Source organism: Streptomyces sp. ISL-99, assembly GCF_018614005.1.
In the GTDB taxonomy this organism is placed as follows: domain Bacteria; phylum Actinomycetota; class Actinomycetes; order Streptomycetales; family Streptomycetaceae; genus Streptomyces; species Streptomyces flavidovirens.
In genome coordinates this window covers 1-113,737 of record NZ_JAGGPC010000014.1, presented here as the reverse complement: position 1 = coordinate 113,737, position 113,737 = coordinate 1, and the positions used below count along the sequence as shown (strand labels likewise).

The following is a 113,737-nucleotide window of genomic DNA, read 5'->3' as shown; positions in this document are numbered from 1 at the left end:
CGGCCACGTCCTCGGACGTCTCCAGTACGAGAGTGAAGACCCGGCGCTCGTCGGACCGCACCCTGAATCTGGCCGGCCGCAGCACCTTGGCAACAGAGTCCCGCGCCGGAGGGTTGGGCCAGGGCTGATGCACCGCGCCGAGCGTCCGCATGACCCAGGCCCAGCCCAACAGCCCGGCTGGGTCGAACCCGAGGCGGGCCGGGACGAGGGCAGCGAGCAGGCCGCCGGGTCGTAGCACCCGCGTAATCTCGCCCAGCACCCGTGGCAGCGGAGTGAGCACCGGCAGGCACATCGACGCGCAGACCGCGCCGACACTTCCTGAGGTCAGGGGCAGGGCGTCGGCGCTTGCGCGCACGAGCGGACCGCGGCCCGCCCGGGCGGCTGCGGCAAGTTCCCCCGACGAGGAGTCGACACCCACCCAGTCGGCGTCCGGGAGCAGCGGCCGCATGGGTGCGGTGCCGCAGGCCAGGTCCAGCACGGGGCCGGGTGCCCCGCGCAGGGGCTCGGCCAGCCAGGCGTGCGGAGAGCTATCGGCCCGCTCGAAGAACCGTTCGGTGATGCCGGGGCGATCGTCGTGGTAGGCGGAGAGATAGCGGCGCCACTCTTTCTCGTCCAACTCGGCGGCTCCTCCTGATCGGCGGGCGGTTGCCGGGAACCCTAGGGTCTCGCCACGGCCATTCCATGGAATGCGTCGAGTCGAGTCCCGGGTTCCCGGTGCATGAAAAGGCAGCGCATCCCCGGGCCACGTCAGTTGTGGGCTGAGTGCCGGGAGAAGGTACGGCATGTGCGGCTGCGCGGTGCTGTGGAGGCCTACGCGGACGGGGAGCTCAGCGGTGTGCACCGGATGCGGGTGGCCGCGCACGTCGCTTGCTGCTGGGCGTGCAGCGGCTCTCTGCAGACGCTGCGGCTGATCAAGGCCTCGCTGCGGGGCAGCCCTCGGCGTACGCCCGCCTCGCTGGCCTCCGTCCGTATGCGTCGCTTCGCCCAGCGGCTCACCTCGTCGCCCCGTGCCGACCCGTGAACCGTCGAGCCCGTGTTCGCAGAGGAGGACATGATGTCCATCCGATCCTCGAGCCCCTTGAGGCAGGGAAGCCCTCTGGCAGCGGCGGTTGATGGAGCCTTGATGCTGCTGCGCTGTGCAGGTCCGCTGATCGCCGCCGGCGCTGGTCTGATCGTGGTTGGCGGTGTGCTGCGCCACGCATGGCTGGTGACCATGGGCGCGATGCTCGTGCTGATGGCCACCGTCCACGCCATGCGGTGTCACGTCATGCGCGGTCGTGGAGCGGCCGATCCGGACGGCTGCTGCTCCAACGTGCCGCTGCCTGGTGCCGGCGGCGACCGGGATGAGGACAGCCCTGGCACGGGGTAGGGAGTGCCGGCCGTCAGATGCTGTCAATCCGTCGTGCCGACGTCGGTCGGCTCCGCGACGCATGCCGATGAAGCGGGCCCGCGCTTCCCGTTGATGCCGCCGGGCGTGGCCCGGTCCAGGTCTTCCGGTTTCGGCGCCTGGCGATGGTGCGGACGAGCCTGGGGGCAGTGGTGGCGGCCAGTAGCGCGACCAGGGGGACGATGATGTCGGCCCAAGGGTCGCGGATCGGCCGGTACACCGCGGTGCCGATTCTGATCTCGATGAAGCCGACCGGTCTGACCTCCGCGCCCCCGCCCCCGCCGCCGCCCTCGCCTGTCTTGGCGGCACTGTTTTCCCGTCCGGCGCCGCCGCCGAAGCCGAATCCGGCCCTGGCCACCGGGATGACGGTGACCCCCTCGCAAGTGACGGGTTCGCCGAAGACTGCGGTCACGGAAGCTCTGCCGCCCAGCTGGTCGGCGAGTCGTTCCAGCATTCTCGTTGCCGCCTCGGCAGAGCCCGTCGCCGTCTCGACGGCGGCGTGCGTCATGTGTTCCGGCGCGCTCATCACTGTCCTGCCTGATCGGGGTGGCGCCGGGTGGCAGTGCCCAGGATGTGGGTGGCGGCCGGGGAAGGAATCTTGATGTGCGCAGCGGCCGCGACGAGATGGCTGCCCAGCTCTTCGGCGACGTACCAACAGCGCAGCTCGATGCCTTCCTCGACACGGTGGAGACACTGATCAGCCGACTGCGCTCTGCGAATCCCGATAATCCGCCCACGTGAACAGGGTTCGGCTGGCTGTCCCCGGTTACTGGGGCCGTCGGGGTCGGTGGTCTTCTCGGCGGAGAGGTGAGCATGCCGGGCCCGGCATGCGGTCAGCAGCAGCCGGACCCTGTCTCTGTGCCGCTGGTGGCTGCGGCGTCGGCCGGTGCGCAGGGGAACAGGCCGAAGTGCGTCGTCCTGTCGCCGGTCACGGTGAAGTGCGGAGCATAACGGGTGCGGCTGAGCATGTCGGCGGTGTTGCCGCAGACCAGCATGGGCTTGCCGGTGTGGAGGCGGTGGTGGTCATCGAGATCGAAGGCGTGCGGGTGTTCGGGGAGGGTGCCGCGATAGACGGCGACCTGCCCGTAGTCCTCGCAGCGGTCCTCCAGCGGCACGTTGAACGCACGGACGGTGCGCGAGGTGAAGGACGCGAAGCCGATCTTCCGCTCGATGTCCGGGCTGCTCAGCGTGATGGGTGAGGCGGCGACCGTACGGGCGTCCGCGCAGCCGGAGTCCGCCATCAGGCGCCGGAAGTCCTCGGTGTACAGCGCGCCGGCGAGGCATTCGCCGACCAGCTCCGCGTCGCCCATGAGCGTGGCGGGCAGCCGGCGGTCGGCGAAGACGTCGGAGAAGTACAGCTCGCCACCGGGCTTGAGCACCCGGAAGATCTCCCGGAACACGCGCGGCTTGTCCGGAGAGAGGTTCAGTACGCAGTTGGAGACGACCAGGTCGATCGAGTCGTCCGCGATACCGGCGCCGGCCAGGTCCTCGATGTAGCCCTGATGGAACTCCGTATTGGCCCACCCGAACCGCTCCGCGTGCCAGTCCTGCCGGCGGCGAGCCACGGCCAGCTGCTCCTCGGTCATGTCGACGCCGATGACCCGGCCCTTGGGACCGACGAGCTGGGAGAGGACATACGCGTCGCGCCCGCTGCCGCAGCCCAGATCGAGGACGGTGATGCCGTCGAGCGCGGCGGGGATGGGGGAACCGCAGCCGTAGTAGCGGTCCTTGACCTCCTCGTGTACGCGGGTGAGTGCGTCGGCGATGCGGGGCGGCGGCGCCTCGGCGGTGCAGCAGGCCGAGGTCTTCAGGTCCTGAGAGGACGACAGCAGCTTGCCGTAGTAGTCCTTGACTGCGTCCGTCACGAAGCCGGTGGATACATCGGTCGCCATGTTTCTCCTCTGGGACGAAGGCGATAAGTGTGAGCGGGCGGGTGCCGCCGTGCGCCGGGAACCCACCGAGGGGCGGCCGGCATTCCCCCGAGGCGGACACGCCGGGCACGGTGGTGTGCCCGACGCGGTGCCGTGTGCCGTGTCGAATGAGTCGTACCCGGAGGGAAGGCGGGAGCCACCCGAACGGGTTCCCTTGCCGCAACGATGACGAGAGGCGAGTGAGGCGGCCGATGAGCATGGGGCGTCCCCCGCGCGGCGAGGAGACGTACGACCTGGTGGTGATCGGTGGCGGAAGTGCCGGACTGACCGCCGCCCGCACCGCCGGCCGCCTCGGCGCTCGCACGCTGCTGGTCGAACGGGACCGGCTGGGCGGTGACTGCCTGTGGACCGGGTGCGTGCCCAGCAAGGCACTGCTGCATGTGGCGGCCCACGTGCAGGCCGCACGCAAGGTGGGGCGCTACGGGCTTCAAGCCCCTGATGGGCCCGCCGACCTGGCGGCGGCCATGAACCATGTCAAGCAGGCGATCGGGGTGATCGAGCCGCACGACTCGGCCGAGGCGCTGCACGACTTCGGCGTCGAGGTGGCCCATGGGGATGCCGTCTTCACGGGACCGGGGGCACTGCGGGTCGCCGGTGACAGGGAGGTGGCCTTCCGGTACGCGCTGATCGCCACCGGATCGGCCCCCGCCCTGGTGCCGGTGCCGGGCTTGGCCGAGGCCGAGCCCCTGACCAGCGACACCGTGTGGAGCCTGACTGAACTGCCGGAGCGGCTGGTGGTGCTGGGCGGCGGGCCGATCGGCTGCGAGCTTGGGCAAGCCTTCGCCCGCCTCGGCTCCACAGTCACCCTCGTGGAAGCCGCAGGCCGGTTGCTGCCGCGCGAGGAGCCCCGTGCCTCCGCCCTGGTTCGCGAGCGACTGGAGGCCGAGGGGATCACAGTCCTCACCGGCTATCGGGCCGAGAAGGTCGACGACGGCGCCGTGTACGGGCCGGGCAGGCCGATCCCGTACGACCGGCTGCTGACCACCACCGGCCGCCGGGCCAACACCGGCGGCCTCGGTCTGGAGCCGGCCGGGGTGGAGACGGACGAGCGCGGCCAGGTCAGGACCGACGACCGGCTGCGGACGAGTAACCCGCGCATTTACGCGGCCGGGGATGTCACCGGCAAGTCGGCGTTCACCCACCTTGGCGGAGTTCAGGGCGCGTCCGCCGTCACCGACGCGCTACTCGGGGTGCGGCGCCGTATCGACTACGACGCGGTGCCCTCGGTGACGTACACCGACCCCGAGGTCGCCCGCGTCGGCGTGACATCCGCCGAAGGAACCCGCACGCTCACCCTGGACCACGACCGGGTCGACCGAGCCATTGCCGACGGCCGCACCGACGGCTTCACCTCCCTGGTGCTGGACGGACGCCGGAGGATCATCGGCGCGACGGTGGTCGCCCCGCGCGCCGGGGAGACGATCGCGCACCTGGCCACGGCGGTACGGCTGGGCTGGACGCCCTCGCAGTACGCCAAGACCGTGCACCCCTACCCCAGTTACACCGACGGGCCCTGGCACGCCGCGCTGAGCGACGTCTACGACCGGCTCGCCGCGCACCGCCGGATCACCGGCGCCCTGCTGGGCCTGCGCAGGAAGGTGCGGTCATGATCCTGCGACTTGTCCTGGGCGCGCTGCTGACCGCGATGGCGCTCGGCCAGCTCGCCTCCTTCGCCGCCATGCCGTCCATCTTCACCGCCTACGGGCTGACCAGCGGCGCCGCCTCCACCGCTCTGGCGGTGATGCTGATCGCGGCCGAGGCTGCGGTCGGGGTGTGGTTCCTGGCCCGGCCCCGTTCCAAGGCGGTCGTCCCCGTGTGGATGTACACGGCCGTCTCGCTGGTGTGGGCGCTGCTTGCCGTCCAGGCGTACGCGCGGGGGCTGACGGTAGCGAACTGCGGCTGCTTCGGCACCTATCTGGCCCAGCCGCTGCGCTGGTTCGTCCTCGTCGAGGACGCCCTGATGCTGCTGTACGCGTGGCTGTTGCTGCGCGCCGCGCGCAGAAGGCCGCACGCCCCGGCGGAGCCGACCCCCGACCGTCAGACGCTCGGGACGACCGCCCCGTGATCACTCGTCCGATACCGAAAACGGAGATGTACCGAATGGGAATCATGGCGCGGCTGCGGGCTGTCGAACATGCCACCCGGCCCTACGACCGGGGGTTCGTGGCAGCCATGGAACGCCGGTGGGCCGAACTGCCCGACGTCGTCAAGACACCAGGCCAGATCATCGGGCAGCACGGCGTCGGCTGCGAAGGCACCCACGGAGTCTTCCCCAAGTGCAACCTGAAGTGCACGCCCTGCTACCACTCGAAGGACGCCAACCAGGTACGCGTCGACGGCCCCCACACCCAGGAGCAAGTCGCCGCCCAGATGCGACTGCTGCGCACACTGCGCGGCCCGCGCGCCCACGCCCAGCTCATCGGCGGCGAGGTGAGTCTGCTCTCGCCCGACGACCACGCCGCCACCCTGGAGATCATGCGCCAGCACGGCCGGGAGCCGATGAGCTTCACCCACGGCGACTTCGACTACGCCTACCTGGAGCAGCTGGCCCTCGGCGACAACGGCAAGCGGCGCCTCACGCGGCTGTCGTTCGCCGGGCACTTCGACAAGTTCATGTACGGCAGGCGCGGCATCGAACGCCCGCCCAATGAGAAGGCACTGAACCCCTACCGCCAGCGGTTCGCCGACATGTTCGCAAAGCTGCGGCGCGAGCACAGGGTGCGGTACTTCCTCGCCCACAACATGACCGTCACCCCCGGCAACCTCGACGAGATCGCTGACGTCATCCGCGACTGCCAGGGTATGGGCTATGGCATGTTCTCCTTCCAGCCCGCCGCCTTTCTCGGCGATGAGCGGCGCTGGAAGGAGCAGTACCGCGAGGCCACCCCGGATGCGGTGTGGGCGGAGATCGGGCGCGGCGCCGGCCGCACGCTCGGCTATCACGTATTCGAGAACGGTGACGTGCGCTGCAACCGCACCGCGTACGGCTTCTACGTCGGGAAACGCTGGTACCCCTTCCTCGAAGAGGACGACCCGCGCGATCTGGCCGTGCGCGACGGCTTCTTCCGCCACTTCGGCAAGGTCAGCTTCACCGGCACCCCGCCCGCGTTGCTCGCCGCGAAGCTGGCCCGCGTCGTCGCCCGTCACCCGTCCACCGTTGTGATCGCGCTGCGGTGGCTGGCCCGCACGGTCGGCCGGGTCGGTGTGCTGCCGCTGCTGCGCCACCGCTTCCGCGTCCGCCCGGTCACCTTTGTGATGCATCAGTTCATGGACGCAGAAGTCGTCGAGCCCGCCTGGGAGATGATGCAGCGCGGCGAGCAGGCCCAGGACCCGAAGCTGCGCGAAACCCAGGAGCGCCTGGCCGCCTGCCACTACGCCATGGCCCACCCCCAGGACGGCACCCTGGTGCCCGCCTGTGTGCAGCACGCCGTTCTCGACCCGGCCGAGAACGCCCAACTGCGCAGGCTGCTCCCGCTCGTCGAGGTCCGTACGTCCGTCCGCCGTCCCGCCACACAGGAGAAGTGACCCATGCGCATCGGTGTCATCACCGGTTCCGGCAGCTACGACTTGCCCCAACTGGAGAACGCGGCCCAGCGAACGATCAAGACCGAGTACGGCGAGGCCACCGTCACCGAAGGCCACCTGGATGACGCTGAGTTGGTGCACCTGTCCCGGCACGGTACCGGCCATCACCGGCTGTCGAACCAGGTGGATCACTGGGCGAACCTCGCCGCCCTGCTCGCCTGCAAGGTCGACGCACTGGTGTCCCTCACCGTGTGCGGCGCCATTGACCCTGCCGCCGAGCCCGGTTCCCTGGTGGTCTTTGACGACCTGTACTTCCCCGCCAACCGGCTCCCCGACGGCTCTGCCTGCACGTGGTACGAGTCTCCCGGCGCCGCCGGCCGCGGCCACTGGATCTTCGACCGGCCGTTCAGTGAACCGCTGCGCCGGGCCCTGATCGCGGCTGCCGCACACACCGGCACGCCTGTTGTCACGAGCGGGGTGTACGGGCATGTGGACGGCCCCCGCTTCAACAGCCGCCCCGAGATCGCCGCGCTGGCCGCCGCGGGCGTCACCGCGGTCAGCCAGACGGCCGGCCCGGAGGTAGTGCTTGCCGGTGAGGCCGAGCTGCCGATGGCCCTGGTCGGCTTTGTCACCGACTACGCCAACGGTGTCGCACCGCAACCCGAGCCGGTCGAAGCATTGTTGGCCCGGATGGCTGCGAGCAAGGACATCTTCGCTGCGCTGGCCGCACATGCCTTGCCGGGCCTGGAACTCGTGGCACCGGTCGGCACCGTCTACCGGTTCGGCGCATGAGTACGCGGCGTACCCCCTCGGTGCTGGTCATGGCGAAAGCCCCCCGGGCGGGCACGGTCAAGACCCGGCTGCACCCGCTGCTCGGCCCGGACGGCTGTGCCGTCCTCCAGGCCGAACTGATCCGGCACACCCTGGAGATGACGTCGTCGCACGGACTGCGCACCTATGTGGCGTACGCGCCAGGAGCGGGCGAGGAAAGCCCAGGCGACGTGACCCTTCCCGGCGTCCGCCTGATGGTACAGCGTGGCGAGAACCTCGGACAGCGGCTCACCTCCGCGGTGGTGGAGGCGTTCGCCGACGGTGCGGGGCCGCTGCTGGTCATCGGCACCGACGCGCCGACTCTGACCCGCGACCACCTGACCGTCGCCCTCTCCTCACTGGAGCACAAGGAGGTTGTGCTCGGCCCGGCGCTGGACGGCGGCTACTACCTGATCGGCATGCGCCACCCGCACGTCGGGCTGTTCGGCATCGATGCGGCCCTGTGGAGTACGGACAGGGTCCTGGCCGCTACCCGCGCAGTCGCCGCCGAGGAGGGACTGAGTGTGGAACTGCTCCGCCCGCTGCGGGACCTGGACACTCCCGAGGACGCTGCCGCGCTCCTCGCGGACCCGGTGATGCCGTACCGGATCGCCGCCCTGCTACAGCCCACGGAGGCGGTATGAGCCAGGTGTCGATCATCGTCCCCGTCCTGAACGAACAAGCCACCGTCCAGACCGCGCTGAGCCGCCTGTGCCGCGACTTCCCCGACTGCGAGCTGATCGTCGTCGACGGCGGCTCCACCGACGCCACCGTCGAACTCGCCACCCCGTACGCCACCGTGGTGCACAGCGCACGTGGCCGCGCGAAGCAGATGAACGAGGGAGCCCGGCACGCCGGCGGCGACGTCCTGTGGTTCGTCCACGCCGACACCGCCATCGCCCCGGCGGCCCTCGGCCAGATCCGCACCTGCCTCATTGACCCGAACGTGGTGGGCGGCGGCCTCACCATCCGCTTCGACCGCCGCACGCCCGGACTCAACTACCTGGCGTGGACGTCGAATGCACGGGCCCGCCGCCTGCACCACATCTTCGGGGACCAGGCCATGTTCGTCCGCCGCACTGTCTTCGACGAACTCGGCGGCTTCCCCGACCTGGCCATCATGGAGGACCTGGAAATGTCCCGGCGCCTGCACCGGCGCGGACGGCTGTGCCTGTTGACCGCTACCTCGACGGCCTCGTCGCGCCGGTTCACCGAGCACGGCACCTGGCGCATGATCGCCTTCATGCAGTACCTGAAGCTGCTGTACTTCGCGGGCGTCGACCCCGAGACCATCCGCACCCGCTACGCCGCAGGGCCCCGGCCGGCCCGCTGCGGACGTACAGCGCGCGATGCCCGTACGTGACCGTTCGATCCTGGAGAGAGACACCCCCTATGCGTATCGCAGTATGCGGAGGCCCCTACGGCAATCCGTACGCCCTGCAAGCCTTCGTCGACGACGCCCGCGCCAGAGGAGCCGAGCGCCTGTTCTGCCTGGGCGATCTCGGTGGCTTCGGCGCCGACGTGGATGCCCTGTGGCCGATCCTGGCCGACAACGGCGTCGAGTGCATCGCGGGCAATTACGACGTGGCGATCACCCGCGGCGACACCGACTGCGGCTGCGGCTACCGCGACCCCAAGGACAACGAGTACGCCCAGATCGTCTACGACCACACCCTCGCCACCACCAGCCGTGACTTCGCCGCCTGGATGGGCCAACTGCCCACTGAGCACAGGGAGAGCATCGACGGCGTGGACGTCCACATGGTCCACGGGTCGACGCTGGCGCTGAACGACTTCTGGTGGGAGTCGCTGCCGGAGGGGCAGCACCGGCTGCGCGCCGAGGCGTCCGGCGCGGACGTGGTGCTGTGCACCCACAGCGGCCTGCCCTGGCAGCGGCGCATCGGGGAAAGGCTCGCAGTCAACGTCGGCGTACTCGGCAAGCCTGCCAACGACGGCCGCCGGAACGTCTGGTACGCCATCGTCAACCTCGGCGACGGGTACCCCACGGCGGAGCTGATTCCGCTCGGGTACGACTGGCAGGCGCAAGCCCGGTCCATGCGCGCCGCCGGGCTCCCCGAAGTGTTCGTCGAGACCATCGAGACCGGCTGGTGGACCACCTGCCTGGAGATCCTGCCCCCGCGTGAGCGTTCACGGGGCCGCTACCACCTCTACCGTTCCACCCTGCCGTCCGGGTTCCGTCCCGCCGACGACGGCTGGGGAGAAGCCACGTTGCAAGCCCTGGAGGGTGACCGGCCGGTGGTGCCGCTGTTCGACACCCCGTACTTCCCGTCCCGCCTTTGGCTCTACACCAACTTCCACTGCAACCTGGCCTGCGACTACTGCGCGGTCGCCTCCTCCCCGAAGGCGGCGGCTCGCACCCTGCCCGCCGACGCCTTCCGCGCTCTCGTCGACGAGGCCGTGCAGGCCGGGTTCACCGAGCTGTACGTCACCGGCGGCGAGCCCTTCCTCCACCCCGACATCGTCGGCCTCCTCGACTACGCCTCCGCCCAGCTGCCCACCGTCGTCATGACCAACGCGATGCTGCTGCGTGGCCGCCGCGCCGCCGGGCTCGCGGACCTGGCCGGCCGCAAACTCACCGTCCAGACCTCCCTGGACGGCGCCACCGCCGCCACCCACGACCTGCACCGCGGTTCCCGCTCCTGGCAGCGCACCATGGACGGCATCCGTCACCTGATCGACCTCGGCCTGCCCCCGCGCGTCGCCCTCACCGAGACGCCTGAGAACACCCACGAGGTCCCCGCGGTCGCCGACCTGCTCGCCGGGCTCGGCCTGCCGGCCGACCACTTCGCCGTGCGCCCGCTACTGCGCCGCGGCTTCTCCGAAACCGGAGTGGAGATCGGCGAGGACTCCAGCATCCCGGAGCTGACCGTTACCGCCGACGGCCTGCACTGGCACCCCGCCGGCGCCGATCTGGCCACCAGCCCCGACCTGCATCTCGCCCCCGCAGGGACCCCGCTGGCCATGGGCAAACAGCTGGTGACCGAGCGGTTCTTCGCCGCCCGCCTCACCGACGGCAGCCTGCCCCGCCCCGTCCACTGCGCCATCTGACCTGTACCCGTACGTGTGTGAAAGGGAGTTCATCATGCAGCGACACGTCGCGATCCTCGGCGCCGGACCGGTCGGCCTCGACGCCGCCCTCGCCTGCGCCGACGCCGGATGGCCGTTCACCGTCTACGAGGCTGCGGACACCGTCGCCGCCCACGTACGCGCCTGGGGCCATGTCCGCCTGTTCACCCCGTGGGACCTCAACGTCTCGCACCGGATGCGCACGCACCTGCCGCACGCCCCGACCGGCGACGATTGCCCCACCGGAGCCGAACTGGCGGCCCGCCTCCTCGACCCCGTCGCCGCACTGCCCGCCCTCGAAGGCCGCATCCGGCTGCGTACCAGGGTCGCTGCCATCGCCCGCACCGGCCTGCTCAAACACGAGCAGATCGGCACCGACGTCCGGGCCGCGGCGCCCTTCACCGTCCTCCTCGACGCGCCCGACGGTGAGGAAACCGCCGAAGCAGACCTCGTCCTCGACTGCACCGGTACCTACGCCGTTCCCAACACCCTGGGCGCCGGCGGCATCCCCGCCCCCGGCGAACGGGCCCTCGACCACCGCATCACCCGCACTCTCCCGCCTGTCCGTGATCCGGACCGCTGGGCGGGCACCATCCTGCTCCTCGGCGCCGGCAAATCCGCCCAGACCACCGCCCGCGACCTCGCTGCACTTCCCGGCACCCGCGTCGAGTGGATCGTGCGCAGCCCGGCTCCCGACTGGGGAGCCGTACGAGACGACACCCTGCCCGGCCGCCAGCAGCTCGTCGAAATCTCCCAGGCGTTCGCCGACGGCGTCAGCGACCGCGTCACCGTCCACACCGGCGCCCATGTCCAATCCCTGCACTCCGACGGCGACCGGGTGCGTGTCACCCTCGGCACCTCCCAGGGCCCCCGCGAGATCGTCTGCGACCACATCGTGGCGCTCACCGGGTACGTCGGCGACGCCTCCCTCTACCGTCAGCTACAGGTCCACGAGTGCTACGCCACGGCCGCCCCCATGAACCTCTCCGCCGCCCTGCTCGGCTCCCCGGGCGGCGACTGCCTCGCCCAGCCCACCGTCGGCATCGACGCCTTGCGCAACCCCGAACCGCACTTCTTCATCCTCGGCGCCAAGTCCTACGGCCGCCTCAACACCTTCCTGCTGCGCGCCGGATACGAACAGGTCGACGAAGTCTTCGACGCGTTGGCCCCTGCCGTGTCCGTGTGAGATGAGCTCCCGCCCAACCGGTACGACTCGATGGGGAGGCCCGCGGCCTGTAGCCGGTTCCGCTCAGTGGCCACATGCCCGGGTCAGCGGAGGCCTCTCGATGCCGCCCGGCCAGCCAGCCAGCCGACCCTGGCCTGCCTGCCTGCCTGCCTGCCTGCCTGCCTGCCCGCAGAGCGGTGCGAGCTGGTCCTCTCCACGGCCTACTTCGGCCGCGCGGCAGCGAACTGATGGAGCGTGCGTAAGGCGTCCACGGGCCGGCTCCTGGGCGGGCTCCGCTTCCGTCCGTCACGAGGATGTCTTCGCGCGTGGTCGCGCGGTGTACCGGCCCCGTCGAACTCCCCTGATCTACCGGCCCGTACGTAAGCGCGCTCACATACATGCTGCCTGCATCGCTCCTAGCGTCGGCAGCACAGTCATCGCAACGAAGGGCACACGATCATGACCACTGCACACGCCTCATCACAGCACCGTGCTGTCGCCGCCATCCCCGCGCATGCCATGTTCGGTGCGGCGGGTGGGCTGGTCGGCGGTGTTGCCTTCGGCAGCATGATGCAGGTCTGGGACATGATGCCGATGGTCGCGATGCTGGTGGACTCCAGCTCCATCGGCGTCGCCTGGGTGGTCCACCTGGCGATCTCCGCGTTCATCGGCATCACGTTCGCCCTGCTGGCCGGGCACCGCGCCGCACGCTTCCTCCCGGCCGCCGTACTCGGTCTGGCCTACGGCGCCCTCTGGTGGGTGCTGGGCGCGCTGTGGCTGATGCCCGCCAAGCTCGGCATGCCGGTCTTCGACGTCAACGAGATGGCCTGGAAGAGCTTCGCCGGACATCTCGTTTACGGCCTGCTGCTGGGCCTGGCGTATGCCTGTGTCCACCGGGTCATGCACCGCGACGACACCTCGTCATGACCAACACCGAACGGCCGTCCCCCTCCCCTTCGGAGGCGGCCCGCCCTGGGGGTGCTGCTGCGGGTGGTCCCGGCACCCCCTCGCGCGGACCCGTACCTTCCTGTCTAGTGGAAGGTGCCGATGCCCTGGCCGACCCGGTGTGGGGCGCCGCGCCCCCGCCCTGGGCGCCGGGACGACGCGAGGAGACCACCCGCGTGATCGAAAGCCGTGAAGACGCCGACCGGACCTGGTGCCTGTCCGAGGTCGACATCTTCTGTGACCTGAGTGAGCCTGAGATGGCGGCCATCGCGGATGCCGCACCGATGAGGACCTACACCGTGGGCGAGATGCTGTTCTCCCCGCCCCAGCCGTGCGAGGTGCTGTTCATCCTCAAACGCGGCCGCATCCGCGTCTTCCGGGTATCCGCCGAGGGCCGCGCCCTGACCACGGCCATCATCAACCCCGGAACGATCTTCGGCGAGATGGTCCTGCTCGGGCAGCGCATGTACGGCAACTACGCCGAGGCCCTCGATGACGCCACCGTCTGCGTGATGAGCCGCGACGACGTACACAGGCTTCTGCTCTCGGACCCGAGGATCGCCGCCCGGATCACCGCGATCCTCGGCCGCCGCCTCGCCGACCTCGAACAGCGGCTGTCCGACACGGTCTTCAAGTCCGTCGCCCAGCGCGTCGCCTCCACTCTGCTCACTCTCATACCCGCGGCCCCACCGGCCCGGCCGCTGCGCCCGCTGGCCGGACATCCCCAGGTCGCGCTCACCCACGAGCAGGTCGCCGCCCTGGCCGGCACGTCCCGCGAAACGGTCACCAAGGCGCTGCGCGAGCTGGCCGACCGGGGCGTACTGCGGCTGGGCCGGGGCCGTATCACCGTTCTGGAACCGGACCGGCTGCGCGACGAGGCCGGTTAGTGGCCGCCGTAGAAGTACAAGGGCGCTCACGCGCTCCGCGGGCAGTTCGCGGTTGGGCGGGATCAGGTGTCTGTCTCTACTTCACTCTCTTCACTCCAGTGATCAATTTGGTGACGTATTTTTCGCCGTCGGCATACGCGAGGTCGTGGGTGTAGTTCTCGGAGACGTACTGGCGCCGCCCGGTTTCCGTGTCGGTGACCACCACGCGGAACCCGAGGGCGCTGCAACCGCGCCTGAACGGAACCCCGATGCCCATCAAACCCTCTGCGACGTCGATGGTGAAACGTTCGCGGCTGAGTGAGCTATCCATCGGGGACACCGGACGGCGACCGAAGCCGATCTGGAACGGCCCGATACGCATTCTGTGCCGCATGACGCCTCCTCGCAGATACACGTGAATTTTACGCCTGGTCACTTTCGCTGGCGTTGGGAGAGCCTTACGGAGCAGGGCGTATGGGCGGCCGGCGACCTCGCATGCGGAGCCGGATGCAGGACCGAGCCCATGTGGCCACCGGTCACAAGCAGCGGGCAGGGCAGCCGGCCGGAGTCCCTCACCACTTTGCAGCCCAGCCCCGCCCCGGCATCACCGGGACGGTGCTGGGCTGTGCCGTCAGCCTGGACAGCACCTCTGGTGCGTTGCTGCTGGAGGCTGGGCCGCCCAGCGGGCACGTGCGGGATTTGATCTGGACTTCCCGCTGAGCGAGCCGACGTATGCCCAGGCCAAGGATCGGTCCGCTACTGCTTCAGCAACACCCGGACGGAGTGTCAGCGGTGACGATCTGCTCGACGACGGATTGTCCGACTTCGTAGGCGTCGGCGACGGGCAGGATCCTGGCGCCGGGGTGCTCTGCGAGCCAGTCCTTCGCGGCGTCCGGGCCGGCGAAGAAGTGGCTCTGATTGCAGAACGAGCTACGGATCGACGTCGGCGCGTCCGGGGTGACGAGCGAGACGACGGCAGTAGCCGGTTCGACGCTCGTGACCTCGTCCGGTGCCACGGTGAGGCGAACCGGCTCTCCGGTGCCGTGGCAAGGGGAGGTCACGTGAGCGGTCTTGCCGAGGAAGGCGGGGAGGGCGAGGGTGTCGAGCGCGCACCAGGTGTAGAAGGTGCGGTCGCCGGTCTCGTACCTGTGCGGTGTGGGGTTGAAGGTGATGCCGTAGCCGATGATGCGGCCGTCGCTGTCGTACTCGGTGTCTGACATGGTGGCGAGCGTCTGGCGGACCTCCTCGCCACCGCGGCCGGCCGCGGTGGCGAGCTGGTCCACGCTGACCGGCTCACCGGCCGCGAGAAGGGTCAACAGGGGACGCAGCAGCCAGAAGTGCGCGCCGGGGGCGGCGCTGAGCGAGTCGTTGAAGCGGGTGGCGAACTGCTGGATGTCGGTGTCCACGGGGATCTTCCCTCCGGGAGTGGGTTGGTCCGATACGCGTGACCGTAGGGTCTGCCCCCGGGGTGAGGGTCAAGCCCTCGTGGCGCATCCCCGTGGATTACCGGCCCAGCAGAACTCGGTGTCACCCTCGCACCCCAAGTCCGCGCGGTGCTCGGCTTCGAACTCCTCGATCCGACGCAGCGTGCGCTGCTGCTCCGCGATGCGCTGCTCCAGCCTCTCGCGCGAGCGGTGCAGCAGCTCCGTCATACGGGGCCCGGTCGGCGGGCCGGTGTCGTCGAGATATGCGGTGGTCAGTTCGCGGATCTCGGCCACGGTCAGTCCAACGTCCCGCAGCTCGCCGATGAACCGCACGCACCACAGGGCGTCGGCGTCGAACAGCCGGTAGTTCGCCGGGCTGCGGCCGAGGTTGTAGATCAGTCCGAGATCGGTGTACTCGCGCAGGGTCTTGACCGGCACCCCGGTCTGGCGGGACAGCTCTCCGACTGTCATCGGACGGGCCCGGTTCGTGTCCATGGGTTCGTTCCCCCTTTCGCTGGTTCACCCGGCGCAGCAGGACAGCTTGTCCACGTCTTGGGTGTAGGTCTGGGCGGCGAGTTTGAGGGCCTCGGCCATGGTCAGGTACGGGGCCCAGGTGCGTGCGAGCTGGTCGACAGTCATCCCCGCGCTGATTGCGTACGTGGCGGCGGTGATCAGATCTCCGGCGCCCTCGGCGACGGCGTGCACACCGAGGATGCGGCCGGTGCCGGCCTCGGCGACGATCTTGACCAGGCCGCGGGTGTCCCGGTTGACCAGCGCCCTGGGTACGTGCGCGAGCGGCAGCGTACGGCAGTCGCAGCGGATGCCGGCATCGGCTGCCTGGGCGTCGGTCATGCCGACCGAGGCGAGGGCGGGGCTGGTGAAGGTGATCCGTGGCAGCGCCGCGTAGTCCAGGGACCGCTGGGCACCGTCGAAGGCGTTGTCGGCGACGAGCGAGCCCTGAGCCGCGGCGACATAGACGAACTGGGCTTGACCGGTGACATCCCCGGCGGCCCAGATCCTCGGATGCGTGGTGCGCGACTGCTCGTCCACGACCACCTCGCCCAGCGCACCGGTCTTCACCCCGACCCGCTCCAGATTCAGTCCGGCGGTGGCGGGGCGACGGCCGGTGGCCATCAGCAGATGCTCGGCCCGCAGCTCCTCGGCTGTGGTGGAGAGGGCGTAGCCGTCAGTGCCGCGCCGGACGGCGGTCAGGGTTGTGGCGGTGTGGACCGCGATGCCCTCGTCGGCGAAGACCTCCTCGATCGCGGCGGAGACCTCCAGCTCCTCGAACGGGGCGAGCCGGTCCAGCGCCTCGACGACCGTGACCCGTGTGCCGAGCCGGGAGAAGAGCTGGGCCTGCTCCAGGCCGACCGCGTTGCCGCCGACGATGATCATTGATGCGGGTAGTTGATCGAGTTCCATGGCACTGGTGGAGGTCAGGTGCCCGGCCTGTTCCAGACCGGGCACGGGCGGTGCCCACGGTTCGGCGCCCGTAGCGATCAGATAGTGCGTGGCCACGATGTGCGCCTCACCGCCGTCCTCGAGCGCGATGTTCAGGACTGGGCGGTCGGCGTCCCCACCGAAGGCGGCGCTCCCGGGGGTGATCTGCCACCCGTACTCGTCCGCGAGACCGGCGTACTTGTGCATGCGCATTTCCTCGACCAGCGCGTCCTTTCCGCCGATCAGAGCGGGGAAGCCGACCGGAACGTCCCTGGCCGTCAGGCCGGGAAAACGCCCTGCGGCCTGGGCCGTGTGACGTGCCTCGGCGGCGGCGAGCAGCGCCTTGGACGGCACGCAGCCGACATTCACGCAGGTGCCGCCCGTGGTGCCGCGCTCGACCATCACCACGCGCTTACCCTTGCCGATCGCGGCGATGGCCGCGGCGAACGCGGCCGAACCGGAACCAATGATCGCCAGGTCGAAGCCGGGGTCTGTATCTGTCATGGTGCTGCCTCTCTCCCCGTGCCGGGCCGCACAAGCTCCCGCAGCTATTCGCTCTTCCGAATACGTCAATACTGGCATAGTATTCGTCTAGGCGAATAGTTCAAGTTGTGGAGACCCCTCGCATGCTTCAGCGCACCACCTCGACTCCGCAGGCCGCCGCCCCGGCAGGCGCCTGCACGCACACGGACACGGTGGCGACGTTCTTTCGCGCGCTGTCCGACCCCACCCGCCTCAAGCTGCTGGAGTTCATCATTGGCGGCGAGCGCACCACAGCCGAGTGCGTCGCCCACGCCGGGATCTCCCAGCCCAGGGTGTCAATCCACCTGTCCTGCCTGGCCGACTGCGGCTATGTGAGTGCCCGCCGTGAGGGCCGCAGACTGCTCTACTCCGTCGGTGACCCACGCGTCGCGGATCTCGTCGTGCTCGCCCGCGCCCTGGCCGCCGACAATGCCGCCGCCCTGAACTGCTGCCCCCGCATCGAACCTGCATCGGCCGAAGGAGGCGACAGCTGATGACCGGTAATAGCAAGCCGTCCCGGCCGACCGGCGTACTGGCCGCCGTCGGAGTGGGGTTGATGATGGTGGTCTGCTGTGCCGTACCGGTGCTGTTGGCCGGGGGCGCGCTCGGCGCTATTGGCGGCGTACTGGGCAGCCCGTGGCTGATCGCGACGGCCGCCGCTGTGGTAGCCGCTGGAATCGCCGTACTCGTCCACCGTCGTCGCACGAGTCGCAGGGACTGCTGCCCGCCCCCGCTCGGCCTTGCAGACAAGGAGTCGGGAGAACGTCCAGGTCAGTACGGGCGTAAGAGTTGAAGTAGTTCGAGATCAGGGTCCGCCGCTACGCCACCTCCACATCACTCCAGACCCATGCAGCCTGCGCGGCCTCGCATCGCGTTCTCCGTCGGCCTCGACACCGATCTTCCGTACGACGGTGACCAGCACGGCAAGCTTCGGCTCGAAGTCGACGTCCCCGCGCTGGATCGTGACGGTCTGTTCTTCACTGGCTCGGCCGCCTTGGCCGGCGCCGTGCTCCGTAGGAGGACGAGGTTTCTCTCCACGCTCCCTGCTACGGATGGAAGCCCAGGACCGGCTTACCGGGTTTCCTACACCCGAGTGGAGGAGATGAGAGAGCCATGATGCGCGCGATCTGGAACGGCGTCGTTATCGCTGAAACCTCACGGACGAAGCGGGTGGAGGGCAACGACTACTTTCCGCCCGAGTCGCTCAAGCGTGAGTGTTTCACCGAGAGTTCGACCAAGTCGCTGTGCCTGTGGAAGGGGATCGCTCGTTACTACACCCTCACCGTGAACGGTCAGGTGAACCCCGACGCCGCCTGGTACTACCCACATCCGAGCCCGCTCGCCCGGCGCATCAAGAACCACGTCGCCTTCTGGAACGGCGTCACCATCGAAGGCATCCGTGAGAAGAAGCCATCGCAGCATCTCTGAGCGCCATGCTGGACGCCGTGATGGCCCATGGAGCGGGCGATACGGGCTCTGTAGCGTGGAGGTCCCAGCCCGTGCCAAGTCCGCCGATGGCGGTGTGCTCGTCCAACAGGGCGCGGGCCTGTCCGCATCGCCAGCACCCCGGCCAGCACCGCGAGCACGATGAGCACGAAGCTGCGCCCGGCCGGGCGGCGGCTCGAAGGCTTTACCGTGCTGCTCATGCGGTCATCGTACGATCCGGGCCCCGAACGCCGCCTTGCCTACCTGTCAGGGATCCGGCAACCGCGTGACCCGGCTGTCGCAGATTTCAGGACGGGTCTTTCCCGGGGCAGGATCAAGAGAGAGCGGCGGAAGTGGTCCGGATCGCCGATTCGCCGAGCAGCACTCGTTACGGGCGCATTTCCAGCCTTTCAGCTGCTGTGGTCCGCGGCAACCTCACACTCCTGCAAGCCAGCCATCACCGACCGATGGGGCAGCACCACTACGGCCGCCTCTCCGGACTCCTCGCGGCGCCCACGACCGCAGCCTCCGCCCTTGCCCCATTTGCCGACGCCGCCGTGGCGGTACCGATGGGCGGTTACTCCAATGTGTTCGGACTCCTGGCACTCATCGCCGGTCTCGCCGCAGTCGTCGCCCTCGGAACAGGGTCACGCCGCACCGATCAGAGGTAGTTGTGGCATCGCAAGCGGGCGCAAGGTAACGGCGTCGGTAAGTCACTCCGCTGGGCGACGTTCGTATCCCCGCCTTCAACCAGGAACAACCGGCGGGTCTATCTCCTGTAGCTGTCCCCTGGAGACGCTCAGGGGACAGCGAGGGGACACAAGGACCGACTCAGACCGCGAAGGATCTACAAAGGCCAATCACAGAGATGCCCTCTGACCTGGGGAAACGGCGAAGATCGGGCAACAGTGACAAGGGCCGACACGATCACCAAAGGACTCATAATCCGTCGGCCGTGGGTTCGAGTCCCACCCGCCCCACCGAACATGGCTCTGACCTGCAGAAACGATTCCTCGGGGTGTCGGGTCGGAGCACTTGAGGTCAACGGAGTAAATCCGCTGCTCAGGACTTCGCCGCCCGGCGTCTTCTCGACGAGTGAGTGCTCTCTGACCTGCGATGAAGGTATCGGCTGCGCCTGCTCCATCGCATGCTGGGGTACCCGGCGCGCCGATGTGTGGACGCTGTGTGGACACGGGAAATCGCCAGTCATCATCGCAGGGCGGGACGCGTGCAGCGTTAGGGCGCGCGACCGATGTGCTGATGAGTGAGTGCGACGCCTGCCCGGTTGCAGGCTCCGTATCCGCGTGCACTTCGCGGCCCGCTGCTCGGGAAACGGCCCGATCTGAAAACTGCACGTCTCGTCCGTGGCGGCTTGTGGCCCTACCGCCCCGACATCACAGGACACCCACGCGCCAGCGGGGAGGGCGCCTGGGCCTCGGCGGTGAGCAGGGGCCGGCCGGAACACCCCCGTGCACTAGCAGGGAGAAGGATTCCAGCCCTTTGGGGAACCCTTGCCCGCGTTGGGGACACCCTCGCACACCGGCGGGGAGGGCTCGGGGAGCGCGATCACCCCCAGGGACGGGGACGTAAACCCACGAGCTCCGGCGGGGACCGTGCGCGGGCCGCGACGCGCGGCTGCCAGAACACCCCGGCACCCGCAGGGAAGCTGATCCCAGAGCCCCTCGGCTTCTCCAGCGGCGCTAGCCGAAGGTAGAGCGGTGACCAGTTCCCGGTTCGCGCCGAGCGGCCCGAGGAGTCGCGGGAACAGCCCGGGCAGCCATGCACGGTCGTACGCGACGACAGCCTGGATGCCTTCATTGCGGGGGTAATCGGCGGCGGCGTTGCTGATCGGGTAGCTCCGGTATCGGGGGCCGACAGCCCCTTGGAAGACGTCAAAGGCAGCGAGCACCCGCGCGTTCGACTCCTGCGCCGGGCCTCCATCTCGCGCTCCACATGCTCGCGCCAGGTTTCCGTACGGCGCCAGCAGACGCGCTTCCATCAGGTCTTCCTTGCGTGTGGACAATCGCGTATTTCCCCAGGGGTAAGTTCGTTATTCCCCATGCCCTGGCCGTTTGGGCAGCCGAGGACCGGCATCGGGTGAGTAGGTTGGGATCACGAAGCTGTCTGGTTCTGGGGGGAGACGTGGTGGGCGAGTCAGCCAACGACGACATATGGATCTTGTGGATCGGTGCTGGACTCTTCATCGTCGCTGGCTTCGTGCTCGCTCTGAACGTGCGGGGGGCGGCTGAAAGGTTCTTCGACCTCGTTGCGCGACAGATGCCGTTCACGGGATCCGCGACGCCGAAGACGCTCAGGATCGTCGGCGGAGGCTGGATCGTAGTCGGATTTCTCATGCTGCTGCCCGACCTCATCAGCCTCGGCCGGGCTGGCTAGGTGACCTGCGGCTTGTCAGGCCGCTCGATCGGATTCCGGGGGCGTTTGTTAGGCCGGTAGCTGGGGCCGTTCATGATGACCTGATGGCTGGTGTTGATCAGCCGGTCCAGGAGAGATTCGGCGACGACAGGGTTGGGGAAGAGGGGATACCAGTCGCTCGGCGCCCGGTTGCTGGTGATGATCAGCGAACGTCCCTGCCGCTCGGACACGAGTTCGTAGAGGTCGTCAGCCTGGGCCGCGGTTAGCTGACGCATCGCGAAGTCGTCGAGGATGAGCACGTCAGGACGGATCAACTCGCGGATCCGTTTCTCCCAGGCGCGATCCGCGTGTCCACCGGCGAGATCTGCGAGGACGCGGCTGGTCTTGGCGAAGCGGACGTGGGCGCCCTGGCGGACAGCGAGGTGACCGAGGGCCTGCGCGATGTGGGTCTTGCCGACGCCGACCGGCCCAAAGAGGATGACCGACTCGCCAGCATGGAGCCAGCGCAAGGCTCCGAGGTCCCTGATCTGGGCTGCAGGCAGTTTCGAGGAGGCGGTCAAGTCGAACTCCTCCAAGGTGACCTGCTGCTCGAACTTCGCTCGCTGCAGGCGGCGTTGGAAGGCGACGGTGTCGCGACGGGTGATTTCGTCCTGGCAGAGGACCTGAAGGAAGTCGAGGTGGCCGAGTTCGCCGCCGTGGGCCTGGGCCAGGCGGGCGTCGAGGGTTTTCCAGCATGCCGGACAGTCGCAGGGCCTTGAGCGACTCCCGCAGGGCGGCGTCCATCACGGTCATCGGGCTTCCACCTCTGCTTCGTCGTGCACCTGGTCGTCGTGTTGATCAGCTTCGACCAGTCCGCCTCACTCATCGGCGGGCCGCCTGGGCTGATCCCGGACGCTTCCGCTGGAGCCAGGTACTTCCTGACCGTCTTGCGGTCCACCCCCAGCGACGCGGCCAGCTCGCTCTTCGAGCGTCCCGAGTACCAGTGGACATAGATGGCCGGGCGGCACGCCCAGCTGACCGCCGTACTGGGCGAGTCGCTGCGCCTCGGTGATGTCGACCACGACGAACGTTCTCCTCGCCATCCGGGCTGCCCATCGGCCATCCGAACCATGGGACGAGGAACATGAGCAGCTCCGCGACGACCAGGTCCCTCGATCCCGACCTCCGCGCTACCCATGGCCAATTAGGAGAATTCGGGATGGGGAATTGCATGACGCTCAAACCGCCCAAGCTGGGGGAAAACTTGATCGTCGACAGTCCGGAAGTGCACATACTCGTCGACTTGGCGAGCCGGCTCTCGGCGATCAGCCGGTCGATGCCGACCGCCCGCACCTGGGGCCCCCGGGCCGTATCTGGTCACAGTTGTGGTTGTTCCGCCCTATGGCCCGTGTGGCGGAACGTGTGTACGTTGTGACCGCTCGTGTGGAAAGTGTGAGCAACTCGGCCTGATAGTGCAGCTCTTGGGGGGCGCGGTGCACAGCAATGGCGGTCAGTTCCGGTTACGTCCTTTTTCTGGCCGCGGGCGGGCGCTGACAGTTGGTGCACTGGTGATGGCGCTGGCCTCGGGGGCGGTCTCCACCTCTGCAACTGAACGGGTTTCCGTTCAGCGCGGGCCGGTTTTGGCCCCAGCCGATGTGACGTTTGATAAGGAATCTCCGCTGGCGGCTGACCTCGGTGTGGACCGCGTCGCCGCAGGTGAGCAGACAACCGACAACGCCCTGTACGCATACGACGCGGCCGGGCGCTTGGCTGGCGTTACTGACCCCGACGGCGAGACAGCTCGGTACCGCTATGACGCCGCCGGAAACCGCCTGGGTGTTGACCGGTACGCCTCCACCCGGCTCTCCATCCTTTCGCTCGTCCCGATACGGGCTGCAGCTGGTGCGACAGTCACGCTGTCCGGTACTGGATTCGCCACCGCGGCGGAGTCCAACGCTGTCTCCTTCGGCAGCGAGAGAGCGGAGATCCTATCGGCGTCGGCGACTCGCCTGACTGTCAAGGTCCCGGCTAGCGCGGGCAACGGAAAAGTATCAGTGACTACCGGCGGAGCAACGGCTGAATCCCCGGAGTCGTTCACCCTCGCTTCTCCCCGCCCCGCCCTTACCGGGATGGCTCCCACTACAGGCGCACTCGACGCTGAAGTGACACTGTCAGGTTCCGGTTTCGCGCCGGCTCTCTCCGACAATGTCGTCCGGTTTGGGGGTGGAGTCGTCGCCCACGTGACTGGGCGTACGGATACGACTCTCACGGTACGGGTGCCGCCGGGATCGGACAGCGGGCCGGTAGAGATTGAGACCCCTGACGGCAGAGCTGTTTCGACCACAAGCTTCTCTGTGGTCGGGAACGGTGAAGGGAAGGTTGAGTCGTCGGAGAGCACAGATGTGACGGACGGGACTCCTCCGACCGTGGCGGTGTTGACCCCGGGCAACTTCGCCGAAGTGTCGTTCGAGGCGGAAGCCGGTGACCATCTGAACTTCGGTTTCTCTGCCTCGACGTTCAACAAGGGAGTGAAGCTGAAGCTGATCGGGCCGCAAGGTACCCAGGTGGGCAACAGCGGTTCCTTCAACGGCGCGGTGTCCGACTGGGAGATGCGCAATCTGCCCCTCGCGGGACGGTACGTTCTGCGGCTCGAGCCAGGTAGTGACAACATCGGTGCGGCGACAGTGACCGTGTCCTATCCGGTGACTGGCACGCTCGATCTGTCCGGGCCCGCAGTGGAGGCACGGATTGATCGCATTGGGCAGAACGCTGAGTGGACCTTCGATGCACAGCTGGGCGAGTCGCTGAGCCTGGGGCTCGACTCGGCGGGCCTCTCGAAGTCGCTCACGGCTAGTTTGTACGCTCCCGACGGCAGCAAAGTGGGCGGCAGGAATGTGTCTGCCTCGTCCAGCGGCTCGATCGACGTCGACGCACTGCCGCAGTCCGGCAAGTACCGGCTCAGCGCCGATCCGTACCCAGACGCGGTCGGCATTGTGAAGGCCACGGCATCGCACTACGCGGATGCAGGGACACTGGAGCCGAACGGGCCGGAAGCCACCATGCGCGTTACCAGGGCGGGGCAGAACGGCCTGGCCCGCTTCACGGCCGCAGCTGGAGATGTCGTCTCACTGGGCGTCACCACGGCAGACTTCCCCTCGGGCACGACCTTGGAGGTTCTCGGCCCGGACGGCAAGCGCGTAGGAAGCAGCTTCGTTGTCTCCGCGACCGAGCGCGCCGAATGGGACAGTGCGGTGCTGCCCACGTCGGGGACGTACACGATCGCAGCCTCGCCCGCCTTAACGGGTACTGGAGCACTGACGCTGATCTTGTCTCGACCGGTCGTGGTGGGACAGCTGTCCACGACGTCCGCCCCTGGCAGGGCGGACGTGATTCGGTTCGGCCAAGACGTGGAGTCGGGATTTCACGCCAAGGCCGGTGACGATCTGTCCCTCGCGATCACAGGTAACGCATTCACCTCGAGCGTGGATGTAAGTGTCCTTGCGCCCTCCGGTGCACTGGTCGTCAGCGGCAAGCGGGTCGCGGCTGGCGCCGAAGCGGCGGTGAGCCTGTCCGACCTACCCGAGTCCGGTCTGTACCGAGTCTTCGTGGACCCCTACCAAGGCGCTACGGGTTCTCTTCACCTGGTGCTCTCGGCGGATGTACCAGTGGCGTTGTCGGTGACGGGTGCGGCCGCCGCCGTGGAGCTGGCTCGAAAGGGGCAGCAAGCCCGCGGTTCGTTCTCTGCGGCTGTTGGTGATGACCTGTCGTTGGCGGTGACGGGGAACAGTTTCTCCGTGGCACTTGATGTGACGGTGTTCGCACCGTCGGGTGCGAAAGTCGTCAATGGCAGGAGCGTGGCACGAGGGAAATCCATATCAATCGGCATGCCAGACCTGCCAGAGGCCGGCACATATGTCGTACAAGTGGCCAACGGCAACGCCGGAACCGGTGCGCTGACGCTCACACTTTCAGCCGACGTACGCGTCAGCATCAGCCCTGACGGAGCATCGATTCCGGTGACGCTCACGCGGGCGGGCCAACGTGTGCGTGCGGAGTTCACTGCCGGCGACACCGGCTCCCTCGGCGTCGCCGTCACCGCTAACACCGTCTCCAGGATTACGGATGTCCGATTGATCGGCCCTAGTGGCGGCGAGGGAAGCTCCGTGGGGAGCGTCTCCGCCACATCGCCAGGCGCCGAATATCTCACGGGTCTGACGTCCGGAACGAAGTACGCCGTACTGTTCGCGCCCGATAGTGCGGTAACGGGCGGTCTGACCTTGTGGTTGTCGAAACCGGTCGCTGCAGCGTTGTCGCCAGCCGTCCCGAGCGTGACTGGCGAGCTCACGCGGCCCGGCCAGCAGCTGGAGTTCACTCTGTCACGGGCCACTGGCGACGGTGCCTCGGTCGTCTTCAGCGGGACCACCCTCACTGAATCTTCTCAAGTGATGCATCTGGCTCCCGGTGCCGGCGAGCCCACGCGCCTGGCTTCGATGTCCACGTCACCAACGGACGCGGATCTGCTCGCCCCACTGTCGGGCGGTACGCACAGGGTCCTCGTATGGCCGCGGAAACCCGCGACAGGGAAGACCACGGCGACCCTGGTGCCCGACGTAGACGGCGGAACGCTGACGCCAGGGGGGGCCAAGCGGCCGGTGGATTTGACTCAGGCTGGCCAGAACGCCCACTACACCTTCTCTGGCGCTAAAGGGCAAAAGCTCACACTCACTCTCGACGATCCGCCCCACAACTGGTCGCTTTATGTGCACGGCCCGGACGGCAAGTGGCTGGTAAACGGCCGCAGCATGGGCGATTCGATGCTCACTACGGATCTGCCCGCACTGACAGCCGACGGCACACACACGCTGACTCTCGAACCGGGGACGATGCTGACCGGCAGCTACAACCTTGGATTGAAGATCACAGGCACAGCGGCGGCCTCGGCCGCGAAGGCGCCGACACCTGGAACTGGCAGTTTGCCGCCCGCGGCTACCACTCGACTCAAGGCCGTGCCGAGCGGTCCCGATTCTTGGCAGCCTGGTGCGCCTCAGCTCCGTGGGCGCGGTCCCTGGACCACCGCAGGTGGCAAAGTACCCAAGGCGCCGCCGGCCCTTCGTGGGCCCGCCCGGACCACGGCGGTGACCGGTCGAGTGCTCAAGCTTGACGGACAACCCCTGGCGAAGGTCACCGTGTCTGTCGGCAAGAAGTCCGCCCGCACAGATACGCAGGGCCGTTTCATCGTTAGCGGGATCGGCGCACAGAGTGCGACGGTCATCGTCGACGGCTCCACCGCAAACACCAGCAAACGCCAGTACGGGCGATTCGACATTCACTTCCGGGCCAAGGCCGGCCGTACTGTCGATCTCGGGTTCCCCGTCTGGATGACCCCGCTCGACACTAAGCACACCATGAAATTCGGGGCACCAACCAAAGCCGATGTCGTGCTGAAAACCCCCAAAATCCCCGGGCTTGAGGTCCGTATCCCCAAGGGTTCGGTGGTGCGGGACGACAAGGGGAGGCCGGTCACTGAACTCGGCATAACAGCGATTCCGCTGGACCGCCCGCCCTTCCCCCTGCCCAAGAAGAGCGTGGTGCCGGTCTACTTCACTGTTCAGCCCGGCGGGACATATGTCTTCCCCAAGGGCGCCCAGATCATCTACCCCAACTACACGCGCGAAGCCCCCGGCACCCGAGTCGAGTTCATGAACTACGACCCGAAGAAGAAAGGCTGGTACGTCTACGGCCACGGGGCGGTAACCGCCGACGGCCGACAGGTCGTCCCGGACGCTGACACCCGGGTGTGGGCATTCCACGGCGCGATGTTCAACGCGAACGATCTGGTGCCGTGGCTGACTTCCTGGCTGCAGGATTCCTTGGACTGGCTCTCCGGCGATCCCGTCCAGTTGGGCACCGGCATGCTCACCGACTCACGTACGGACCTAGCTGTCGCGGACGAACGCGGCCCTGCTGAGGTCACCCGTACCTACTGGCAGGGCGATGCACGCAAACGGGCCTTCGGCATCGGGCGTGACCTGTCGTACAACGCATTCCTGCACTCCGAACGGGAGTTTCAGGAAGTCGATCTGTACTTGCCTGGTGGCAGCAAGGTCCATTTCACCCGGACCTCCGCGGGTACCGGGTACACCAATGCGGTCTTCGAACCGCTCGACACGCCTTCCACCTTCCGTGGTTCGAAGATCCTCTACGTCAACGGGCAGTGGGAGCTGCGGCTGCGGGACGGCCATGTCTGGGTCTTCCCGCAATACTCGCCGCTGAAGGAGATCCGGGACCGGCACGGCAACACCGTCACGCTGCAACGGCTCGCCGGCACCAGAGGCGAGGTCACGAGGATCGTCACGTCAGGAGGCCGGTGGATCTCCCTGGCCTACGACGCCGAGCGCCGTGTGCGTGAGGCGCGCGACAACACCGGCCGCACCACCGCGTACACCTACGACACCGCGGGCCGCCTGGAGACGGTGACCGACCCGGCAGGCAAGGTCAGCCGCTATACATACGACGGAACCACCAACCGCATCCGAACGGCAACCGATGCCCGCGGCATCACCTACATGACCAACGCATTCGACGCGGACGGCCGAGTCGAGAAGCAGACCCTCACCGAGGGCGCAACGTACACCTTCGAATACACCAAGACCGGCACGGGCCGCATCACTGCCACAACTGTGACCGAGCCCGGCGGCGCAGTCCGGCGGGTCGAGTTCGACACCGAAGGCTTCGGCATAAAGGACACTCAAGCTCACGGGTCGACGCTCGCCAGAACAACCCTGTACGAGCGAGGCCCTAACCTCCGAATCGACGCGGTCACCGACCCGTACGGCCGCCGCACCGAGATCACGTACGACGGAGAAGGCCGTGTCACGCGGACCACCGAGCTGGCAGGCACTCCGCAGGCTCGGACCTCCGGCACAGTCACCTTCGACGGTCCCTACGGTCAGCCGACCCGCCTCACGGACCCCCTCGGCAATGCCACGACTCTTCGTTACGGCGCTGACGGCGACCTCGAGATGGTGACGGACCCCGAAGGCAGGGCCACTGGTTTCGAACTCACCGCCGAGGGGCTGTTGCGAAGCGTCACCGATGCGTCCGGGGCAAAGACCGAGTACACCTACCGGAACGGTGCGCTGGCGACCGTTCGCGATCCCGAGGGCCGCGTGTCCGGACAGTTCACGGATGCCGCCGGCCGTCCCACCGGTCTCGTCGACGAGGCCGGTGCCATCACCACGCTCCACTACGACACGCTCAACCAGGTGCGGAAGGTGATCGATCCTCTCGGCCACGAACTGGCGCTCGACTATGACGACAACGGCAACCTCACTACGCTCACCGATGCGCGTGGTCACAGCACCACATGGCAGTACGACGACTCTGACCAGCCGACCTCGGTGAAGGACCCACTGGGTGCTGAGGCCCTGTTCGAATATGACCCGGCAGGCAGGCTCACCAAGGGCACCAGTCGCTCTGGGGAGGTCTCAACCGCCGGATACGACCTGCTCGGCAGAGTCGAGTCCGCGAAGTTTGGCATCGACGCCGCCGGCCAGGCCCAGTCGACCGTGACCTACGAGTACGGCAACACCGACCTGCTCACGTCAATCGCGGACAGCGCGCACGGCACGCAGACCTTCAGTTACGACCCCTACGACCGGATGCGAACGGCCACCGGTTCCACGGGAACCGTCACGTACGACTATGACGGAGCCGACCGCCGCAAGGAGATGACCGCGTCAGGCATCACCACCGTCTACGGCTACGACAAATCCAGTGCCCTCACCTCTGTAACGACCGGCGACCAGAACGTTGTGATCGGCCTGGACCAAGTGGGCCGGGAGAAGACAACGGCATTGCCTGGGGGCATCGCCCGCGCCACCAGCAGAGACAAGACCGGAGCGATCACCAAGATCAGCTACGCGCGCGGCACAGCCACTGTCGGCGATCTCACGTACGGCCGGGACGTACGAGGCCAACAAACCTCGATGAGTGGAAGTCTCGCCAGCGTTGCCCTCCCAGCAGCGCAAACCGACACAGTTTTCGGCAAAGACAACCGAGTCACCAGTTTCGACGGTCGGTCCTTCAGCTATGACAAGGATGGCCAACTGACCAACGACGGACTGCGCAGTTACACCTGGGACGCACGTGGACAGCTCACCGGGCTGACCAGCTCCGCCGAGGCCGGCCAAAATGCCTCATTCCGCTACGATCCGCTTGGAACCCGCAACTCCAAAACCCTCGGCGACACCACCGATAAGTACCTCACAGACGGCTCCAACCCGCTGGTAGAACAGAACGGTTCCGGATCACCAGCGGCGACCGTAGCCACCTCGGGCGTGGACCAGTACCTGACCCGCACCGAGAATGGCGTCACTCAGATCTATCTCACCGATGCCCTCGGCAGCGTCGTCGGACTGGCGGACGCAGACGGTTCCATCACCACCCGCTACAGCTACGACCCGTACGGAACACCTACCGCCAACGGCGCCGCCTCGTCGAACCCCTACACCTTCACCGGCCGCGAGGCTGACGGCTCCGGACTGCTCCACTATCGCAACCGGTACTACGATCCTGAAACCGGCCGCTTCATCTCCCAGGACCCGATCGGTTTTACAGGCGGCGCCAACCTGTACGAGTACGCCGTGAGTTCACCGACCACCTACACCGACCCGTCCGGCCATCTGCCGATCATCCCCGTGGCGGTCGTCGCGGCGACCACCCTCGGCTACATGGCGCATCAGCGCCTCACGGGCCGGAAGATCACTTGGCGGGGCACCATGGAAGCGGCGACCTTCGGGGTGTGCGTCGTAGCCTTGCTCACCACCTGTGCGGGAGTTTCACTGGCGGTGGTGGGTCTCAAATTCGCGGAGGACGAGGACAAGCTGTCGTGGGAGGAGGCGAAGTCGAACGGCATCGCGAACCTCCAGTCGACCGGTATCGCGCTCGGGTTCGGGTCCATCGGGCTGTCCTCGATCAAGCACTTCGGGACGAGGTTCGGGCTGAAACCGAACAAGGCACAGGGACGCCATGCGAGCGCCGGCCATGGCAAGCATGCGCGCCCCAAGGGCAAACACGCGGTTCGGACCGACCGGGTGGCGCAGGGCGCCGGTTACACGATCGGTTCGGTCTTCGGTATCCAAGGCTGCGGAATCTCCACGGCTCTTCCCCTCTGGTGCGAGAGCGACCCCTTCGGTAAGGAGGAGCAGTGACTTGTCGGTGACGTACGGGCCGAGGAGGTACCAAGGTGCGGGGAACTCCCGTCTCCCAGCGCAAGTTTCGGAGCGACGAATTTTGGATCGGATGTCTGGTCATCGCGGGGATCAACGCGGCCACGCTCTGGTTCACAGCGCGGCAGGGCGAAGCCGAAACAGCTCCGCTGGTAGAGCAGTCGGTGGTGAACGGGGGAATAGCCACCCTGATCACCTGTTTGTTTGTCGTGCTCACCGGCACCCAGGCGCGTCTAGGACCCAAAGAATTGTTTCTCACAAACAGGCTCACGGTGGCTGTCGTGCCCTTTGTGCTGATTCAGAGGCTGACGACGCACGACGGTCTGCGAGTCGAGCTAAAAGACGGAAGTACGGTAGTCGGCCACGTAGTGCCACGCTCCAACGGCGGCCGGTGGTCCGGGTATCAAACGGCCAAGCGAATCCGGAGGGCGGTACAGCCTTACCTGACACCTGCGGATTCTGCGCCACACGGCATCCAAGTCATCTACCAGCGCCGGATCCCCATTCGCTGGCTACTGATAACCGTTGGTCTACACGCCACCTGGTACCTGCTGCTGCGGTACGTCCTTGGTGCGGAGTGAGCAGTTGATGCGACGCAGGTCACTGCTCCTCACTGCAACAGCAGCAGGTCTCACAGCTTGTGGTGGCGGGTATGCGCTCAGCCGTCGTCCCGAGGACGCCACGCCCAGGGATCACCAAGAGGACGGCGTTCCAGAGCAGCTGCGCGGCGCGCTACCTCCCGCACATGCAGCCGTGATAGCACTTGATCAGGCTTCTGTTGCTGACGCTTCGCCAGGCGGCATCCAGCACGCGCTGCGGGAGTTGCTGCACGCGCTGGACGCGGCACGCTTGAGCGGAGCGAAAGCAGGTCCGGCGCTGGGCGCCGCTCTGTTCGCCAGACATGGCCGGAACGAACGGCGGCCGCGCGGACTGACTGAGATGCCCGCCTTTCCAGGCGATTTGCTGGACCCTGCCCGGTCACACGGCGACGTCCTCGTGCAGATTGCGGCTGACCGGCGGACTGTTGTCGGCTCGGCCGTCGACCAGCTGCTGAAGGCCACCCCGGCCTGGAACCTCCGCTGGCGGGCTGACGGCTTTCGTCCGGACAACCATGACGCAAATGGCCAAGGCCTGACACGCAACCCGTTTCACTTCACCGAAGGCTTCGGCAACCCGAATAGTGGGCGTGCGACCTACGACCGGGCGCTGGTGCAGGTGAGCGACGACGAGCCTGACTGGGCGATCGGCGGCAGCTACCAAGTCGTACGCGTCATTCGCCTCGCCACCGAACTCTGGGACAAGGACCCGGTACACGAACAGGAACGGATCATCGGCAGGCGCAGAGGCGGTCGATGGCTGGACGGTACACCTCCGTCCGAGGAACCCAACTTCCGCTCCGATCCACGGGGCCTGATTACCCCGCTCGACTCCCATGTCCGCTTGGCGGCTCCGGATCGCCGAAACCCACCGCAGATGGTGCGCCGCAGCTACAGCTACGACGGTGGGGACGGAGATGCTGGCCTGCTCTTTTCGTGCTTCCAGCGGAACGTCGTGCAAGGCTTCGAGGCCGTGCAAAAACGGTTAGCAGACGAGTCCATGGCCAAATACCTGCTAACGGTCGGGGGCGGATATTTCTTTGTGCCGCCCCCGACAAGCCCGTGGATGGGCGCGGCGTTCGATGACGCCTAGTACTCAGCTGTAGTTCGTGGTGACCCGTGGGGCAGAGTAGGGCCCATGTCTACGTACGAGACGATGTCGTTCCACCTTGAGACCGAGCGGCTGATACTGCGGCCGTGGGCCGAGCCGGACGCCGCTGAGTTCTGCTCCCTCCTTTCTGAACGCGGCAACGGGACGCCCACGGTTGAGCACACCCGGACGGCCATCGTGAAGCTGCTCACCGCAACGGAGACCACGGGGATCGCCCTGCTGCCCATCCAGCGCCGTGACGAAGGCGACTTCATCGGCTATTGCGGGTTGATCATCGGCCGCTCCACCGTAGAGGAGCCTGAAATCGCGTATGAGTTGTTCCAGCGCGCGCATGGGCGCGGCTACGCCGCCGAGGCGGCCAGCGCGGTGCTCGATGCCGCTATTGCGACCGGGCGGAAACGGCTCTGGTCGACCGTCGGCGCGTGGAACATACCGTCGTTCCGTGTCCTTAAGAAGCTCGGGTTCGAGCGGGATCACGTCTCCACGGACGACAGCGGTGAAGTGGTATGGCTCACACGCTCGTTGCCGTGACGCGGGGCCGCGCGATGAGCTGGCCGTGGCCGAGCGGGTGTGGCAGCGGATGAGCGAGCAGCTCGCCGACGAGCGCACGGAGGCCGGGTCGCCGGTGGTCCAGGTGGCAGGTCGGGCGGTGCGGCTGGTCCCGGACCGTGGGCCGGGGGTGGCTGAGTCCGCATTGCCGGCGGAGTACCAGCGCATCCTGACCGCGGTGCGGCAGGCCGCCGGCCCGGGGGAGTTCCGAAGTCGGACGTACTCGGCGGCATGACGATCCGGTCCTCCCCGCTGGCGCGGGGGTGTTCCAACCAAGGATCCGGTGCGGCTGTGGACGCACGCGTCCTCCCAATTGGCGTGGGGGGTTCCGGAATGGGAACCCGACGCTGGCCTCCCCGGACCGTCTTCCCCGCTGGCGCGGGGGTGTTCCGCAGATCCACTCCGCTGACGGTCAGGTTGCAGCCTCTTATCGTCGGTAAGTCACTCCGCTGCGCGCCGGTGCCGAACCCTGCTTGTGCCTGTGCTGATCTGAACCCATCGGTGTCGCGCTGGCCCTCGCGGGACGCTGTGTGGACGCGGTGTGGACACAAGCATCTGCACAGACCTTCAAAGGCTGCTGCAGTGCAACACTAGAAACGCGCCTTGACCTGCGGAAACGCCAAGAATCCGCGTAGAGAAGCAAAGGCCGTCACGATCACCAAAGGACTCATAATCCGTCGGCCGTGGGTTCGAGTCCCACCCGCCCCACCAAAGACTGGCTCTGAAGAATCGTTTCTACCTGCGGAAACGTAAGAACGGGAGTCACCGCTCCGAGGCGGCGACCCCCGTTCATTCGTTCAGACCAAGATCCAGTGGACACGTAGTGGACGCGGCGTGTCCGAAATGCGGCTCATGGTCGATGGGTCGCATGTGGCCTGAAAAGTGATCTGGGTAGATCCCGTCGCGTGCGCTGAGAATATGGGCTTGAAGCCTTGAGCGAGCTCGCCGATCCGGCTTCGCGCCGCCGCTCCTCGCGGAGCTCCCACAGTGAATGTTGGTGATGTATCTTAAGTATGTACATCATGGACTCATGAGTGGGGTGGTGAGCATGTCCGTTACCCAGATCGACCTTGATGACGAGGCGCTGGCCGAGGCGATGCGCCTGATGGGCGTGACGACGAAGAAGGAGACCGTCAACGCGGCTCTGCGGGATTATGTGGCTCGCATCCGGAGGCTTGAGGCTGCGGAGAAGTTGGCCGAGCGGGGCGAGCGCGGCGAGTTCGAGGAGGCCGCGGCTGCGCACGACGCTGCGAAGCGCGCGCGGCGGGCGGCCTTTGAGTGATCACATACCTCGTTGACACCTCTGCGCTGTGGCACCTGTTCCGTACCCCAGGGGCACTGCGCCCCTGGGAGGGGCACATCGCCGCCGGGGTGTTGCGTATCTGCGAGCCCACGCGCACCGAATTCCTGTACTCGGCCACCAGCCCGGCTCATCGCGACGAGTTGGCTGGGGAGCTGGATGCTCTGTGCCAGCTCTCGACGGTCCCCAAGAACGCGTGGCGCTGGGTCGGCACCGCCCAGTACAAGCTCACACAACGAGGGCAACACCGCGCCGCGGGAGCCATCGACCTCCTGGTGTGCGCGACAGCGGTCCACCACGGTCACACCGTGCTCCACGTGGACAATGACTTCGCCACCGTGGCGGCGGTCCTCAAGGAAGTACAGCAGCGCGACGTCCGCGCCTGACCGCGGCACGCTCATCGACATGGAGGAGCCCCCGAGCGAGACGGAGTATGCACCCTCGTCTCGATGTGGGGTGCCGCCGGACCCGATGAACTAAGCGGCCTGTGCTCCAGGCCGTTTGAAGACCTGCAACCCGTGCCAGACGACGAAGTCGGGGTCGACGGCGGGTCGTCCGGGCCTGGGCGTGGACAGAGGCTGCCCGTGCAGGGCGTCGATGGTTTGTCCCGCCTGGCTACGGGTCACGTACATCTGGGAGACCTGGATTCGCAGGTCCGGCATCAGGCCGATGACGCCCAGGTCGAAGAGCGTGTGGTGCAGGGAGCACAGCGCGAGGCCGTTGTGCATCTCGTCCGGCCCGTCCTGGCTGTGCCATCGGACATGGGCGGCCTCGAGCCCCACAGGGTTTCGGCCGAGCGCGCCGTCGTAGCCGCACATGGCGCATGCGTACGCGTAGGCGTGCAGGACTTCTTCGGCGAACCCGGGCCGGCGCTTGCGGCGCTTCTTCGTGGTCGGCTGATAGGCGGCGTCCTCCAGGGCTGCCAGATCGAGGCCGACGGCATCACAGATGGCGGCCTCCAGCGCGGGCGTGAAGTGTTGATCCAGCAGGAGCCGGGCAGCCGCCGCGAGCGTGCCCGAGTCAGCCAGCAACTTCTCGACCGGGGCAAGCAGTTGGCCGTGAGCTCCCCGCGTACGGAGCCAGCCCCCGCGCTCTGGGGCGTCCGGCCCGATGGGGTTGCCGTCGTGGTCGTGCAGGCCCCACAGCTCGCGCTCGAGATGTACGAAGGGCATCGCAGCCCGCTCCCGTGCCCTCGACCGGCTCATCACCGCCGGCCCGAAGTCGTTGATCAGACGGCTGACAGGCTCCTCAGCCTCGTCGTACGTCACTGTGGTACTGCCCGAGGTGCCGAACCGCCCGAGCAGCCACAGCAATAGCAGCGGCTTGTGCGGGGCGCGGCGACTACCTATCTGAGCACGCCGTAGCCCGGCCAAGGCGCTCATCAGTTCGTCACTGGTCACGGGACTCACTCTGCCATCCCACCGGAAGCGCGCACTGCCGCTCCGTGAGGGCGAGCGCGTCTGCGGCTCAGGGAGGGTGCCCTTCGTGCAAGGGTGCCGCAGGGGATGTTCAGGTGAGGGCTGGGTTGCCGTGGCACTTCTTGTACTTGCGGCCTGATTCGCACCAGCACGGTCCGTTGCGGGGCGGGGGCCAGGCCTCGGCTTGTCCTCGGGCGGCGAGGTCGGCGGCGAAGGAAGCACGCAGGCCTTCGGCGGCGGGGTCCTGGTCTTCGTCGCGGGCGTAGGCGGTGAAGTCGTCGACCGTGCCGCGGGCGGTGCCCAGGCGGGGGTGTCCCTGGTCGGAGTAGGTACGCAGCAGCTCCTCCACCCCACGCAGGTGGTGGGCGTGGTCGGTGCCGTAGTCGTCGGCGAAGGCAGGCCAGCGGCGGAGCAGCTCGGCGAACTCCTGCTCCGGCCAGAACACCGCACAAGTCAGCTGCGGTGTGCTCAGGGCGCTGCGACGCTGTTCGACCTGCTCGGTGAGCCGGGCGATCTCGGCGCGCAGGACTTCGGGGTCGTCGTTGTCGAGCTGGGCGAGGCGCTTGGGGTCGTGGAGCTCGTCCAGGGTGTGGGTGCCGCGCATCAGCGGCGGGAGCTGGTCGTGGACCTGGTCGGCGACATCGTCCCACCCGTCATGTGGGTCGCCGAGTTGGCGTCGGACGCGGTGGCGGCCGGTGAGCAGCATGTCGAGGCCGGGCGGGCCGGTGCGTACGGTGTCGGCAGCGAGCTGGGCGGCGGCGCCGAGGATGTGGCTGATTCCCGCGGTGAACCACTCAGCGGCCGCGTGCAGATCGCCGGCGGCCTCGAAGGTCTCACCAACGAAGTGCCAGGCATCGCCGTCGCGCGGATGCACAGCCCGCAACTGGCGGGCTGCCTGGCGGGCGTGAGTTTCGCGTCCGGCGTCGAACAGTGCGCCGATGCGGTAGGCGGCCACCATGTGCGGCTCGTCGCATTCGCCGGCCAGCAGCAGCTCGTACAGCTCAAGAGCGCGGTCGAAGTCCTTGGCCTCGCACCAGGCGTCCGCCGCCTCCAGCAGAATCTGCTCCCGGTCTTCGGGATGCCGGGCTGCGAGGGTTTCCAGTTCCTGGGCCGATGCGTCGGCGGAACGCGGTGTGGCCGGGGCGGAGCGGTGGCGCTTGGCGGACATATCAACAGGCTACCGGCGAGCCTGAACCTGAGAGGCGCCTATGCTCGCTCGGCGCCCGACCAGGCTCCCGGTTGCGGATGGCATTCGTTCTCCTCCGCCTCTGCTCGTGTCGCTCGTTGGGGTGAGGAGAATCCCTCAACCCTGCGACGGGGCGCCGCCTTGGGCCTCATGCTGACCTTGCCGTACCACTGCACCGCGTGGTCCGCCGCCGTACGTACCTCTGGAGATGGAGCACGTGCCCCACCAAACGTCCCCGGACGCCCCCGACGTGGTAGAGGGCGTAGTCGACCACCTGCTCCACATCAGCTACGACGAGCGCACGGTGCTCCGGCTGACCACCGCGACCGGTAACGAGGAGAGCGTCACCGCGCTCGGCAAGGCGCTCTTCGGCGCGCAGCCTGGGGAGAGTCTGCGGCTGCGCGGGACCTGGACCCAGCACCCCCGCTACGGACGGCAGTTCACGGCCGATCACTGTGAGCGCACGGTGCCCGCGGACGAGCGGGCAATCCGCCTCTACCTCGCCTCAGGCATGATCCGTGGTATCGGACCGGTTCTTGCCTCAGCGATCGTGGACACCTTCGGCGAGCAGACCCTGAAGGTCATCGACACCGAACCGCAGAGCCTGCTGGAAGTCCACAACATCGGGACGATCCGGCTGGCTCGGATCTGCGTGGCCTGGCAGGAGCAGAAGGTCATTGCCGAGATCATGGTGTTCCTGCAGGGCCTGGAGATCACCCCGGCGCTCGCGGTGAAGATCTACACCACCTACGCCGACACCGACGACGACCCGATGCACATCGTCCGCCGCACCCCCTACCGGCTGTGCCGGGACGTGCGCGGCATCGGCTTCGCCAACGCCGACAAGATCGCACTCGCCGTCGGTGTACCCAAACACAGCGACGAACGCCTCAAGGCCGCCCTGGTACACGAGCTGGACGAGGCCGGTGGCCGGGGCCACTGCCATCTGCCCGTACGCGTGCTGATCACCCGTACTCGTCGCCTGCTGACCGACGACGACCCCGCGTCCGAGGAGATCCTCGACAACGTAGTGCTGCGCCATGCTCTGGAGGCTTTGCGTGCCGAGGGCGAGGTGATCACCGAGACGCTGCCGCTGCCCGTCATGGATGGCACCGACGCGGTTGCGGACACGGAGATCGCCCTCCTACCGCGCTGGTACCGGGATGAGACTCAACTCGCCTGGCATGTCCGGCGCCTGCTCGGCTCGTCGTCCCAGATGGCCGAACTCGCCCCCTGGGCTGAGCGCCTGACCGCCCTGACCACGGATGAGACCGCCGGGCTGACCGGCGAGCAGCATCAGGCGATCCTCACCTCGCTCACTCAGCCCGTTTCCGTCCTGACCGGCGGTCCGGGCTGCGGCAAAACCCACACCCTGCACACTCTCGTCGAGATCGCCGACGAGGCCGGCGCGGTCGTCGCGCTCGCCGCCCCGACCGGGAAGGCCGCCAAACGCCTGGAGGAAACCTGCGGCCAGGCGGCAATGACCGTGCACCGTCTCATCCGGCCGCCCGACGGCGACTCCCTGTTCGACCACGCCAGCGTCCTCGAGGCGGCCGATCTCGTAGTCATCGACGAGGCCTCCATGCTCGACCTAGCCCTGGCCCGCAGACTCTTCGCCGCCGTCCGCGACGGATGCCACCTGCTGCTGGTCGGCGACATCAACCAGCTGCCCAGCGTCGGCCCCGGTCGCGTCCTGCGCGACCTGCTCGACGTCGAGGACATCCCGCGCACTCGGCTCACCAAAGTCTTCCGCCAGCACGACGACAGCGCCGCGATCGTGACCAACGCGCACCGGATCCTGCGCGGCGAACCACCGCAAGACGACCCTACGGTGTTCTGGAACCGCCCCGTTCCCGCCGCCGAGGACATCGCCCAGCGGGTGGTGGACCTCGTCACCGATCTCATGCCGAAGCATCTTGGGGCCAGCCGTGAGGACATCCAGGTCCTGTGCCCGGGCAAGAAGAACATCGCAGGCATGACCGACCTCAACCTGCGCCTGCAGCAGCGCCTCAACCCTCCATCCGACGACAAGCCCCAGCACTACCACGGCGGAACGGCATTCCGGCTCGGCGACCGCGTCCAGCAGGTTCGGAACAACCCCCACCGCGGCGAGGCGGGCGTGTTCAACGGCAGCAGCGGTACCATCACCGCCATCGACCTCGAAGCCCACCAGCTCTCCGTCACCTTCCCCGACTACGAGGTGGCCGCTTACCCCTTCACGGACCTCGACGAGCTGGTCCACGCCTACGCGCTGACCGTCCACCGCTCCCAGGGCAGCGAATACCCATACGTCATCGTGCCCATGATCAGCGCAGCCGGAATGCCGCTACTCCAGCGCAACCTTCTCTACACCGCCGTCACCCGCGCCCGTAAAGGCGTCATGATCATCGGCCAGACGGAAGCCGTCCAACGGGCCGTCGCCAACAACCGCACCCAGCGCCGCAGCACGGCCCTGACCCACCGCATCACCCACACCGCCGCCGCTGTGCCGTCACCCCGCCCCCAGACACCGACCGGCCAACTCGCCTGGGATTGAACGAAGGCGAAACGCTGACGGCACCAAGGCCGGCGCGCATAGCCCAACACGCGGCCCGTTCAGTCTCATGGCCGGCACTTGAGTCCGGTGAGCGGGAGGCGGCCTGTGTCGCTTCGTAGTGAGCGGCAACGCGCTACGCTGTGAACAGACGGTTGACCTGCGAAGCGGCCGTGCGGCTCCTCCCTCGGGCGACGAGGGCGGGGCCCTTTTCATCGGTAAGGCACTCCGCTGCGCGCCTCTTCGGAACCCTCGGTCCTCTGGGCCGCAGCCTGCACTGATGTCCTCGGCAAGTCCCCATGGGGTTCGAGGAAGGGCGCGAGTGGACACGCAGTGGACGGAAGGATCAGGAAGGACCGGGAAGCCCACGGACCGGGCCGATGGCATGTAGCCGTCTGACCTGTGAAAATGGGAAGATCGCGGCAGGATCGGGAAGATCACGGACGATCATGAAAGGACTCATAATCCGTCGGCCGTGGGTTCGAGTCCCACCCGCCCCACCACACAGTGGTTGCGCAGAATCGTTTCTGCCTGGGGGAATGCCGGTGTCAGCCGATCGGCGTCCGGCGCCCCGCTCGCGCGGGGGCCGCATCCCTCCGCGGCGGCGGTTTGCTGGTGCTCCGTAGTAGCGGTGGCCGTTGGGGCCGATCCCGGCCGGCGGCAGCAGAACGATCTCGTCGTAGTGCCGCAGAGTCCGGGCGATCACGCCCGACATCTGAGCGACCTCCGCGATGGGCCAGACCATTGCCGCTCCCTCGCGAATGCGTCACCGGGCCGGTCTCTCCGGCCGTGCTCAGGACGGTAGAAGCTGCCGTGGGGTGAAGCCACACTCGAGATCGCTCACGGAATGTGTGACACGGTCACCGCCCAGAGGTCATTTGCTGAAACGGCAACGAGGCTGGTTCTCCGGGACGAGGAGTTCTACGTCTCCTACTTCCAACAGCCAGGCCGCGCCGAGGCCGAGATCGAACCCGATGTGCGCGGCTGGCTCGCGGGTTTCTACGCGGCCATGTCGGGCGACACCATGCCCGCGTCGGGGGCTCCGGACCCGCACTTCGTCAGCGGGGGCGGCATGTTGCGTGACCGGTTTCCGGCCGGTCGGCTGCCCGCCTGGCTCAGTGAGGGCGATCTGGACGTCTACGCCGGGGAGTTCGAACACACCGGCCTGACCGGAGCTCTGAACCGCTACCGGAACATGGATCGCGACTGGGAAGACCTCGCGGCCTTTGACGGCGCCCCCGTCACCCAGCCGTCGGTGTTCATCGGCGGCCGCCTGGACGCCTCCACCATGTGGCTGGCCGACGCGATCAACGCATACCCCGCCACGCTGCCCGGGCTGAGCTCCTCCCACCTCCTCGACGACTGCGGCCACTGGATCCAGCAAGAACGACCCGCCGAGGTCAACAAGATCCTCACCGACTGGCTGACAACCCTGCCCCGCTGAAGCAGCCGCGCAGGGTGGGTGTGGCCTCCAGGGCGGCGACCGAGGAGGCGTCTGAGATGTGGGCGTCGGTGAGGTGGATGACTACGTCGTCCGGACCAAACTCTACCCTGACGTTAGGGAAGGGTGTGAGTTTGTGGCTTGTCCGATACGGGTGGGCAAGCCCTCGGCCATGCCATTCCAGCCACGTATGCTGGAGCGCTTCGATCTTTCGAAGGTCGGCGGGGGCAGAGAAGGAGAAAGCGCGGCCATGACAGAGCGGCAGATGCAGATCGGCGAGGTGGCCGAGCGGACGGGCTTGTCGCTGCGCACGATCCGGCACTACGAGGAAGTCGGCCTCGTCATCCCCTCGGCCCGCAGCAAGGGCGGCTTCCGCCTCTACACCGACGCCGATGTCGAGCGGCTGATGGTGATCCGCCGGATGAAGCCGCTGGACTTCTCCCTGGAGGAGATGCGGGATCTGCTGGACATCACCGACCGAATCGCTGCCACGGACGATCCGGCCACCGGTGAGGAGCGAGAGCGTCTCCGCGAGCGCCTCGACTCCTACCGCAAGGTCGCAGACGCCCGCTGCCAGACGCTGCGCGCCCAGCTGATGGCCGCCGAGGATTTCGCGGCGACGCTGAGGCGTCGGATGCGTGCAGGTCACTGACGTGTACCTCCGCGCCCCTGACGCGGGTCGGGGAAGTATCGGGGTCAGAGCGTTCGCTGCATCGCACCTTCCGGAAGGTTGCGGCTGAGCGGATTCGACGCGGGCCCTGTGGCGCCAGACAAGCGATATCTACCTCGATGTTAGAGTTGGATGCCCTGCGCTGATGTCTCGCTGCCCCTGCTGTTCATGGCGCGGACGGGCTCCGCGACTGGGGGGGGTGAGCCAGGACCGGGACCGACGACGTTCCCGGCGACGATCGACGGATACGGCGGGAGGGCGCGTGCGACTGGCCGCGATGCCGTATCCCCGCCTGCCCCGCCTGCCCGACAGCCTGACGTGCTGCCCGGTGTGGCACCACCTGACGTTGTCCGCTCCCTGAGGAACCCCAGGCCCGCCGCTCGCGGGCGTTCTGCGGGATGCCACCCGGCCTCTCGCGCTTCCATGCATGCTCCACGGTGTTGCGGGCGTGCCCGAGTACGACAGGTCCTGCTTCTCTTGTCTTCTTCCGTACTGTCCGCGGCCGACCGGCTGCGCGGTTACCGCCCGTCTTGGCTGTCCCCCAAGGTCTTCCGCACAGAGGTGCTCGCCGGCCTCGTGGTGGCGCTGGCTCTGATCCCCGAGGCGATCTCGTTCTCGATCATCGCCGGCGTCGACCCCGCCATCGGCCTGTTCGCCTCCTTCACCATGGCTGTGGTCATCTCGATCGTCGGCGGACGACGGGCGATGATCTCCGCCGCGACCGGCGCCGTCGCCCTGGTCATCGCGCCTCTCAACCGCGAGCACGGCCTCGGCTACCTGATCGCCGCCGTCATCCTGGCCGGCGTCATCCAGGTCGCGCTGGGCGCGCTCGGTGTCGCGAAGCTGATGCGGTTCGTGCCGCGCTCGGTGATGGTCGGTTTCGTCAACGCGCTCGCGATTCTGATCTTCATGGCCCAGGTGCCGGAGATGCACAACGTGCCGTGGCCGGTCTACCCGCTGATCGCGGCAGGTCTGGCGCTGATGGTGTTCTTCCCGAAGATCACCACCGTGATCCCGGCACCGCTCGTCTCGATCGTCATCCTGACCGTGATCACCGTTGCGGCCGGCATCGCGGTCCCGACGGTGGGCGACAAGGGCGCCCTGCCGTCCTCGCTGCCGGTCCCGGGCCTGCCGGACGTGCCGTTCACGGTGGACACCCTGGCGACGATCGCGCCGTACGCCTTCGCGATGGCGCTGGTCGGCCTGATGGAGTCGCTGATGACGGCCAAGCTCGTCGACGACATCACCGACACGCACTCCTCCAAGACGCGTGAGTCCATCGGCCAGGGCATCGCCAACATCGTCACCGGCTTCTTCGGCGGCATGGGCGGTTGCGCCATGATCGGCCAGACGATGATCAATGTGAAGGTGTCCGGGGCCCGCACGCGCCTGTCCACGTTCCTGGCGGGTGTGTTCCTGATGGTGCTGTGCATCGTCTTCGGACCGGTCGTCTCCGACATTCCGATGGCTGCCCTGGTCGCCGTCATGGTCATGGTCTCGTTCGCGACCTTCGACTGGCACTCCATCGCCCCCAAGACGCTCAAGCGGATGCCTGCCGGTGAGATCGCCGTCATGGCCATCACCGTGATCTGCGTGGTCGCCACCGACAACCTCGCCATCGGCGTCGTCGTCGGCTCCGTCACCGCTATGGTCATCTTCGCCAAGCGCGTCGCCCACCTCGCGAACGTCACCGCCGTCGTCGCCCCCGACGGCAGCAGCGTCGTCTACTGGGTGACCGGCGAGCTGTTCTTCGCCTCCTCCAACGACCTGGTCACCCAGTTCAACTACGCGGGCGACCCGGACAAGGTCGTCATCGACCTCACCGCGGCCCACATCTGGGACGCCTCCTCCGTCGCCGCCCTCGATGCCATCGAGACCAAGTACAAGCAGCGGGGCAAGACAGTGGAGATCATCGGGCTGAATATTCCCAGCGCCGACCTGCACAGCAAGCTCAGCGGCGAGCTCACCAGTCACTGACCCGTCCAGCCTCACGATGGCCTCCCGCCGGAGCGGGGGGCCACATTCATCGGATCAATCTGCCGCTTTTCTTAGGGAAACGGCGTCCCAGGGGTGTTGGAGGGGACGAAAGGTCTGATAAATATGCGTCGCGGACCCAGGCGGGCGGCACGGGGGCGCGGGAGATTGCGGGGTGGCGGAAAGGTGGGGGTGGCAGCCGCCGGCATCCCCTGTCCGCGCCAGAGCATCACCCCAGCGTGAGAGGCAGCCCTTACGTGACCGTGACCGTGACCGTGACCGCGGCCGGGACCCCCACAGGTCCCCGCATCACCGCCGTCGAGACGTACGACATCAGATTCCCCACCTCGCGGCAGCTCGACGGCTCCGACGCCATGAACCCCGACCCCGACTACTCCGCCGCCTATGTGGTGCTGCGCACCGACGCGCCGGACGGTCACGAAGGGCACGGATTCACCTTCACCATCGGGCGCGGCAACGAGGTCCAGGTCGCGGCCATCGAGGCCCTGCGCCCGCACCTCGTCGGGCGGCCGGCCGACGAACTGTGCGCCGACCCGGGCACGCTCGGTCGCGACCTGACCGGGGACAGCCAACTGCGCTGGCTCGGCCCGGAGAAGGGCGTGATGCACATGGCGATCGGGGCGGTCGTCAACGCCGCCTGGGACCTGGCCGCCAAACGGGCCGGCAAGCCGCTGTGGCAGTTCCTCGCCGACGCCGAACCCGAGTGGCTCGTCTCGCAGGTCGACTTCCGCTACATCGCGGACGTACTCAGCCCTCAGGACGCGCTGGAGCTGCTGCGGCGGGGCCGGGAGGGGCGCGGCGGGCGGGAGGCGCTGCTGCGCGCGAACGGGTACCCCGGCTACACGACGTCGCCGGGCTGGCTCGGTTACTCCGACGAGAAGCTGACCCGGCTCGCCCGGCGGGCCGTCGCCGACGGCTTCAGCCAGATCAAGCTGAAGGTCGGCGCGGACCTCGCGGACGACATCCGCCGCCTGCGGACCGCGCGCGCCGCCGTCGGCCCGGACATCCGCATCGCGATCGACGCCAACCAGCGGTGGAACGTCGGTGAGGCCGTCGGCTGGACGCGGGCACTGGCCGAGTTCGACCCGTACTGGGTCGAGGAACCGACCAGCCCCGACGACGTCCTCGGGCACGCGGAGATCCGCAAGGCTGTGGCTCCGGTGAAGGGCGCCACCGGCGAACACGTACAGAACCGCATCGTCTTCAAGCAGCTCCTCCAGGCCGGGGCCATCGACGTACTCCAGATCGACGCCGCGCGGGTCGGTGGCGTCAACGAGAACCTGGCGATCCTGCTGCTCGCGGCGAAGTTCGGGGTGCCGGTGTGCCCGCACGCGGGCGGCGTGGGGCTGTGCGAGCTGGTCCAGCACCTGTCGATGTTCGACTACGTCGCGCTGAGCGGGACCACCGAGAACCGCGTCATCGAGTACGTCGACCACCTCCACGAGCACTTCACCGAGCCCGTGGTGATACGGGACGGGCACTACGCGGCGCCGGACGCGCCCGGGTTCTCGGCCACGATGCGGCCCGGGTCGATCGCCGAGTTCACTTATCCGGGCGGGACGTCCTGGGCGGCGGACCTGGCCCCTGCCGCCCCTGCCGCCGGTGCCGCCCGTGCCGCCGCTTCCACCGCCGCAGAGGAGAGCGCCGTATGACCGACCGGATCAGTGCCCCGGACACCGACCCCAACCGCCTCGACGGTCTCAAGGCACTGGTGACCGGCGGTGCCTCCGGCATCGGCCTCGCCACCGCCCGGCTGCTCGCCGCACGCGGCGCCGACGTCGCCGTACTCGACCTGGACCCGTCCGGTGCGCGGGCGCCGCTGCACGGGATCAAGGCGGACGTCTCGGACGACACGTCCGTACGGGAAGGAGTCGGCGCGGCGGTGGAACGGCTCGGCGGGCTCGACATCCTGGTCAACAACGCGGGCATCGGCGCCGCGGGCACCGTCGAGGACAACGACGACGCACGGTGGCACCGCGTCCTGGACGTCAACGTCCTCGGCACGGTCCGCACCACCCGGGCCGCGCTGCCGCACCTTCGGCGGTCCGCGCACGCGGCGGTCGTCAACACCTGCTCGATCGCCGCGACGGCCGGTCTGCCGCAGCGTGCGCTGTACAGCGCCAGCAAAGGCGCGGTGTTGTCGCTGACCCTCGCGATGGCGGCCGACCACGTACGGGAAGGGGTACGCGTGAACTGCGTGAACCCCGGCACGGCCGACACCCCCTGGGTCGGCCGCCTGCTGGACGCCGCCGACGACCCGGAGGCCGAGCGCGCCGCGCTCAAAGCCCGTCAGCCCATGGGCCGCCTCGTCAGCGCCGAGGAGGTGGCCGCCGCCATCGCGTACCTGGCCAGCCCGGCGGCGGCCTCCGTCACCGGCACCGCGCTCGCGGTCGACGGCGGCATGCAGGGCCTGCGACTGCGCCCGGCGGCGGCCCGGTGAGCCTTCCGGGGGACGTCGCCACCCTCGGGCGCAGCGGTGTGCCCGTCACCTCCCTGTCCTTCGGGGCCGCCGCGCTCGGGAACCTCTTCGCGCCCGTCACCGACGAGGCGGCCGCCGCGGCGGTCGAGGCCGCGTGGGAAGCCGGTATCCGTTACTTCGACACCGCCCCGCACTACGGCCTCGGGCTCTCCGAGCGGCGGCTCGGGGACGCCCTGCGCGGGCGGGCCCGTGACACGTACACCCTCTCCACCAAGGTGGGACGGCTGCTGGTCGCGGACGGGCGCGGCGGTACGGACGGCGAGGGCTTCGCCGTGCCCGCCACGCACCGCCGCGTCTGGGACTTCAGCGGCGACGGCATCCGCCGTTCCGTCGAGGACAGCCTGCAGCGGCTCGGCCTGGACCGGATCGACGTCGTCTACCTCCACGACCCCGACGACCACGCCGAGCAGGCGTTCCGTGAGGGCTACCCGGCGCTGGAGCGGCTGCGCGCCGAGGGCACCGTACGGGCGATCGGCGCCGGCATGAACCAGACCGCGATGCTCACCCGCTTCCTCCGCGACACCGATGTGGACGCGGTGCTGTGCGCGGGCCGCTACACCCTCCTCGACCAGCGCGCGGCCGGCAGCGTCCTGCCCGAGGCCGCCGCGCGCGGCAAGAGCGTCGTCGTCGGCGGGGTCTTCAACTCCGGCCTGCTGGCCGACCCGCGCCCCGGCGCGACGTACGACTACGCTCCCGCGTCGATGGACCTCCTCGGCCGCGCCCTGCGCACCGAGGCCGTCGCCGCGCGCCACGGCGTCCCGCTGCGCGCCGCCGCCCTGCGTTTCCCCTTCGGCCAGGCCGCGGTGGCGAGTGTGCTGGTCGGAGCGCGGTCGGCGGCGGAAGTGGCGGATGCGACCGCCATGTTCGCGACACGCGTGCCCGCCCGGATGTGGGAGGAACTGCGTGGGGAGGGTTTGCTGGGGGCGGACGTACCGGTCCCGGTGGAGGTCGGGAAACAGCCATGAGAATCGCCCTGTTCATCACCTGCTTCGGCAGCACGATGTTTCCGGACACGGGACTGGTGGCGGCGATCCGTGGGGCCGGGGCCGACGAGTGGGAGCTGTGACCGCTGTGCGTCGCCTCTTGGATGCCCACCACCACGTGTGGGACCTGTCCGTACGCGAACAGGACTGGATCACCGGGCCCGAACTCGCCCCGATCCGGAGCGACTTCCTGATCGACGACCAGGTTCCGGAGGTCGCGGCCTCGGGGGTCGACGCGACCGTACTCGTCCAGACGGTCACCGTGCCCGAGGAGACCCCCGAGTTCCTCGCGCTGGCCGCCACCAGCGATCTGATCGCGGGGGTGGTCGGCTGGACCGACCTCACCGCGCCGGATGTCGCCGACGCGCTCGCCGGACTGCGCGAACTCCCGGGCGGCGACCGCCTGGTGGGCATCCGCCACCAGGTGCAGAGTGAGCCGGACCCCGAGTGGCTGCTGCGGCCGGACGTGCGGCGCGGGCTGGCGGCGGTGGCGCGTGCGGGGCTTGCGTACGACCTGGTGGTCCGGCCGGGGCAACTGGCCGCCGCCGCGAAGGCGGCGGCCGCGCACCCGGGCCTGACCTTCGTCCTCGACCACCTGGGCAAGCCGGCGGTCGCGACCGGGGAGCTGGAGCCGTGGGCTTCGGACGTACGCCGTCTCGCCGCCCTGCCCAACACGGTCTGCAAGCTGTCGGGGCTGGTCACCGAGGCGGACTGGGCGACCTGGACGGTGGCGGACCTGCGCCCGTACAGCGACACGGCACTCGACGCGTTCGGGCCGTCCCGGCTGATGTTCGGCTCGGACTGGCCGGTGTGCGGACTGGCGTCGTCGTACGCGGGGGTGCTGGCGGCGGCGCGGGAGCTGATGGCGGGGCTTGGCGAGGCGGAGCGGGCGGACGTCTTCGCGGGGACGGCGGACCGGACGTACGGGCTGCGGGGGTAGGGGGGGCAGGGCGGGCCGCTGCGCGGGCCATTTCCGGGGCGCTGCCCCGGACCCCGCCCCTCAAGCGCCGGAGGGGCTGAAGTGGCCGCAAGCGGCGACATCCGGCCCAGCCCGTCCGAGGTCTGGGGCTTGCCCCAGTTCGGGAAGGGCCGGTCGGGGACAGGCCGCGTCAGAGTGGTGCCTCCCAGGTGGCCGTCGTGCCGCGGCGCCCCGCCTCCGTCGCCCCGTCGTCGGTCACCGTCAGGCGTACGGCCTCCCGCCCGTCCGCCAGCCTCGCCTTCCCGTCGATCTCGACGCGCACCGACGTGACCCCCGCCCGCCGGTGCGCCGCCGCGAGCGCGCCACGCAGCTCGGTCAGCAGCTGCCGGCCCACCGGTTCCGGCACCAGGGCGTCCACCGCGCCCGCGAAGTGCACCGACGGCTGGAAGCCCAGCAGCGTGGCCGCGCCGGCCGTCTCGCGCAGGACCCGGCCCCGGAACGTGGCGGGCACGTCCGCCGGGGGCTGTTGCAGCGCGAAGATCGCCGTCCGTACCTCCTGGATGGTGGAGTCCAGCTCGTCGACGGCCGCGCCGAGCAGTTCGTCCAGGTCCTTCGGCGTTTCCGTCGCCGAGGCCGCCCGCCGCCGGGTGGACTCCAGCATCATCTCGGTGGCGAACAGCCGCTGTACGACCAGGTCGTGCAGGTCACGCGCGATCCGGTCGCGGTCCTCGAACACCGCGAGCCGCTCCCGGTCCTGCCTGCTGTCAGCCAGCACCAGCGCCAGCGCCGCCTGCGAAGCGAACTGTGAGGCGAGCAGCCGGTCGACCGCCGAGTACGGAGGGCCGCCGCGCCGCCTCGGCAGGGCGAGCGTGCCGATCAGCTTGCCGCCGCTCTGGAGCGGCAGCATCATGCTCGGCCCGAAACGGGCCCGTACGCGCGTCGTCATGCGATCGTCGGTTGCCGAGTCCTCGATGAACACCGGCTCTCCGCCGAGCAGTTGCTCCAGGACCGGACTGCCGCGCTCGATGACGGTGCCGATCAGGTCGGCCGGGTCGTCGTGGGTGGACGCGGCGACGATCTCCATGCCGCCCTCGGCGGTGGGCTGGAGGACCACGCCCGCCGAGGCGTCGGCGAGGATACGGGCCTGCTCGGCCACCGTCATCAGCGCGTCCTCGGCACTCTCCCCGGTCAGGAGCGCGGTGGTGCAGGCGGCGGCGCCCTCGATCCAGCGCTCCCGTCGGCGGGCCGTCTCGTACAGCCGCGCGTTGCCGATCGCGATGCCCGCCTGCGAGGCGAGGACCCGCAGCAGCGCCAGGTCGTCCGTGGTGAAACCGGCCGCACCGGCCGCCGCGTCGGCCTCCCCCTGTTTGTCGGTCAGGTAGAGATTGCCGAAGATCTCGGTGTGGACCCGGATCGGGACGCCGACGAAGGACTTCATGGCGGGGTGACCGCGTGGCAGGCCGGCCGAGCGTACGTCGGCCGACATGTCGGGGACGAGCAGGGGCCGCCGCTCCCGGAGGAGGTGCCCGATCAGCCCGGTGCGTCCGTCGGGCAGCCGGCCGACGCGCTCGCGCGTCTCCGCGTCGATGCCCGAGGTGAACAGCTCGGTGATGTCCCCGCGCTCGGGATCGACGACTCCCAGCGCGCCGTACCGCGCCCCGGCCAGCTCGGTGGCGGTGTCCACGATCTGCTGGAGGGCGGCGTGCAGCTCGAGCTCGGAGCCGACGTTCAGCACGGCTTCCAGCAGCATCGGCAGCCGGGGCGCCACGCTCCCGCCGCTTTCCGGGCTCATGCGCCGCCCTGTACGCGCGCCGCTCAGCCCTAGCCGCTGATCGGGTTGAGGGTCATCGGCTGGATCTTGCCCTCCAGCATCGCCCCGAGCCCGAGTACGGAGCAGACGTCGGGCCGCTCCGCGATGTGCACCGGCATGCCCGTCGCGTCGCGCAGCATCTGGTCGAGGCCCGGCAGCAGAGCACTGCCGCCGACCATCATGATTCCGCGGTCGGCGAGGTCGGCGACCAGGTCGGGCGGGCAGTCGCGCAGCACCTTCCCGATGCCGTCGATTACGGCGGTGAGGGGGGTGTGGATGGCCTGGCGCACGGCGGCGGTGTTGACGTGTACGGAGCGGGCGAGGCCGGTGGCCACGTCCCGGCCGTGGATCTCGGTGGACGCGGGGCCCTCCGCGGTCAGGCCGTTGCCCCTGAGTGCGAGCTGGAGGGGGCGTACGGACTGGCTCGGCAGCATCAGCTCGTGCTCCTGGCGCAGGTGCTGGATCACCGCGTGGTCGATGGCGTTGCCGCCGATCGGGATGCGCTGGGCGGTGACGATCGAGCCGAGTGAGAGCACCGCCACCTGGGTGGTCGCCGCACCGCACACCATGATCATGGTGGCCGACGGCTGTTCCACGGGCAGTCCGCAGCCGACGGCCGCGGCGATGAGCGTGTCGACGAGTTCGACGCGGCGCGCGCCGAGCCCGATGAGGGTTTCGACGGCCGCGCGCTGGGCGAGCGGGTCGCTGTCGTGCGGGGTGCAGGCGGCGGCGCGAAGGCGCGGCTTGCGGCGGAGCTGGCGCCGGAGCTTCTCACCGAGGAGGTGGCGCAGCATGCGCTGGGCCATCTCGATGTCGACGACGGTGCCGCCCTTGACGGGGCGTACGACACGGATGTAGTCGGGCGTACGGCCCGTCATCTGTTCGGCGAAGGCGCCGACGGCGATGAGCGCGCCGGTGCGGGTGTTCACGGCGGCCACACTCGGCTCGTCGACGACGAGCCCCACACCCTTCACGAAAACCCGGGTCCTGGCGGCCCCGAGATCGACGGCGATATGGCAACGGCGCAACTGCTCAAGACTGACGGTCACGGCAGGTTCTCCCGAGAGCGCTGACGGACCGGCGGGTGCCGGTCCTGCTTCGCATCGTGCGTGGGCCGGTGGCCGGGCGCGCGCTGGGTGAGCCGGTCGGGCGTACGAGCTGACAGCGTGCCAGGAGCCGGTTCGAGCCGCTCCGGCCCATGTCATGCGCCGTCAGGAAACCCCACGCGCTGCAACAAACCCCAGGTGAACTCGGCGACGCAGGGTTTGCCGCCGGGCAGCGTCAGCCCGAGCCGCCACCGGGTGGGCGCGGTTCCCTCCATCGGGCGAGCCGGGGGGAAGGCGCGGGCCACCTCGTCGACGGTGCACGACCAGGGGCGCAGGTCACCGGCCGTACGCAGCTCGGGGCCCGGCGCGCCGGGGGCCCGGACCAGCCATTCGTTCCATACGGCGCCGCCCGGCGCGGTCAGCACCTCGAAGCGCAGGCCGGGCCAGAGCGGCACCGGCCAGGCCAGGGCGTCGCACTCCAGGTCGCCGATCCTGCGGCGTACGGACGTCTCGGGCGGCCCGAGCACCGAGCGGTAGCGCGCCACGGAGCCGCGCGCCCGCGGCGAACGCACTATCGCCTGCCAGCGGCGATTGGCCTCGCGCATCTCGGCGAGCGTCACGCCCAGCTCGCGGCGGGCGTCCTCGACCAGACCCGGCTGGTGGTCGGCCATCCGGCGCAACAGCACCAGCTGGAAGTCGAGCGGCCCGAAGGGGTGCGTGCTCGTATGCATACGTCCATCCTGCCCTGCCCCACTGACACGCCGTGGAATACGCGCTTCCACACAGGATCCTCACACCATCGGCTCCCGATGTTGACCCTGTGACGCATAACCTGCGGGCGCCATGGACTACTGCTACTCCTGCCGCAGGCACCTCAACGGCGCTCTGGCCTGCGCCGGATGCGGAGCCCCCGTCGGTGCACTCGGCTACGCCGCGCCCGAAAGCCAGGTCGCGCCCGAAAGTTACGCCGCGCCCGCGAGCTATGCCGCGCCCGCGAGCCACGCCGCGCCTGAGGTGCCCGCCGGATACGACGTCCCTCACCGTGCGGGCGTTCCCGACGCTTACGGCGGGCCTGGGGTGCACGGCGTCCACGGTTATGACGTTCCCGGGGCGCAGGGCAGTGACGACAGTCACACAGTGGCCGCTGAGCCCGACGCTGACGCGGCGACGCCCGGCGACGAGACCGCCCCCGCCGGCCCCGGCCGCGCCGCCCGGCGTACGGAGCGGGCCCGCAGTGGCCGCAGGGCGCACCGGCGCCGGGGCCGCAAGGTGGCCCTCGTGAGCATGGGGCTGGTGCTGGCCGGCGGTGCGCTGAGTCTGGCCGAGCTCGCCACGGAGTCCTCGGGCAGGGGATGGGTGTCCGGGGTCGTGGGGGGCGGCGACGAGGATGAGGACGAGGGCGGCCCGGGCGAGCCGGTCGCGACCAGTGACGGAGGGACCGCCGGCGCCGGCGAGGCCGTGGGCGCGGTGGCGGGCCCCTCGGCGTCCGGGCGTACCGCTTCCGCTTCCGCGTCGGCCTCCGCCTCGGACAGTGGCTCGCCGTCCGCCAAGCCCTCGAAGTCCGCTTCGGCGAAGGCCACGGACACCGTAGGCGCCACCGCCTCCGACCCCCAGTCGGCGCCCGCAGGCGCGCCGCCGGAGCCGGGCGGCGGCGCGTCGTCCGCACCCGAGCCCGAGCAGCCGCCCCCGCCCCCGCCGCCGGCGTCGTCCGCGGACCCTGCCCCCCCGCCCCAGCCGACACCGGAGCCCACGCCGACCGAGACCTGCGACCGGTTCCTGTGGTGGTGCACCTGAGGCGCGCCTGAGCCGGGCCGGGGCGTGCCCCGGGCCGGAGCTGCCCGGGCGGTCAGTTCCCGAGCATCCGCTTCAGCAGGTCGCGCAGTGCGGTGCGCTCGTCGTCCGACAGCTCGCCGAGCGGCTCGCGCGCGAAGTCCAGCGATGCGCGCAGCCTGGCCGCGGTGCGCCGCCCGTCCTCGGTGACGGCGGCGAGTTTGACGCGCCGGTCGGCCGGGTCGGGCTGCCGCTCGACCAGTCCGCGCGCCTCCAGCCGGTCGACGATCCCGGTGACGTTCGACGGCTCGCACTTCAATTTCCTGGCAATACGCCGCATGGGCATCGCCTCGATGGAGAGCAGACCCAGCACGCGCGCCTGGGCGCCGGTGAGTGAGTGTTTGGCCGCCGCCTCGTCGTACTCCTCGTGGTAGCGGGAGACGACCTCGCCGATGAGCTCGACGACTTCGAGAGTCAACGGGTCTGGGCGAGGCGGGTCTGTGCGAGGGGCCATGGAACCCATCGTAGCGATTTACTTGACAAGATTAAATATCCAGGCGCATGGTTGTTTCAGTACCTGAAGCTTTTCAAGGAGGTCGCATCGCATGACCGCACTGCCCACGACCGGCCGCTCCTGGCACCTCGTCGCCCGCCCGCACGGCTGGCCCAAGCGCGAGGACTTCGCACTGCGCGAGGCCCCGGTGGCCGAGCCGGGCGCGGGCCGCATCCTGGTCCGCAACCTCCACTTCTCGGTCGACCCCTATATGCGCGGCCGTATGAACGACGTGAAGTCGTACGTCCCGCCGTTCAAGCTGGACCAGCCGATGGACGGCGGCGCGGTCGGCGAGGTCATCGCCTCCGCCGACGAGCGCTTCGCCGTCGGTGACCACGTCCTGCACGGTCTCGGCTGGCGTGAGTACGCCGACGTCGACGCCAAGCACGCCACAAAGGTCGACGCCGCGCTCGCCCCGCTCTCCGCCTACCTCGGCGTCCTGGGCATGCCGGGCCTCACCGCCTACGCGGGCCTCTTCGAGGTCGCCTCCTTCAAGGAGGGCGACGCCGTCTTCGTCTCCGGCGCGGCCGGAGCCGTCGGCAGCCAGGTCGGCCAGATGGCGAAGCTCCGGGGCGCCTCGCGCGTCATCGGTTCCGCGGGCTCCGACGAGAAGGTCAAGCACCTCGTCGAGGACCTCGGCTTCGACGCCGCCTTCAACTACAAGAACGGCCCCGTGGCGGAGCAGCTGCGCGAGGCCGCGCCCGACGGCATCGACGTCTACTTCGACAACGTCGGCGGCGACCACCTCGAAGCGGCCATCGGCTCGCTGAACGTGCACGGCCGGGCGACCATCTGCGGCATGATCGCGCAGTACAACAACACGGAGTCCACGCCGGGTCCGCGCAACATGGCGCTGATCATCGGCAAGCGGCTGCGCCTCCAGGGCGTTCTGGTCAGCGACCACGCCGCGCTCCAGCCGCAGTTCGTCGAGGACGTCTCGGCCTGGATCCGCTCCGGGGAGCTCAAGTACAGCGAGACGTTCGTCGAGGGCATCGAGAACGGCTACGACGCGTTCGTCGGTCTGCTCCGCGGCGAGAACACCGGCAAGATGGTCGTTTCCGTCACCCGATAAGCTCACCACCAGCCGCCGCGGTCGTGGGCGCGAGTCGCGGCGTACAAAGCAGGAGGAATACCTCAGCATGACCATTCTCGACATAGACGTGAAGTACACCGCTGTCGCCACCGCCGAGAACGGCCGTGACGGCCGCGTCGCGACGGACGACGGCAAGCTCGACGTCGTCGTCAATCCGCCGAAGGAGATGGGCGGCAGTGGCGCCGGCACCAACCCGGAGCAGCTGTTCGCCGCCGGCTACAGCGCCTGCTTCCAGGGTGCGCTCGGTGTCGTCGCGCGCAAGGAGAAGGTGGACATCTCCGGCTCGACCGTGACCGCGAAGGTCGGGATCGGTTCGAACGGGAACGGTGGGTTCGGCCTTGAGGTCGCGCTCTCCGCGCACATCCCGAACGTGGACGAGGCGACCGCGCTGGACCTGCTGGAGAAGGCGCACCAGGTGTGCCCCTACTCGAACGCGACCCGCGGCAACATCAAGGTCGACCTGGCCGTCGTCTGACGTACGGACGCGTTTGCTCCGCGTCGCGTCGCCTGACGTGAAAGGCCGCACCCCGGGGATGGGGTGCGGCCTTTCGTCATGGCCTTTCGTCACGGCCCTGCGGAACTGGTCCCGAGGGGTTGTTCGCGGCTCACCCCGCCGAGTTGATCAACGCCCGGCCGACCTGTGCGAAGGCGCCCTTCGGGTGCGCGCGGAACAGCGGTTCCGTGCCGAACAGCACCACTCCCGCGCCCTTCGCCGACGTACCGCTGACGACAGCCGCCTTGCCCGCCGCGTCCCGCGGGCCGCCGCTGCCGCCCTCCGCCGCCCGCCAGTGGCCGGAGACGAGAGGGTTGCCCGCGCCGTACGACTGCTCGACGCGCACGCCCGGACCGAGGTCGGTGAACCACATCGGCGAGTAGACGAAGGTGTGCTCCGGCGCGCCGCCGGACACCGCGCCGCCCGCGTTGACGACCCGGACGACTCCGTTGGCGTCCCCGTTGCCCTCGACCGGCTTCGCCGCCAGCAGACCGGCATCGGCGTTGAGCGCCGCCCCTTCCGCGCCACGCCCGACCACGGCGCCGCCCCCGGTCAGGAACGCGTCGAGCGCGCCGCGCGCGGCCGCGTCGAGCTTCCCGTACTCCAGCCCGGACGACACGAACAGCACGTCCGCCTTCGACCAGTCGAAGCCCGCGTTGAGCGCCGCTGTCGAGACCGGCAGCACCTCGAAGCCCATCTCGCGCAGCGCGAACAGCTCGCCGGACGTGACCGCCGCCACGACCCTGGTGCGGTGCAGCGCGGCCACGCCCTTGGCCTTGGTGGCGTGGAAGGCGACGCCGTACCGGCCGGCGAGAGCGGCGGCCTTCTTGCGGGCCGAAGCGGGCACGAGCGCGCTGCCGTCGGCCGTACGCCGCACCTTCACACCCTCCCTGAGGAGCGAGTTGAGCGCGGCGAGCTCCCTGGGATCGTCGAGCCGCAGCCGAAGGTCACCGCGCGGAGCGACGTAACCGGCCGACGACGCGGCATGTACCGGACGTCCCGGAACATCCACCCCACCCGGTGCCTTCCGCACCTCGTCCACACTCGCGCCCCACAGCAGACCGAGGCTCCAGCCCGAGATGTCGTACATCGTGGAGACGTCCGCGCTGATGTCCCGCCCCTCGTGCAGGATCACGTTGGCCAGACCGCGCTTCGGCTGGCGCATGTCGACGACGTACGACCCCGCCTCGTACGGCCGCCCGCCCAGCCGGAAGTCCCGGCGCGCGCGCTCGACGCGGACGTCATTGGCGACGAGGTGGTCGACGAGCCGGGCGGCAGCCGTCGCGGAACGCTGACTCCGGCCCGCCGGGACGACGTACGCCCGCGGGAAGTCCGTCGTGTACACGTCCTCGGGCCCGATGCCGGGCACCCCCGGAACGGTCTCCTCCGACACCGGCACCTGGGCGGCACCCGTCGCCCCGCGCCGGAACGTCTCGATCTGGTCGGCGACGACCGACGACCGCTTCTGGGCCGTGTAGTCGAGGGTCGCGCGCATCGCCGCGCCCGCGATGTCCGTGTTGATCGCGGCCCTGCGGCGCAGCTCGGCGACCGGCAGCGTGTCGTACGACCGGTTGTTGACCTGCATCGGGAACTCGATGGTGTGCGCCGCGACCGCGCCCTGGAAGGGCATGTACTGCGGCGTGAAGACCGGCGGCCAGTCGTCCCAGCCCTCCTCCTGGTCGCGGAAGGGGATGACGGCGGGCTCGACGCCGTCCTTCTGGGCCGTGTAACCGAGGCCGTTGACGGCGGCCTCCATGCCGAGCGCGTTGGCGTAGGAATTCTTCAGGAAGAGGTCGTACTCGTAGTTCTCGCCGTGCGGCGGGGTCGTCGGCTCGATGAGCGTGCCGTTGACGTACCCGTGCAGGTCGATCATGACGGCCGGCTGCTTGTCGATGGCGATCTGCCGGATCGCGCGCGCCTCGGGCTGGGTGGCGGTGATGAAGTCCCGGTTGAGGTCGAAGCCGTTGGCGTTGGCGCGGGTGCCGGCGATGCGCCCATCGGGATTGGCCGTCACGTTGAGATAGATACGGGTCTTCGCCAGCAGATCGGCGGTCTTGCGGTCCTTCGCCTTCGCCAGCTCCTCGATGAGCTTCAGGGCGGCGTCCGTGCCCTCCCACTCATTGCCGTGGATGTTGTTGTTGATGAACACGGGCGCCTTGTAAGCGGTCTTGATACGCCGGTCCTTGGCGGCGGCGGCCGGCGCGTTCTCGATCAGCTCCCGCATCCGCTCCTGCTCACGGGCCTCGCGGGAACTCTCGGGCGCGGTGACCGTCACCAGATACAGCTGATGCCCGCCTGCGGACTTCCCGGCAACCTCGACGCTGACCCGATCGCTGCCCAGCTTCTGCAGCTCGTTGAGTTTCGGGGCGATGGAGTGGTACGGCGTGAGACCCAGCTTGATGGACTTGTCCGCCGGATCCGGCGCGGGCGGCGTCAGCCGGGTACGGCGCGGGTACCCGCCGCTGCTCTGCCGCGTCCCGGATGACGCCCGGTCGGCATCGAGCGCCTTCGCGGCGGCGCCCGCCGGGCTGCGCGCCGCCTGCTCCTGCCCGGCGGCCCGCTCCCGGTGAACGCCGTCGCCGTCGCCGTCACCACGGCCGGCCCCGGGCGGGCCGGGCTGGGCGGTGGCGGCGACGGGGGAGAGCAGGAGTGCGCTCGCCATGGCGGCTGTGGTGATGAGGAGAGGTCTCGGTATGCCTGTGCCCATGCGTATCTCCGCGTGCGTCGGAAGTGATCAGAGATGATCGGTACGCAGGGTCTACCTGTTCAACCCTGGAACAACAAGGGGGTATTGAGGCAGGCGGGCCCCATGGGGGCTCCGCCTCGGCCAGTAGACAGGCCAGTAGATAGGCTGGTCACATGCGTGATCTCAGGGTGGGTTTCGGTTACTTGATGAAGGGCCAGCGCTGGGCCGGCCGGCACGGCAAGTCCTACGGCTTCGGACTGCTGCCCGGCCTGGTGACCTTCGTGCTGTACGTCGGTGCCCTCATCGGGCTCGCCTACGGCGCCGACGACCTCACGGCCTGGGCCACGCCCTTCGCCGACGACTGGGGCTCGCCCTGGCTCGGCATCTTCCGGGGTGCGCTGACCGCCCTGCTCTTCGCCCTCGCACTGTTCCTCGCGGTGATCACCTTCACCGCCGTCACGCTGCTCGTCGGCCAGCCCTTCTACGAGGAGCTGTCCGAGCGCGTCGACCGCTCCGTGTCCCCCGACGGGACCGCCCCCGAGTCCGGCCTGCCGCTCATCAGGGAGCTGTGGATCTCCGCCCGCGACAGCCTGCGGGTCCTCGCCCGGGTGGTGCTGTACGGCGTCCTGCTCTTCGCCTGCGGTTTCATCCCCGTCGTCGGCCAGACCGTCGTCCCCGTGATCGGCTTCTGTGTCTCCGGGTTCTTCCTCGCGGAGGAGCTGACGGCGGTGGCCCTCCAGCGCCGCGGCGTCGAGCTGAAGCAGCGCCTCACCCTGCTGCGCGGCCGCCGCATGCTCACCCTCGGCTTCGGCGTCCCGCTCACCCTCGCCTTCCTCGTGCCGCTGGTCGCCGTCTTCCTGATGCCGGGCGCGGTGGCCGGCGCGACGCTGATGGCACGCGACCTGCTGGAGGAGCCGTCGGCCGACGCGGACGACACCGCGGGCGACGCGGCGCTGCCGCCCGCTACGGCGTAGGTACGTCGGCGAGCGCGAGGCCCGCCGCGTCCGGCGCCGCCTCGGCCAGCGCCGTACCGTCGGGGCCCCACACCCCGCTCAGCCCGCAGCCGTCGTACGGTCCCGCCTGCCCCACGTGGTTGGCGAGGACGACGTACAACCCGTGGTCCTTCGCCCGCACCGGGTAGACGGCGGAACGCTCCCGCTCGCCGTTCCCCTTCCAGTACAGCGAACTCGCCAGGTAGGCCCGGCACTTGTCGTCGGCGGCGCGTTCCGCGATGTCCGGGAAGTGGCTGTCGAAGCACGTCGCCAGCGCGAACCGCACACCGTCCAGCTCGAACCGCCCGTCGCCCCGGCCCGGCGCGAAAACCTCGCTCTCGCTCTCGTACAGATGCTGCTTGTCGTAACGGGTGAGCAGTTCGCCGTCCGGTCCGAAGACGAAGGACGCGATGGCGGGGCGGCCGCCACCGCCCGTGGTGGGCGCCGCGCAGTTGACGACGGCCGCCGTGGCCGTCTCGCGGCAGGCCGCCCTGACCGGTTCCAGGCGCGGGTCGCCGGGCGTGACGAGCAGCGACGGGTCCTGGGTGAGGAGTTCGAGCTCGTACCCCGTCAGGGCCAGTTCGGCGAAGACGGTGACGCGGGCTCCGCGCCCGGCGGCCTCCCGCACCTGCGCCGCCATCCGGCGCGCGTTCGCCTCGACGGAACCGGGCTCGGACGTGAACTGGGCCGCTGCGACGATCATGCGGTCCATTCTGCCTCCCCGAAAACGTGGACAGCACTTGATCGGCCGATGCGCGACGGCCAGCATCACCCCATGACAGAAGTGATAGCCGTAGCCGTCATCACCCTCCTCGCGGTCATCAGTCCGGGCGCCGACTTCGCGATGGTCGTCCGCAACAGCTGCCTGTACGGGCGTACGACCGGCCTGTTCGCCGCCGCCGGAGTCGCCGCGGGCGTCCTCGTCCACGTGACGTACACGATGCTCGGCGTCGGACTGCTGATCGCCTCGTCGACCGAACTCTTCACCGCGATCAAGCTGGCGGGCGCGGCGTACCTCGTCTACATCGGCGTACGGACCTTCATCGCCCGCGCCGACCTCACCGTCGACCTGGAGTCGAAGCCGGAACTCGGCCCGCTCGGCGCGCTGCGCTCCGGCTTCCTCACCAACGTCCTCAACCCGAAGACCACCCTTTTCGTCGTGTCGACCTTCACCCAGGTGGTCGGCCCGGAAACCCCGGTGTGGCAGCAGGCGGGCTACGGCCTGTTCATGTCGGCGGCCCACCTCGGATGGTTCGGTGCGATCGCGCTCTTCTTCTCGGACTCCCGGCTGCGCGCGGCCATGCTGCGCCGCCAGAAGGCCCTCAACCGGGCGATCGGGTCGGTACTGGTCGGCCTCGGGGTCACGCTCGGATTCGCCCGCTGAACCGCGTGGGCGTCTACCTGTCGGCCGGAGGCCCCTGGCGTGCTTCCGCCGCCACCCGGACGATCGCCCGTACCTGCGCGACGATGTCCAGCCGGTTGCGCACGAACTCGGGGTCGGTCACCTCGGTCGTGTTGCCCGCACCGAACTGGAGCACCGGGGTGTGCACATGCCCGCCGGGCAGTTCGCTCAGCCCCAGGCGGTCGCGGAGCAGCGTCGCGCGGTACGCGATCTCGTTGGAGAGGTAGTCGCCGCCCCCGCCGGCGCGGGCGGTCGAGCCCGTGGTCGGGCCGTCCGGCCGGACCACGGGGGCGGTGGCGCCCGCCGGTATCTCGGTCACCGACGTGTTGTCGTACACCGGGAAGCGGCCGGTACCGGCGGCCACGATCTCCCTGTACGGGAGCGTCGTCGTGGTCCACTGCGGCTGCGAGGCGGGATCGCCGACCGGAACGGTCTCCTTGCGTGAGACGTTCTCATTGTCCGGGAATCCGCCGCGCCAGGCCCCGTTGAAGCGCTCGACATCGATCCGCCCGACCCTGCCCTGGCTCACGGTGGTGAAGAGGTCGAGGTGCGGCAGGTGCGGGCGCAGGGTGCGTTCGACCGTGCCGTCCGCGAAGTCCTGCCACCGGACGGGGAAGACGGCCGTCTCGATCCGCGCGGGGCCGTCGGCGGTCCGTACGACCGTGCCGTCCAGCGCGAGCGCCGTCGCGCCCGACGGGTTGCTGATCCGGATGTCCCGGTCGAGCGTGAACGGGTCGAAGCCGGTGACGAGCACCCGCTTGACGCCCTTGTCCTTGCCCGCAGCCGTCGCTGTCGCCGCCGGGAAGCGGATCGTGTCCTGGCCGCGCGAGGACCGCTCAAGCCGGTCAAGCAGCTTGGCCCGCGCCGCGTCCGAGAGCCCGAACGGCGCCTGCCACTGCCGAAGTTCGCGCGTCATACCGAGCCGCGCCCAGTACAGCGGCCGGTCGTCGTCCCGGCTCAGGTCCCCGCCCGCCGGCCCTCTTCCCTGCGCCCGCTCCACGGCCCGCCGCCACAGCCGCGATCCGTGCCGTACGACGGCCCGCTCGCCAGCGGCGTACGACCGCGCCCCGCCCAGCGTCTCCCCGAAGTCCTCGGCCACCGCGTCGAATCCGCTGCGCCGCAGGATCTCCTGCGGGACTGCCCGCTCCAGCCGCTGCTCTTCGACGGTCGCCGGAGCGGGAGCGGGAGCGGGAGCGGTCGCCGGCGCCGCAGCCGGCTCGGCCGCCGAGGCGGGCAGCGCCCCGAAGAGGGGCGTGAGGGTGAGCAGCGCGACGCCGAGTGCGTACTGCCGGGGGCGTATCGGGGACACAGTGATCCTTCCGTCGGGTGGCGGCAGTATCCCGGTACGCCCGTGTCTTGCGCTACGGGGCAGGGCGAGCGTTGCGGCAGCGAGAGGAAGTCACGCCGGTCCACAGGTAAGCGAGTGACGATAGGAAGCGCGAGAGCGACAGAGCGACAGAACGACAGCCGGACCAGGACTTCAACGAGGAGGTACGGACGTGACAGTCGATCCCAGCACCGAGGGCACCCCCGACCGGATGCGCGAAGAGGCCGTCGAAGCGGCCCTCGGCAAGCTCGGTCTCGAAGCCAAGGCGAGGCTGCTCGGCGGCCAGGACATGTGGTCCCTGCCGGCGCTCCCCGAGATCGGTCTGAAGTCCCTGGTCATGTCCGACGGACCGGTCGGTGTGCGCGGCGTCCGCTGGACCGCCGACGACCCGTCGGTCGCGCTGCCGTCACCGACCGCGCTCGCCGCGACCTGGGACCCGGAACTCGCCCGCCGCGCCGGCCGACTCCTCGCCCAGGAAGCCCGCCGCAAGGACGTGCACGTACTCCTCGCCCCCACCGTGAACCTGCACCGCTCGCCGCTCGGCGGCCGGCACTTCGAGTGCTACTCCGAAGACCCGTACCTCACCGGCGAGATCGGCTCCGGTTATGTGCGGGGTGTCCAGGACGGTGGCGTAGGCACCACCGTCAAGCACTTCGTCGCCAACGACGCCGAGACCGACCGCTTCACCGTCGACAACATCATCACCCCCCGCCCCCTGCGCGAGCTGTACCTGACGCCCTTCGAAGCCATCGTCAAGAACGCCCACCCCTGGGGCATCATGGCGGCGTACAACCAGGTCAACGGCGTGACGATGACCGAGCACCGCTACCTCCAGAACGAGGTGCTGCGCGGCGAGTGGGGCTTCGACGGCTGCGTCGTTTCCGACTGGATGGCCGCCCGCTCCACCACCGGCGGCATCGAGGGCGGCCTCGACGTCGCCATGCCGGGCCCGACGACCGTCTACGGCGACGCGCTGGCCGGTGCGGTCAGGTCGGGCGAGGTCGACGAGTCCGTGGTCGACGACGCCGTACGCAACGTCCTGCGGCTCGCCGCCCGCGTCGGCATCCTGGAAGGCGCCCCACCCGTCGTCACCGAGCCGCCGGAGCCGGTGGACGGCCAGGCGCTGGCCCACGAGGTGGCCCGCCGCGCGTTCGTCCTCCTACGCAACGAGGCACGCAACGAAGCACGCGACGAGGTACGCGACGAGAACCGCATCCTCCCCATCGACGCCTCGAAGATCCGCAAGCTGGCCCTGATCGGCGAGGCGGCCCGTGACGCACGCGTCCTCGGCGGCGGCTCCGCCACCGTCTTCCCCGAGCGTGTCGTCGCCCCCCTGGACGGCCTCGCCGCCGCGCTGCCGGACTCCGTGCTGACGTACGCCGTCGGGGCCGACCCCTTCGAGGCGTTCTTCGGCGACCCGGCCGAGCGGGGCCGGGCCCGCCTCATCGCCGGCGAGCCGGTGGAGGTCTCGCTCGTCCACCCCGTCGGCAAGCCGGACGACGTCCCGCTCCCGGCGGTCGCGTTCTCGCTCCTGCACGGGGAGCCGCAGCGCGACGCCGACGAACTGATCGAGGAGGCAGTCGAAGCGGCACGCGCCGCCGACACGGCGGTCGTTGTGGTCGCCACGACGGAACGCGTGGAGTCGGAGGGCTTCGACCGTACGGACCTGCGCCTGCCGGGCCGCCAGGACGACCTGGTCCACGCGGTGGCCGCCGCCAACCCGAACACCGTCGTCGTCGTCAATTCCGGCTCGCCGGTGGAGATGCCGTGGCGCGAGGACGTGGCCGCGGTGCTGCTCAGCTGGTTCCCCGGGCAGGAGGGCGGCGCGGCGCTCGCCGACGTGCTGCTCGGCGCGGCGGAACCGGGCGGCCGGCTGCCGACCACCTGGCCGGCGTCACTCGCCGACGTACCGGTGACGGAGGTCACGCCGACGGACGGCGAACTGCACTACAGCGAGGGGCTGTACGTCGGCTACCGCGCCTGGGACAAGGCGGGCCTCACGCCGGCATACGCGTTCGGTCACGGCCTGGGCTACACCACCTGGGAGTACGAGTCCCTGGAAGCGACCCCGGCGACGGCCAAGGTCCGCGTACGCAACACCGGTTCCCGCGCCGGGCGCGAGGTCGTCCAGGTGTACCTGGCCCCACAGGCGGACTCGGTGGAGCGGCCGGTGCGGTGGCTGGCGGGGTTCGCGAGTGTCGAGGCGGAGCCGGGGGAGTGGGCGGAGGCGGAAATCGCGCTTACGGGCCGCGCGTTCGAAATCTGGGACGAGGAGCCCGGCTCCTGGACCTTCGTCCCCGCGCGTACGAGGTCCGCACGGGCCGCTCCCTGACCGACGCCCGCCTGACAGCAACCCGGGACATCCATGCCTGATCCCCTTGGGGGCGCTGCCCCAGTTCGGGAAGGGGCGGGTTGGGGAAAGCCCCGCGCAGCGGCCACCGCACCCCGCCGCACCGCACCGGCACCGCACCCGCACCCCGCCGCACCCGCACCCCGCCGCACCCGCGCCCAGCGACCCGCCCCTACCCCCGCACCCCGAACCCGTACACCGTCGCCGACTCGAACACCTCGCCCGGCCGCAGTACCACCCCCGGAAACTCCGGCCGGTTCGGTGAATCGGGGAAGTGCTGGGTCTCCAGCGCCACCCCGTCGAACCCGTCCGGCGTATACATCTGCACCCCCGGCTCCGTCGTAGCGACCGTCACCACCCGCCCCGACCCGGCGTCGTACAGCTCGCCCACCACCTCGGCCTCGCCCGTAACACCCTTGTCCAGCACAAAGTTGTGGTCGTACCCGCCCCCCAGCACCCGCGCCGCGCGGAAGTCGAACCGTGACCCGGCCACCCCCCGGAGCTCCCCCGTCGGTATCCCACCACCGTCCACCGGCGTCATCGCCCCCGCCGCGAGTCGCAGCTCGTACGGGCCGCCACCCCCGAGACTCCAGTACGTGTGATTCGTCAGGTTCACCACGGTCGGCGCGTCCGTCACCGCCCGGTAGGCGATCCGCAGCGCCCCGCCCTCCTCCAGCGTGTACGTCGCCGAGACCTCGACACGCCCGGGAAAGCCCTCCTCGCCGTCGGGGCTGACCCGCGAGAGCCGCACGCCGTACGGTGCCGCCTGCGCGTCCCACACCCGCTTGTCGAAGCCGCGCTCGCCGCCGTGCAGACTGTGCGGCCCCCCGTTCCGCGCCAGCGCGTACGTCCGCCCGTCCAGCGTGAAGGTCCCGCCCGCGATCCGGTTCGCGTACCGCCCGACCAGTGCCCCGAAGTACGGCTCCGGGCAGTCCAGATACCCCGCGAGACCGTCGAAACCGACCACCGCATCGCCCACACGCCCGTCCCGGTCCGGCGTCCGGACCGACTGGACGATCCCGCCGTACGTCAGAACCCGCACCACCACCCCGTCCCGTTCCAGGACCCAGCGATGGACGGGCGTGCCGTCGGCGAGCGTGCCGAAGAGTTCCGCGGTCATGACCGGAAACCCTATGCGACCTACGCCGGAGGCTCCTTCGCCGTGATGTTGCGGTACGCGATCTCCGCGAGCCGCTGCTGCCCGTTCCTGCTCGGGTGGAACCAGTCCCACTGGCTCAACTGGTCGCCGGAGAACCGGTACTCGAAGACCGCCCCGCCGTCGTACCGGCAGCGGGCGTCCTTCGCGCACACATCCTTCAGCACCTCGTTGTACGCGACGACCCGCTCCTGCACCGACTCGCGCCGCGCCACCGCCACCGCGTCCATCGCGTCCGGGGAGGCCAGCATCGACTGGCAGATCCCCAGCTTCCAGATCTCCTTGCCCAGCGGGTTCACGCGCCCCTCGGACCAGAGCCGCTTCAGGTCCGGCACGCTCGACACGTACAGCTGCGACTTGGGCAGTTCGCTGCGGAGCTTCTTCACCGACGTCTCGAAGTACGTCCGGAAGTCAGCCACCGATGTCATGTGCGACACATCGTCACGGCAGGCGTCGTTCGCCCCTACCATCACCGTCACCAGCTCCGGCTTGTCGGCGACCGCCCGCGTCATCTGCTCCGGCAGCTCGGCCATCCGCGCCCCCGACTTGGCATGGTTCCAGGTACGCCCGGCCACGCCCGCCGCGCCGAGGAGCCGCCACGCCACGCTGCGCACCGTGGCGTCCGTACCCGTCGCCCAGGACACCTCCGGGCAGTCGGCGAGGACCGTGCACGCGTCGAAACCGCGCGTGATGGAGTCCCCGACAGCGGCGATGGACGCCGGACTGCGGTCCCAGGCGGGAGTGGGCCTGGGGGAGGGCCGTGGTCCGGCCGTCGAACGGCCCGCGTCCGCGTCGTCCCCCGCGTCGCACCCGGCGAGCGCGCCCAGCAGGACAAGCAACGCCGCCGTCGCGGTGGCGACGGCGGCGTGCGACCGGCGCTCCCGGCCGCGTACCCGGCGGCGTATCCGCATCCCCTGATCCCCTCCGTGGCGTCGCACTGGCGTCCTGGCGAGTGAAAGCTTCGTGTCCACGGCCGCCCGGACCGACAGTACGTCACCCGTCGGGCGCCACCGCACGGTAGTTTTTCCCCGTCGGAACCAGCAGCCCTTCGCCCATCCGGGGCTCCGGTAAATTACGTCACGTCACATACTGTCCCTTTTCAGGAGATTAACTCCCGATGCTGTTTACTGTTGACAACCTCGGGAGCCGACCGGGAAGAGGCGGTACGGGCGCGAGGCCGCTGGGGAAGGCGAACCTCGTCCCACACTGGAGGTCCCGGTGACGACACGTGGAGTTCTGTACGTTCACTCCGCACCGCGCGCGCTGTGCCCGCACGTCGAATGGGCAGTAGCGGGCGTACTCGGTGTGCGGGTCAATCTCGACTGGATCAGACAGCCGGCCTCGCCCGGCACCTGGAGAGCGGAGTTCTCCTGGCAGGCCCAGCCGGGCACCGCCTCCAAGCTGGCCTCCGCCCTGCGGGGCTGGCACCTGCTGCGCTTCGAAGTGACGGCCGAACCGTGCCCCACGGCCGAGGGCGAGCGCTACAGCTCGACCCCCGGCCTCGGCATCTTCCACGCCGTCACCGGAATGCACGGCGACATCCTGATCCCCGAAGACCGGCTGCGCGCCGCTCTCGCCCGCTCGGTGGGCGGCGAGACCGACCTGGAGGCGGAGGTCGCCAAGCTCCTCGGCAAGCCGTGGGACGACGAACTCGAACCCTTCCGATACGCCGGCGAGGGCGCCCCCGTGCGCTGGCTCCACCAGGTCGTCTGACCCTCCGTACCGCGCGGGCCCGCCGCCGGATACATTCCGCCCCACAGTGCACACGCGGTGCACCACCGGTGGGGAGTTGGTTGTGCGTATACGACCGGCGGCCAAAGTGGCCGCCGTCCTGTTGTCATCGGTCGTGATCTGCTGGGCCGTTCTCTTCCATGCCCTGGGCTGGACCGCGCTGGTCCGGGAAAGCGGCGGTTCCTGCAGAGGCTCCGACTGCCCGGAGGGCCTGCCCGCCGTGCTCATCCTGGCGTTCGTGTTCTCCCTCGGCGGCCTGGCCCTCATGGGCAAGGCGCGGGAGGCGGCGGGATTGGGCCGGGGCGCCACCGCCGCCGTTGTGGTGGCCGGCGTGCTGGCCGGTCTGTTGCCCGGCCTGTACGGCTATCAATGGATCCGTGGGGAGAAGGTGGAGACCGCCTCCCCGTTGAAGGCCGCCGACCGGCTGGAGATCGCCTGGCGGGCGCCGCAGGACCGTTCCGGCGCCGTCAAGGGGCTGCGCGGCTGGTCGGCCGGCGACACCGTCGTCCGGGTCCGTACCGACGGTCTGTCCGGCTATGCCGTGAAGGACGGCAAGGAGCGGTGGAACGTCACGGCGCCGGTCCGCGAGTCCGTGTGCGCCCAGAGCGCTCACCCGTCCAAGGGCATAGGTCTCGTCGCCTACGGGCGCCACAACAAGCCCTGCACGACCCTGACCGCCGTCCGGCTCGACGACGGCGCCACCCTGTGGAAGCAGACGCTCAAGGGCGAAGGCATCGGCAAGGGCATCGCGCTGGGCGGCGCCACCGCCGTAACCCTGGAGGACCGGGCGGTACGCGGGCGATCGGCCGAGGCTGGTGGCGAACGGTGGAAGCGGCCCGTGCCGGAGCGCTGCCAGACCCTGGCGATGGGCGCGACCGCCGCCCGCACCCTGGTCGTCGAAGAGTGCCTCCCGGCGAAGACCGACGGCATCGTCACCGCGCGGCTCCTCGCCCTCGACACCCGTACCGGGAAAGAGGAGTGGGCCTCGAAGCTGCCCGTGGAGAGCGCGGGTATCGCGTACGTGTACTCCGTCGAACCGGCTGTGATCGGCTTCCAGGAGACCGACGAACGGGGCGTCCGCGCGGTGCTCGCCTTCGGTGAGCGGGGTGAGGCGCGCGCGGCCGTGCCGTTCTCCGGCCGTTCGGGTGACCTCGACATCAGGCGGTCCGAGAGCGACCTGAAGGCCGAGGGCCCCTTCGTGGCGGGCGACACGCTGGTCGCCGCCGTGCAGAAGCCGGGCGACATCGTGCCCCAGTACGTCGCCGGTTTCTCGATCGCGGACGGCAGGGAGCTGTGGCGTACCGGGGATCTCGGCAACATCGGCGCGCTCGCCCTCCGCGACGACGGCCGGGTGGCGGTGCTGACCGCCGAATGGCCCCGCTCGGACATCGTCGTGCTCGACCCCGGGGCCGGGGGCGCGGTGACGAAGGAGACGACGCTGGGGAAGGAGGCGCCGGTGTCGATCGACGCCGACATGCTCGCGGTCCGCGACTCCTATGTCGTGGTCAACCGTTACACCGACGGCGAACCGCCGGTCTTCGCCCTGCGCTGACCTCGCGTCAGGACGGAACACGGAACGGCGAAGGCCCTGCCGGGAAGCACGGAGCTTCCCGGCAGGCCTTGTCGCTGTGTGCGGTCGTGGATCAGACCGAACGGAAGGCCAGGACCACGTTGTGGCCGCCGAAGCCGAACGAGTTGTTGATCGCGGCGATCGTGCCCTCGGGCAGCGCGCGCGGCTCGCCGCGCACGATGTCCGCGTCGACATCGGCGTCGAGGTCGTCGACGTTGATGGTCGGCGGGGCCGTCCGGTGGTGCAGCGCCAGCACCGTCGCGACGGTCTCGATGCCGCCGGCGCCACCCAGCAGGTGGCCGGTCATCGACTTCGTGGCGGAGATCGCCACGTGGTCGAGGTCGTCACCGAGGACCTTGCGCAGGGCCTTGATCTCGGCGACGTCACCCTGCGGGGTCGAGGTGGCGTGCGCGTTGAGGTGTACGATCTCGGCCGGCTTGAGGCCGGTGTCGTCGAGCAGGTTCTGCATGGCGACGGCGATACCGCGGCCGCTCGGCTCGGGCTGCGCGATGTGGTGGGCGTCCGCGGACAGACCCTGGCCGACCACCTCGCAGTACACCCGCGCACCACGCGCGGCGGCGTGCTCGGCCGACTCCAGGATGACGACGCCCGCGCCCTCGCCGAGGACGAAGCCGTCGCGGCCCGTGTCGTACGGACGCGAGGCCTTCTCGGGCTCGTCGTTGCTCTTGGACATCGCCATCATGTTGGCGAAGGCCGCGATCGGCAGCGGGTGGATCGCCGCCTCGGTGCCGCCCGCGACGACCACGTCGGCGCGGCCGGTACGGATCATCTCGACGGCGTAACCGATGGCTTCGGCGCCGGAGGCGCACGCGGAGACCGGAGTGTGCACGCCGGCCTGGGCGTTGACCTCAAGGCCGACGTTCGCGGAGGGGCCGTTCGGCATGAGCATGGGCACGGTGTGCGGGGAGACGCGGCGTACGCCCTTCTCCTTCAGCACGTCGTACTGGTCGAGCAGCGTCGTGACGCCACCGATACCGGAGGCGATGACCGTGCCCAGGCGGTTGGGCTGGATCTTGTCGTCCTCGCCCGCCTTGTCGGTGTAACCCGCGTCGGCCCACGCCTCACGGGCGGCGATCAGCGCGAACTGCGCCGAGCGGTCCAGCTTGCGGGCCAGCGGACGGGGAAGTACGTCGCCCGGATCGACGGCCGCGAGGGCCGCGATACGGACGGGAAGTTCGGCGAAGCGCTCGCCCTCCAGGGGCTTGACGCCGGAGCGTCCGGCCAGCAGGCCTTCCCAGGTCGATGCGGCGTCGCCACCCAGCGGTGTTGTTGCGCCGATACCGGTGACGACCACGGTGCGATTGGTCGGGCTCACAGGAATTCTTTCTCCACGTGTAGAGGGTGCTGAATTTTCACGGCGCCACCGCCGGGCGGCGACACAGGACCGGCCGGATCAGGCCTGGTGCTCCAGGATGTACTGGGCGGCGTCGCCGACCGTCTTGAGGTTCTTGACGTCCTCGTCGGGGATCTTGACGTCGAAGCGCTCCTCGGCGGCGACGACGACCTCGACCATGGACAGCGAGTCGACGTCCAGGTCGTCGGTGAAGGACTTGTCCAGCTGGACGTCCTCGGTGGGGATGCCGGCGATCTCGTTGACGATCTCGGCGAGACCGGTGACGATCTCTTCCTGAGTGGCGGCCATTGTGGCGCTCCTTCGGTGTTGAGCAGAGGGAATTGGGTAAAGCGGCAGGCCCGGAATGATCCGGACGTGCCTAGGGGAGGGTAACGACCGTCGCGGCGTAGACGAGACCCGCCCCGAAGCCGATGACCAGAGCGGTGTCGCCGCTCTTCGCCTGTCCGGTCGCCAGGAGCCGCTCCATCGCGAGCGGAATCGAGGCGGCCGAGGTGTTACCGGTGGTTTCGATGTCACGGGCGACCGTGACATGCTCCGGCAGCTTGAGAGTCTTCACCATCGAGTCGATGATCCGCATGTTCGCCTGGTGCGGAATGAAGACGTCCAGGTCGTCCGCGGTGATCCCGGCCGCGTCCAGGGCCTGCTGGGCGACCTTCGCCATCTCGAAGACGGCCCAGCGGAAGACCGCCTGGCCCTCCTGCGTGATGGCCGGGAACTTGGCGACCTCACCGGCGTTGCGGTAGTCCGACCACGGAACGGTCTGCTTGATGGTCTCCGACTTGTCGCCCTCGGAGCCCCACACGGTCGGGCCGATGGCCGGTTCCTCGGCGGGCCCGACGACGACCGCGCCCGCACCGTCGCCGAACAGGAAGGCCGTGGCGCGGTCCTCCAGGTCGGTCAGGTCCGAGAGCCGCTCGACGCCGATGACGAGGACGTACCGCGCGCTGCCTTCGACGACCATGCCCTTGGCGAGGGTCAGACCGTAGCCGAAGCCGGCGCATCCGGCCGAAATGTCGAAGGCGGCGGGCTTGTTGGCGCCGATCTTGTCCGCGATCTCGGTCGCGACGGCGGGGGTCTGCTTGAAGTGCGAGACGGTGGAGACGACCACGCCGTCGACCTGCGCGGCCGTGATGCCGGCGTCGGCCAGCGCCTTGCCTGCGGCCTCGACCGACATGGCGGCGACCGTTTCCTCGTCGGAGGCCCAGTGGCGGGTCACGATGCCGGAGCGGGAGCGGATCCACTCGTCGGACGAGTCGATCGTCTCGAGGATCACCTCGTTGGGCACGACACGGGTCGGACGGTAACCGCCGACACCCATGATGCGCGCGTACGGGGCGCCCTGGCTGGGCTTGATCTTCGACATGCTCTCTCGGGCTCCTATCGCGCCGCGTGCTCAGCGATGAGCGCGCGGGCCGCGTCGAGGTCGTCGGGGGTCTTGAGCGCGAGGGTCCGCACACCGGGCAGTGCGCGCTTGGCGAGCCCGGTCAGCGTGCCGCCGGGGCACACCTCGACGATCGCGGTGGCGCCCAGCTCCTTGAGGGTCTCCATGCACAGGTCCCAGCGGACCGGGCTGGAGACCTGGCTGACCAGGCGCGAGACGACCTCGGGGCCGGTGGAGACGGTCCGGCCGTCGGCGTTCGAGACGTACGTGACGGCCGGATCGGACACGACCAGATCCTGCGCCGCCTTGCCCAGCTCGGTGACCGCCGGGGCCATGTGGTGCGTGTGGAACGCGCCGGCGACCTGGAGCGGCACGACGCGGCGTACGCCCTCGGGCTTGTCCTCCGCGAGCGCGGCGAGCTGCTCCATCGTGCCCGCGGCCACGATCTGGCCCGCGCCGTTCACGTTCGCCGGGGTCAGGCCCAGCTTCTCCAGGTGCGGGACGACGACCTCCGCGTCACCGCCGAGCAGCGCCGACATGCCGGTCTCGGTGACGGCGGCGGCCTTGGCCATGCCCAGGCCACGGATGCGTACGAAACCGAGGGCGGCCTCTTCGGTGAGCACACCGGCGTACGCGGCGGCGGTGATCTCACCGACGCTGTGACCGGCGATCGCGGAGACGTCCGAGCGGGCGTCGAGCGCGGCGGCGGACAGCAGTCCGGCGGCCACCAGCAGGGGCTGGGCGACGGCCGTGTCGCGGATCGCGTCCGCGTCGGCCTGCGTGCCGTAGTGGACAAGGTCGAGCCCGATGGCGTCGGACCAGGCGGCGAGCCGGTCGGCGGCGCCGGGGAGGTCGAGCCAGGGAGTCAGGAAGCCGGGCGTCTGGGCGCCTTGGCCGGGAGCGACGAGTACGAGCACCCTCACACTCTCTCTTGTGGACGGTGCTGCGGACCCGTGGGGACAGGGACGAAGAACCGTCGGGGGATTTGTTGGTGTTCGACAAAAGTCTAGGACTGCGGTTCCGCGTCGGCCAGACGCCCCAGGATCAGAGCGATCCGCAGAGTGAAGGCGGATCGAACATCGGAGGGTGACCAGCCGGTGACGTCCGTCACACGTCGGAGCCGGTATCGCACGGTGTTGGGGTGCACAAAGAGCATCCGCGCCGCGCCTTCGAGGCTGCTCGCCTGCTCCAGATACACGCTCAGTGTCTCCAGGAGCGCCGAGCCCGCCTCTTCCAGCGGTCTGTAGATCTCCTCCACCAGCTGATCCCGCGCGGCAGGATCCGAGGCGATGGCCCGCTCCGGCAGCAGATCGTCCGCGAGGACCGGGCGCGGGGCGTCCTGCCAGGCCTGGCACGCCTTGAGCCCGGCGGCGGCGGCCTGCGCGGACCGGGTGGCGGCGAGCAGGTCGGGGACGACAGGTCCCGCGACGACGGGCCCGGCGGCGTACGGCCCGATCAGCGCCTTCGCCACCTGCAACGGGTTGTCGCTGCCGCCCGCGATGACGACCAGGCGGCTGCCGAGGACTCCGGTCAGGACCTGGAGCTTGGCGTGCCGGGCGGCGCGCCGGATCGCCTCGACGGTCAGCTCGGAGTCCCCGTCGGGCGCGGTACCGAGGACGACACACACATGCTCGGGGGAGTTCCAGCCGAGCGCGGCGGCGCGGGACACGGCGCCCTCGTCGGCCTCCCCGGACAGCACCGCGTTGACGACGAGCGATTCGAGCCGGGCGTCCCAGGCGCCGCGGGCCTCGGCGGCCTGCGCGTACACCTGGGCGGTCGCGAAGGCGATCTCGCGGGCGTACACCAGCAGGGCCTCGCGCAGGACCGACTCGTCGCCGGGCGCCGCGACCTCCTCGATCGCGGTCTCCATGACCTCGATCGTCGTACGCACCATCTCCACGGTCTGGCGAAGGGTGATCGCCCGGGTCAGCTCGCGGGGCGCGGTGCCGAAGACGTCGGTGGAGATGGCCTGCGGGGTCTCGGGATGCCGGAACCACTCCGTGAAAGCGGCGATACCGGCCTGGGCGACCAGGCCGATCCACGACCGGTTCTCCGGGGGCATGGCCCGGTACCACGGCAGCGTCTCGTCCATGCGGGCGATCGCGTTCGCGGCGAGGCGGCCGGAGGACTTCTCCAGCCGGCGCAAGGTCGCGGAATGCGGGTGGGCGGCTTTCGCGGCGGGCTGCTCAGGATCGGGTTGGGGCACGGGACAAGACTGCCTTATCGGAACCCGTGGCCGGTGGGCCGGGGCTACGGTGGACCTCGTGATTTCCGTACGGCGCTCCACGGACCGCTTCCACGGAGGCGACGCCTCCGCCGGTATCGAGTCCCTCCACGCCTTCTCTTTCGGCCACTTCTACGACCCGGACCACCTCCGCTTCGGCGCGGTCCTGGCCTGCAACGAGGAACGTCTCGAACCCGGAGCCGGATTCGACGAGCACCCGCACAGCCACACCGAGATCGTCACCTGGGTCGTCGAGGGGGAGCTCACCCACCGCGACTCGGCCGGGCACGCCACCGTCGTACGCCCCGGTGACGTGCAGCGGCTCAGCTCGGGCGCCGGGGTCCGGCACGTGGAGCGCAACGACGGCGGCATACCGCTCGTCTTCGTGCAGATGTGGCTGGCACCGCAGGACCCCGGAGGCGAACCCTCGTACGAGGTGGTGCGGGGCATCGCGGACGCGACGCCGTACGCCCTGCCGGCGGCCGGCGCGCTCCTGCACGTGCGCCGGCCGGGCGCCGGCGAGCGCACGGCGGTCCCGGACGCGCCGCTGGTGTACGCCCATGTCGTACGGGGCCGCTTCGGCCTCGGGGAGCACGACCTGGGTCCGGGCGACGCGGCCCGGATCACCGGGGCCGACGGCCTGGAACTGCTGGCGGCCGCCACCCCCGCGGAGGTGCTGCTGTGGGAGCTGACCGGCTGACCGGAGCGCTGGTCAGCCCGTGAACGGGCTCTTCATGCCGATGCCGGCCGCCACCTGTGACTAGCGGGCGTTCGGCCCGAACCGGGCGAGTACCGCGTCCGTGAACGGCGGCCACACTTCGACGGCCCACGGCCCGAACGCGCGGTCCGTCAGGGCGACGCAGGCGAGACCCGCGTCGGGGTCCACCCACAGGAACGTACCGGACTGGCCGAAGTGTCCGAACGTGCGCGGCGAGGACGAACCGCCGGTCCAGTGCGGGGACTTGGAGTCGCGGATCTCGAATCCCAGCCCCCAGTCGTTCGGGTTCTGGTGGCCGTACCCGGGCAGTACGCCCTTCAGTCCGGGATGGACGACGGCCGTGGCCTCGGCGACGGTCCGCACGTCCAGCAGCCGCGGGGCCTGCAGCTCGGCGGCGAAACGCACCAGGTCGTCGACGGTCGAGACGCCGTCCTTGGCGGGTGAGCCGTCCAGCGACGTGGCCGCCATGCCGAGCGGCTCCAGAACCGCCTGGCGCAGATAGTCGGCGAAGGGGATGTCCGTCGCCTTCGCGATGTGGTCGCCGAGGACCTCGAAACCCGCGTTGGAGTAGAGCCTGCGCTCGCCGGGCGGCGCGGTCACGCGGTGCTCGTCGAAGGCCAGACCGCTGGTGTGGGCGAGGAGATGGCGGACCGTGGACCCCTCGGGCCCGGCCGGCTCGTCGAGCTCGACGGCCCCCTCCTCGTACGCGACGAGCGCGGCGTACGCGGCCAGCGGCTTGGTGACCGACGCCAGCGGGAAGCGGTGCGCGGTCGGGCCGTGCGACCCGACGACGGTGCCGTCCGCCCGTACGACGGCGGCCGCCGCGGTGGGTACCGGCCAGTTCTCGATCAGCGACGTCAGGCTCTGCATGCGTACGAGCGTAAAGGCTCCACAGGTTCAGCCGCGTCGAGGGTCGGGCTTGCGGGCGGAGCCATGACGCCGGAAGCCGGCCGGCCCGTCCGGAAACTTCTCCCCGTTTACGGTTGCTTGGAGTGCACTCCAAGGTCCTAGCGTGGAGGTCATGACCGTGACGGAGACCGCCCCCGTACGCACCGCTTCCTGCGCCACGCAGCCGCCACGGGCGCACCCGCGCCCCGAAGGCCAGGACCACTACACGATCAGCGAGGTCGCGGCGCACACCGGGCTCACGGCGTACACCCTGCGCTGGTACGAGCGGATCGGGCTGATGCCGTACGTCGGCCGCTCGCACACCGGCCAGCGGCGGTTCCGCAACAGCGACCTGGACTGGCTGGCCTTCGTCGGCAAGCTGCGGCTGACCGGCATGCCGGTCGCGGACATGGTCAGGTACGCCGAACTGCTGCGGGAGGGCGAGCACACCTTCGAGGAGCGGCAGGAGCTGCTGGAGTCGACACGGCGGGATGTGCGCAAGCGCATCGCCGAACTCCGGGACACGCTCGCCGTACTGGACTACAAGATCGACTTTTACGCGGACGCCCGGCGGGCGTCGGAGAGGGCCTGAAACCCATATGAGCGACGACAGCAAGATCGAAAAGGTGCGGCTCGGAACGGACGGTCCCGAAGTCGGCGTACAGGGCCTCGGCTGCATGGGCATGAGCTTCGCGTACGGACCCACGGACGCCGACGAGGCGCGGGCGACGCTGGAGCGGGCGCTGGAACTCGGCATCACGCTGTACGACACGGCGGACGCGTACGCCGCCGGGGAGAACGAGAAGTTCCTCGCGCCGTTCGTCCGGGCGCACCGGGACGAGGTCGTCATCGCCACGAAGTTCGCGCTGGCCATGGACCCCGCCGACCCGCTGAAGCGGATCATCCGCAACGACCCGGCGTACATCCGCCAGTGCATCGAGGGCAGCCTCCAGCGCCTCGGCGTCGACCAGATCGACCTCTACTACATGCACCGGCGTGACGTGAACGTCCCCATCGAGGAGACGGTCGGCGTGATGGCCGAGCTCGTGCGCGAGGGCAAGGTCAAGCACCTCGGGCTGAGCGAGGTGACCGGCGGCGAGCTGCGGGCCGCGCAGGCCGTGCACCCGATCGCGGCCGTGCAGTCGGAATGGTCGCTGTTCAGCCGCGACATCGAAGCGGGCGTCGTACCGGCGGCGCGCGAACTCGGCGTCGCCCTGGTCCCGTACTCCCCGCTCGGCCGCGGCTTCCTCACCGGCTCCTTCACCAGCGCCGAGAAGGATCTGGGCGAGGACGACTTCCGCAGGCAGCAGCCCCGCTTCAACGGTGACAACGCCGCGGCGAACGCCTCGCTGCTCGACCCGGTGCGCAAGCTCGCCGAGGGGCGCAACGCCACACTCGGGCAGGTCGCGCTGGCCTGGGTGCAGCAGCAGGCGCAGGTGCACGGACTCGCGGTCGTACCGATCCCGGGAACGCGCAGGCGCACGCGGGTCGAGGAGAACGCGGCAGCCACCCGGCTCCTGCTCACCGAGAGCGAGATGGAGCTGCTCGAACCGATCGCGAGCCAGGTCGCGGGCGGCCGGTACGCGGACATGACGTTCACGTCGGCGGGACGGGAGTAGGGGTACGAGTGAACTGGGCGGGCTGGATTGGTTGACGCAACCGATCCAGCCCCTCTGGTGGCATCTGAGCAGCGGGGTCTGGGGAGCCCCCTCACACCAGCCCCAGCGCGAACACCGCGAACCCCGCCGCGAGCAGCCCCGCCGCCGCCCGGCGGGTCTTCGTCGCCTTCGCCCACGGCGCCTCGAACCCCCGCGCGTAACGCCCGATCAGGATCAGCAGCCCCGCGAACACCGGCAGCCACGCGGCCCTCGCCAGGACCCAGCCGAGCGAATCCGGCGCCTCCGTCAGTCCCGGAACCGTACCCACGAACGAACCGGGGACGGCCGCGGCGAGCATCGCCGTCTGATGCCAGCACAGGATCGTCATCGCCGACAGGTTGATCACGACGACCGGCGCCCACAGCGACGGCCTGCGCAGCAGCCTGCCGATGCGGTCGCGCAGCAGGATCGCGGCGCCGCTCTGGGCCGCCGCGAGAGCCAGGACCAGCAGGGACGGCGGGTGCGAATTGGTGCGGGCCTCGCCCGGTACGCCCACCATCGACGCCGGGTAGTGGAAGGCGACCAGCAGCACGGCGAACAGGGCGGCGCCGCCCACCAGCAGCAGCGCGCCGCCGCGCCGGCCGATGCGCTTCTCGCCCAGGAGACGCCGAGTTGGTACGCGAAGAGCCAGCCCGGCAGCAGGTTCAGCACGCTCAGCCACGACGGCACGGCCTCGGCGTACGGCCCGTACCGCAGGAAGTCGACGACCGCGACGGAGCCGATCAGTGGCGCGGCGGCCCAGGCACCCATCCTGCGGGAGGCGCGGACGCAGTACGGGGTCAGGGCGGTCACCGCGACGTACACCCCCACGAACCACAGGGGCTGGATCACCAGCGTCGACCCGGTCCGCAGCGTCGTGTCCGGCACGCCCATCGCGTACAGCACCGGAATCATCGCCGCCCACACGGCGGTCACGCCGAGCACCGGGCGGCCGAGCCGCGCGATCCGGCCGCGCAGCCACGCGCCGGCCGGGCCCTGGTGGCGGCGGTACGACAGGACGGACGCGTAGCCGCCGACCAGGAAGAAGATGCCCAGCATCTGAAGCACCCAGCTCACCGGCGCGAAGAAACCGAACGTAGTGAGCGGACTGGCATTGCGCAGCACGCCGTCGCCGGCCGGCGTGAAGCCGCCGAGCATCCAGTGCCCGGTGGGCACGGCGAGCAGAGCGAGCGCGCGCAGGCCGTCGACGGCGCGGTCGCGGTGGGCGGGGGTGCGCGCGTCGATCTCCGCTACGGCCGCCCTCATCACAACGCTCCTACGGTGATCGAGGCGAAGGTACGGAGCGACTCCGTGCCCGGGGCGAAGTAACCGGTGTGGCCTTCGGCGTCACCGGCCGGGACGCGGCGGGCGCCGAAGGCGGGGCCGGTGGGGTCGGCGCCGTGGCCGAGGCCGGCGAACTCGACGTTCGGGACGTTGTTGATCCAGTCGGACGCGTCCTTGGCCGCCCATACGCGGGCGTCCGTGTGCAGGTCGTCGACGCTGTCCGCGCGCATTCCGGGGGAGCCGAGCACGACCACGTCGGCGGCGTCGAGGCGCGGGGCGGCCAGGCCGCAGACCACGGAGCCGTAGCTGTGGCAGAAGACGGCCGGGTCCGGGGCGCCGGTGGCGTCGAGCCCGTCGGTCAGCCGGGCGAGGCGGTCGGCGCCGGCCTCCGCGAGGTCACCCGTTGCGGCGTCCACGCCCACGCCGACGGGGGTGGTGTAACCGGTCCAGGCGATCACGGCGGTGCGGTGGCCCTTCGTCGCGTCGCGCAGCGACTTGGCCATGCCTGCCGGGGTGCCGTAGGGATCGTTCGTACGGTCGAAGGTACGGGCGTCCATGTCCGAACCGGGGACGACGACGGCCACGTGCTCCGCCTCGGTCAAGTCGCCGTACACCTCGGCCACTTGGCCCCGGACGCGCGGGTCGAGGGCGAGGATCTGGCGGCCGGGCTCCGCGAGGCGGCCGTAACCCTTGGCCTTCGCGGTAAGGGAGTTGGCGGCGTAACGGAGCTTCACGGGCGCGCCGTCGAGGTTGCCCACGACGGTGGGGTGGCGGCGGACGAGGTCCTGCTGCCGGTCCTGGCTGAGCGCCGCGAAGAAGTGGGCGACTTGGGCGGGCGTGGTCGCGGCGGGGTCGGGCAGGCCCTCGCGCTGCCAGGCGGCGGTGCCGGGGGGTGGGCCGGTGACGGGCTCCTGCGCGTTGCCGGAGGCCCAGCCGGCGGTGCCCGAAACGACGGTCGTCGCGAGCGCTAGTGCGACCAGGGTCCTCTTGTAGCGGCGCATGGTTCCCTCTTCCTCTTCCGGCGGCTGGCGGAGAGGAAGGTAGGAAGACGGCGCCTGAGGGGGCGTCACCCCGGAGAGCCAACTAGGTGGTGCTACTGGGGTATGGGGGGTATGGATCGTTCCCGTTTCCGGGGAGAGAGAAGCTGCCCGGGCCCCGTCAAGGATCCCGGTCACGAACGTCCATCACGAACCCCCGTCACGACCCCGGCGAAACCAGCCCCGCCTCGTACGCGAAGATCACCGCTTGCGCGCGGTCGCGCAGGTCCAGTTTGGCCAGGATGCGGCCGATGTGCGTCTTCACCGTCTGCTCGGCAAGGACCAGCCGCCCCGCGATCTCCTGGTTCGACAGCCCCCGGGCGATCAGCTCCAGGACCTCCGTCTCGCGCGGCGTAAGCCCGTTGAGCCGCAGCGACGGGTCCTTCCGGGGAGCGGGCCGCTGCCGCGCGAAGTCCGCGATCAGACGCCGTGTCACCGACGGTGCCAGCAGCGCCTCCCCGGCCGCCACCACCCGCACCGCCGAGATCAGGTCCGTCGGCGGTGCGTCCTTCAGCAGGAATCCGGACGCCCCGGCGCGCAGCGCCTCGTACACATAGTCGTCGACGTCGAACGTGGTGAGCATCAGGACCTTCGGCCGGTGGACGACCCCGGCCGGCGGGTCCAGGAGCTCGCGTGCCGCCGCGAGCCCGTCCATCTCCGGCATCCGTACGTCCATGAGCACCACGTCGGGGTGCGCGGACCGGCTGACCTCGATCCCCTGCCGCCCGTCCGGCGCCTCACCCACCACGTCGATGTCGCTCTGCGCCGACAACAGTGCGGCGAACCCCGCCCGCACCATGGCCTGGTCGTCGACGATGATCACGCGGATGGGGATGGTCATGGGGAGGTGGAGTCCTTCGCGCCGATGGGTAGCCGGGCGGCGACCCGGAAGCCGCCGTCGGGCAGCGGGCCGGTGTCGAGCGTGCCGCCGGTCAACCGTACGCGTTCACGCATCCCGACCAGGCCGTGTCCGCCCGCCCCGCTCGCCTCCACGGGCGACGGCGGCCCGGCGGGAGGCCCGTTGACGACGAGGACGGTCAGGTCCGCGCCGTCGGAGGAGACCGAAACCCGGGCCGTGGCGCCGGGCGCGTGCCGCACGACGTTCGCCAGGGCCTCCTGCACGATCCGGAAGGCCGAAAGGTCGATGGACTGCGGCAGTCGATCCGTGCCGGCGAGGTCCGCGCCGAGAGACAGCTCGGCCGGCACCCCGGCCCGTACCGTCGCTTCGACGAGCTGCTGGAGCCGGTCGAGGCCGGGCTGCGGGGCACGCTCGCCGGTCGCGTCCTCGCTGCGCAGCACCGACAGGAGGCGCCGCATCTCGGTCAGCGACTCCCGGGCGCTCGCGGCGATGGAGGCGAACTCCTCCTGCGCCTCGGGCGAGAGACCACCGACGCGGTACGGCGCGGAGTCCGCCTGGACGGTGATGACCGACATGTGGTGGGCGACGACGTCGTGCAGTTCGCGGGCGATACGGGTGCGTTCTTCGAGCAGCGTACGGCGGGCCCGCTCGGCCTCGCTGATGGTCTCCTGCTCGACGAGCCGCCGCTGCGCCTCACCGCGCTCGCGCAGCGCGCCGCCGATCACCAGGACCACCGCGCTGAGCACGATCAGCAGGACGTTCGTACCGTTGCTCTCTTCGGGGAAGAGCCGGCCGAGAAGAAGACCGGCCGCGGCCGTGACGAGCCAGACCCCGATGAGGGCCTGGCGCGTCTCGCGAAGGGCCAGCGCGAGCATGAGGAACAGGTACGCGACGATGACGGGCGGGGTCCACGGCCAGGGGTCCCCCTTGCCGAGCCCGTCGAGGACGAACAGTCCGCCGACGACATCGGCGGGCAGGATGATCCACCAGGCCTGGAGCGGCCGGTGGGCGATCATCAGCAGCGGAACGGTCTGGGCGGCGGCAATGGCCCCGGCGAGCCCGCCGGGGACGCCGTAGGCGGTGGTGAGGACGTTGATCGTGACGGGGAGGAAGGTGGCGACGAGGGCGATCACCACGGCGTACGGCACCAACCGCTGCCACCGCTTCGGGGCGTCGGCGAACAGGGGTGTCGGCGCGTGGGAGGGGTGCGAGACGGCGTGCCCGAGAGTACGCAGGTTGCGCCGCCCGGCGCTGATGAGGCCGTCGGCGGGGGGCTGGGGCGGGCCCGGGGGAACGGAAGTTTCGGTCATGGCCCGGCCAGCGTAGGCAGGAGACCGCCGCACGGGCGTCATACCGGGGTCCGGACCCCGAGGTCACACCCAGGTACGAGACACCGCGCGGGCGCCGCGAAATTCAGCCGTCCGGCGTGCCGGACCGAGCCGGTGCCGGGTGGGCCGGTGCCGGGTGGGCCGGGCCCGGCGCGTGAGGGCCGTGAACCTGCCCCATGCGGCGCGGAATTCAGCCGTTCGGCGTGCCGGACCGAGCCGTTGCCGAGCCCGGCCCCGTGCCGGTCATGAACCCACGCCCTGCGCCGCGCAATTCAGCCCGTCCGGCGTTTGAGGACCGGGGTCCGGGGCAGAGCCCCGGTTTCGGGAAGGGGCGGGGAGGGGCACAGCCCCGCAGGGCCGCCCGACCCCGGTCGCGCCCCTCGCCACCGCCCGCGCCGCCGGCGAGAGGCCCGGCTCAGCCGACCGACCCGGAACTCCGCCCGCCCGCGCCAGCCCCCCCCCGCGCCCCCCCGCCACCACCTAAAGCTCCGCCAGCAGCTCCGCCTTCTTCGCGGTGAACTCCTCGTCCGTGACCAGGCCCGCCTCGCGCAGGTCGCCGAGGTGGCGTATCCGCTCGGCGATGTCGGCGGGGTCGCGCCGCGCCGCGACGGGCACCGGCACGGCATGGGCCGGCGCCGGGTCCGGCGGGGCCGCGCTCCCCGTGCGTACCGCACCGAGTACCGCCGCGGCGAACGGCAGGGACTCGTGCACCGGCCCGTACCCGAGCCCGAAGACGACGGCCGCCGGATCCTGGTCGGCCTGGGCCGACTGAGGCGGCGGCGGAAACGCGGTCAGGCCGCTGTCGCGCCGCAGCAGCCGCAGATACCCGTCGAAGACGTCGGGGGAGCGCCACTCGACGCCGTTCAGCTCCTGGATGTGGAAATTCTGGTCGCCCGCCTTCCACTTGGCGGAGGACGCCCCCGTCCAGAACCAGCGGAAGGAGACCCGCGACCCGTCGAAGGACGCCTTGCCGTCGTACGCCTTGAAGTGCAGCGGCGCCTGCGGGGCGGCCACCAGGAACTTCTCGGCGGGCACCTTCGCCTCGGGGGTCAGCAGGGCGCGCAGCTCGTCGCCGTAGTACTCCGCGAGGGTCTCCCGCTCGGCGGGCAGCACCAGCCGGTACGGGTCGGAACCGTCCCGCAGCTGACCGGCCGCGGCCTCCATCAGCGGGTCGGCGCCGGGTCTTGGGATCGCGTGCAGAACGACTGTGCCGCGCTTCCCCGGCGTCAGAGTCACCGACGCCAGCGCCTCGTGCGGGATGCGTCTTTCGCCGAGCGCCTGGAACAGCTTCGGCGTGCGGATCCCCCGTTCGAAGCGGATGAGCACGGAGTCGCTTTCGAACTCCCAGGTGGCATGAATTCCGGCCAGCACATCACCCATGCGGTTCATCGTATGCGGCGCGCGCCCGCGCGTCGCCCCTCGGTGCCGGGCGCGACGTTCCGGCTATGCTCCGGCCGCGCTCCGGTCGCCACGAGGTTCTACGCGCGTCAGTTCGCTTCCGCGCCGGAAATTCCACTCCGGCAGGCCTCGCCGTCGCCCGCGCAGCTCACCGTTGAGTACGAGCCGACGCCTATCCCCGCGAAGTTGCTGAGACTTGTCGTCCCCGGCTCGAAATAGCCCGCGTGCCCCACCGCACCGGTCGCCGAGAAGACCCGCGCCCCGAATTCCGGCGTCACCGGATCCGCGCCGTGGCCGAGCCCGCCGACCTCCAGGTACGGCACGTCCTGGATCCAGTCGTCGCGGTCCCGGGTGGCCCACACCCGCGCCCCGGTGCGCAGTTCCTCCGCGCTCTCGACCCGCATGCCGGGACTGCCGGCGACCGCGATGTCCGAGACCCTGGACGGCAGCGCGGGGGCGGCGACGCCGCACACCACCGAGCCGTAGCTGTGGCAGAAGAGCGACACCGTCGAGTCGCCGGGCAGGGCGCGCACGAGGGAGTCGAGCCGCTTCGAGCCGTCCCTGGCCAGTCGGCCGATGGCCGCGTCCATGCCGACGCCGACGGGCGAGGTGTAGTCCGCCCAGGCGATGACGGCGGTTCGGGTACGGGGCGACGCGGCGCGCTCGGCGGCGTACAGCGACTTCGCCATGCCGACCGGCGCGGTGTACTGCCGGCGGGTCCGCTCGAAGTTGACCACATTGGTGTCGACGCCGGGAACGACGACCGAGACCCGCTCGGCGCGCCCGAGGTCACCGAAGACCTCGGCGACCTGACCCGAGCCGACGGGGTCGAAGGCGAGGATCTGCCGCCCCTCGCCCATCAGCGACTCGAAGCGACGCATCCTGCGCTCCGCCGTCTGCCGGCCCGCGGGGGTGAGCCGTTCGTCCTGCATACGCTCCCGCTCGACCCCGCGCTCCTGGGCGAGAGCCAAGTGGTTGGCCCGGTAGCGGAGGGTGAGCGGGACGCCGTCCAGATTGCCGACGACCAGCGGGTAGCGGTCGACGAGGCGGGTGCGCTGGGAGGCGGTGAGGCCGGCGAAGAAGCGGGCGAGCCGGTCGGGCGCGGAGGTGATCTCCGGCAGCGCGCGACCGTCGATGCCGTCCCGCGCCCAGGCGGCCAACGACGCGGTCCGGAGGTCGGAGTCGCCCTTGTGGTGGCGTATCGCGGTCCAGCCCGTGGTGGCCAGCAGGACGAACACCACGGCGAGAGCGAGTAGCGTGCGCCATGCGTTGAGGGTGGGGGAGGAGTCGAAGGAAGTCACTGCTGGCCACCCTAGGAGAAGCCCGGGGCTCCCCGCGAAATCCGTGACGCACATCACGTTTCAGCCCGAGAATGGCTGAGGCTCCGTCACGCTTCGTGTGCGCCGGGCGCGTCCGGCGTACGCGCGGGGGCGCGCCAGTCCGCTGCGAGCGCCGGTTCCAGGTGGTCCAGGTAGAGCGCGGTCAGCGTTCTGATCGACTCCATGCTGGTGTCCTCGCCCTGCCCCCACAGCCGCCCCGTCACCCGCATGACGCCGTGGAACGCCGCGACGGCGATACGCGGCCGCGGGTCTGCGTCCAGGTCGAGCCCCTCGCGGTCGGCGATGATCCGGGCGGTCCGCTCCTCCAGCTCGGTGGAGCGGCGCAGATGGGCGGCGAGCAGGGCGGGCGTCGACTCGATCATCAGGTAGGTGCGCATGTGCAGTTCGACCGGTACGAGGGCTTCGATCGCCTCGCCGATGGTGTCCCACGAGACGAGGACCGCGTTGCGCATGGCGGCGAACGGCCGCTCCTGCGCGGGGCGCGCGCGCAGCTCCGCCACGAAGTGCGACTCCACCATCTCCTGGACGGCGAAGGCGACTTCCTCCTTGCTGGCGAAGTAACGGAAGAAGGTGCGCTGGGAGACCTCGACCGCGTCGGCGATCTCGTCGACGGTCGTGTGCTCGTACCCCTGCGTGGTGAAGAGTTCGAGCGCGACCCGCAGCAGGGCGTCGCGAGTGCGCTGCTTCTTGCGCTCGCGCAGTCCCGTCGTCGCGGTCGGCTCGGTAGCCACCTGCTGCTCGGTCATTCGTAGGTACGCCTCTTCGCCGTTTGTCCAGCTCAGAATACCCTGTGAGCTATGTGACAGTTACCGGCTAGTGAATTCGTTTGTCAACTGTCAGTGGCTGTCATTAGCCTCTTCGTATGACTAGTCAGACCACCATCGACAAGGCGCCGCCGCCGCAGGATCCCGCGCCCGCGCAGGCCAAGGGGCTCCGTGGCCACCCCTGGGCGACGCTCTTCACCGTTGCGGTCGGCGTGATGATGGTCGCGCTCGACGGCACGATCGTCGCGATCGCCAACCCCGCCATCGCCAAGGACCTCGGCACCTCCATGGCCGGCGTCCAGTGGATCACCAACGGTTACCTCCTCGCGCTCGCCGTCGCCCTCATCACGGCGGGCAAGCTCGGTGACCGCTTCGGCCACCGCCAGACCTTCCTCATAGGCGTGGCGGGCTTCGCGCTCGCCTCCGGCGCCATCGGGTTCTCCGAGAACGTCAGCCTGGTCGTCGCCTTCCGCGTGCTCCAGGGCCTCTTCGGCGCGCTTCTGATGCCGGCCGCGCTCGGCCTGCTGCGCGCCACCTTCCCCGCCGAGAAGCTCAACATGGCGATCGGCATCTGGGGCATGGTCATCGGTGCCTCCACCGCCGGCGGCCCGATCGTCGGCGGTCTGCTCGTCGAGCACGTCAACTGGCAGTCGGTCTTCTTCATCAATGTGCCGGTCGGCGTCATCGCGCTCGTACTCGGCCTGGTGTTCCTCGTGGACCACCGCGCGGAGAACGCCCCGAAGTCCTTCGACATCCCCGGCATCCTGCTGCTCTCGGGCGGCATGTTCGCGCTGATCCTGGCCCTCATCAAGGGCTCGGAGTGGGGCTGGGGCGGTACGCGGACGCTGCTCTTCCTTGCGGCGGCGGTCGTCCTCTTCGTCCTCTTCGCCTTCTGGGAGACGAAGGTCAAGGAACCGCTCATTCCGCTGGGGATGTTCAAGTCCGTACCGCTGTCCGCCGGTACGGTCCTGATGGTGCTGATGGCGTTCGCCTTCATGGGCGGGCTCTTCTTCGTCACCTTCTATCTCCAGAACGTGCACGGCATGAGCCCCGTCGACAGCGGCCTGCACCTGCTGCCGCTGACGGCCATGATGATCGTCTCCTCGCCGCTCGCCGGCGTCCTCATCACGAAGTTCGGTCCGCGCGTCCCGCTGGTCGGCGGCATGGTCTTCACCGCCGTCGCGATGTTCGGCATGTCCACCATGACTACGGACACCGGCACCCTCCCGATGTCGATCTGGCTGGGCCTGCTCGGTCTCGGCCTCGCCCCGGTCATGGTCGGCGCCACCGAGGTCATCGTCGGCAACGCCCCGCTGGAGCTCTCCGGTGTGGCGGGCGGCCTCCAGCAGGCGGCCATGCAGGTCGGCGGCGCGCTCGGTACGGCGGTTCTGGGCGCGGTCATGGCGGCCAGGGTCGACACCGACCTCCCGGCGAACTGGGCCGGCGCGAAGCTCCCACCGCTGACGCCCGAGCAGCTCGACGGGGCCTCCGCGGTGATCGAGATGGGCGGCGCCCCGGTCACGAAGGACACTCCGCCGCAGGCCGTCGAGGCCATCACCTCGGTCGCGCATGACACGTTCGTGTCGGGCATGGGCCTCGCCTTCACCGTCGCCGGCGCGGTCGCGGTGGTCGCGGCGCTGGTCGCGACCCTTACGAAGCGCGGCGAGAACGCGGAGGCGGGTGCGGGCGGAGCCCACATCTGACGCCGGCCGACGTCAACCTGGTGCGTACGACAGCCCCGCCGGACGGTTCCGGCGGGGCTGTCGCCTATCCGGGTGGATCCGCCCCGGGCATCTTCCGCCACGGCGTTCGCGCAGCTCAGTGTGGGGCCAACTGATCCACACGACACGGGGGTTGATTCCGATGCGCACGACCGTTCCGATGATGCGTACGACCGTCCTCGCGGCCGGGGCCCTGGCCCTCACCGCACTGCTGCCGCAGCCCGCCCAGGCCGGGCCGCCGCGCCTCGGGGCCTGCTCGGCCGGCGAGCTCTGCCTCTGGGCGAAGCCGGACTTCAAGGGCGGCCGCCAGGCCCATGAACTGTCCGGCCTCGACATCGAGAGCTGCGTCCCGCTCCCGCCCGGCACCGACGCCCAGGCCGTCGCCAACCGCACGGGCCGGCCCGTCACCACGTACCAGTCGGCGGAGTGCGCGGAGACCGGCGAGTTCGAGACCTACCCGGGCGGCGGGACCTGGGTGCCCCGGTCGCCGTACCGCGTGCGGGCCTTCAAAGTGTGGGAGAACTGAGGGGGATGCGCGCCGGAAAGCGGGGCAACCGGTGGTCAAGCCCGGATCACACGAATTCCAGGGCACGACCTAGGGAGTGACCATGGCGAGCAACAGCCGCGCACACAGCCCGTCCAACACCAGCACCCTCAGCTGGATCTCGCTCATCTGCGGCATCGTCGGCTTCTTCACCTTCGGCATCGTCCTCGGTCCGGTCGCGCTGATCACCGGCTGGATCGCCATGGGCAAGCGCTTCAACAGCGGCAACGTGCCCGCCATGATCGGCTTCATACTCGGCCTGATCATTACCGTCCTCGCGGTCGTCGCGCTGATAGGCGGCGCCGCCGTCTACGGCATGTCGATCTGACGCGCCTGCTCCGAACGCCGCGGCGAGGGGGCCGCCCGCACGGGCGGCCCCTCACCCGTGCCGTGCGCCGGGACCGGCGCCCCCGACGTGAGCTCCGAGACCTGCGCCCGCAGGGCCCGCACCTCCGCCGTGAGCAGCTCGATCGCCGCCGTCTGACGGCGCTCCTCGACGTCGTCCCGATCGAAGCGGGAGATGAACCAGGCCGCGATGTTCGCGGTCACGACACCGAGCAGCGCGATCCCCGAGAGCATCAGGCCCACCGCCAGCACCCGCCCGAGCCCGGTCGTCGGCGAGTGGTCGCCGTACCCCACCGTCGTCATCGTGGTGAACGACCACCACACGGCGTCACCCAGTGTCTTGATGTTCCCGTCGGGGGAGTCCCGCTCGACCTCCAGCACGGCCAGCGACCCGAACATCAGCAGGCCGACGACCGCGCCCCCGACGTACGTCGTGAGCCGAATCTGGGGTGCCATCCTGGCCCGCCTGCCGACCAGCAGCAGCGTGGAGACGAGCCGCAGGAGCTGGAGGGGCCGCAGCAGCGGCAGCAGAACCGCGAGCAGGTCCAGCGGATGGCTGCGGACGAACAGCCGCTTGCTGGGCGACAGCGACAGCCGTACGACGTAGTCCAGGGCGAACGCGCCCCACACCACCCACTCGGTCACCAAGCAGACCTCGCGCACCACACCGTTGGCGTCGGGCGCCACTATCGGGACCGCGTACGCCAGGGCAAAGGCCCCCGCCAGCCCCAGCAGGAACCCCTGTGTGCGCTGTTCCCACCGGATCTGCGCCGTCTGCACGTTCATGCCCGCATCGTAAGGAACGCCGAAGGGCGGTGAGACTCTCGGGTCTCACCGCCCTTCGCACGGACAGACCTGTTACGCGTCGCCCCCGGCCGCACCGGGATCGGCCGCCGTCACGTCGAGCAGCTGGTAGCGGTCGACGGCCTGCTTCAGCGCCGAGCGGTCGATCTTGCCGTCCTTGGCGAGCTCGGTGAGCACCGCCAGGACGATCGACTGCGCGTCGATGTGGAAGTAGCGGCGGGCCGCTCCCCGCGTGTCGGCGAAGCCGAAGCCGTCCGCGCCGAGCGAGGTGTATGTACCAGGCACCCAGCGAGAAATCTGGTCCGGAACCGAACGCATCCAGTCGGAAACCGCCACGAACGGACCCTGCGCGCCGGAGAGCTTCTGCGTCACGTACGGGACGCGCATCTCCTCCTCCGGGTGGAGCAGGTTGTACTCCTCCGCCGAGACCGCGTCGCGGCGCAGCTCGTTCCAGGAGGTCGCGGACCAGACGTCGGCCTTGACGTTCCACTCGTCGGCGAGGATCCGCTGAGCCTCGACCGCCCACGGCACCGCCACACCGGAGGCCATGATCTGGGCCGGAACTGCGCCCTTCTCGCCCTCCTTGAAGCGGTAGATGCCCTTGAGGATGCCTTCGGCGTCGACGTTCTCGGGCTCCGCAGGGTGCTGGATCGGCTCGTTGTAGACGGTCAGGTAGTAGAAGATGTCCTCGTTCTCGTCGGCGGTCCCGCCGTACATCCTCTTCAGACCGTCCTGCACGATGTGCGCGATCTCGTACCCGAACGCCGGGTCGTACGACACACAGCCCGGGTTCGTCGAGGCGAGCAGCTGCGAGTGCCCGTCCGCGTGCTGGAGGCCCTCACCGGTCAGCGTCGTACGGCCGGCGGTCGCGCCCAGGACGAATCCGCGTGCGAGCTGGTCGGCCATCTGCCAGAACTGGTCACCGGTGCGCTGGAACCCGAACATCGAGTAGAAGACGTACACCGGGATCAGCGGCTCGCCGTGCGTCGCGTACGCCGAACCCGCGGCGATCAGGGACGCCGTGCAGCCCGCCTCGGAGATGCCGTCGTGCAGCATCTGACCGGTCGGCGACTCCTTGTACGCGAGCAGCAGATCGCGGTCGACCGCCTCGTACTGCTGACCCAGCGGGTTGTAGATCTTCGCGCTCGGGAAGAACGCGTCCATACCGAAGGTGCGGTACTCGTCGGGCGCGATCAGCACGAAACGCTTGCCGATCTCCTTGTCCCGCATGAGGTCCTTCAGCACGCGCACGAACGCCATGGTCGTGGCGATCGACTGCTGACCGGAGCCCTTCTTCGCAGCCGCGTACGTCTTCTCGGCCGGGAGCGGCAGCGGCTTCGCCCGGACGACACGCGTCGGTACGTACCCGCCCAGCGCGTTGCGCCGGTCGTGCATGTACTGGATCTCCTCGGACTGACGGCCCGGGTGGTAGTACGGCGGGTAGCCCTCGTCCAGCTGCTTGTCCGTGATCGGGATGTGCAGCCGGTCGCGGAAGCGCTTGAGGTCCTCGACCGTCAGCTTCTTCATCTGGTGGGTCGCGTTGCGGCCCTCGAAGTTCGGGCCCAGCGTCCAGCCCTTGACGGTCTGGGCGAGGATCACGGTCGGCTGGCCCTTGTGCGCCTTGGCCGCCGCGTACGCCGCGTACACCTTCTTGTGGTCGTGACCGCCGCGGCCCAGGTGCAGGATCTGGTCGTCGGTCATGTTCTCGACCATGGCGCGCAGCCGGTGGTCGTCACCGAAGAAGTGGTTGCGGATGTACGCGCCCGTCTCCGTCGCGTACGTCTGGAACTGACCGTCGGGTGTCGTGTTGAGCTTGTTGACCAGCACACCGTCGCGGTCCTGCGCGAGCAGCGGGTCCCAGCTCCGGTCCCAGACCAGCTTGATCACATTCCAGCCGGCGCCGCGGAACTGCGACTCCAGCTCCTGGATGACCTTGCCGTTGCCGCGCACCGGGCCGTCGAGGCGCTGGAGGTTGCAGTTGACGACGAAGGTCAGGTTGTCCAGGCCCTCACGGGCGGCGATGGACAGCTGGCCGAGCGACTCGGGCTCGTCCATCTCGCCGTCGCCGAGGTACGCCCAGACATGCGACTTCGAGGTGTCGGCGATGCCGCGCGCCTCCATGTAGCGGTTCATCCGCGCCTGGTAGATCGCGCCGAGGGGGCCGAGGCCCATCGAGACGGTCGGGAACTCCCAGAAGTCCGGCATGAGCCGCGGGTGCGGGTACGACGACAGACCGTAGGGAGCCTTCGACTTCTCCTGGCGGAAGGCGTCGAGCTGCTGCTCGCTCAGCCGGTCAAGCAGGAACGCGCGGGCGTAGATACCGGGGGACGCGTGCCCCTGGAAGAAGATCTGGTCGCCGCCGTCGCCCTCGTCCTTGCCGCGGAAGAAGTGGTTGAAGCCCACGTCGTACAGCGAGGCGGAAGAGGCGAAGGTGGCGATGTGGCCGCCCACACCGATCCCCGGACGCTGCGCGCGCGAGACCATCACGGCCGCGTTCCAGCGGGTCGCGTTGAGGACCTTGCGCTCGATCTCCTCGTTGCCGGGGAAGAACGGCTCGTCCTTGGTGGCGATCGTGTTGACGTAGTCCGTGCTGCGCATCTCGGGGACGGCCACACGCTTCTCTCGCGCGCGCTCGATGAGGCGGAGCATCAGGTAGCGGGCGCGCTCACGGCCCCGCTCGTCGACGGCGGCGTCGAGGGAGTCGAGCCATTCCTGGGTCTCTTCAGGATCGAAGTCCGGGACCTGGCTCGGAAGGCCGCCAATGATGATCGGATTACGATCGGATCCGGAAGCCACGCTGTTCCTTCGCTGGTTGGGTTTGGGGGTGTCGCGCCGCCTCCATCGTGTACCCCGGAATCGCAAACGTCATCTCTACCGAGGGGTAACCACCGCTCGGTGAGAGGCTCGGCGTCAGCCCGGGGATGGGTCCGGCCAAATCGCAACCTTACGCCCAGCGCGTTTATGCGTTCCGTAAGGCTGTTCGGGACTGAATGGCCCACCGAAGCCGCGTAGGCTTACAAAGGTGTCGCAATGGTGTGGGATGGATCACCGAACCCTTCTCCGGCCGGGTCTGGAGTTGCGGTGAACCGGCCCCATCCGTCACCGTTTCGGCTGTCTCCACGGCCGGGTACTTGCGCGATCGGTCCCGCACGTGTGGACTACGGCCAACGTCCACGCACGCGCGTGGGCTGAAGGCATCCCCCAAAACATGATCAGGAGGCAATCCGTGAGCGCGACCGCGGACCACGCGGAGGAGCGGACCAACCCGGCAGTACGCCTGGGGTTCGTGCCCGGACAGGTGGTCCAGGAGATCGGCTACGACGACGACGTCGAGCAGGAACTCCGTGAGGGCATTGAGGCGATCACCGGCCAGGAAATCGTCGACGAGGACTATGACGACGTCGCTGACGTCGTTCTTCTCTGGTTCCGTGACGAGGACGGCGACCTTACGGACGCGCTGGTGGACGCCATTGGTCTGCTTGAGGAAGGCGGCGTCGTACTGCTGCTGACTCCGAAGACCGGCCGCGACGGCTACGTCGAGCCCAGCGACATCAGCGAGGCCGCCCAGACGGCAGGTCTGTCCCAGACCAAGACCTTCAGCGCGGGTAAGGACTGGAGCGCCGGCCGGCTGGTGACCCCCAAGGGCAAGCGCTGAGCCACCGCCGCGTCCGAGCAGACTCCTCATGAGCAGGCTGCGCCCAAGGCGAAACAGGGTCCCCATCGACGTCTGTCGGCGGGGACCCTGTGCGTAGGCTGGCCCGGACACAAACGGCCCAATGAGGGGATACGCATCCATGGCGATCGAGGTCGGCAGCCCGGCCCCGGACTTCGAGCTGAAGGACAACCACGGCCGGACCGTGCGACTGTCCGAGTTCCGGATCCCCGGCGACGCCAGGAACGTGGTGCTGCTGTTCTACCCGTTCGCCTTCACCGGTGTCTGTACGGGCGAGCTGCGCGCGCTGCGCGACGAAATGCCGAAGTTCGTCAATGACGACGTACAGCTGCTCGCCGTGTCCACCGACTCCATCCACACCCTGCGCGTCTACGCCGAGCAGGAGGGGTTCGAGTACCCGCTGCTGTCGGACTTCTGGCCGCACGGTGAGGTCTCGCGGGCGTACGGCGTCTTCGACGAGGACAAGGGCTGCGCGGTGCGCGGCACCTTCGTCATCGACAAGGAGGGCGTGGTGCGCTGGACCGTCGTCAACGGCCTGCCCGACGCCCGTGACCTGAACGACTACCTCAAGGTGCTCGACACTCTCTGAGCCAGTCGCCGGACGCCCGAAAAATCGGGACACCGGGCATGCTGCGTACGGGAACCGGTCACTAGGATCGACTCGTTGATCCGATGCCAGCGCATTACGGGGGGCTCTCGGCCCCTCAACACTCATGGGAGGACTCGTGGGAGTCAGCCTCAGCAAGGGCGGCAACGTCTCGCTGACCAAGGCCGCCCCCAACCTGACCGCGGTCATCGTCGGTCTCGGCTGGGATGCTCGTACCACCACCGGGGGTGACTTCGACCTCGACGCCAGCGCTCTGCTGACCAACGCTGAGGGCAAGGTCACCAACGACGCGAACTTCGTTTTCTTCAACAACCTCAAGAGCCCCGACGGCTCCGTCGAGCACACCGGTGACAACACCACCGGTGAGGGCGAGGGCGACGACGAGGTCATCAAGGTGAACCTGGCCGGTGTCCCGGCCGACGTCGCCAAGATCGTGTTCCCGGTCTCGATCTACGAGGCCGAGGCGAGGCAGCAGAGCTTCGGCCAGGTCCGCAACGCGTACATCCGCGTCGTGAACCAGGCCGACAACACGGAGCTGGCGCGCTACGACCTGAGCGAGGACGCCTCGACCGAGACCGCGATGGTCTTCGGCGAGCTGTACCGCAACCAGGCGGAGTGGAAGTTCCGGGCCATCGGCCAGGGTTACGCCTCGGGCCTGCGCGGCATCGCGCAGGACTTCGGCGTGAACGTCTGAGCGAGCCCCTCCTTCCGCCGTCCGGCGCCGCGCACGAACGTGCGGCGCCGGACGCGTCGCCTCACCACCCATTTCCGTACCACCGGGGAGGAAGCAAGATCATGGGCGTCACGCTCGCCAAGGGAGGCAACGTCTCCCTCTCCAAGGCCGCACCGAACCTCACCCAGGTGCTGGTCGGGCTCGGCTGGGATGCGCGCTCCACCACCGGAGCCCCCTTCGACCTCGATGCCAGCGCGCTGCTGTGCCAGAACGGCCGGGTGCTCGGCGACGAGTACTTCGTCTTCTACAACAACCTCAAGAGCCCCGAGGGCTCGGTCGAGCACACCGGCGACAACCTGACCGGTGAGGGCGACGGCGACGACGAGTCGATGATCATCGACCTCACCCTGGTGCCCGAGAACTGCGACAAGATCATTTTTCCGGTCTCGATCCATGACGCCGACCATCGCGGACAGACGTTCGGCCAGGTCAGCAACGCCTTCATCCGAGTGGTGAACCAGGCCGACGGTCAGGAGCTGGCCCGTTACGACCTCTCCGAGGACGCCTCCAGCGAGACCGCGATGATCTTCGGTGAGGTGTACCGGTACGGCGGAGAATGGAAGTTCCGAGCCGTTGGGCAGGGGTATGCGTCGGGTCTGCGAGGCATCGCCCTAGACTTCGGGGTCAATGTTTCGTAAAGCCGCGCACGGCGCGGGGGAGACCCGTACTTACACGATGGGGTAGCCAGTGGTTCTGAAAACCTTCGGCTGGTCGTTTGCCGTCACGGCACTCGGACTGGCTTTCGCCGCCTGGCAGTGGGGGTGGGAGGCGTTCGGGATCGTACTGATCCTGTCGATCCTCGAAATCTCACTGTCCTTCGACAACGCCGTCGTCAACGCCGGAATCCTGAAGAAGATGAATGCCTTCTGGCAGAAGATCTTCCTCACGATCGGCATCCTGATCGCCGTCTTCGGTATGCGGCTGGTCTTCCCTGTCGCCATCGTCGCGATCAGCGCCAAGGTCGGCCCCATCGAGGCGATTCAGCTCGCGATGGACAAGCCCCAGCAGTACGAAGCCCTGGTCACGGACGCCCACCCGGCGATCGCGGCCTTCGGTGGGATGTTCCTGCTCATGATCTTCCTGGACTTCATCTTCGAGGACCGGGACATCAAGTGGCTGGGCTGGCTGGAGCGCCCGCTGGCCAAGCTCGGCAAGGTCGACATGCTGTCGGTCTGCATCGCGCTCATCGTCCTGCTCCTCACGGCGATGACCTTCGCGACACACGCGCACACCAGCACGGGATACCAGGACAAGTCGACCACGGTGCTGCTCTCCGGCGTCGCCGGCCTGATCACGTACCTCGTCGTCGGTGGTCTCTCCAGCCACTTCGAGAACAAGATCGAGGAAGAAGAGGAACGCGAGCACGAGGAGGAGGAGAAGGCCAAGGCGGAGGGCAAGGACGTGTCCGCCGTCGGCCTGGCCGGCAAGGCCGCGTTCTTCCTCTTCCTCTACCTGGAAGTCCTCGACGCCTCGTTCTCGTTCGACGGTGTCATCGGTGCCTTCGCCATCACGAACCACATCTTCTGGATGGCGCTCGGCCTCGGTATCGGCGCGATGTACGTACGTTCGCTGACGGTCTACCTGGTCCGCCAGGGCACCCTCGACGACTACGTCTACCTGGAGCACGGCGCGCACTACGCGATCGGCGCGCTCGCGGCCATCCTGCTGATCACCATCGAGCACCAGATCAGCGAGTTCATCACCGGTCTCGTCGGCGTCTTCCTGATCGCCGCCTCGTTCTGGTCCTCGATTCGCCGCAACAAGGCGCTCGCGGCCGCCGAGGGCGGCGACGGGCCGGCTTCGGGCGACAAGACTGAGGTCCAGTCCGGGGTGTGACCTCGTAGGGATTGAGGAACGCTCTGAGCGGGGCGGTCACGAGGCGTCGGCCTCGGGGCCGCCCCGCTGCCGTGCGTGGCGGCTCTCACGAGACACCTGGGGGTGGGATGGCTATCTGGGACAGCCTGCGGCGGGACAGGTTCGCGGAGCAGTTCGCGTCCGCCAATGCCGCGGCCAACGCGATCGAACTGACCAAGCGGAACCCGTCGGTCTCGCTCACCAAGCAGGGCGCGACCACCGGAAATCTGCGCGTCAACCTCTCCTGGCGGATGCGTACTTCGGACATCGGGGGCAAACAGCGGCGCAGTGGCAGTCTGCTGCGCCGGCCGTTCAAGTTCTTCCAGCCGGAACTGGTACAGGCGCACACTCAGGGCGTGGTCAACGTCGACCTGGACCTGGGCTGCCTCTACGAGCTGGTGGACGGCACCAAGGGCGTCGTACAGCCGCTGGGCAGCTTCTTCGGGAGCCTGAACGCGCCGCCGTACGTCAAGCTCAGCGGCGACGACCGTTTCGGCGCCCCGTCGGGCGAGACGATCTACGTGAACCTCGACCACCGCGAGGAAATCAAGCGGCTGCTCGTCTTCGTCTACATCTACGACCAGACGCCGGCCTTCGACCGTACACACGCCGTGGTGACGCTCTTCCCGAGCAATGGCCCGCGGATCGAGATCGAACTGGACGAGGACGCCCCACAGGCACGCTCGTGCGCCGTCTTCACCGTCGAGAACGTCAAGGGCGACCTGGTGGTGCGCCGGGAGGTGAAGTTCGTCTACGGCTTCCAGGCGGAACTGGACCGGCTGTACGGGTGGGGCCTGCAGTGGGGCCGGGGCTACAAGACGAAGACGTGACGGGGGAGGGCGCCCTGGGGGCACCTCCTACTGGGCGCGTACGAACTGCGGCCCCTGCGGCGGCAGCCGGAAGTTCGGGTCAGGGGCGAACGCCGCGGCCGCAGCGGGCTGCGGATATCCGTAGGCGGGCTGAGTCGACGCCGACTGGGGAAAGCCGTAGGCGGGCGCAGCCGGGGTGGCGGGCTGCGGATACCCGTACGCGGGCTGCAGGGGCTGTGTCGGCTCCGCCGGCGACGCCTGGGGCGCCGGGGACCCCGACGCCTGCGTGGCGGACCCCGCGCCCGCCTCCTCCGCGCCGTCCCTGCCGTCCGCGCCCTGCGTCTCGTCCACGGAGATCCCGTGATCCGTGGCCAGCCCGATCAGCCCGTTCGAGTACCCCTCGCCCAGCGCCCGGAACTTCCAGCCCTCGCCCCGCCGGTAGAGCTCCCCGCAGATCAGCGCGGTCTCCGCCCCCGTCTCGGGCCTGACCTCGAAGTACGCGAGCGCCTCACCGCTTCCGGCCGCGGTGGCGTCGTACACCTCGATGCGCAGATCCCGTACGCGCTCGAACGGCACATCGTCCGTCGAGGCGACGATCAGGACCCGGTCCACAGCCGGTTCGAGCGCCGCGAGGTCCGTCTGCACCGAGTCGGTCACGCCGTCGGGCAGTCGCTTCTTGCCCAGGCTCCGGACCAGGCCCGAGGGGTGTCGGGGCTGGTTGTAGAAGACGAAGTCCTCGTCGGAGCGTACGTGCCGGTCGACGCCGAGCAGCAGCGCCGAGGCGTCCACCTCTGGGACGTCGGGGCCGGGAGTCCAGCGCAGCACAGCCCTTACGGCTGTGGCTTCGAGCGGGACGTTCGAGCCCTTCAGCATGGCGTGCGTCATGCCTGTCATCCTGCCTCGCCGGGGCCCGCGCCTACAACGCGGGTCCCCTTACCCGCATAGGTGGATTCACGTGGGTAACCTGAAATTCACGTATGCAGGGAACTCTTGACACCCTTCCCTACGTACTATTACCGGCCACACAACGATGGGCCGACACGGCAGCACGGGGGGATTTTGATGCGTCATTTCGGGCATATCCCGCCCACTGTCCGGGAGAACTTGTTCCACCAGGAGCCGGTCGTGTTCGACGCCGGCTCCTCGGCCCGTACGCTCTCGGCCGCTCTCGGGGCCACGCTCTACAGCCCGGCCACCCGGCCGCGGCTCGCCGACGACGTGGCGAAGCAGGCGGGGCGCGGGGTCGTCTCTATGGTGCTCTGCCTGGAAGATTCCATCGATGACGCGGAAGTCGCGGGAGCCGAGGAGAACCTCGTCCGGCAGTTCGCGGAGCTCGACGCGCGTGGGCGGGAGCTGCCGCTGCTGTTCGTCCGGGTCCGGGAGCCAGGCCAGATTTCCGATCTGGTGCAGCGGCTCGGAGCCTCGGCGCGGCTGCTGTCCGGATTCGTACTGCCGAAGTTCACCGAGGAGCGCGGCGTCGCCTTCCTGGAGGCGCTCACGGCCGCGGAAGCGGCGAGCGGCCATCGCCTCTTCGCGATGCCCGTGCTCGAATCGCCGCAACTGCTCCACCTGGAGACGCGGGCCGAGACGCTCGCCGGCATCGCCCGCACGGTGGACAAGTACCGGGAGCGGGTGCTGGCGCTGCGGCTGGGCGTCACCGACTTCTGCTCGGCGTACGGACTGCGCAGGGCGCCCGATATGACGGCGTACGACGTGCAGATCGTGGCCGGGGTCATCGCTGACGTGGTGAACGTGCTGGGGCGCTCGGACGGCACGGGCTTCACGATCACCGGTCCGGTGTGGGAGTACTTCCGCGTTCAGGAGCGGATGTTCAAGCCGCAGCTGCGCCGCAGCCCCTTCACCGGGCAGGCGGAGGCGCTGCGTGCGTCGCTCATCGAGCACGACATGGACGGGCTGCTGCGGGAGATCTCGCTCGACCGCGCGAACGGCCTGCTGGGCAAGACCTGCATCCATCCCTCCCACGTCCTGCCCGTGCACGCGCTGTCGGTGGTCAGCCATGAGGAATTCAGCGACGCGCAGGACATTCTGCGGCCGGAGCGGGACGGTGGTGGAGTGATGCGTTCCGCGTATACGAACAAGATGAACGAAGTGAAGCCGCACCGCGCGTGGGCCGAGCGCACGCTGCTGCGGGCCGAGGTCTTCGGCGTGGCGCGCGAGGACGTCGGCTTCGTAGAGCTGCTGACCGCCGGAATAACCGGCTGAGATGGAGACGGACGACGTGGTGTGGTCGGGAACGTGGGTCGCGGAGCGGCTGGGCGTCGAACTCGTCGCCGACGGCGAAGGGCAGCGCGCCGACGGCCGGAGCACTGACGCCCGGGGCACCGGCGGCCAGAGCTCCGACGGCCTGAGCACCGGTGGCCAGAGCACTGACGGCCTGCACGACCTGCTGGGCCTGGCCCTGCGCCGCAATCCGAAGCGGGCCCATCTGCTGGTCTCGAACGTGCTGGGCAAGCACGTGCCGCAGCTGCCGTCACGGGTGTACGGGGCGGGTTTCGCCCTCGGCGAGGACGTACGGAAGCTGCTGGGCGACGAGGCGGCCGCGTGCGCGGTGGTCCTCGGGTACGCCGAGACCGCGACCGGGCTCGGCCACGCGGTGGCGGACGGCGTGGGCGTGGCGCCGTACCTGCACTCGACGCGCCGGCCGGTCGACGGCGTCGCGAAGACGGGCGGCTTCGAGGAGTCCCACTCGCACGCCACCTCCCATCTGCTGCTGCCGGAGGACCCCGGGCTGCTGGCCGGCGCGGGACCGCTGGTGCTGGTCGACGACGAGTTCTCCACGGGCAACACGGTGCTCAACACCATCCGTGACCTGCACGAACGCTACCCGCGCGAGTGGTATGTGATCGTGGCCCTGGTCGACATGCGTTCGGCGCGGGACCGCGGGCGGCTGACGGAGTTCGCGCGCGAGATCGGCGCCCGCGTCGACCTGATCGCGATGGCCTCGGGCACGGTCCGCCTGCCGCAGGACGTACTGGAGAAGGGCCAGGCCCTGGTAGCCCGGTACGACCCCACCCCGAACCCCCCAGCGCCGGAGGGCACGCCCTCCGAGGCGTCCACCGACGCCGCGACCGCCCCCGAGGCCACGGGCGCGGCCGACTCGGGGCAGGCAGCCCACGGCCCCAGCGCCACCCCGAGCCGCATCCGGTCCAGTCACGCCGCGCCTGGGGCCGCGCCCGTCCGCGTGGAGCTGGGCTGGCCCTGCGGGGTGCCCGACGGGGGGCGGCACGGGTTCGTGCCCGCGCACCGGGGCGCGCTGGAGGCCGCGCTGCCGGGCATGGCGGAACGTATCGCCGGGGCGTTGCCCGAAGGTGCCCGCCGCGTACTGGTCCTCGGCTTCGAGGAGTTGATGTACGCGCCGCTCAGGCTGGCCACCGCGCTGGAGGAGCGCGTCGACGCCGAGGTGCGGTACTCGACCACCACACGCTCGCCCGTACTCGCCGTCGACGACCCGGGCTACGCGATCCGCACGCGGATCGTCTTCCCCGCGCACGACAACCCCGCCGACGGCCCCGGCACGCGTTACGCCTACAACGTCGCGGGCGCGGGCTTCGACGCCGTCGTCGCCGTTGTCGACTCCGCCGCCGACACCCCCGAACTGCACGCCCCCGACGGCCTGCTCGCGCGCCTCGCCGCCCACACCGGGCACGTCGTGCTGGCGGTCGTCCCCTCGTACATACCCGGTGCGCCCCCCATACCCGGCACACCCGAGCAAGCCCCCCAACGGCAGGAGCCGCCCATGCCCGAGCCCCTTCGCGGCCCCGCCTTCTCCTCCTACGCGCCCGAGGACGTCGGCTGGCTCCTCCAGGACCTCTCGGACGTCGAGCTGGAGGCCCCGACGGAGGAGCGCGAGGAGGCGATCCAGAGCGGCGGCGCGCACTACGCCGAGTCGCTGCCCGTCGAGTACCAGCCGACCGCCCAGTACCAGCAGCTCTTCAAGGCCGCACTGGACACCTCGGCCGCCCGCATCGCCAAGGCCGTCGCCACCGTCACCGAGACCGTCCTCGCCGAGCGCTCACCTCACCCCGTGCTGGTCTCCCTCGCCCGCGCCGGCACGCCCGTCGGCGTACTCATGCGGCGCTACGCCCAGCACCGGCACGGGCTCGACCTCCCGCACTACGCCGTCTCCATCGTCCGGGGCCGGGGCATCGACGAGACCGCCCTGCGCTGGCTCGCCGCCCACCACGACCCGGCCGACGTCGTGTTCGTCGACGGCTGGACGGGCAAGGGCGCGATCACCCGCGAACTCGCCCAGGCCCTGGACAGCTTCGCCGCCACCACCGGCATCCACGGCTTCGACCCGGAGATCGCCGTCCTCGCCGACCCCGGCGGCTGCGTGCGGACGTACGGCACCCGCGAGGACTTCCTCATCCCCTCCGCCTGCCTCAACTCCACGGTATCCGGCCTGATTTCGCGTACGGTCCTGCGTTCCGATCTGGTCGGCCCCGACGACTTCCACGGGGCGAAGTTCTACCGCGAACTCGCCGCCGACGACGTGTCCGGACTCTTCCTCGACACCGTCGCCGCCCGCTTCGACGAGGTCGCGGACGCCGTCGACGCCGAGGTGAAGGAGCTGCTGTCGGCGGACCGCGCCCCCACCTGGGAGGGCTGGGCGGCCGTCGAGCGGATCAGCGAGGAGTACGGCATCCACGACGTGAACCTCGTCAAGCCCGGCGTCGGCGAGACCACCCGTGTCCTGCTGCGCCGCGTCCCCTGGAAGATCCTCGCCAAGCGCGACGCCGGCGCCGACCTCGACCACGTGCGTCTCCTGGCGGAGCAGCGCGGTGTCCCGGTCGAGGAGGTCGACGGGCTCCCGTACACCTGCGTCGGTCTGATCCACCCCAAGTACACACGCGGCGCCACCGGCGCGGACGGCAAGGCGGTGGCAGCGAAGTGACCAGCGTGAACAGCCACCCTCCCGTCCTCGTCGCCAGCGATCTCGACCGCACCCTGATCTACTCGACCGCCGCCCTCGGCCTGCGCATGCCCGACGCCGAGGCGCCGCGCCTGCTCTGCGTCGAGGTGTACGAGAGCAAGCCGCTCTCCTACCTCACCGAGACCGCCGCCCGCCTGATGGCCGAGCTCGCCGCCGGGACCTGCTTCGTACCGACGACCACCCGCACCCGCGAGCAGTACCACCGCATCCAACTCCCTCTCCCCACCCCCCGTTTCGCGATCTGCGCCAATGGTGGCCACCTCCTGGTCGACGGAGTGTCGGACCCGGACTGGCAGGCCGAGGTGGCCACGCGGCTCGCGGACGGGTGCGCCTCCCTGGCCGAGGTCCGCGCCCACCTCGTCGCCGCCGCCGACCCCGCCTGGCTGCTCAAGGAGCGGGTCGCCGAGGACCTGTTCGCCTATCTCGTCGTCGAACGCGCCCTGCTGCCGGACGAATGGGTCAAGGAACTCGGCGAGTGGGCGGAGGAACGAGGCTGGACGGTCTCCCTCCAGGGCCGCAAGATCTACGCCGTACCGAAACCGCTCACCAAGAGCGCGGCCATGCGCGAAGTGGCCCGCCGCACCGGCGCCACGCTCACCCTCGCCGCCGGTGACTCCCTCCTCGACGCGGACCTGCTGCTCGCGGCGGACTACGGGTGGCGGCCGGGGCACGGTGAGCTGGCCGACACGGGCTGGACCGCCCCGCAGGTCACGGTCCTGCCGGAGGCGGGTGTCGCGGCGGGCGAAGAGATCCTGCGCTCCTTCATCCGCGCCGCCGGCCGACGCCCGGCCTGAGCATCCGACGGCCCACGAAGAGCAGCACCGCCAGTACGGCCCCCACGAGCACCACCTTCGAGTACGCGGACACGTAACCCGTCACGTCCTGCCAGTTCTCGCCCAGCGCGTAACCGGCGAGGACGAAGACGGTGTTCCACAGCGCGCTGCCGAGCGTGGTGAGCCCGAGGAAGACGGGCAGCGGCATGCGCTCGACCCCAGCGGGCACCGATATCAGGCTGCGGAAGACCGGAATCATCCGCCCGAAGAACACCGCCTTGGTGCCGTGCCGCTGGAACCAGGCCTCCGTCCGCTCGATGTCGGACACCTTCACCAGCGGCAGCCTGGCGGCCATGGCGACGGTTCGCGCACGCCCGAGCAGCGCCCCCGCTCCGTACAGCGCGAGCGCACCGGTCACCGAGCCCGCCGTGGTCCACAGCAGGGCGGCGATCAGGCTCATCCGCCCGGTACTGGCGGCGAATCCGGCCAGCGGCAGAATCACCTCGCTGGGCAGGGGCGGGAAGAGGTTCTCCAGGGCGATGGCAATGCCCGCGCCGGGCGCCCCCAGGGTGTCCATGAGGGAGTTGATCCACTGTGGTGCGCCGCTTCCGATCATGCGCGTCACAATAGAATTCCGCGCCTGAAGCCACGCTGAAGAAGGCCAGGCCCCGGGCCGCCGACTACCGTGAGGGAACGCGATGAGCAAAGGAAACAGCACTCCACTCACCGACGAGCTGTACGCGTACATGCTGGCGCACAATCCGCCGCTGGACAGCGGGCAGCGGGACCTCGTCGAGACGACCTACCGGCAGCTGCCGGAGTACGCGGGCATGCAGTCCGCCGAGGAGCAGGGCCCCCTGCTCGCCTTCCTCGTCCGGCTGACGGGGGCGCGGCACGTCGTCGAGATCGGTACGTTCACCGGTTTCTCCGCACTGTCGATGGCGCAGGCGCTGCCCGCCGACGGCCGGCTGATCACCTGCGACATCTCGGAGGAGTGGACGGCGTACGCACGCGAGGCCTGGGCGAAGGCGGGCGTCGCCGACCGGGTCGAGCTGCGCATCGGCTCCGCCCTCGACACCCTGCGCGCGATGCCTGCCGAGCCGCACATCGACTTCGCCTATCTCGACGCCGACAAGGGCAATTACGTGCCGTACTGGGAGGAGTTGGTGCCCAGGATGCGGCAGAACGGGGTGATCGCCACCGACAACGTCTTCTTCCACGGCGGCGTCACGGACCCGGACGCGACGGGCGCGGCGGCCGCGATCAAGGAGTTCAACGACCGGGTGACGGCCGACGACCGCATGGAGAGCATCATGATCCCCGTAGCGGACGGCGTGACGCTCTCCAGGAAGCGCTGACCCTCAGCCGGTCGCTTCATCCGCCGCCGCAGCACCCTCAGCGGCGCGCCACCCGCCGCCGCGTAGCACCCTCAGCCGCAGCAACCGCCTCCGCAGCAACCGCCTTGGCCGCCGCCTCCGCCAGAGGTCGCGGGGGAGGTGGACTTGGCTGTTCCGCCCACGGCCACGGCGGACAGCAGCTTGACGGTGTCGTCGTGCCCGTCCGGGCAGGTGGCGGGCGCGGAGGACTCGGCCATCGGCCGGTTCAGCTCGAAGCTGGTGCCGCAGGAGCGGCAGCGGTACTCGTAACGGGGCATGCTTACAGGTTACTGAGTCGCCGTACGGGTCACTGAGCCGCCGCCAGGGTCAGGAGCCCCCGCCCGGGTCAGGAGCCCCCGCCCCGTTCCTCCCGGATGTCCGACACGACCCGCGCCACCGTGCGCCGTACCGCCTCCGTCTCGGTCAGGAAGTGCCAGTAGTCGGGGTGACGGCCTTCCAGACCCGCGACAGCCCGGTCCAGCCGCGCCACCGAATCGTCCAGCGGACGCGCGTGCCGGGGATCGGGCGTATTGCGCCCGGCCATGGCCAGCCGCTGGGCGTCCCTGATCGCGAACCGGGTCCGCTCGATCTCCTGTTGCGGGTCTTTGGACACGGCGTTGAGCCGCTGCAGCCGGTCACCCGCGGCCGACACCGCCTCGTCGGTGGAGTTCAGCAGCGCCCGTACCGTGCTGAGCAACGAGACGGCGTCGGGCCACCGCTGCTCGTCCCGTGCCTTCGCCGCCTCTTTGATCTTCTCCTCCGCCTGCCGGACCGTGCTCGCCGTCTGCGCGGGCACGCCCTGAAGGTCCTGCCAGCACGCGACTGTGAACCGGCGGCGCAGCTCGCTCAGGATCGGCTCGACCTTGCCCGCCCGGGTCGTCAGCGCCTGCGCCCGGGTGCGCAGCGACACCAGCCGCCGGTCGATCTCCGCCGCCCGCTCCGGCAACCGCTCGGCCTCGGTCCGTACGGCCTCCGCATCGCGCACCACCCGGTCCGCGCGGTGCAGCGTCTCCGGTACGCCGTGCCGCCCGGCGCCCTGGTTGAGCTTGGTCAGCTCGGGCGCGAGGGCCGCGAGCCGCGCCGCGAGACCGTCGGCCCTGAGCCCCGAGGCCCGTACCGCGTCGAGCGCGTTGCTCGCCGCGAGAAGCGCCTGACGCGCCCGCTCCACGGCGGGCGCGAGCCGGGCGAGCTGCGTCTCCGCCGTGTCGAGCAGCGGCCCGAGCGCCTGCGCGTACCGGTCGAGCTCGCTCTTGACCCGTACGAGCTCGTCCTTCGCGCTGGTCAGCTCCGCCTGCGCCCTGGCGGCGGTGGACGCCTCCAGGGCGTCGCGGTCGAGGTCATGCGCGTCGACGGCGGTGATGTACGTGTGGCTGACCTCGTCGATACGCCGCCCCAGCGCCGCGAAGTCCTCCACGGCCTTGCGGCCCTTCGGTGAACTGTCGACCGCCGTAATCGTCTCGATCGAGATCCGCAGGTCGCGCTGGGCCGTGTCCAGCTCGTAGAAGGCCGCGGCGGCGGCGTCCTTGGCGGCCTGGGCGTCGGCGCGCACATTCTCCGCCCGCCCGCCGAACCAGCGCCTCGTGCCCCCACTGCCGCCGGCGAAGGCGAAGGGAAGCGCGACGAGCAGCGGCACCGGCAGAAGCACGAGCGCGACGACGTCCCTGACGGCACCCGCTTTCGTACGACGGCGTACTCGCTGCGTGTACGGCTGCGCGTGTGTCGCCGTCACATCCCTCTCCCGTGCCGTGTCCGCCCTGCCCGGTTCATTCTCCCACCAGGTAGACGAACACACGGGCCAGTTAGTTCGCGCTTCGCAGGGTGACTTCCCCGTTGTCGCTGTGCGCCCTCACCACGTGCGGGCTGTTCGGGTCGCGCGGCACGTCGACCTTGACGTCGCCGTTGTCGCTCCTCGCCGTCACGCTGTATGTCGCCCTCGGCAGGTCGATGCCGATCTCGCCGTTGTCACTCCCGCTCTCCACCAGGTCGGGGACGCTGGTGAAGGCCATCCGGACACTCCCGTTGTCGGCGTCCGCGGTCACCCGCTTGGAGGTGATCCCCTCCGCGACGATTTCCCCGTTGTCAGTGGTCAGCTCCAAGGGCCCGCTGGAGTCCTTGACGGTGACCGCGCCGTTGTCGGAGCGGAGCTTCAGGGTGGTGTCGAACCCGGCGGCCGTCACGCTCCCGTTGTCGTCCCTCACGGTGACGGCGACCCCGCGCGGCACCTTCACCCGGTGCCACGACTCGCAGTCGCTCGCGACGGCGTTGCAGCGCTGCCGCAGAACGAGCTTGGCGCCCTCCATCTCCCACGTGGCCTCGGGCCCCTCCCCGAGGAACACCCACCCGTCGGCCCGCCGCGTGACCTCCACGTCCTTCACATCGGCGGGGACGAGCTCGAGGGCGGAGTTGTCCGCGTCAATGGTCAGCGTGTCCCCACTGAACGCGAACGACCGCTGCTCGGCGGGCGCGTCCTTGGCCTCGACGCCACAGCCACTCAGCGCGACCACACCGACGACGGCCCCGCCGACGGCGAGAAGGGTGCGGGTGCGAAGTGCCATGGTGATCGATCCCCCAAGTAGTCCCACGTGCGAGCCTCCACCGTACGAACGGCCCCACCCCAACACGATGCGGCCCACCACCGAACCATGGTGGGGTTATCCCCCCGGCCCCAGACCAGCCTCCACCGGCCCCGGACCACCCCCACCAGCCCCGCGACGGCCCCCGACCAGCCAACCGATTGCAATCCCTCCCCCCGATCCATGTACGCTGTTCCCTCATCCACGGGTGCGTAGCTCAGGGGTAGAGCGCTGCTCTTACAAAGCAGATGTCGGCGGTTCGAAACCGTCCGCGCCCACAGTGAATAGCCGCAGGTAGGCGGCAGGATTGGCCCCCCGGTCATGATCGACCGGGGGGCCTTTCTCATCCGCGACGCCACATCGACGCCACACCCCCAGCGTGAGCCTTCCAAGACCGTCACTCGAAAGAGGGCTTGCTCAGCAGCGTGGGGGCCGTAGAGTGCTGACCACTGAATGGGGCCGGCGTACCTCCCCACGACGCCAGACGCATGCCGTTCGTGATCCTGTGGTGTTCTGGGCGGGGAGGCCCGGCCCACAGGCAGAGACCCCCACCGGGATTATCGGTGGGGGTCTTCTCGTACACGCTATGCCACAGAGCACTGCCCCGCCCTCACTTGAGGACGGGGCAGCTCAGCTCTGACCGAATCAGAGCGGTGCGAGGCCGAGGGCGGACGCATGTACGCCGCTCGGCGCGCAGCCCGCCCGTACGGCCGAAGCCGGGGCGGACATCACAGGTGCAGGGGGTCCGGCGTGTGTACCCCGCTCCTGCAAGATCAAACAATGACCCATGCATGGTGCAGACGAAAGGGCGCATCGCATCGACGGTGGGTGAGTGCTGAGTGAAGATCCAATTCCCGATGGCTGGCTGCTGGAGCAGCGCCGCCTCCTCGGGCAACGGATCTGGGCGGCGAGGACGCACGCCAACTTGACCCAGGGGCGGCTCGCCGAGCGGGCGGGTATCGACAGGAAGACCGTCTACCGCGCCGAGCTGGCGACCCATACCCCCAGCTACGAGCAAGTTCTCCGCATCGCCTACGCGCTCGGCGTACCGCTCAGCGAACTCGTACGGCAGTGAGAGCCCCGACCAGCTGCCACAGGGCGACCGGCCGGGGCGGTAGATCAGCCCTTAGGCGCGGAGACGATGAATCCCCTTACCGGCCTGGGTTGCGGGTCACGCGAGTCCGGCTGCTGGGCGCGCTTCCATGCCGCGACCAGTTCCGCGTACCGGGGATCGATCCACTCGGACATGAGCCACCTCCTGCGCTCAGGCTAGGGCCATTCAGGTTTGGGCATGGGGCGGATCGTGCACGAGGGGGCGTGCTGGCACTTCGCCGCGACGGAGACGAGCAGGTCGTCGGTCGGCGGGCGCCACAGCTCCTCGTCGACCACGAACCCTGCCTGCTCGATCATCTGGCGGGTGCGGTCGAGGATCGGCGGGTCGTAGTGGGTCGGGTCCCAGCCGGGGTAGTGGTGGACCATTCCGCCGAACTGATCGCACAGCTTGGCGTAGGCCGCGGAGTGCAGGAGCAGTGCGTGCCAGCCCTCGTCGACGATCCGGGACGGGGCCATTCCTACGCCGGGGTTCTGGGCGCAGGCGACGACGAACTTGATTCCCTCGTCAGCGATGCGGCCGGCCATGTCCTCGGCCATGTCCGGGTTGGCGTCGAGAATGGTGCGGCGGACGCTCTTGTACGTCTCCTCGGGGAAGAGAGTGCGGGCGTCGAGGATGGTGGTACTCATGGATGTGCCTCCGAATCTCGTAGTGGAGGTGCATGGACCCGTCTCGGCCGTCGACCTGTCCAGGGGCGTGGCGGCCGAGACGGGGGCTCAGTGGGGGTGCTGCCCCAATGCGCGAGGCGCGGGCGGCGGAGTACGCCGGGCGTGGGGCTCGGGCGTGAAGTCCTCGGGAGTGATGGGCTCGCCGCGCCAGAGCAGGGTCACCCCGTCCTCTGCGCAGTAGGCGCCCGTCTCGTCCTCGACAGGGAACTCGTGGTCACCCTTGGGGCACTGCGTCACCGCCGGGCCTCCCGCGCTGCGCGCCGCAGACGGGCGCCCACCGGGCAGCGCAGCGTGTGGCAGTTGGGGCAGATGTCGGCGTGGTCCAAGACCGCTCTGTACGCCGCCAGGTAACGAGCGTCGTCCCGCTCCAGCGTGGTGGTGCGTGCGGTCATGTCCTGCTCTCCTGTCCTGCGAGCTGGGCCCAGAGGCCGCAGCAGTCCGTCGTGATTCCGTGAGAGTGGGACAGCCCTCGGATGACGATCGCGCCGGGGCCGTGCACTTGGAGGATTGGCAGCGGCGTCAGGCCTGACGCGGTGATGCGGGCCCTGCTGCCTGCGGTGGAGATGGTCATTTCGACGATGTCCGGGCGGGTGCCGAGCACGGCGGCGAACAGTTCGTCGGCGACGAGCGGGGCGTCCTCGTGGGGGACGCGGGCGGCCGTCCAGGTGCGGACGTGGCGCGCTTCCTCTGGCAGGCCTTTGAATGCCTGTCGCCAGGTATGCCCCGCTTCGGACATGAGTGTCCCCCGGATCGCGTAGCTATTTGAGTACGGATAGTGCTTATCTGTACTCAGATTGTCGCTGGAGTTGGCGTAGGTCAAGTGGGCGGGGACATTATGTGTACACAGATTGACGCGATCATTCGGCAAGGTGGTGTGGGAGTGGCACAGCCCGAGTACCTGCGGATCGCCGCTGACCCGCGGCGCCGCATCTCCTCCGGGGAGTTCGGGCCCGGCGACAGGATCCCCACCATCCCAGCCCTGTGCGAGTACTACCGGGTGTCCGAGACGACCATCCGCAACGCGATCTCCCTGCTCCGCAACGAGGGCATGCTGGAGACCCGTGCCCGCGCGGGCACCCTTGTCCGCCCGCAGCCGCCCGTACACCGCATGGCCGCCGACCGATACCGCGTCGCGGCCGGAGCCAAGTCCACCCCGTACACCCGCGATCAGGGCATCGGCTGGTCGGAGTACCGGCTCGACAAGCGGTTCGAGAAAGTGCGGGCGGACGCCGAACTGGCCTCGCTCTTCGAGTGCGAGCCCGGCGAACGGTTGCTGGCCAGGCACTTCGTGTTCTACGACAACGACGTGCCCACGCAGATGAGTACGTCCTACGTGCGGTGGACCGACGTGGCCGGCACTCCGGTGGCCGACCCGATCAACGAGCCGTGGCCGGGCGGGACGCGCGCTCAGCTTGGATCGTTGGGCATCAACGTCACCCGCATCACGGAGTCGTTCACGTCGGCGATGCCCAACGAGGTGGAGGCCGCAACGCTCCGCATCGGGGCGGGCGTTCCGGTGCTGCGGTACACCCGCCGGCACATCGCCGACACAGGGCGCATCGTCGAGGTGGCCCACCCGATCGTGCGCCGCGGTGACACCACCGTGGTCGACTTCGTGATCGACCTGGACAACTGACCTTACAAAGCAGATGTCGGCGGTTCGAAACCGTCCGCGCCCACCAGCAGGAAGCACGACAAAGGCCCAGGTCACCGGTACTGAACCGGGAGCCTGGGCCTTGTTCGTTTCTCAGCCGCGGAGGCCGGGGGAGAGGCGTCGTGCCAGTTACGTGCCAGATGCGTCGCCGGGCATACAGGCCGGACCTTTCTGATCTGCTCGTCGATGTGAGCGGCGATCGCGTGGTCACGGCCGTTCACCAGGTGCGGGTAGATCAGCGCGGCACGCACCGACGAGTGGCCCATCCGCTGCATCAGCTCACGCGTGGTTGCACCGCCGGTCGCAGCGAGCGTGTTGCCCGTGTGACGGAGGTCTCGGAAATGCACCACCCCCTGCCCGGCCTTTTCGACAGCCCGGAGCCAGACGCGGCGGAAGTCGTTCCGGCGCAGTTGGCCACCCCGTGCTCCGGTGAAGACCTGTCCCGTACGACTTGACTCGGCGTACAGGTCGAGATGCACGCCAGCTCAGCCGTCAGCGATGCAGCCCGTCTGCCCGAGTTGGCAGACAGCGCCCGCCTCTCTCCTGAAGCGGTGCTTACGGCGTGCCCGATCCGTGCCCGGCAGGTCGGTAAGCCACGGTCAACAGTGGGTGCCAGGTTTGGCCCGTGGGTTCGCCCTTGCGCCCGTTACCGCTGGCAGGGTGCGAGCCAAGCGCAGAAGCGCGGTTGCATCCGTCTGTTTCCTGCCGATCTGGGAGCGATGGCACCGAAGGCGCACCGGCCCTGCCCCTGCTAGGTGCCACTTGCCCGCAGTGCGAGATGCGCGGCTGGACGACATGGGCGGCCAAGTCGGGCACACCGTTGCTCGAAGTTCGGAGGGAGCCAACCGCGGGTGAGCAGACGCGGGTGGGCCGGGAACGCGGTGACCGCAGCAAGGGCGAAGGCAAGCGACGCCCATGGCGTCTGCACTCGAACCGTCGTCTGCGAACCGCGGGTGTCGACGAAGCTCGTCTGGAAAACGTCAGGAGCTACAAGCTCGATGGAACTCAACGCCCGCCAGTCGAGATCGAGTTCGGCAGCATGCGCGAAATGGAGCCTCTGCAGCGTGAGAGTGACTTCACCGGTCCCGTCCACCACCCAGCGTGGCTGGGCGTCACGCGCTGCTTGACTACGGCGGGCGGAGTTCCCGATCGCAGAGCCCACCAAGGAGCCGACCACAAAGCCAGGGCTGCCGAAGGCAGCGACGTTGGTGTGTGTATACCTGCCGCTACCGAGAGCTCTCCAGGTCAGGCGTTGTCCCGGTCCCACAGCAAGTGCGCGATCGCCGTGTTGCAGTCGCGCCGTCGTGGCCGCAACCGGTCGGCGGGCCCCTTGCCCTTCGAGGACATCGGCGAGGATGTCGCACGAGTGCCAGAGGTATTCGTCAAGCGGCGACCATAATGGCTGACTCGGGGTCTCTGGCGGCGGTGCAAAAGGGTTGGCCGCTGTCGCTCCAGCTCCCATCAAAGAGTCAACGGCTACGGTTCGCGATGAAGCCTACGCAGGCTGTCCCGTTTGTCGGCCCGTCGACTGCCCGCCCGTGCCTCGGCCGGCCTGACATCCACACCTGACATCAACGCCGCACCTGAAGAGCCGATCTGTCAGCCCGGCAGACCGCAGTGACCGCCCTGCCGGTAGTTCGCATCGAGGGGGGTGTGTGGTCCGGCCGCGCACAGCGTGGTGCCCCTTCACCGCGACGGGAGGGCTGCTGTGTAGCGCGGCCATGTGCCCTGTGAACGTCATAGCCTCCAGGTTAGGAGGACACTGGGCGTATGGCCCTACCGAAAACGCATGATTGCTCGGCCTGCTCGAACGGAGCCGCCCCGGACGAAGTCCTTCACGAAGACCTCGTCGTCGGAGCACCTCTGTCCATGGAGGATCTCACCGACGCGCAGCGCCTCGACCGGTTCGCGCTCAAGTACGCCCACGACAGTTGCCAGGTCAGAGAGGTCCGGCGAGTTCCGCACGACAGCTTGAGCGGCTACGCCTGGTCCGTCCGCTTCACCGAGAGTTCGCGACAAGCAAGTTGATCACCGGGCAGCTCGGGAACCTGCTGACGACGTCCCGAGCGCACGCGTTGAGCTTTGAGCACGCGTACCACACACGTGCAAGATCGAGCGGTCAGCCACGGTCATGTCGGCGGTTCGAAACCGTCCGCGCCCACATGTAGATAGTGGAAGGTCAGAGTCCCTACCGGCGCAGTCGTCGGATCGCGCCGGACCGAATGGGGCGGGGCATGACGAACCTCCGTGACAGCCCCGAGACGACCAGCGTACGCACCAAGCGGCGGCCCGGGATGTCTCGTGTCACGGTGGATTGGAACGTTTGGGGGGCTTTCCAACTGAACGGAGCACACCGTGATCATCAAGAAGCTGCACGACATGGGCATGCGCAGCGAGCACGCCTACACCGCCGCCCTCGCCTCCATCGGCCTCACCGTCGCCGTCTGGGCCGGGTCGCTCAAGCTGGAACCAGGCACCGGCCTCGCCCGTGCCGACCGCTGGGGCCTGTTCGTCGGTGAGTGGGCGCCCACGTTCTTCGGCCTCGGCCTCGCCCTCTCCCACTACGAGCAGCAGGACGGCACCCTCACCGCCGGCGGTGCCGATGTGCGGGACCTCCACCGCAACGTCGGATAAGTGCCCCTGCTCAACGCAGGCGTCGGCCCTCCCGCAGGGAGGTCGGGAGGGACGGCGCGGCCCCGCCCGCGACAGCAGGCGGGGCCAAGGGGCGGCGCCTCCGCCTGGGGGAAGGTGGGAGCGTCTCCGATCACCACACTGCACCAGAACCAGCCACGGTGACAGGGGTGTGACTGAAAAACGTCGATCGCTCCGCGCGCCCTACCGGCCGATGTCCTCGCTCGCGGCGTCGGTCCACTTGTCGGTTTCGCGGATGTAGCCCCAGAAGGCGGGGCTGTTCTCGGCGTGGCCGGACTCATGGACGTGCCTCCGAATCTCGTCGTGGAGGTGCATGGACCCCTCTCGGCCGCTGTCCTGCCAGGGAATGAGCGGTCGGGGCGGGGGCATAGTGGGGGTGCTGTGAGGTCGGCGGTGTCGCAGGCGGCGCGTGGGGCTCCGGCGTCAGGTCTTCGGGAGTGCTGGGCGCTCCGCGCCAGGGCAGGGTCACCCCGCCCGTCGCACCGAGCACCGTCCTCGTTCTCGATGGACCACTCGTGGTCGCTGCCGCCCTTGGGGCATAGCGTCACCGCCGCGCCTTTCACTCGGCCCGTCGCAGGCGGCTACCGACCGGGCAGCCGGACTCATGACAGTTTGGACACTTCGCCGCGTGGTCAAGGACTGCCTTGTATGCCGCGTCGGGGGATGCCGTCGCGTCTTTTCATCCGGTTGGCGAGCTGAGTCACCGCCCTGCCTCTCTGTCGAGTTCGGCCCCTACGGTGTCGCCATGCGCGGTTCGGCTGTGCCCGAAGCGCTGGGCTATGGCAAGGGCGGTGAGGACGGCTGTACGAGTGACCGGAACCGTGCGCCCCCGGGTAACCGCCGTGGGCCGCCGTGCTCCGGTTCGTGGGGCGGTGCGCCTTCCGGCGGCGGGGTACGGCCCGTGACCCTGGACAAGTCCGTGCGGCTGCTGAGATCAGGGGTGGGAATCATGGCTCGTACGCAGTCCAGGTGTGGAGCGCTGACGGAGAAGGGAACCCGGTGCCGGCGGCTGGCGATGGTCGGTGCGTCGCGGTGTGATCTGCACCGCGGCGACTGGTCCTCCTACACCGTCCAGCGGCGCAAGGAAGCCGAGCGCAAAGCGAAGGGGAAGGCACGCCGGGAGCGCACGTGACTCAGACGCGGGTGAGCGGCTCGGTAGAGGTGCTTCACTCGCTCCCGTCCCGGACCACGTAGGCACCGCCGCCCAGCACGGCGTCACGAGCGGCGGTCGCGGCCTCCGTGCCGTCCGTGAGCAGGTTGGCGAGCGCTTCGCGTTCCATGGTTGCCTCCGCCGGGATTTTGCGGCGCGGCAGCCCGGTCGGGCAACCGCTTGAGCGCGGCCGCCCGCACGGGGGGGTGGGTTATGTTGAGCGCCTGTGGGACGAGAGGGAGGCACGCCGGTGCCATCTAGGCAGCAGGCACGCGCGCAGGCGTCCGCCATTACGCCGGGACGGCAGTCGCCGGACACGGAGGCGTCTCCCACGGACAGAGTCCGGGCGCTCTTCGGCGGGCACCGGCTTTCGCCCGGGCAGCGGCGCATCGCCCAGTACATCGTCGATCACCTCACCGAGGCCGCGTTCCTGTCGATCACGGACCTGGCGGAGCGGGTGGGGGTGAGCCAGCCGTCGGTGACACGGTTCGCGTCCTCCCTGGGTTTCAGCGGTTTCCCTGCGCTGCGTGAGGCTCTGCAGCCGATCGCGCTCAGTTCGGTGGCCGGCGCTCCCGACACGCGGGAAGAGATCCGCCGCAATGAGCTGCAGGCAGCCGTCGATGCCGAGATCGAGAACCTGGAGAGTCTGCGGCGTACCCTTGCCGACCCCGGGCGGGTGCTCGACGTTGGTCGCGAGCTCGCTCGGTCGATGCCTCTGACGGTTCTGGGGCTGCGGATCTCCGTGTCCTTGGCGGAGTACTTCGCCTACGCGGCGCGCCGGATTCATCCCGACGTACGCCTGGTGACCCGCGGGGGCAGTGTCGCCTACGACGCCCTGCTCCAGTCGCGGGAGGCCGGCGGGACGTGGGTGGTGGCGTTCGCGATGCCGCGGCACGCCAACGAGACCCTGGCGGCGATGCAGGCCGCCCGCAGCACGGGGTTGCGCGTCGCGCTGATCACCGACCTCACGCTCGGGTCACTCGTCGACGAGGCCGACGTGGCCCTCACGGCCGGTACCGGATCCCGCCTCGTCTTCGACTCCTACTCGGCGCCGGGGGTCCTGTCCGCCGCCGTACTCCAGGCCATGGCCGACGCCGATCCCGTACGCACGCAGTCGCGGCTGGAGGGGTACGAGCAGGTCGCGGAGCAGCACGACTTCTTCCTGGAGCAGTAGCCACCTCCCCGCCTGCCGCCGGTTACGCAGCGCGGTCTTTCACACCACGCAGGGTATGAATTTTTTCATACCCTTGCATACTCGGCGGTATATATGTTTACTGCGGGTGGCCGTCAGAGCCCTCGCGCATCACAAAACTGGACATTCACGGGCGGCGCACTCCTCCTCACGCCGCCCTCGGGTGTTCCACCGGGCTCCGCTTTCCTCGGCGGAGGCCCTTGGCGGTCCCGGTCTACCCCTGGGCCGGGACCGCCACATACGTCACGCGGCACCCCGCGATCAGAGCCCGTCCACCACTCGCCGGAGCGACGACGATGTCCCCAACCCTCTCCCCGATCAGCCCGGACTGGCCGGTTCAGGTCAAGGCCCCCGGCAGCCACGACTGGGAGCGCACGGCGGCCCGTTGGCTGCGCGACCTCCTGCCGGCCCGTTACGCCGGATACTCGACGCTCACCCGCCACCCCGTTCTCCTCGCCCGCCATGCGCAACTCCAGGTCGAGCACGAGATCCGGGCCGTGCGGGTCGCGCTGCGGACCTGCCGGGCGGAACTGCCCACCCTCGGCGTCTCCGAGACGGTCATCGAGGGCACCATCAAGCTGTACGCCGTCGAGCTGGAGCAGCTCAACCGCCTGGCCCGCGCCGTCCGGCTCATCACCGAAGCGCTCCTCGCCGGCGCTGGTACCGGCCCTGGTGCCGGTGGCGGGCGGGGCTGGGCGGGGCGTTAGGGACTCCCGTCCCCGACGGCCGTGCCAAGGGTGGGGTCCGGGGATACCGTCGTCTTATGTGCCGCAGCATCAAGACGCTCCGTCCGCCCGTCCTCCCCGAAGAGGCCACCGACGACGACATCCGCGCGGCTGCCCTGCAGTACGTGCGCAAGGTCTCCGGATTCCGGGTGCCCGCCGCCCACAACCGTGAGGTCTTCGACCAGGCCGTCGACGAAGTGGCCGAGGCGACCCGCAAGCTGCTCGCCGGGATCGAGGTACGAGGAGCGCGAGGAGCGCGAGGAGTGGCCAGGTAGCGGCTCCGGGTAGCGGCTAGATGTTCTGTCCACGGAGGTTGGT

General features: G+C 69.6%; 108 protein-coding genes, 1 tRNA gene and 6 pseudogenes (1 of these 115 cut by a window edge). 66 read left to right on the top strand and 49 right to left on the bottom strand.

What is annotated here, in order from left to right; all coding sequences use genetic code 11:
* Positions 1-616, bottom strand: partial view of a class I SAM-dependent methyltransferase gene (locus J7E91_RS09200; RefSeq protein ID WP_251015388.1) — the 5' portion only. It extends 146 nt beyond the left edge of the window; the window shows 616 of its 762 coding nt (coding positions 1-616); it begins with the start codon at positions 614-616; its stop codon lies beyond the left edge, outside the window.
* 102 nt (positions 617-718) lie between these two features.
* On the opposite strand from J7E91_RS09200, the gene J7E91_RS09195 reads away from it, so the two are divergent.
* The gene (locus J7E91_RS09195) at positions 719-1,021 is read left to right on the top strand and encodes an anti-sigma factor (protein WP_214900703.1); all 303 of its coding nucleotides are present in this window, start codon (positions 719-721) and stop codon (positions 1,019-1,021) included.
* A 12-nt stretch (positions 1,022-1,033) separates the two neighbouring features.
* Entirely contained in the window at positions 1,034-1,369 is a 336-nt protein-coding gene (locus J7E91_RS09190; RefSeq protein ID WP_214900701.1) for a hypothetical protein, read from the top strand.
* A 13-nt stretch (positions 1,370-1,382) separates the two neighbouring features.
* Here J7E91_RS09190 and J7E91_RS09185 read toward each other — a convergent pair whose 3' ends face one another.
* A complete protein-coding gene (locus J7E91_RS09185) occupies positions 1,383-1,913 on the bottom strand; it encodes a spore germination protein GerW family protein (RefSeq protein WP_251015387.1) in 531 nt (176 codons plus the stop codon).
* Positions 1,914-1,990: 77 nt separating this feature from the next.
* Here J7E91_RS09185 and J7E91_RS09180 point away from each other — a divergent pair, with 77 nt between their 5' ends.
* A complete protein-coding gene (locus J7E91_RS09180) occupies positions 1,991-2,128 on the top strand; it encodes a hypothetical protein (RefSeq protein WP_214900699.1) in 138 nt (45 codons plus the stop codon).
* A gap of 92 nt (positions 2,129-2,220) precedes the next feature.
* Here the strand turns inward: J7E91_RS09180 and J7E91_RS09175 are convergent, their stop codons facing one another.
* Entirely contained in the window at positions 2,221-3,279 is a 1,059-nt protein-coding gene (locus J7E91_RS09175; RefSeq protein ID WP_214900697.1) for a methyltransferase domain-containing protein, read from the bottom strand.
* Positions 3,280-3,509: 230 nt separating this feature from the next.
* On the opposite strand from J7E91_RS09175, the gene J7E91_RS09170 reads away from it, so the two are divergent.
* The 10 genes from J7E91_RS09170 to J7E91_RS09125 all read left to right on the top strand — a co-directional run bounded on the left by J7E91_RS09170 (position 3,510) and on the right by J7E91_RS09125 (position 13,737).
* The gene (locus J7E91_RS09170) at positions 3,510-4,928 is read left to right on the top strand and encodes an NAD(P)/FAD-dependent oxidoreductase (RefSeq protein WP_251015386.1); all 1,419 of its coding nucleotides are present in this window, start codon (positions 3,510-3,512) and stop codon (positions 4,926-4,928) included.
* Positions 4,925-5,383 (top strand): MauE/DoxX family redox-associated membrane protein, encoded by a 459-nt coding sequence (locus J7E91_RS09165; protein WP_214900695.1) that lies wholly within the window; start codon positions 4,925-4,927, stop codon positions 5,381-5,383. Before J7E91_RS09170 ends, J7E91_RS09165 begins: the two co-directional genes overlap by 4 nt.
* A gap of 35 nt (positions 5,384-5,418) precedes the next feature.
* Positions 5,419-6,843: a radical SAM domain-containing protein gene (locus J7E91_RS09160; protein ID WP_214900693.1), complete on the top strand. Its 1,425-nt coding sequence runs from the start codon at positions 5,419-5,421 to the stop codon at positions 6,841-6,843.
* A gap of 3 nt (positions 6,844-6,846) precedes the next feature.
* A complete protein-coding gene (locus J7E91_RS09155; protein ID WP_214900691.1) occupies positions 6,847-7,635 on the top strand; it encodes an MTAP family purine nucleoside phosphorylase in 789 nt (262 codons plus the stop codon).
* Positions 7,632-8,297, top strand: coding sequence for a TIGR04282 family arsenosugar biosynthesis glycosyltransferase (locus J7E91_RS09150; protein WP_214900689.1), 666 nt, complete (start codon positions 7,632-7,634; stop codon positions 8,295-8,297). Before J7E91_RS09155 ends, J7E91_RS09150 begins: the two co-directional genes overlap by 4 nt.
* The gene (locus J7E91_RS09145; protein WP_214900681.1) at positions 8,294-9,016 is read left to right on the top strand and encodes a TIGR04283 family arsenosugar biosynthesis glycosyltransferase; all 723 of its coding nucleotides are present in this window, start codon (positions 8,294-8,296) and stop codon (positions 9,014-9,016) included. The genes J7E91_RS09150 and J7E91_RS09145 overlap by 4 nt, the downstream gene beginning before the upstream one ends.
* 29 nt (positions 9,017-9,045) lie before the next feature.
* The gene (locus J7E91_RS09140; protein ID WP_214900680.1) at positions 9,046-10,722 is read left to right on the top strand and encodes a radical SAM protein; all 1,677 of its coding nucleotides are present in this window, start codon (positions 9,046-9,048) and stop codon (positions 10,720-10,722) included.
* Positions 10,723-10,756: 34 nt separating this feature from the next.
* A complete protein-coding gene (locus J7E91_RS09135) occupies positions 10,757-11,926 on the top strand; it encodes an NAD(P)-binding domain-containing protein (protein ID WP_214900675.1) in 1,170 nt (389 codons plus the stop codon).
* 438 nt (positions 11,927-12,364) lie between these two features.
* On the top strand, positions 12,365-12,832 hold the full coding sequence (locus J7E91_RS09130; protein WP_214900673.1) for a hypothetical protein: 468 nt from the start codon (positions 12,365-12,367) through the stop codon (positions 12,830-12,832).
* A gap of 107 nt (positions 12,833-12,939) precedes the next feature.
* On the top strand, positions 12,940-13,737 hold the full coding sequence (locus J7E91_RS09125; RefSeq protein WP_308376250.1) for a Crp/Fnr family transcriptional regulator: 798 nt from the start codon (positions 12,940-12,942) through the stop codon (positions 13,735-13,737).
* Positions 13,738-13,813: 76 nt separating this feature from the next.
* On the opposite strand, the gene J7E91_RS09120 is transcribed toward J7E91_RS09125, so the two are convergent.
* From J7E91_RS09120 to merA, 4 genes are all read right to left on the bottom strand, one after another.
* Positions 13,814-14,110, bottom strand: coding sequence for a hypothetical protein (locus J7E91_RS09120; RefSeq protein ID WP_214900668.1), 297 nt, complete (start codon positions 14,108-14,110; stop codon positions 13,814-13,816).
* Positions 14,111-14,480: 370 nt separating this feature from the next.
* Positions 14,481-15,122, bottom strand: coding sequence for an organomercurial lyase MerB (merB, locus tag J7E91_RS09115; protein WP_214900666.1), 642 nt, complete (start codon positions 15,120-15,122; stop codon positions 14,481-14,483).
* 69 nt (positions 15,123-15,191) lie between these two features.
* Positions 15,192-15,635, bottom strand: a complete 444-nt coding sequence (locus J7E91_RS09110) for a MerR family transcriptional regulator (RefSeq protein WP_251015385.1) — start codon at positions 15,633-15,635, stop codon at positions 15,192-15,194.
* 24 nt (positions 15,636-15,659) lie between these two features.
* Positions 15,660-17,084, bottom strand: a complete 1,425-nt coding sequence (merA, locus tag J7E91_RS09105) for a mercury(II) reductase (protein WP_214900663.1) — start codon at positions 17,082-17,084, stop codon at positions 15,660-15,662.
* 122 nt (positions 17,085-17,206) lie between these two features.
* On the opposite strand from merA, the gene J7E91_RS09100 reads away from it, so the two are divergent.
* From J7E91_RS09100 to J7E91_RS09090, 3 genes are all read left to right on the top strand, one after another.
* On the top strand, positions 17,207-17,596 hold the full coding sequence (locus J7E91_RS09100; protein WP_214900661.1) for a metalloregulator ArsR/SmtB family transcription factor: 390 nt from the start codon (positions 17,207-17,209) through the stop codon (positions 17,594-17,596).
* Entirely contained in the window at positions 17,596-17,895 is a 300-nt protein-coding gene (locus J7E91_RS09095) for a hypothetical protein (protein WP_214900659.1), read from the top strand. The genes J7E91_RS09100 and J7E91_RS09095 overlap by 1 nt, the downstream gene beginning before the upstream one ends.
* A gap of 320 nt (positions 17,896-18,215) precedes the next feature.
* Entirely contained in the window at positions 18,216-18,530 is a 315-nt protein-coding gene (locus tag J7E91_RS09090; protein WP_214900657.1) for a DUF427 domain-containing protein, read from the top strand.
* 55 nt (positions 18,531-18,585) lie between these two features.
* Here the strand turns inward: J7E91_RS09090 and J7E91_RS35805 are convergent.
* Positions 18,586-18,654: pseudogene (locus tag J7E91_RS35805) on the bottom strand (site-specific integrase); the annotation flags it as partial.
* 277 nt (positions 18,655-18,931) lie between these two features.
* Between J7E91_RS35805 and J7E91_RS09085 the strand changes: the two are divergent.
* Both J7E91_RS09085 and J7E91_RS09080 read left to right on the top strand, forming a co-directional pair.
* Positions 18,932-19,198, top strand: a pseudogene (locus J7E91_RS09085) (MFS transporter); the annotation flags it as partial.
* Between the two features lie 1,474 nt (positions 19,199-20,672).
* Entirely contained in the window at positions 20,673-20,921 is a 249-nt protein-coding gene (locus J7E91_RS09080) for a hypothetical protein (RefSeq protein ID WP_214900655.1), read from the top strand.
* Here the strand turns inward: J7E91_RS09080 and istB are convergent.
* Entirely contained in the window at positions 20,918-21,610 is a 693-nt protein-coding gene (gene istB / locus J7E91_RS09075) for an IS21-like element helper ATPase IstB (protein WP_285439047.1), read from the bottom strand. The two genes, J7E91_RS09080 and istB, sit on opposite strands and share 4 nt — an antisense overlap.
* A 762-nt stretch (positions 21,611-22,372) precedes the next feature.
* Between istB and J7E91_RS09070 the strand changes: the two genes are divergently transcribed.
* The 7 genes from J7E91_RS09070 (at position 22,373) to J7E91_RS09040 (ending at position 34,051) form a co-directional block, all read left to right on the top strand.
* The gene (locus tag J7E91_RS09070; RefSeq protein ID WP_214900654.1) at positions 22,373-30,091 is read left to right on the top strand and encodes an RHS repeat-associated core domain-containing protein; all 7,719 of its coding nucleotides are present in this window, start codon (positions 22,373-22,375) and stop codon (positions 30,089-30,091) included.
* A gap of 35 nt (positions 30,092-30,126) precedes the next feature.
* Complete coding sequence (locus tag J7E91_RS09065) at positions 30,127-30,690, top strand: hypothetical protein (RefSeq protein ID WP_214900653.1); 564 nt, start codon at positions 30,127-30,129, stop codon at positions 30,688-30,690.
* 172 nt (positions 30,691-30,862) lie between these two features.
* Positions 30,863-31,798, top strand: coding sequence for a Dyp-type peroxidase (locus tag J7E91_RS09060; RefSeq protein WP_308376247.1), 936 nt, complete (start codon positions 30,863-30,865; stop codon positions 31,796-31,798).
* Positions 31,799-31,843: 45 nt separating this feature from the next.
* The gene (locus tag J7E91_RS09055) at positions 31,844-32,347 is read left to right on the top strand and encodes a GNAT family N-acetyltransferase (RefSeq protein WP_214900651.1); all 504 of its coding nucleotides are present in this window, start codon (positions 31,844-31,846) and stop codon (positions 32,345-32,347) included.
* Between the two features lie 25 nt (positions 32,348-32,372).
* Positions 32,373-32,600, top strand: a complete 228-nt coding sequence (locus tag J7E91_RS09050) for a hypothetical protein (RefSeq protein WP_214900650.1) — start codon at positions 32,373-32,375, stop codon at positions 32,598-32,600.
* Positions 32,601-33,413: 813 nt separating this feature from the next.
* Complete coding sequence (locus J7E91_RS09045; protein ID WP_214900769.1) at positions 33,414-33,647, top strand: type II toxin-antitoxin system VapB family antitoxin; 234 nt, start codon at positions 33,414-33,416, stop codon at positions 33,645-33,647.
* On the top strand, positions 33,644-34,051 hold the full coding sequence (locus J7E91_RS09040) for a PIN domain nuclease (RefSeq protein WP_214900648.1): 408 nt from the start codon (positions 33,644-33,646) through the stop codon (positions 34,049-34,051). The genes J7E91_RS09045 and J7E91_RS09040 overlap by 4 nt, the downstream gene beginning before the upstream one ends.
* Before the next feature lie 90 nt (positions 34,052-34,141).
* Here the strand turns inward: J7E91_RS09040 and J7E91_RS09035 are convergent, their stop codons facing one another.
* Together J7E91_RS09035 and J7E91_RS09030 are read right to left on the bottom strand one after the other, a co-directional pair.
* A complete protein-coding gene (locus tag J7E91_RS09035; RefSeq protein ID WP_308376245.1) occupies positions 34,142-35,065 on the bottom strand; it encodes a phosphorothioated DNA-binding restriction endonuclease in 924 nt (307 codons plus the stop codon).
* A gap of 109 nt (positions 35,066-35,174) precedes the next feature.
* On the bottom strand, positions 35,175-36,251 hold the full coding sequence (locus J7E91_RS09030) for an SEC-C domain-containing protein (RefSeq protein ID WP_214900646.1): 1,077 nt from the start codon (positions 36,249-36,251) through the stop codon (positions 35,175-35,177).
* 235 nt (positions 36,252-36,486) lie between these two features.
* On the opposite strand from J7E91_RS09030, the gene J7E91_RS09025 reads away from it, so the two are divergent.
* Entirely contained in the window at positions 36,487-38,805 is a 2,319-nt protein-coding gene (locus J7E91_RS09025) for an ATP-dependent RecD-like DNA helicase (protein ID WP_214900644.1), read from the top strand.
* Between the two features lie 619 nt (positions 38,806-39,424).
* Here J7E91_RS09025 and J7E91_RS09020 read toward each other — a convergent pair.
* Positions 39,425-39,547 (bottom strand): annotated as a pseudogene (locus J7E91_RS09020) (MerR family DNA-binding transcriptional regulator); the annotation flags it as partial.
* A 165-nt stretch (positions 39,548-39,712) separates the two neighbouring features.
* Between J7E91_RS09020 and J7E91_RS09015 the strand changes: the two are divergent.
* The 7 genes and pseudogenes from J7E91_RS09015 to J7E91_RS08985 all read left to right on the top strand — a co-directional run.
* Positions 39,713-40,246, top strand: a pseudogene (locus tag J7E91_RS09015) (alpha/beta fold hydrolase); the annotation flags it as partial.
* 247 nt (positions 40,247-40,493) lie between these two features.
* The gene (locus J7E91_RS09010; RefSeq protein ID WP_214900642.1) at positions 40,494-40,895 is read left to right on the top strand and encodes a MerR family transcriptional regulator; all 402 of its coding nucleotides are present in this window, start codon (positions 40,494-40,496) and stop codon (positions 40,893-40,895) included.
* A 495-nt stretch (positions 40,896-41,390) separates the two neighbouring features.
* A complete protein-coding gene (locus J7E91_RS09005; protein WP_214900640.1) occupies positions 41,391-42,890 on the top strand; it encodes a SulP family inorganic anion transporter in 1,500 nt (499 codons plus the stop codon).
* A gap of 254 nt (positions 42,891-43,144) precedes the next feature.
* The gene (locus J7E91_RS09000) at positions 43,145-44,560 is read left to right on the top strand and encodes an enolase C-terminal domain-like protein (RefSeq protein WP_374224655.1); all 1,416 of its coding nucleotides are present in this window, start codon (positions 43,145-43,147) and stop codon (positions 44,558-44,560) included.
* A complete protein-coding gene (locus J7E91_RS08995) occupies positions 44,557-45,348 on the top strand; it encodes an SDR family NAD(P)-dependent oxidoreductase (protein ID WP_214900638.1) in 792 nt (263 codons plus the stop codon). The genes J7E91_RS09000 and J7E91_RS08995 overlap by 4 nt, the downstream gene beginning before the upstream one ends.
* Positions 45,345-46,352 (top strand): aldo/keto reductase, encoded by a 1,008-nt coding sequence (locus J7E91_RS08990; protein ID WP_214900636.1) that lies wholly within the window; start codon positions 45,345-45,347, stop codon positions 46,350-46,352. The genes J7E91_RS08995 and J7E91_RS08990 overlap by 4 nt, the downstream gene beginning before the upstream one ends.
* A 97-nt stretch (positions 46,353-46,449) precedes the next feature.
* Positions 46,450-47,310: an amidohydrolase family protein gene (locus J7E91_RS08985; RefSeq protein WP_308376242.1), complete on the top strand. Its 861-nt coding sequence runs from the start codon at positions 46,450-46,452 to the stop codon at positions 47,308-47,310.
* 169 nt (positions 47,311-47,479) lie between these two features.
* Here J7E91_RS08985 and J7E91_RS08980 read toward each other — a convergent pair whose 3' ends face one another.
* From J7E91_RS08980 to J7E91_RS08970, 3 genes are all read right to left on the bottom strand, one after another.
* Positions 47,480-49,081, bottom strand: a complete 1,602-nt coding sequence (locus tag J7E91_RS08980; RefSeq protein WP_214900632.1) for a GAF domain-containing protein — start codon at positions 49,079-49,081, stop codon at positions 47,480-47,482.
* A gap of 29 nt (positions 49,082-49,110) precedes the next feature.
* Complete coding sequence (locus J7E91_RS08975; RefSeq protein WP_214900625.1) at positions 49,111-50,148, bottom strand: rod shape-determining protein; 1,038 nt, start codon at positions 50,146-50,148, stop codon at positions 49,111-49,113.
* A 152-nt stretch (positions 50,149-50,300) separates the two neighbouring features.
* Positions 50,301-50,876, bottom strand: a complete 576-nt coding sequence (locus tag J7E91_RS08970) for a hypothetical protein (protein WP_214900623.1) — start codon at positions 50,874-50,876, stop codon at positions 50,301-50,303.
* Between the two features lie 112 nt (positions 50,877-50,988).
* Between J7E91_RS08970 and J7E91_RS08965 the strand changes: the two genes are divergently transcribed.
* Positions 50,989-51,939, top strand: coding sequence for a hypothetical protein (locus tag J7E91_RS08965; RefSeq protein ID WP_214900787.1), 951 nt, complete (start codon positions 50,989-50,991; stop codon positions 51,937-51,939).
* A 52-nt stretch (positions 51,940-51,991) separates the two neighbouring features.
* Here J7E91_RS08965 and J7E91_RS08960 read toward each other — a convergent pair whose 3' ends face one another.
* Positions 51,992-52,429, bottom strand: a complete 438-nt coding sequence (locus tag J7E91_RS08960; RefSeq protein ID WP_214900621.1) for a MarR family winged helix-turn-helix transcriptional regulator — start codon at positions 52,427-52,429, stop codon at positions 51,992-51,994.
* Between the two features lie 91 nt (positions 52,430-52,520).
* Between J7E91_RS08960 and J7E91_RS08955 the strand changes: the two genes are divergently transcribed.
* Both J7E91_RS08955 and J7E91_RS08950 read left to right on the top strand, forming a co-directional pair.
* Entirely contained in the window at positions 52,521-53,540 is a 1,020-nt protein-coding gene (locus J7E91_RS08955) for an NADP-dependent oxidoreductase (protein ID WP_214900619.1), read from the top strand.
* Between the two features lie 67 nt (positions 53,541-53,607).
* On the top strand, positions 53,608-54,036 hold the full coding sequence (locus J7E91_RS08950) for an organic hydroperoxide resistance protein (RefSeq protein ID WP_028811159.1): 429 nt from the start codon (positions 53,608-53,610) through the stop codon (positions 54,034-54,036).
* 130 nt (positions 54,037-54,166) lie between these two features.
* Here J7E91_RS08950 and J7E91_RS08945 read toward each other — a convergent pair whose 3' ends face one another.
* Positions 54,167-56,761 (bottom strand): M14 family zinc carboxypeptidase, encoded by a 2,595-nt coding sequence (locus J7E91_RS08945; protein WP_214900617.1) that lies wholly within the window; start codon positions 56,759-56,761, stop codon positions 54,167-54,169.
* A gap of 152 nt (positions 56,762-56,913) precedes the next feature.
* On the opposite strand from J7E91_RS08945, the gene J7E91_RS08940 reads away from it, so the two are divergent.
* A complete protein-coding gene (locus J7E91_RS08940; RefSeq protein ID WP_214900615.1) occupies positions 56,914-57,714 on the top strand; it encodes an EI24 domain-containing protein in 801 nt (266 codons plus the stop codon).
* On the opposite strand, the gene J7E91_RS08935 is transcribed toward J7E91_RS08940, so the two are convergent.
* Positions 57,704-58,435 carry a carbon-nitrogen hydrolase family protein gene (locus J7E91_RS08935; RefSeq protein WP_214900612.1) on the bottom strand — a complete coding sequence of 244 codons (732 nt, stop codon included), beginning with the start codon at positions 58,433-58,435 and terminating at the stop codon, positions 57,704-57,706. The two genes, J7E91_RS08940 and J7E91_RS08935, sit on opposite strands and share 11 nt — an antisense overlap.
* 72 nt (positions 58,436-58,507) lie before the next feature.
* Here J7E91_RS08935 and J7E91_RS08930 point away from each other — a divergent pair, with 72 nt between their 5' ends.
* A complete protein-coding gene (locus J7E91_RS08930; protein WP_214900611.1) occupies positions 58,508-59,116 on the top strand; it encodes a LysE family translocator in 609 nt (202 codons plus the stop codon).
* A gap of 13 nt (positions 59,117-59,129) precedes the next feature.
* Here the strand turns inward: J7E91_RS08930 and J7E91_RS08925 are convergent, their stop codons facing one another.
* Entirely contained in the window at positions 59,130-60,443 is a 1,314-nt protein-coding gene (locus J7E91_RS08925) for a pyroglutamyl peptidase (RefSeq protein ID WP_214900609.1), read from the bottom strand.
* A 229-nt stretch (positions 60,444-60,672) separates the two neighbouring features.
* On the opposite strand from J7E91_RS08925, the pseudogene J7E91_RS08920 reads away from it, so the two are divergent.
* Positions 60,673-62,834, top strand: a pseudogene (locus J7E91_RS08920) (beta-glucosidase).
* Between the two features lie 149 nt (positions 62,835-62,983).
* Here the strand turns inward: J7E91_RS08920 and J7E91_RS08915 are convergent.
* Positions 62,984-63,931 (bottom strand): aldose epimerase family protein, encoded by a 948-nt coding sequence (locus tag J7E91_RS08915; protein ID WP_214900607.1) that lies wholly within the window; start codon positions 63,929-63,931, stop codon positions 62,984-62,986.
* 20 nt (positions 63,932-63,951) lie between these two features.
* Positions 63,952-64,878 carry an SGNH/GDSL hydrolase family protein gene (locus J7E91_RS08910; protein ID WP_214900605.1) on the bottom strand — a complete coding sequence of 309 codons (927 nt, stop codon included), beginning with the start codon at positions 64,876-64,878 and terminating at the stop codon, positions 63,952-63,954.
* 307 nt (positions 64,879-65,185) lie between these two features.
* Here J7E91_RS08910 and J7E91_RS08905 point away from each other — a divergent pair, with 307 nt between their 5' ends.
* Both J7E91_RS08905 and J7E91_RS08900 read left to right on the top strand, forming a co-directional pair.
* Positions 65,186-65,680 carry a DUF3145 domain-containing protein gene (locus tag J7E91_RS08905; protein ID WP_028811169.1) on the top strand — a complete coding sequence of 165 codons (495 nt, stop codon included), beginning with the start codon at positions 65,186-65,188 and terminating at the stop codon, positions 65,678-65,680.
* A gap of 82 nt (positions 65,681-65,762) precedes the next feature.
* On the top strand, positions 65,763-67,250 hold the full coding sequence (locus tag J7E91_RS08900) for a PQQ-binding-like beta-propeller repeat protein (protein WP_214900603.1): 1,488 nt from the start codon (positions 65,763-65,765) through the stop codon (positions 67,248-67,250).
* Positions 67,251-67,341: 91 nt separating this feature from the next.
* On the opposite strand, the gene fabF is transcribed toward J7E91_RS08900, so the two are convergent.
* From fabF to J7E91_RS08875, 5 genes are all read right to left on the bottom strand, one after another.
* On the bottom strand, positions 67,342-68,604 hold the full coding sequence (gene fabF / locus J7E91_RS08895; protein WP_214900601.1) for a beta-ketoacyl-ACP synthase II: 1,263 nt from the start codon (positions 68,602-68,604) through the stop codon (positions 67,342-67,344).
* Between the two features lie 78 nt (positions 68,605-68,682).
* Positions 68,683-68,931 (bottom strand): acyl carrier protein, encoded by a 249-nt coding sequence (locus tag J7E91_RS08890; RefSeq protein ID WP_214900592.1) that lies wholly within the window; start codon positions 68,929-68,931, stop codon positions 68,683-68,685.
* 70 nt (positions 68,932-69,001) lie between these two features.
* Entirely contained in the window at positions 69,002-70,006 is a 1,005-nt protein-coding gene (locus J7E91_RS08885) for a ketoacyl-ACP synthase III (protein WP_214900590.1), read from the bottom strand.
* 14 nt (positions 70,007-70,020) lie between these two features.
* Positions 70,021-70,941 (bottom strand): ACP S-malonyltransferase, encoded by a 921-nt coding sequence (locus J7E91_RS08880; RefSeq protein ID WP_214900588.1) that lies wholly within the window; start codon positions 70,939-70,941, stop codon positions 70,021-70,023.
* An 89-nt stretch (positions 70,942-71,030) separates the two neighbouring features.
* Positions 71,031-72,230, bottom strand: coding sequence for a CdaR family transcriptional regulator (locus tag J7E91_RS08875; RefSeq protein ID WP_214900586.1), 1,200 nt, complete (start codon positions 72,228-72,230; stop codon positions 71,031-71,033).
* Between the two features lie 58 nt (positions 72,231-72,288).
* Here J7E91_RS08875 and J7E91_RS08870 point away from each other — a divergent pair, with 58 nt between their 5' ends.
* Positions 72,289-72,948, top strand: coding sequence for a pirin family protein (locus J7E91_RS08870; protein ID WP_214900583.1), 660 nt, complete (start codon positions 72,289-72,291; stop codon positions 72,946-72,948).
* 60 nt (positions 72,949-73,008) lie between these two features.
* Here the strand turns inward: J7E91_RS08870 and J7E91_RS08865 are convergent, their stop codons facing one another.
* Positions 73,009-73,836 (bottom strand): serine hydrolase, encoded by an 828-nt coding sequence (locus tag J7E91_RS08865; RefSeq protein WP_214900581.1) that lies wholly within the window; start codon positions 73,834-73,836, stop codon positions 73,009-73,011.
* A 151-nt stretch (positions 73,837-73,987) separates the two neighbouring features.
* Between J7E91_RS08865 and J7E91_RS08860 the strand changes: the two genes are divergently transcribed.
* Both J7E91_RS08860 and J7E91_RS08855 read left to right on the top strand, forming a co-directional pair.
* Positions 73,988-74,446, top strand: coding sequence for a MerR family transcriptional regulator (locus J7E91_RS08860; protein WP_214900579.1), 459 nt, complete (start codon positions 73,988-73,990; stop codon positions 74,444-74,446).
* A 7-nt stretch (positions 74,447-74,453) separates the two neighbouring features.
* Positions 74,454-75,473 (top strand): aldo/keto reductase, encoded by a 1,020-nt coding sequence (locus tag J7E91_RS08855; protein WP_214900577.1) that lies wholly within the window; start codon positions 74,454-74,456, stop codon positions 75,471-75,473.
* Between the two features lie 91 nt (positions 75,474-75,564).
* Here the strand turns inward: J7E91_RS08855 and J7E91_RS08850 are convergent.
* The 7 genes and pseudogenes from J7E91_RS08850 to J7E91_RS08820 all read right to left on the bottom strand — a co-directional run bounded on the left by J7E91_RS08850 (position 75,565) and on the right by J7E91_RS08820 (position 83,483).
* A pseudogene (locus tag J7E91_RS08850) lies at positions 75,565-76,757 on the bottom strand (acyltransferase).
* Complete coding sequence (locus tag J7E91_RS08845) at positions 76,757-77,776, bottom strand: alpha/beta hydrolase (protein ID WP_214900575.1); 1,020 nt, start codon at positions 77,774-77,776, stop codon at positions 76,757-76,759. Before J7E91_RS08845 ends, J7E91_RS08850 begins: the two are co-directional and overlap by 1 nt.
* Before the next feature lie 196 nt (positions 77,777-77,972).
* Positions 77,973-78,647, bottom strand: coding sequence for a response regulator transcription factor (locus J7E91_RS08840; RefSeq protein ID WP_214900762.1), 675 nt, complete (start codon positions 78,645-78,647; stop codon positions 77,973-77,975).
* 2 nt (positions 78,648-78,649) lie between these two features.
* Positions 78,650-80,023 (bottom strand): sensor histidine kinase, encoded by a 1,374-nt coding sequence (locus tag J7E91_RS08835; protein ID WP_374224654.1) that lies wholly within the window; start codon positions 80,021-80,023, stop codon positions 78,650-78,652.
* Between the two features lie 456 nt (positions 80,024-80,479).
* A complete protein-coding gene (locus J7E91_RS08830; RefSeq protein ID WP_214900569.1) occupies positions 80,480-81,379 on the bottom strand; it encodes a DUF4429 domain-containing protein in 900 nt (299 codons plus the stop codon).
* A 107-nt stretch (positions 81,380-81,486) separates the two neighbouring features.
* A complete protein-coding gene (locus tag J7E91_RS08825; protein WP_214900568.1) occupies positions 81,487-82,698 on the bottom strand; it encodes an alpha/beta hydrolase in 1,212 nt (403 codons plus the stop codon).
* Positions 82,699-82,784: 86 nt separating this feature from the next.
* On the bottom strand, positions 82,785-83,483 hold the full coding sequence (locus J7E91_RS08820) for a TetR/AcrR family transcriptional regulator (RefSeq protein ID WP_214900566.1): 699 nt from the start codon (positions 83,481-83,483) through the stop codon (positions 82,785-82,787).
* 116 nt (positions 83,484-83,599) lie between these two features.
* On the opposite strand from J7E91_RS08820, the gene J7E91_RS08815 reads away from it, so the two are divergent.
* The 3 genes from J7E91_RS08815 (at position 83,600) to J7E91_RS08805 (ending at position 86,094) form a co-directional block, all read left to right on the top strand.
* Positions 83,600-85,204, top strand: coding sequence for an MFS transporter (locus J7E91_RS08815; protein ID WP_214900565.1), 1,605 nt, complete (start codon positions 83,600-83,602; stop codon positions 85,202-85,204).
* Positions 85,205-85,385: 181 nt separating this feature from the next.
* A complete protein-coding gene (locus J7E91_RS08810) occupies positions 85,386-85,748 on the top strand; it encodes a peptidase inhibitor family I36 protein (protein ID WP_214900760.1) in 363 nt (120 codons plus the stop codon).
* An 82-nt stretch (positions 85,749-85,830) separates the two neighbouring features.
* The gene (locus J7E91_RS08805) at positions 85,831-86,094 is read left to right on the top strand and encodes a small hydrophobic protein (protein ID WP_214900564.1); all 264 of its coding nucleotides are present in this window, start codon (positions 85,831-85,833) and stop codon (positions 86,092-86,094) included.
* On the opposite strand, the gene J7E91_RS08800 is transcribed toward J7E91_RS08805, so the two are convergent.
* Positions 86,076-86,897 (bottom strand): potassium channel family protein, encoded by an 822-nt coding sequence (locus J7E91_RS08800; protein WP_214900563.1) that lies wholly within the window; start codon positions 86,895-86,897, stop codon positions 86,076-86,078. The genes J7E91_RS08805 and J7E91_RS08800 overlap by 19 nt on opposite strands.
* A 72-nt stretch (positions 86,898-86,969) precedes the next feature.
* On the bottom strand, positions 86,970-89,711 hold the full coding sequence (gene aceE, locus J7E91_RS08795; RefSeq protein WP_214900562.1) for a pyruvate dehydrogenase (acetyl-transferring), homodimeric type: 2,742 nt from the start codon (positions 89,709-89,711) through the stop codon (positions 86,970-86,972).
* 430 nt (positions 89,712-90,141) lie between these two features.
* Between aceE and J7E91_RS08790 the strand changes: the two genes are divergently transcribed.
* From J7E91_RS08790 to J7E91_RS08765, 6 genes are all read left to right on the top strand, one after another.
* Positions 90,142-90,570 carry a DUF3052 domain-containing protein gene (locus J7E91_RS08790; protein WP_028811191.1) on the top strand — a complete coding sequence of 143 codons (429 nt, stop codon included), beginning with the start codon at positions 90,142-90,144 and terminating at the stop codon, positions 90,568-90,570.
* A gap of 139 nt (positions 90,571-90,709) precedes the next feature.
* On the top strand, positions 90,710-91,177 hold the full coding sequence (locus J7E91_RS08785) for a peroxiredoxin (protein ID WP_214900560.1): 468 nt from the start codon (positions 90,710-90,712) through the stop codon (positions 91,175-91,177).
* Between the two features lie 136 nt (positions 91,178-91,313).
* Positions 91,314-91,889, top strand: a complete 576-nt coding sequence (locus J7E91_RS08780) for a TerD family protein (RefSeq protein ID WP_028811193.1) — start codon at positions 91,314-91,316, stop codon at positions 91,887-91,889.
* Positions 91,890-91,990: 101 nt separating this feature from the next.
* A complete protein-coding gene (locus J7E91_RS08775; RefSeq protein ID WP_214900558.1) occupies positions 91,991-92,566 on the top strand; it encodes a TerD family protein in 576 nt (191 codons plus the stop codon).
* Positions 92,567-92,615: 49 nt separating this feature from the next.
* Entirely contained in the window at positions 92,616-93,764 is a 1,149-nt protein-coding gene (locus tag J7E91_RS08770; RefSeq protein WP_214900556.1) for a DUF475 domain-containing protein, read from the top strand.
* Positions 93,765-93,871: 107 nt separating this feature from the next.
* Entirely contained in the window at positions 93,872-94,612 is a 741-nt protein-coding gene (locus J7E91_RS08765) for a Tellurium resistance (RefSeq protein WP_214900554.1), read from the top strand.
* Between the two features lie 27 nt (positions 94,613-94,639).
* Here the strand turns inward: J7E91_RS08765 and J7E91_RS08760 are convergent, their stop codons facing one another.
* The gene (locus tag J7E91_RS08760; protein ID WP_214900552.1) at positions 94,640-95,476 is read right to left on the bottom strand and encodes a TerD family protein; all 837 of its coding nucleotides are present in this window, start codon (positions 95,474-95,476) and stop codon (positions 94,640-94,642) included.
* A gap of 177 nt (positions 95,477-95,653) precedes the next feature.
* On the opposite strand from J7E91_RS08760, the gene J7E91_RS08755 reads away from it, so the two are divergent.
* The 3 genes from J7E91_RS08755 to J7E91_RS08745 are packed head-to-tail and all read left to right on the top strand — an operon-like array spanning position 95,654 to position 100,339.
* Positions 95,654-96,814 (top strand): HpcH/HpaI aldolase/citrate lyase family protein, encoded by a 1,161-nt coding sequence (locus J7E91_RS08755; RefSeq protein ID WP_214900550.1) that lies wholly within the window; start codon positions 95,654-95,656, stop codon positions 96,812-96,814.
* Position 96,815: 1 nt separating this feature from the next.
* Positions 96,816-99,506 carry a phosphoribosyltransferase gene (locus J7E91_RS08750; RefSeq protein ID WP_214900548.1) on the top strand — a complete coding sequence of 897 codons (2,691 nt, stop codon included), beginning with the start codon at positions 96,816-96,818 and terminating at the stop codon, positions 99,504-99,506.
* Positions 99,507-99,511: 5 nt separating this feature from the next.
* Positions 99,512-100,339 (top strand): HAD family hydrolase, encoded by an 828-nt coding sequence (locus J7E91_RS08745; protein ID WP_214900546.1) that lies wholly within the window; start codon positions 99,512-99,514, stop codon positions 100,337-100,339.
* Here J7E91_RS08745 and J7E91_RS08740 read toward each other — a convergent pair.
* The gene (locus tag J7E91_RS08740) at positions 100,308-100,934 is read right to left on the bottom strand and encodes a DedA family protein (protein ID WP_214900544.1); all 627 of its coding nucleotides are present in this window, start codon (positions 100,932-100,934) and stop codon (positions 100,308-100,310) included. The genes J7E91_RS08745 and J7E91_RS08740 overlap by 32 nt on opposite strands.
* 82 nt (positions 100,935-101,016) lie before the next feature.
* Between J7E91_RS08740 and J7E91_RS08735 the strand changes: the two genes are divergently transcribed.
* On the top strand, positions 101,017-101,676 hold the full coding sequence (locus tag J7E91_RS08735) for an O-methyltransferase (protein WP_214900542.1): 660 nt from the start codon (positions 101,017-101,019) through the stop codon (positions 101,674-101,676).
* Positions 101,677-101,747: 71 nt separating this feature from the next.
* Here the strand turns inward: J7E91_RS08735 and J7E91_RS08730 are convergent, their stop codons facing one another.
* The 3 genes from J7E91_RS08730 to J7E91_RS08720 all read right to left on the bottom strand — a co-directional run bounded on the left by J7E91_RS08730 (position 101,748) and on the right by J7E91_RS08720 (position 104,249).
* Positions 101,748-101,972 carry a zinc ribbon domain-containing protein gene (locus J7E91_RS08730; RefSeq protein WP_214900540.1) on the bottom strand — a complete coding sequence of 75 codons (225 nt, stop codon included), beginning with the start codon at positions 101,970-101,972 and terminating at the stop codon, positions 101,748-101,750.
* Positions 101,973-102,040: 68 nt separating this feature from the next.
* Positions 102,041-103,423, bottom strand: a complete 1,383-nt coding sequence (locus J7E91_RS08725; protein WP_214900538.1) for a hypothetical protein — start codon at positions 103,421-103,423, stop codon at positions 102,041-102,043.
* Between the two features lie 70 nt (positions 103,424-103,493).
* Positions 103,494-104,249: a DUF4097 family beta strand repeat-containing protein gene (locus J7E91_RS08720; protein ID WP_214900534.1), complete on the bottom strand. Its 756-nt coding sequence runs from the start codon at positions 104,247-104,249 to the stop codon at positions 103,494-103,496.
* Positions 104,250-104,473: 224 nt separating this feature from the next.
* Here J7E91_RS08720 and J7E91_RS08715 point away from each other — a divergent pair.
* Together J7E91_RS08715 and J7E91_RS08710 are read left to right on the top strand one after the other, a co-directional pair.
* Positions 104,474-104,545 (top strand) — tRNA-Val (locus tag J7E91_RS08715).
* Positions 104,546-105,099: 554 nt separating this feature from the next.
* Complete coding sequence (locus J7E91_RS08710; RefSeq protein WP_308376232.1) at positions 105,100-105,342, top strand: helix-turn-helix transcriptional regulator; 243 nt, start codon at positions 105,100-105,102, stop codon at positions 105,340-105,342.
* A 44-nt stretch (positions 105,343-105,386) separates the two neighbouring features.
* Here the strand turns inward: J7E91_RS08710 and J7E91_RS36700 are convergent, their stop codons facing one another.
* The 5 genes from J7E91_RS36700 to J7E91_RS08690 form a co-directional block, all read right to left on the bottom strand.
* On the bottom strand, positions 105,387-105,515 hold the full coding sequence (locus J7E91_RS36700; protein ID WP_285439046.1) for a hypothetical protein: 129 nt from the start codon (positions 105,513-105,515) through the stop codon (positions 105,387-105,389).
* Between the two features lie 21 nt (positions 105,516-105,536).
* Positions 105,537-106,007 (bottom strand): hypothetical protein, encoded by a 471-nt coding sequence (locus J7E91_RS08705; protein ID WP_214900533.1) that lies wholly within the window; start codon positions 106,005-106,007, stop codon positions 105,537-105,539.
* An 87-nt stretch (positions 106,008-106,094) separates the two neighbouring features.
* Positions 106,095-106,283 (bottom strand): hypothetical protein, encoded by a 189-nt coding sequence (locus J7E91_RS08700; protein ID WP_214900785.1) that lies wholly within the window; start codon positions 106,281-106,283, stop codon positions 106,095-106,097.
* Complete coding sequence (locus tag J7E91_RS08695) at positions 106,280-106,438, bottom strand: hypothetical protein (RefSeq protein WP_214900532.1); 159 nt, start codon at positions 106,436-106,438, stop codon at positions 106,280-106,282. The genes J7E91_RS08700 and J7E91_RS08695 overlap by 4 nt, the downstream gene beginning before the upstream one ends.
* Positions 106,435-106,866 (bottom strand): hypothetical protein, encoded by a 432-nt coding sequence (locus tag J7E91_RS08690; protein ID WP_251015378.1) that lies wholly within the window; start codon positions 106,864-106,866, stop codon positions 106,435-106,437. Before J7E91_RS08690 ends, J7E91_RS08695 begins: the two co-directional genes overlap by 4 nt.
* A 60-nt stretch (positions 106,867-106,926) precedes the next feature.
* Between J7E91_RS08690 and J7E91_RS08685 the strand changes: the two genes are divergently transcribed.
* Positions 106,927-107,682, top strand: a complete 756-nt coding sequence (locus J7E91_RS08685) for a GntR family transcriptional regulator (RefSeq protein ID WP_308376229.1) — start codon at positions 106,927-106,929, stop codon at positions 107,680-107,682.
* Between the two features lie 71 nt (positions 107,683-107,753).
* Here the strand turns inward: J7E91_RS08685 and J7E91_RS08680 are convergent, their stop codons facing one another.
* Complete coding sequence (locus tag J7E91_RS08680; protein WP_214900530.1) at positions 107,754-108,179, bottom strand: tyrosine-type recombinase/integrase; 426 nt, start codon at positions 108,177-108,179, stop codon at positions 107,754-107,756.
* 766 nt (positions 108,180-108,945) lie between these two features.
* A complete protein-coding gene (locus tag J7E91_RS08675; protein ID WP_214900528.1) occupies positions 108,946-109,086 on the bottom strand; it encodes a hypothetical protein in 141 nt (46 codons plus the stop codon).
* A gap of 483 nt (positions 109,087-109,569) precedes the next feature.
* On the opposite strand from J7E91_RS08675, the gene J7E91_RS35800 reads away from it, so the two are divergent.
* Entirely contained in the window at positions 109,570-109,728 is a 159-nt protein-coding gene (locus J7E91_RS35800; RefSeq protein ID WP_251015377.1) for a hypothetical protein, read from the top strand.
* A 327-nt stretch (positions 109,729-110,055) separates the two neighbouring features.
* A complete protein-coding gene (locus J7E91_RS08665; protein ID WP_214900524.1) occupies positions 110,056-110,334 on the top strand; it encodes a hypothetical protein in 279 nt (92 codons plus the stop codon).
* Positions 110,335-110,535: 201 nt separating this feature from the next.
* Here J7E91_RS08665 and J7E91_RS36695 read toward each other — a convergent pair whose 3' ends face one another.
* Positions 110,536-110,667: a hypothetical protein gene (locus tag J7E91_RS36695; RefSeq protein WP_285439045.1), complete on the bottom strand. Its 132-nt coding sequence runs from the start codon at positions 110,665-110,667 to the stop codon at positions 110,536-110,538.
* 430 nt (positions 110,668-111,097) lie between these two features.
* Here J7E91_RS36695 and J7E91_RS35795 point away from each other — a divergent pair, with 430 nt between their 5' ends.
* The 4 genes from J7E91_RS35795 (at position 111,098) to J7E91_RS08645 (ending at position 113,694) form a co-directional block, all read left to right on the top strand.
* A complete protein-coding gene (locus J7E91_RS35795) occupies positions 111,098-111,484 on the top strand; it encodes a hypothetical protein (protein ID WP_251015376.1) in 387 nt (128 codons plus the stop codon).
* Positions 111,485-111,752: 268 nt separating this feature from the next.
* Positions 111,753-112,676: a MurR/RpiR family transcriptional regulator gene (locus tag J7E91_RS08655; protein ID WP_214900522.1), complete on the top strand. Its 924-nt coding sequence runs from the start codon at positions 111,753-111,755 to the stop codon at positions 112,674-112,676.
* A gap of 314 nt (positions 112,677-112,990) precedes the next feature.
* On the top strand, positions 112,991-113,401 hold the full coding sequence (locus J7E91_RS08650; RefSeq protein WP_214900520.1) for a hypothetical protein: 411 nt from the start codon (positions 112,991-112,993) through the stop codon (positions 113,399-113,401).
* Between the two features lie 56 nt (positions 113,402-113,457).
* Positions 113,458-113,694, top strand: a complete 237-nt coding sequence (locus J7E91_RS08645) for a DUF2277 domain-containing protein (protein WP_214900518.1) — start codon at positions 113,458-113,460, stop codon at positions 113,692-113,694.
* Positions 113,695-113,737: the final 43 nt, after the last annotated feature.

Coding starts and splice junctions, on each gene's coding strand:
- J7E91_RS09140 (WP_214900680.1), top strand. CDS start 9,046: ATGCGTATCGCAGTATGCGGAGGCCCCTACGGCAATCCGTACGCCCTG.
- J7E91_RS08785 (WP_214900560.1), top strand. CDS start 90,710: ATGGCGATCGAGGTCGGCAGCCCGGCCCCGGACTTCGAGCTGAAGGAC.
- J7E91_RS08860 (WP_214900579.1), top strand. CDS start 73,988: ATGACCGTGACGGAGACCGCCCCCGTACGCACCGCTTCCTGCGCCACG.
- J7E91_RS35800 (WP_251015377.1), top strand. CDS start 109,570: ATGGAGGATCTCACCGACGCGCAGCGCCTCGACCGGTTCGCGCTCAAG.
- J7E91_RS09010 (WP_214900642.1), top strand. CDS start 40,494: ATGACAGAGCGGCAGATGCAGATCGGCGAGGTGGCCGAGCGGACGGGC.
- J7E91_RS08845 (WP_214900575.1), bottom strand. CDS start 77,776: ATGCGCCGCTACAAGAGGACCCTGGTCGCACTAGCGCTCGCGACGACC.
- J7E91_RS08930 (WP_214900611.1), top strand. CDS start 58,508: ATGACAGAAGTGATAGCCGTAGCCGTCATCACCCTCCTCGCGGTCATC.
- J7E91_RS08995 (WP_214900638.1), top strand. CDS start 44,557: ATGACCGACCGGATCAGTGCCCCGGACACCGACCCCAACCGCCTCGAC.
- J7E91_RS08820 (WP_214900566.1), bottom strand. CDS start 83,483: ATGACCGAGCAGCAGGTGGCTACCGAGCCGACCGCGACGACGGGACTG.
- J7E91_RS08750 (WP_214900548.1), top strand. CDS start 96,816: ATGGAGACGGACGACGTGGTGTGGTCGGGAACGTGGGTCGCGGAGCGG.
- J7E91_RS09185 (WP_251015387.1), bottom strand. CDS start 1,913: ATGAGCGCGCCGGAACACATGACGCACGCCGCCGTCGAGACGGCGACG.
- J7E91_RS08945 (WP_214900617.1), bottom strand. CDS start 56,761: ATGGGCACAGGCATACCGAGACCTCTCCTCATCACCACAGCCGCCATG.
- J7E91_RS09120 (WP_214900668.1), bottom strand. CDS start 14,110: ATGCGGCACAGAATGCGTATCGGGCCGTTCCAGATCGGCTTCGGTCGC.
- J7E91_RS08815 (WP_214900565.1), top strand. CDS start 83,600: ATGACTAGTCAGACCACCATCGACAAGGCGCCGCCGCCGCAGGATCCC.
- J7E91_RS09145 (WP_214900681.1), top strand. CDS start 8,294: ATGAGCCAGGTGTCGATCATCGTCCCCGTCCTGAACGAACAAGCCACC.
- J7E91_RS08910 (WP_214900605.1), bottom strand. CDS start 64,878: ATGCGGATACGCCGCCGGGTACGCGGCCGGGAGCGCCGGTCGCACGCC.
- J7E91_RS08960 (WP_214900621.1), bottom strand. CDS start 52,429: ATGGCCCCTCGCACAGACCCGCCTCGCCCAGACCCGTTGACTCTCGAA.
- J7E91_RS08740 (WP_214900544.1), bottom strand. CDS start 100,934: ATGATCGGAAGCGGCGCACCACAGTGGATCAACTCCCTCATGGACACC.
- J7E91_RS08735 (WP_214900542.1), top strand. CDS start 101,017: ATGAGCAAAGGAAACAGCACTCCACTCACCGACGAGCTGTACGCGTAC.
- J7E91_RS09175 (WP_214900697.1), bottom strand. CDS start 3,279: ATGGCGACCGATGTATCCACCGGCTTCGTGACGGACGCAGTCAAGGAC.
- J7E91_RS09090 (WP_214900657.1), top strand. CDS start 18,216: ATGATGCGCGCGATCTGGAACGGCGTCGTTATCGCTGAAACCTCACGG.
- J7E91_RS09100 (WP_214900661.1), top strand. CDS start 17,207: ATGCTTCAGCGCACCACCTCGACTCCGCAGGCCGCCGCCCCGGCAGGC.
- J7E91_RS09095 (WP_214900659.1), top strand. CDS start 17,596: ATGACCGGTAATAGCAAGCCGTCCCGGCCGACCGGCGTACTGGCCGCC.
- J7E91_RS08800 (WP_214900563.1), bottom strand. CDS start 86,897: ATGAACGTGCAGACGGCGCAGATCCGGTGGGAACAGCGCACACAGGGG.
- J7E91_RS08650 (WP_214900520.1), top strand. CDS start 112,991: ATGTCCCCAACCCTCTCCCCGATCAGCCCGGACTGGCCGGTTCAGGTC.
- J7E91_RS09135 (WP_214900675.1), top strand. CDS start 10,757: ATGCAGCGACACGTCGCGATCCTCGGCGCCGGACCGGTCGGCCTCGAC.
- J7E91_RS08765 (WP_214900554.1), top strand. CDS start 93,872: ATGGCTATCTGGGACAGCCTGCGGCGGGACAGGTTCGCGGAGCAGTTC.
- J7E91_RS08965 (WP_214900787.1), top strand. CDS start 50,989: ATGGACTACTGCTACTCCTGCCGCAGGCACCTCAACGGCGCTCTGGCC.
- J7E91_RS09055 (WP_214900651.1), top strand. CDS start 31,844: ATGTCTACGTACGAGACGATGTCGTTCCACCTTGAGACCGAGCGGCTG.
- J7E91_RS08935 (WP_214900612.1), bottom strand. CDS start 58,435: ATGATCGTCGCAGCGGCCCAGTTCACGTCCGAGCCCGGTTCCGTCGAG.
- J7E91_RS09165 (WP_214900695.1), top strand. CDS start 4,925: ATGATCCTGCGACTTGTCCTGGGCGCGCTGCTGACCGCGATGGCGCTC.
- J7E91_RS08810 (WP_214900760.1), top strand. CDS start 85,386: ATGCGTACGACCGTCCTCGCGGCCGGGGCCCTGGCCCTCACCGCACTG.
- J7E91_RS09110 (WP_251015385.1), bottom strand. CDS start 15,635: ATGGACACGAACCGGGCCCGTCCGATGACAGTCGGAGAGCTGTCCCGC.
- J7E91_RS08940 (WP_214900615.1), top strand. CDS start 56,914: ATGCGTGATCTCAGGGTGGGTTTCGGTTACTTGATGAAGGGCCAGCGC.
- J7E91_RS08760 (WP_214900552.1), bottom strand. CDS start 95,476: ATGACGCACGCCATGCTGAAGGGCTCGAACGTCCCGCTCGAAGCCACA.
- J7E91_RS35795 (WP_251015376.1), top strand. CDS start 111,098: ATGCGCGGTTCGGCTGTGCCCGAAGCGCTGGGCTATGGCAAGGGCGGT.
- J7E91_RS08955 (WP_214900619.1), top strand. CDS start 52,521: ATGACCGCACTGCCCACGACCGGCCGCTCCTGGCACCTCGTCGCCCGC.
- J7E91_RS08645 (WP_214900518.1), top strand. CDS start 113,458: ATGTGCCGCAGCATCAAGACGCTCCGTCCGCCCGTCCTCCCCGAAGAG.
- J7E91_RS08865 (WP_214900581.1), bottom strand. CDS start 73,836: ATGCAGAGCCTGACGTCGCTGATCGAGAACTGGCCGGTACCCACCGCG.
- J7E91_RS08730 (WP_214900540.1), bottom strand. CDS start 101,972: ATGCCCCGTTACGAGTACCGCTGCCGCTCCTGCGGCACCAGCTTCGAG.
- J7E91_RS09155 (WP_214900691.1), top strand. CDS start 6,847: ATGCGCATCGGTGTCATCACCGGTTCCGGCAGCTACGACTTGCCCCAA.
- J7E91_RS08915 (WP_214900607.1), bottom strand. CDS start 63,931: ATGACCGCGGAACTCTTCGGCACGCTCGCCGACGGCACGCCCGTCCAT.
- J7E91_RS08755 (WP_214900550.1), top strand. CDS start 95,654: ATGCGTCATTTCGGGCATATCCCGCCCACTGTCCGGGAGAACTTGTTC.
- J7E91_RS09150 (WP_214900689.1), top strand. CDS start 7,632: ATGAGTACGCGGCGTACCCCCTCGGTGCTGGTCATGGCGAAAGCCCCC.
- J7E91_RS08720 (WP_214900534.1), bottom strand. CDS start 104,249: ATGGCACTTCGCACCCGCACCCTTCTCGCCGTCGGCGGGGCCGTCGTC.
- J7E91_RS08890 (WP_214900592.1), bottom strand. CDS start 68,931: ATGGCCGCCACTCAGGAAGAGATCGTCACCGGTCTCGCCGAGATCGTC.
- J7E91_RS08980 (WP_214900632.1), bottom strand. CDS start 49,081: ATGAGCCCGGAAAGCGGCGGGAGCGTGGCGCCCCGGCTGCCGATGCTG.
- J7E91_RS08705 (WP_214900533.1), bottom strand. CDS start 106,007: ATGAGTACCACCATCCTCGACGCCCGCACTCTCTTCCCCGAGGAGACG.
- J7E91_RS09195 (WP_214900703.1), top strand. CDS start 719: ATGAAAAGGCAGCGCATCCCCGGGCCACGTCAGTTGTGGGCTGAGTGC.
- J7E91_RS09045 (WP_214900769.1), top strand. CDS start 33,414: ATGTCCGTTACCCAGATCGACCTTGATGACGAGGCGCTGGCCGAGGCG.
- J7E91_RS08885 (WP_214900590.1), bottom strand. CDS start 70,006: ATGTCGAAGATCAAGCCCAGCCAGGGCGCCCCGTACGCGCGCATCATG.
- J7E91_RS36695 (WP_285439045.1), bottom strand. CDS start 110,667: ATGCACCTCCACGACGAGATTCGGAGGCACGTCCATGAGTCCGGCCAC.
- J7E91_RS08970 (WP_214900623.1), bottom strand. CDS start 50,876: ATGCATACGAGCACGCACCCCTTCGGGCCGCTCGACTTCCAGCTGGTG.
- J7E91_RS08775 (WP_214900558.1), top strand. CDS start 91,991: ATGGGCGTCACGCTCGCCAAGGGAGGCAACGTCTCCCTCTCCAAGGCC.
- J7E91_RS08695 (WP_214900532.1), bottom strand. CDS start 106,438: ATGACCGCACGCACCACCACGCTGGAGCGGGACGACGCTCGTTACCTG.
- J7E91_RS08830 (WP_214900569.1), bottom strand. CDS start 81,379: ATGGGTGATGTGCTGGCCGGAATTCATGCCACCTGGGAGTTCGAAAGC.
- J7E91_RS08805 (WP_214900564.1), top strand. CDS start 85,831: ATGGCGAGCAACAGCCGCGCACACAGCCCGTCCAACACCAGCACCCTC.
- J7E91_RS09130 (WP_214900673.1), top strand. CDS start 12,365: ATGACCACTGCACACGCCTCATCACAGCACCGTGCTGTCGCCGCCATC.
- J7E91_RS09160 (WP_214900693.1), top strand. CDS start 5,419: ATGGGAATCATGGCGCGGCTGCGGGCTGTCGAACATGCCACCCGGCCC.
- J7E91_RS36700 (WP_285439046.1), bottom strand. CDS start 105,515: ATGTCCGAGTGGATCGATCCCCGGTACGCGGAACTGGTCGCGGCATGG.
- J7E91_RS08855 (WP_214900577.1), top strand. CDS start 74,454: ATGAGCGACGACAGCAAGATCGAAAAGGTGCGGCTCGGAACGGACGGT.
- merA (WP_214900663.1), bottom strand. CDS start 17,084: ATGACAGATACAGACCCCGGCTTCGACCTGGCGATCATTGGTTCCGGT.
- J7E91_RS09030 (WP_214900646.1), bottom strand. CDS start 36,251: ATGTCCGCCAAGCGCCACCGCTCCGCCCCGGCCACACCGCGTTCCGCC.
- J7E91_RS09170 (WP_251015386.1), top strand. CDS start 3,510: ATGAGCATGGGGCGTCCCCCGCGCGGCGAGGAGACGTACGACCTGGTG.
- J7E91_RS08950 (WP_028811159.1), top strand. CDS start 53,608: ATGACCATTCTCGACATAGACGTGAAGTACACCGCTGTCGCCACCGCC.
- J7E91_RS08835 (WP_374224654.1), bottom strand. CDS start 80,023: ATGACGCCCGTGCGGCGGTCTCCTGCCTACGCTGGCCGGGCCATGACC.